The sequence below is a fragment of the Micromonospora sp. NPDC049275 genome (assembly GCF_043197115.1).
GTDB lineage: Bacteria > Actinomycetota > Actinomycetes > Mycobacteriales > Micromonosporaceae > Micromonospora.
In genome coordinates this window covers 1-115343 of sequence record NZ_JBICSN010000001.1, presented here as the reverse complement: position 1 = coordinate 115343, position 115343 = coordinate 1, and the positions used below count along the sequence as shown (strand labels likewise).

Genomic DNA, 115343 nt, shown 5'->3' with positions numbered 1-115343 from the left:
TGCGGGGCGGTCGACGAGATCGACCACGTCGAGGTTCCGTCCATGGCCGGCTACGGCCACGACACCGCCACCATCTGCACCCGCTGCGGCTCCTCGGTTGCCACCGACCCGATGTTCGGTGCCCACATCACCCGCAAGCCCTGGCCGCCGCATGCCCCCACGACTGATGACGCGGGCGGCACCCGATGAGCGCATCCCCCCAACGCCGCCGCCCACCAGCGGCCGTACGGGGTCCTCATCACCGATGGCGAACTTCCTGAGCACGCGCGCCTTAGTGCCATCACCGCGCCCGCGACAAGACCGACAACCCGAAAGGAAGGGCTCATGATTCTGCGCACGCAGGAGGAGATCCTGCACCGCATCGACCAGCACGCCACCGCCCGTGAGGACATGTTCGGCTTCCGCCGCGAACTGCTGATCAACGCCCTCGACATCGACCACGCCCGCCCGTTCCTGCAGCCCGACACCACCACACCGCAGTGGAACCGCCACCGTTGGGATAGTCACGCCGACCCCGAGGAGTATGGCCGCAACTACCTCTGGTTCGCCGTGCACAAGATCCTGGATCACCGCAGCGGATCCGCAGGACGCGCGGTCGACAAGCTCACCGAACTGGCCTGGCTACTCGGCCGCGACGACGTCGTGACCGCCATGAACAGCGCCGCCTACCCAATGTACGGGGCCCCGAAGATCACCGCGTTCGCCGACGGGCTCGGCTGGCCCCTGCACAGCCTCGCGCAGGACCCCGACTGGCGTGACGCCTTCATCCGCATGGCCGCCGGCCTGCCCTGCAGCCCCGACGGCTGCGTCCGGGGATGCGAGGCGTAACCCCGCCCCGGCACGACCCGCCCATCACGTGGCTCAGCACCGGCCGCGACCCGACCCCGGGTCGCGGCCGGATCTCGTTTCCCCCTTTACCGAAAGGACCACCCCAGGTGACCCCTCAGCCGCCCTCACCCGAACCCACCGGCTACATCCTGCCCCTGCCGCCCCTGCCGCCGGCAGCGCCCGTAGACCTTGACGCCTACAGCCACGATCCGGGCAGGACGGTCCTCGACCGCGCCGCCGTCGAATACCGCCTGGCCGGCCGCGGCGAGAACGGCAGCGCCATCGCCGTCGGCGACCTCGTCCAACCAGTCGGCGAAGCCACTCGACAGCGGGTCACCGCCGTTGACCACCAGACCGGCCAGATCACCATCACCAGCGACAGCGACACGCCCCGCACGCTCGCCGGTCGTGATGTGGAGGTCGTCAGCCTCGCCGCGCATCCACCGGTGCCCGACGACCTCTTGGAAGGGCTGAGCCTGGAGCAGGCGCGGGAGCGTGTTACCGACATCGCCTCCGACTACGGCAGATATCCCCAGTACACGAACGCCTACTTCGCCGACTGGGTGTTCGGCCGCGTCGTGGCCGATATCCATTGGCGCAACGATCCCGCCGCGCCGGTGGACTTCCCCGCCGGGCAACGCGTGCTCGTGCGTCCCGACAACCGGCCCGTCTACGGCGCGATCAACCCGCCCACCCTGACGGCGTACTGCACCCGGGGCTCCCGACCTGGCATCCCCACCGCGGTCTGGCCGCATCAGATCCGCCTTGAGGGCTGACCGCCCCCGCACCGCCTGGCGTCCCGCCGCGACGCCACTGCGGGCACGCGGGCGAGGACAGCCACACCGCCGCAACCGAGACGGTCAACACCAACGGCCGTACGCACGCCACCATCGAGGAGGGCAACTGCGATGACAAGCCCTACCAGCAACAGCGACCCCGAAGAACAGCCCGCAGCGGATCATTACCGCCGCGGCGACCGGGTCGCGTTAGAGCACACCAGCGACTCCGACACTGGGCTGCGCCCCGAAGCCCAGGGCACGGTGCGCCGCTACGACCCACAAGGCCAGGTCCTCGACGTGGCCTGGGACGGCGGCTCCCAGCTGTCTCTTCTGTTGGCCGAGGGCGACCGTGTCCGTCGGCTCCCCGCCCCACCAACCGCCGAGCTGTGGCAGCAGGTGCGTGATGCGTTGCGTGCCGCGGGGGCGGCTGCCGGTCGCGACGCCGCCGGCTGGTGGGCGCAACACACCCTGGGAGGCCAGACGCGCGGCGACGTCACCGACATCGCGCGACGGGTCTTGTCCGGTATTGAGGACATCGTCCCGATGATCCTCGACGGGCTCCCGACAGCCGATCGGTACCACCTCGCCGCGGACCCTGAGCGCTACGCCGAGCACGCCCCGCCCGACGCGCCGGACTGGCAGGACCTAAGCGCGCAGCAGCGCGACCAGGCGCGGTGGGCGTGGTGCGACGGCTACGACGACGCCGCGCACGCCGAGGCCGAACGCCAGTGCCGCATGCTGCTGCACCCCGATGGCGACGACCGCGACCTCACCCATGTCCACCCCGACCGCGTGCGCCTGGGCGGGCCGGGTGTGTTCGCCAGCGACTGGGCCTGGCAGCCCAACGCCGACGGGCAGATGCGCGTCCCGGTCGGGTTCGCCGGCATCCTGTTCGACCTGTGGAACGGCTGGGCCGTGTTCACCTGCTCCCGCGAGGTCGCGGAGGCGATCGTCGCTGACCAACAGGCCGCCCGCGACAGCCTGCGCCAGTCCCTGGCACAGGACGGTCTGCCCGAGGCGGACCTGGACCGCGTCGTGGACCAAACCATGGCACGGCTGTCCTTCGACGAAGACGCCATCGTCGCGGACTTCACCCGCCTCCAGGACGACCCGGACGCCATCGAGCGAGTCAGCCCGGACGCGGACGGCCGGTACGTCGTGATGGGCCGATCGTGGCCCTGGCGGCCTGTGCATCCCTACGACTGCGACCGCATCGTCGGCGCCATCCCCGACCCACCAGCGCACGGCCACGCCGATGACGGCCCTCGCCGTGCGGGAGAGGCCGGTGACTAACCAGCGGACACCCGACCGTCAGCGAACGCCGCAACCCGGACAAAGCGTCACCGTCGCGCCCACGCCGGTCGCGGACACGCGCCGGCTCCCGTACGCCGTCGACCTCCAGTCGATGCTGCATCATCGTCCGCTTCGGCGATGACAGCTACATCCGAGAAAGGGAACAAATCATGATCAGACGCCGTGCGTACGAGATCGGCGACCGGCTGAAAGCGCTGCGCGACGTTCCCGGCAGGGATCCGTTCGGGTTCCGCCGAGAGATCCTCCTGCAGGCGCTCAGCTACGAAGACGCCCGAGTGCTTCTTCCCGACTGGGTAGACGCGCGGCTGTTCGACCATCAACGGTGGGGTTGGCACCGTGACCCCGAGGTGTACGCCCGTTCTTACCTCTGGTCGGCGGTTCACGACATCCTGACGCATCGCCGCCGCTGGGCGGGCCGGTCGGTCGACCAGCTCACCGAACTGGCCTGGTTGTTCGGCCACGACGGCGCTGTCGCGGCCATGGATGCGGCCCCCTACCCGATCCACGGGGCGCCGAAGATCGCGGCCTTCGCCGACGGGCTCGGTTGGCCGTTAGGAATCATCGGCGATGCCAAGCGGGAGAGGTTCGCGCGCATGGCGGCCGGTCAGCCCTGCGACCCCAATGGCTGCCGCTACGGCTGCCAAGACTAGGCACAGTCACCTCCATTGCCAGCGGCCAGGCCCAATCGCTCGCCAGATGGCACCAAGCGGTGCTTCCGAGCCTGGCCGCCGTCAGCAGTACATATCAACCGCGAGTCCCGCCCAGACAGAGGGCCGGGTGACCATCTGCCAACCGCGCCTCAGCGCTGCCGCGGTCCCAACAGGGCACCGCGTCGCCCAACTCGCACGATCGGCAGGCCGGCGTACACCGCGGGCTGAACGCCGGCTGAGCACGATCACGCCAGCTCCGGTCGCCGCAGGTGATTCCGGCGGTTGCGAGAAACGCCGCCCGACGCCCGACGCCGGGCGCCGTCGCCCGCGGTCAGCGGTATTCCGCGGGTCATCAACCCCAGGCAATGGGGGCTGACCGGCGGGCCATCAACACCGCAGAGGTGTGACGCCCTACCCATCCCTCGTGACAGAGCTGCCCCCGGCGCGCGTCGCCGTGCGTCGGAGGCAGCTCTGTCGCTTAATGAAAGGAATCACCCTGATGGCAACCATGACGGTTGTCGTGCTCACCGACGACCTGGACAACAGCACCGAGGACGTCAGCACGCATCGCCTCGCCTTCGACGGCGTCGAGTACGAAATCGACCTGTCCTCGCACAACCTGCAGCGGCTACGGGATACCTACCTCGCAGCGGCCCGCCGGCTACCCAAGCGACACGGCCGAGGCGCCCCCACCGGCCTTCCGGCCGATGTCCGGGCATTCTGGAAAACCCACGAACAGCCGCTGCGGCTTCCCCCGCACCGCAGGCACGGCCCGATCCCATCTGCGGTGTACGACGCCTACCGCACGGCTGCGGCCCGTGCGACCGGTCAGGGGACACGCTGATGGCACACCAGCTCTTCGCGGTCCTGGTACGCGCCGGGGCGACCGTCGCCAGCATCGACGCGCATCTGGTCAAGCCGATGCGGCTCGTGAGCCGTGAGCACCGCATCGATGGCTACCGGCTCGGTGGGCAGGTCACCGGAGCGTGGGATCGCAGCTACGACCCCGCCGCCGACCCGAATAACTGGCACACCTGCGACGCCTGCCGTGGCACCACCCAGGTTGACGGGGCCACGTGCCTCGCGTGCGCCGACGCCGCGCAAGCCGGCCGTCGGCCCGGCACCGTGGTGCCCTGGAGCTACACCGACTGGGCGCCGTATCCGGGCGACATCGTGGCACTGCCGAGGCTGCTTCATCCGGGCTGGCGGTTCCCGCCGGGCCGCACACCGGTGGCCTGGGCCGACCTGGCCGGCGTCGTGTGGCTCGACACCGACCAGGCGATCCTCACCCGCAGCGACAGTGGTGATGTGCCACCGCGTCTGCGGACGGTCTTTCGGGACCTGCTGAACGGGAGACGAAACCTCGACCCGACGGTGCTGCCTTCAGTGCGCCGACCCACCGCGGCCGGCTGGCCCCTATCCGCGGGACACCTCGGGCGCCGAAAGCGACGCCCGGTCGAGTTCCGGGCGGCGGATTGGTCGGTGGCGGTCGTCGATGCCCACTCCTGACTACCAGCCAACGCGCGGCAGCGCCGCCGTGTTCTCCGGGCCGTGGCTGCGCTACCAGACGAGTCGCCATTCGCACCGCTACCAAGAGGGCTACGCCGCGACGCTGATCGGCTGGTGGAACGGGGCCTGTGAGATCAGCATCGACGCCGACGTCGCGCGGGCGCTCGCACGCACGTTCGCCGAGACCGCCGAGACCGTCGGCGGTGATTGGCGCACCGTCGACTTCGACGGTGACGTGCTCACCATCGCCCGGCCGCTGTCCCTCGGCGGCGGCGTTCACCTCGCGCAGCCCACCGACGGGCGCTACCGGATCGGCTGGGGGCTGCCCTGGATGCCGGTAGATCCTCGGCGCTGCGACCGGGTGGTCGGACATCCCGAAGCCTGACCAGGACCGGGCCCGGTCGGCAGCGTTCGCCACCGTCACAGTTCACGGCGCAACCCCGCCGCGTGGCTGCTGACGTCGTTTCAGCTGTTCCTGCCCTGCCCTGCCCTGCGCTGCCCTGCGCTGCGCGGGCCCGCACACGCGGCGAAGGGGTGCGCGGAACCATTCCCGGCCCCGCGCGCTCTGGTGCCGACCCGCCGTCCGGACACGCGGTGACAGCCGTCGGCCCGGCGTCGCCCAGACCTACTCACGACATCACGTATTCCTGAAGGAGGATGCATGCTCCACCCCCGTACCCGAGACGCGTTGACCCACGCGCTTATTGACGCCGAGGCGCTGCATGAGCGCCACGGATGGGATCTCCCTCCGACGCTGATTGGCTTGTTCGACTGGCCGCTCGCCGGCCCGTCGCACACCGTGACCATCGATGCTGGGCTGTTCGATCCGAGTGTCTGGCACAACCTGGCCCTCGCCCGAGGAGATGCGAGTCTGCCACCTGCCGTGGTCCTGCACAGCCTGGCCGACATCGCCGACAGCCCGCCCGCGCGGGGCTCGGTGCGGTCGTGGCTGCACCGCGACGGTCGACGCTGCATCGGCTTCGCCCTGGTCTTCGAGGGCTGGGCCGCACCAAGCCGGCCGGGCTACCGTCACGGCGACCTCGCCAAGGCGCCACCGTCATCTCGGATCGAGATGCGCATCGTCGCCGCCGTCGACCGTGACCGCCAGCTCTACCAGGTCAAACGGGTTCGCGGAGCGCAGACGGCCACCGCCGATCGGTCGCCGCAACCACTTGCGCGCACAGCAGGCAGCCGCATCGCGACCGGCCTGAATCGGCTGGTGGATCTCGCCCGCACCCTGTAAGACCACGCCACCTCGCTAACCCTTCTGACCAGCAGCCGGCCGGCTCTCGAACGCCTTGAACCGGCTGACTGTCCGCGGTCTCAGCTACATCTGATCTCCGTCTCCGCCGCGCGGATTTGCATCGCCCGCGCACCCCGGAGACGGGTGCGCGGGCCTCACCCTCACAGGGAAGGACCCGCATGGATCCCACAGCTTCAGCCGCCACCGCTCCCACCACGGGCGGTGGCAAGCGACCGGGCTACCTGTACCACATGGTCGCCGCGTACCTCAGCGCCAATCCGGACCAAGTCTTGACGGTCGGGGAGATCACCAGGGCTTTGTCAGTGCCGTCAACTGGCGCGGTCTTCGAGGCGCTCAAGAAGATGGCTAAGGCCGGGTACGCCACCCACCAGGAGAACCCGCACCGCTTCCAGATCACCCAAGCTGGCATCGACGCCGCGGGCACAATGCCACCGCCCGCCCCGCGCACATCCCGCCAGGGCCGCGCGACGAGCCGCCGACAGCCGGTCACCCGCCCCAACGGGGAGCTGTACTTCCCGCGCAAACTTGCCGGGGCCACCGACGTGGACGTGCTGCAGCGGCTGCGCACCAAACGCATCCCCGTGCTGCTCTACGGACCGCCCGGCACCGGCAAGACCGCGCTGGTCGAGGCGGCATTCCCTGACCTGCTCACCGTCGCCGGCACCGGCGACACCGTCGTGGAGGACTTCCTCGGCAACTTCATCCCCCTGCCCGACGGCGGGTTCGAGTTCGCCTACGGTCCCCTCGTACAAGCGATGCGTGAAGGCCGGGCGCTGCTGGTCGACGACGCCACGCTCATCGCACCGAAAGTCCTCGCCGTGCTCTACCCGGCCATGGACGGCCGCCGCGTCATCACCATCCCCGGCTTCCGTAACGAACGCGTCGAAGCCATCGACGGGTTCTACCTCGTCGCAGGGCACAACCCCGGCGTGCACGGCGCCATCCTCACCGAGGCCCTCGCGTCGCGCTTCGACGTGCACATCGAGGTCACCACCGACTGGGACCTCGCCCGCCACCTCGGTGTCCCCCGACCCGCCGTCGAGGCCGCGATCACGCTGAACACCGACCTCGCCGCCGGCCGGATCGGGTGGGCGCCGCAGCTCCGCGAGCTGCTCGGCTTCACCCGCGTCAGCAAAACCCTCGGCTCCGCAGCGGCGGTGTCCAACCTCGTCGGCCGCGCCCCCATCGAGGACCGTGACCAGGTCCTCACCGCCCTCGCGGCGCAGTTCGGCACCGAGATCACGCCGCTGACCCTCGGCAAACAGCGCTGACCCCCTCAACCGAAAGGACAAGATCGATGCCCAAACCCTCCGCCCACCGTGGCGCCGGCCCCGGCACCTCAGCCGCGAACGCCCCAGACTGGCTCGCCTGGAGCGACGCCTGGACCCGGCACATCCCGATCCTGACCGGCCGCACCGACCTGACCGTCACCGTCGCCCCTGGCGCGGGCGGCGGCGCCCCCGCCTGCTTCTACCCCGACGCCCGTCGCATCGAAGTCGACGCCACCCACATCGGGGCCCCCGACATCACCGACCCGCGCCGCGCCGGGCACAAACGCCTGGTGCCCACCGCCTACGGACTGCTCGTGCACGAAGCCGCCCACGCCACCCACAGCCTGTGGACAGCCCCTGCTGGCACGCCGCCGGTCGTCGCCGAAGTCGCCGACATGCTCGAGGAATCCCGCATCGAGAACCGCCAACGCTCCAGGCGCCGCGCGGATCGGCGGTGGCTGCGCCACACCGTGACTGCCCTGCTGAACCCCGGCGACGCTCCGGTTGACGACGCCTGGCACGCCGGCACCCTCGCCGCCCTGCTCCTGGCCCGGGTCGACGCCCGCATCATCACCGCCAAGGACATCAAAGGCGTCCGCGCCGCCGTCACCGCCGTCCTCGGCCGGCACAAACTGCACCAGCTCCGCGATATATGGCGCCAAGCCCACACCACCGACGACACCAACGCCACGACGATGATCGACCTGGCCTGGCGGTGGTGCCGCATCCTCGGCATCAACCCCCGCCAGCAGCCAACGCCACCGGAGGCCGACCCCGGCGAGTTCGCCGGCAAACTCGCCCAGGCCCTCGCCGACTACCTCGCGCACACCGCCGGGCTGACACCCTCCGAATACACCGCCCAGCACATCGAGGCGCAACACGGGGCGCCCGCCTGGTGGAATCGCCGCGACCCCAGCGACGCGGAGCGTGCCGCCGCCCGCAGGCTCGCCGCCCGGCTGCGCCGGGCCCGCACCCACCAACCCGAACCCGACACCCGACCCAGCCCGATACCACCCGGACGACTGCGCACCCGCCACGCGATCACCGCGAAGGCGCAGATCGCCGCGGGCAGCATGCCCACCGCCACCCCATGGCAGCGCCGCGCCCAGATCCCGCCGCCGAAGCCGACCCTGAACCTGGCCGTGCTCGTCGACACCTCAGGCTCGATGCGCGCCTACGCCGCACCGATGTCCGCCGCCGGGTGGATGCTCGCCAGCGCGGCCGGCAGCAACCAGGCCAGCACCGCGATGATCGGCTTCGGCACCAGCGCGACCCTGCTCGTGTCGCCCCGCCAACGGCCCTCCCAGGTCCTGGAGATGTCAGCGGCCGGGGGCACCACGGCGTTCCTCGACGCGGTCAAACTCGCCGATGAGGTGCTGCGCCTGCGCCAACCAGGCCGGCTGCGGATGCTCGCTGTCGTCTCCGACGGCGAGCTGCCCAACACCGACGCCGCGCAACGGCTGATCACCACCCTGCACCAGTCCGGGTGCGCGGTGCTGTGGCTCCGTCCCGCCGACCAGTCCGGCCACACCTTCACCCACACCACCACGCTCCTGGTCGACGACCCGATTCAGGCCGTCGACGCCATCGCCGACGCCGCCGTCACTGCGCTCGAACACGCCTAACAAACCCTCAACCGAAGCCACCGAACGTCTACCGCTCTTAATGAAGACAATGGAGGATCCGTGCTCACCCCGTTCCAACAAGCCGTCGAGCATTGCCTAACCAACCTCGACCAATACGCACAGGACGCCTATCCGTGGCCAGGCCCGACTCTGCTGGCCGCGCTGCGCGAAACCCCCGTGCCGGCGAACCCCGATCCCACCGCTCGATTCCTTGGCGTCGTTGCCGTCCCTGTCCCACCGACTGACTGGCAGCACCCGGACGGCCCTGCCGGCGCGCTGCGGCTGGTCGCCGCCGATCTGCACCACCCTCTCTTCCACGCGCAACTGGCCGGGGCCGTCGGCGGAATTCGGATCGTCGCGTGGGTCTTTATGCGCGCCGAGGCAATTACCAAGGGGCATGGGACGGGCCAGCGTCGCTGTATCGACGCCGTCGACCTCAACGGTGCCGCGTACGCCGTGACTCGTCAGCGCGACCACTCCAACGGTCTCGTCGCAGTTGATGACACCCCTGACATCGGCAGCAGCGAGATCCTCACCGTTCTGCACTCCCTGGCCCGCATGGCGCACCCCGGGAACTGACAAGGGCGCTTGACGACGACCCACGCCCTGTCAGGGCGAGCAGCCGCTCGCACCGCACCACCTCCGTCCATATCTGGACGATTCCGAGGCACCTGATCACTGGTCACCTCGGCGCCACCGACGGCGCGACGCGCCACGGAAGGCACTGCGGCGGCGACGCACGTCGCCGCTGAACTCTGACACACCTCGCACGCACCAGGCCGTTGCCCGGCCACCCGCGCACCAGCGCACCCCGGGCACGGCCATACGGCCGTGCCCGGGTTCCCCCATGCTCGGAAGGGAATCTGATGGCACTGCCGACGCTCACACACCCGACAGGCGCATCGACACCTCGCGCAGCGAATCTGCTGACCCATCGCACGCAGCCACGCATCGCGGTAATCGGCGGATCCCTCACCGGATGCACCGCCGCGCTGCTCCTCCTGCATGCCGGCTTCGACCAGATCGCCGTGTACGAAGCCGCCCCGCACAGCGCCCCGCGCGGCGGCGGGTTGATCGGCTTGGAGCACCCCGCCCTGGACATTCTCGACCGCCTCGGCATCGGCCAGAACGAGATCGTCGCCTACACCTCCGAAACCGTCTGGCAGGTCACCGTCCGCGCCCGCCAACCCATCCACACCGCCCAGCAGGTCTATCCGGGCCGCAACACCACCTGGACGCTGCTGCACCACGCGCTGACCAGCCGCCTCCCCGACGCGCTGCTGCACACCGGCCGCCGCTTCACCCGCCTCGACGTGCGCCACGGACAACCGACGCTCGCCTTCGCCGACGGATCCCACGAGCCCGCGGACCTGGTCGTCTTCGCCGACGGCCGCTCCTCGGCCGGCCGCCGCCTACTCGACCCCCACCGCCGGCTGCGCTACGCCGGCTACACCGCCCACCGCGGCCAGACCACCACCCCGAACACGCCTCTGCGTGACTTTCTCCGCCTGGAACCGCCGCGCTGCCAGTACAACGTCGCCCCAATTCCGGGCGGCGTGGACTGGACGTTCTACCTGCCGTGCAGTCCCACCGCCTACGCCCACCACTTCGGCGCGCCACCCGAGCGGCGCGTCTTCGCCCTGCCCCAGCACGTCGGACCGGCAGCCCGTACCCACGTCGACGCGCACGCCGCCCGGCTGCTGCCGGCACCCCACGCGGCGACCGTGCACGCCACGACCGAACGCATGGCCGTGCCCGTGATGGACATCGACGCCCCCACGCGCATGGCGTGGCCCGTCGGGCACGGATGGGCGGTGCTGCTCGGCGACGCCCTCGCCCCCGTCCGCCCGCACACCGCCCGCGGCGCGAACAACGGCATCGAACAAGCCGCCGGACTGAGCGCCGCACTGACCCACCATCACCGCCACAGCGCCGACCTGTCCGCCGCGCTGCACGCCTGGCAGCGGCGGCACCTCCCCAGCGCCATCAGCGCGGTGCAGCAAGGTCCCGCCCTCGCCGCGCACCTCGGACTCAGCAACCCGTGACATCCGGCCGAACCCCGACCGGCCGGCTACTCGATCACCCAAGCAGCCAGGAAGGAAACCTGATGGCGCTGCACCTGTACTTCGATCTCAGGGACGCTCTGCTATTGGCCGAACACGCCGTTGCCGCCGCAGAACGCGTCCCGTCCTTCACCGAGCGGGAGGCAGGCACCCCCTGCCCGGGCGCGCTGGAGTGGGTCCACGACCAGGGCGTCTACCTGATTTCCAACGGGATGCCCCGACTCAACGACCCCGACCAGCCCGACGCCAACCTGACCGTCTACGCGGACGGCTGGAACCCCGACACCGACGACCACCGCTACGACCCCGACCTCGGCGGAGACGACTTCGTCGAGCACCTGCACCTCACCGAAGCTCCCGCACCGCTGATCGAAACGCTGCGCGAAGCCCGCGCCGCCGGCTACGAGTGGCTGCGCCTGACCGTCGACGCCGACACCTACGACGTGAGCGTCACCCGCACCCGCCAGCACGACTGAACACCCCCAGCCGCCTGTCCCGAACCCCCCTTTCGGGGCTCGGGACAGGCGGGCTGCCAACAACCGGGAGAACGTCTTGTCCGACAGCCCCGACAATGTCGAATCCATCCTGCGCGACGCGTGGGACACCTTTCACCCTGGGCACGCTGCCCCCTTGGGGTGGCTCACGCACACCACCGCCCGCATCCACGAATACCTCCGGACCCAGCAACCCACCCCGATCCCACCCACTGCGCCCACCGCCATCGACGAGCAGCTGACGCGGCTGCTCCGACAGGTCTGGCACACCCTGCGCGACGCGACCGTCAATAACCGCCTCACCCCGGACGCGGCCGAGGCGATCCTGCACTCCCTGGACCTGCCCGGGCTACCACGGCGCTGGCAGGTCGGTCTCACCCTGCCGCTAACGATGGACGTGCTCGCTGTCGACCGAGATGGCGCCTTCGAAGCCGCCGAGGACGCCATACACGCCGCGCTTGACGGTGGCGAGAACGACACCCGCCTCGAGTGGGAACGCGTCATCCGCGACGGCGCGACCGCCGGAGACGTCGATGCCACCGCCGACGCGCCCGAACTCCCGACATGACGTCCCCACAGGTCCCTCACCGCTCCCACGTTCAAAGGAACCCTGCTGTGATCTCAGAACTCATACGCACTCACACCGGCCACACCATCGCCGACGACACACTCGCCGCCGCCCGCACCCGAGGCGGATCACTCGCAGCGACCGCCTCGGCGATCACCGACGCCTGCCACGCCCTCCTGGCCACCGAAGCCGACCTCGCCACAAGCGTCGACGCGATCAGCGGGCACCTCAGCCAGATACGCCGCGCCGTCACCGGAGGACCGAGCACCTCCTACGTCACCCGCCACCGCCTCGTCGCCCTGCAGCAGCTCGGGCCCCGCTGCGACGGACTGACCGCGCAATGGGCCTCTCAGATCACCCACTTACGCGCCGTGGTCCGTATCTGGCTAGCCCACCAATCGCAACAGGGCGCACCCTCCGACAGCACCATCGAGGACTTCGCCAACGGAATCATCATCCTGATTGACAACGACATCAGCGAAGGCGTCCTGCCCCTCGGCGTCGGCTCTTTCTCCGACCTGCACTCCTACCTCGACGCCAACGACTACCTCTACGCCGAAGGCGTCCCCTACGGCACGGAAGCCGCCAGCGAGATCACCGTCGCCGTGCAGGACCTCGTCGAGGCTCGCCTGCGAACCACCGGCCGACCGTTCTGCACCTACGGAGCCTGCACCTTCGCCGATCACGACCACACCACCTTGCACAGCCCCGACGGCGCCGACCTTCCTGCGATACAACCCATGCACTGTCAGCACTGCGGGCGGCCCGCCCACTACGACTCGCGCCTTGACGACTACCGGCACGACGACCCCGCCGCGCCCGACTGCTTCCTCATCCACCGCGCCTAGGTCGCCTTAAAACGCCAGAGCCGCAATACGCCGGTCAAGGAAACGTTCAAGAGACTCCGACGTGCAATCGCGGCCCAGTCAGCCGCCGGGCCCAACGGCGACTTGACTGTCCATGATTTCCAGGGCTTGATCGTGCGGAATTGATCGCTTGCCGACTAAGAGCAAGTTGCGACATTAGCGGATTGGAACAGTTTATGAGTGATGTAATGGCAGGCGTGGTCTTGGCCTACCGCACTTTGGCTGCGGCTCTTAACAAAGCGGCAGACGACATCGAATTGCGAAGGGGAGCGCACAGCGATCTGCAGGCCGCAATCGAGCAACTCCCCGAGCTGACGGACGCAATGCTTGACGAGTTGTTCGCGGCTAAGGCCCGGCGTGCGAACGGGGGGATGGGGCCCATTCAACGGGAAATTCTGAAAATCCCTGGGTTGAAGGGCCTTCCTGGAATGTCAAACGCCGAGATTAGGAAGGTTGTCGGCCGCACCGAGGGCAGTGTGCATGCCGCTATGCATGGCCTCGAAAGGCGGGGTTTGGTGACGTCAGTTGGCGGAAGGCCGCGACGTTGGCAGGTTGTGGAAAAGGTCGGCTAAAGCTGCCTGCCTTCGTCCATGTAGTGGGGTGGCCGCTCCGACGGGCTCGACGGCGGGTTTCCCTGCCGTTGGTCCGGACGGCGACCGCTGTGTCGACGCCGATCCGGCGAGGGCAACCTTAACTATTCCGTACCGCCACGAGTTACCCGCCAACGTCGACGACGCCCTGCTGTGGGTGCTGGTCGACGAGTCGTCGCTGAGAGGGAGGTAGCAACCGCTCCAGGCTGCCACCAGCGACGCCACTTCTTCGACGTCTCCCTGCGGGGCCCAGCGATTGCCGGGCTTTAGCGGCGAACGAGTCACCAGCACCTATCCCGACATTCCCGATCCGCGACCGAACCCGGTCGCGGATTTCGCTATTTCCGGAGGAAATTCGTGTCCGACATCAACAGTGCCATCGGCGTCTCACGCGCCGGAGCAGACCCGTCCGCAAGCGGGGTCGCGGCTGATACCGACAGCTTGGCCTACCCCATCTCACCGGAGTACGTGAAGTCGTGGACGCCCGTGCGGGCGCTGTCCGAATTGATTGCCAACGCGATCGACGAAGACCCGAACGCCCAGGTCAGCTGGGACGACGGGGTCCTGACCATCGCCGATGAGGGCCCCGGCATCCCCGAAGAAGGTCTCATCCTGGGTGTCTCCACCAAGACCAACGAGCAGATCGGTCAATTCGGCGAAGGGAAGAAGCTCGCCTGCCTCGTACTGGCCCGCTCTCCGGAGATCGGCGCCGTGCGCTGCGAGACCGTCGGCTACGGCTTCATTCCCGCCGTCGAGCGTCGCAAGCTGCTTGGCGGGCTGATCCCCTCCCGCTCGCAGCAGGGCAGCGAGGTCCTCGTCTACCGATTCCACCCCAACGCCCGCACCGGTGGCACCGTCTTCACCGTCGAGTGCCCCCGAAAGCTGGCAGAGGAGGCCATCGGGCGGTTCCGCGCTCTGGCCGAGCCTGGCTACCGGCCGCCGCAGGCACCGGGGGTGTGCGTGCGCGACGGCGATCCGGGACGGGTGTGGATCGGCGGTGTGCTGGTCACCCGCATGTCCGGCTTCCTTGCCTCCTACGACCTGTCCCTGGACCACAAGGCGCTGCAAAACCGGGACCGGACCGTGGTGGAGGCCGGCGCGTTGCGCACCGCAGTGCGCGACATCCTCGCCGGCAGCGACGACCCGAAGATCATCGACCTGTTCGCTCGCCACGTGCTCGATGGCGGGAAACTCCGGGAACAGGAACAGTTCTTCGGCGACGTGAGGATGCCCCGCCCCCGCGCAGCGTGGCGTTCCTGGGCCCGCGCCCACCTGCCGGAGCGGGCGTACTACACCTCGCCGCGTGGTGAGGAAGCCGCTCTCTATCTCAAGGACAAGGGTTACAGCGAGCTGCTCGCAGCCGGTCTCAGTGGACACCAACAGATTGCCGTCATGAACCTGCTGGGCGTGGAGGCGGCCAGAGCCAGTCAGACTCGCCACGTCGTCCGTAATGCCAACAGGACCAGCTGGGTCGCGCGGAAGGCACTGACCGACGCGGAGCGCACCCTGTTGAACGAATGCTGCGATTTGGTGCGGCGCGCGATTGGCCCGTTCGCGCTCGACCGGGTGAAGGTGTACGACCAGAGCGAGGAGTCGCCGTGCTCCCGTGGCTTCTACCGACCGCTGACCGGAGACGTGGCCATCCACCGCGACCAGCTCACCGATCGGCACCGGACGCTGGGGGTGTTGCTGCACGAGGCCGCGCACCGGGTCGGGCATCGCGGCGGCGGCCACTGGTCGGCGATCCCTGACTACCATGACCGCAGCCGTGGCTTCGAGAGCATGCTCGAAGACTTCGCCGCCCGGCTGCTGGGTCTACTGGCCGACGGCAGCGGGCTACCGCAGATCGATACCGCCGCCGCGGTCCCCGATCACCGGGGCCGAGATTCGAAGGCCGACGGTTCGGGCTTGCGGGGCCGCAACTGGCGGGCTGACGACCCGGGCGTGCCCGCGGTGCGCCGCGAACTGGCGCACCTGCTCCTCGACCAACTCCCACATGCGCTCACCGCCGGCGGCTTCCGCACCGCGACAGAGCTGGTGGCGTCCACCGCGGTGTATCCCGGCTACTGGCGCCTCCTGACGAATCCTCGCCCGGTCGGCTACCGCTCGTATCGCGGAGACCATGCCGGCGACTACGACAAGGTTGCCCTGCTCGCCGAGGCGACCGGCCTGCACCCGCCAGTGGTATGGCTGGGCTACCACCTGTGCGAAGGCCCCATCCGAGGGCGCCGCAGCGAGACCTGGCGTCGGCCTGGGCCGTGGACCGCCAAAACCCGCGCCGACATCACACGAGCGTGCGCGGACCTCGACAAGCTCGGCGGCCCATACGCCGAGCAGGTCCCCGCGCTGCAGGCACTCGCCGACGGGACGATCCCCGCGCCGTTCGACGACGAGAGTTGGCACACCCCCGCCCGCACACTCCTGGCCGCCGAACGTAGCCGGCTCGGCCTGCCCACGCCCTGACCCGATATCGGACAAATGGCGACCCGACGGCGCGGCTATCGGCCCACAGCTAGACCGAACTGGATGACGCCTTGACCCCCTGATCGAACAGATCGGGGGGGTCGAGACCGAGATGCTGGCGCTCAAGCGCCTTCGCCGTCCCGCACGTCCCGCGCGGCGTAGCCCTGTGGATGGCTCCGCAGCCGGGCCATCAGCGCACCCTCGCCACCTCGCTTGCCCGGCCGCCGCGGTGACTTGATCAATTCGTGAAGTCGAGCGTGACTGCACCTAGTCGCCGCCCCGGCGTACCCGACAGCGGCATCCCTACAACCGCTGGCCAGGGGTGGCGACCCGCTGCCGAGACGACCGCGAAAGAGGCAACTCGCCCATGCCGCACCGCCGCGCCCTACCCCGAAACGTCACTGACGTCCTGCTGTGGCTGCTCGCCGCCGATGTCGCCGATGCCCACCCACCCCGTCCCGACCGGCCGGGCCAGTGCGCCAACCTGCGCTGCGTCGACGAGGTGTATCCGTGCCCACCGGCGCGCGACGCACAGCGCGCCCGCCAAGCCGCCACTCGGCCCACCCTGATCGCGCGCGGCCGGGCCCGAGTCACCGCACCGGCCGCCGTCCTGGCGACGAAGTTCACCGGCTGGTTCCGACCCACCCGACCGACCCCGCCATCGTCGCCACGGTCCATGCCGTCCCCACGGGCCGCCTGAGCCCCCAAGCACCCTGCCGGACCTCACGCGGCCCAAACCCGGCGACGCCCCGTCCCTGGGTGCCCATCTATTGAAGGAGAACAATTGAGCTTTCACACCGAGAAGACGATCGCCGGCTACGCCCGCGCGGCAGTCGACCTGCGCCTTCGTATGACCGATTACTGCCGTGGGCGATTCGCCCAGCAGTACATGCGGGCATGGCTAGAGTCCCGCTTCGACGACGACATCGCCCACGACCTCGACCTCCATGAGACGTTCAGCCGCATCGCTCACCAACCGTGGCGCGACGGCGACCCCTATGTTCTCGCCCCGGCCATGACCGCGATCATCGCCGCCGCCGCCCAAGCGCTCGACCTGACCGGCGACATCGTCAGCAGCGACACCGCGCCCAGCGACGCCGGTGTGCTGTTCCTGCCCGAACCGATTTACGAGCGCGGCCCCCACGGTGAGGTCACCTCCATTGGCGCGATCACCTGGATCAAGGCCCGCCTTCGCGACAGCGGAGGCAGCTTTTGGGCGATCTTCGGCTGGGCCGACCGCGACGACCCCCTCGACCCCTCCGCCGCCCGACGCCGCGCCCAGGTCGCGGCGGCCCCCGAACTCGCCGCGCAGTTCGGCCCCTACGTCCTCACCACCTTCGCCAACATCCCCATCGGTACCCCGATCCCCGCGCACGGCGAGCAACCCGAAGCCGCAGACGTGGACTGGGAAACCGCGCCCGACGGCCGGCTCTGCATCGACGAATCGGCGCTGCGCATGCGAGCCGTAGCGGCGGTGCTGTACGCGTTCTGGCGCATCCAGGAACAACCCATCGCCACCGTCGCCCACCCACCCCTGGACCGGGCCGCCCGCCGACGGGCCTTGCGCGCCAGCCTGCGCCACGACACCCGCGTGGTCATGCTCCGACGCACCAAGGCCGCCGCCGAACCCACCGGCGAGGCCAAATGGCACTACCGCGTCCGGTTCATCGTGCGCGGGCACTGGCGACGCCTGATCGACGCCAACGGCCAGCCCTACCGCATCTGGATCCACTCCCACATCAAGGGCCCCGACGGCGCGCCCCTGCTACTCGGCGAAACCGTCGCCGTCCTCGCCCGCTGACCCCAACTCGAACTGATCGACGTACCGCTGCCACGCGGTGCGGCGACCACGCCTGCCGCCTGGCAGCCGTGCCCACTACGAGAACACAGAGAGAGCGACATCATGTTGCACACCGACTATCCCTTCGACACGAACAATCGCGCCTACCAGCGGTTGCTCACCCTCCTCGGCGAGCACTTCGAAGTCGTCACCTGGGAGAACGCCACGGGCCGACCCGCCATGCTCACTCTGGTCGACGTCGCCAGCCACGACTCGGTCAGCCTCGCCCTGATCGACACCGTCGACGACGGCGACGAGGCGCACGCGCTGCTCGCTGTCACCACCGACGCGGCAATGTCCCTGCACGGACCCATCGCCGGCCGGGCGGCAGCGGCCGACTACGCCCCCCACCTCGCCATGCACAACGCGGACATCGCCGCCACCACGCCAGCCGCCCTGCACCATCCCGACAGCACGACAATCGGGACCAGCGAGTGGCTGACCATCCCGCCCAACATCGCAGCAGCCGCCCACAGCGGAGCGCTCGACACCACAAGCGTCGGCTTGGTGCTGCTCGACCGCGACCGCGCCCAGATGGTCGTCGTCGGCCCCTTCTCCACCCCCGCGGACGCGCAGGCATGGCAACCCGACACCGATGGATGGCCGCCTGTGGACCGCGTCGTCGTCGGCCTGCACCCACCTGCGTCCGAGACGGACTCACCGTAGAAGGCCGCAACTCGACGATTGGCCGCATCCGCTCAACCCCGCACCGGCCTGACTCCTCAGGCCGGTGCTTTTCGCTGCGCCAAATGACAGCCACCTGAGTCGGCACCGCCACGCTCCTGTTCACCACGGGGCCGTGCCGACCCAACGCCACACAGGCCCGGCACACCAGCGGCTCAGACCTGACGTCACGCCTGACTCGTCACCGTGGCGGCGCGGCCAAACGGCGGAACGCCCTGGCAACACCTAGAGAACGGATCCCGATGCTGTCACCGATTCAACACGAAGCCATCGTGCACTGCTTGCACGGCATAGACAGGCTCGCATCGACAACGCACCCGTGGCCCGGGCCAGTCGTGTTCGGCTGGCTCCGAGAGACCTCACTGCCCGATCACCCTGACCCCAGCGCCCGCGCCGTCAACGTCGTCCCGCTGCTCGTCGACCCGCAGCGATGGCACAACGAACCGGACGGGCCGGTCGCGGCCCTGCGCGAGATCGCCACCGAGGCGCACCACCCCGACCACCAGGCAGCCATCGCCTTACAGGCCGACAACCGCGACTACCAGCAACGCGTCCTGGCCTACCTGTTCATGTACCCGAGGATCGTCGAGCACGCGAGCGACACACCCACCGAAGTGCGGTGCGTCGACGCGGTCGCCACCGACGGCACGATCTTTGTGCTCACCCGCATGCCGGACACCGACATGGGCCTCGTCGCAACGATCGACGACCCGGGCGACAACCCGGTCATTGACCTGCTGCGGCAGATGGTGACCCTCACCTACCCCGACGGCTCCAACCTCTGACAGCCCCTCACCAATTCACGCCACTGACGGGCCTGCCAGAGCCCCAGTCGTGGCCCACTGCACGCAACCGCGTCAACCCTGGGGCACAGCGGGGACGGCAACCGAGCACATCGGCGAGGCCGCACCCGCGCCCAGCGCATGAATGGCGCGCGTCCACATCCGCACACCGGTAGGCCCCTCGGCTCAATCTCCGCCGCGGGGCCTACCGGTGTGCCTCCCCACGCCCACCAGGAGTTCCCTATGGCCCACGATCACCGACCCCATATTTCTCTGGCTTCCGTTGCTGACCTGCTTGCCGCCGTGCCGTACCTGTTCGGCTTTCATGTTGACCACAGCATCGTCATCGTCGGATACACCGAGTCCATGCTCACCGCGGCTACTCGCGCTGACCTGCCCAAGCGTGACGAAGTCCCCTCATGGATCGACGGCACCACATCACAGTCTCTTGCCATGCTGCGCAACGTCGACGCCACCGCCGCGACCATCATCGGCTACGGGCCCGCTGACACGGTCACCCCGATCGTCGACATCCTCACCCCACACTTCGACCATGCCGGCATTACCGTGCGCGACGCGTTGCGGGTCACCGACGGCCGCTACTACTCCTACCTCTGCGACGATCCAGCGTGCTGCCCCGTAGACGGGGTCCCGTTCGACGCCGTCGGCAGCGTCGTCGCTGTGAACGCGATCGTCGCGGGCCAGACGGCGCTGCCCGACCGGGCTGCTCTCGTGGCCAGCATCGCCCCCACGACCGGCGCCGCCCGCGACGCCGTCACGACGGCCACCTGGCGGGCACAGCACCGACGCGACACCCTGTTCGCTGCGGGCCGGCGGGCGGCAGTCATCCGCGCCGGAAAGAAGGCGCTCCGAGCGGCGGTCGCCCGCTACGCCGGCGACCGGGTCCTCACCGACGACGAGGTGGCCTGGCTGTCCGTGCTCCTCCTCGACTACACGGTCCGTGACGCCGCCTGGCGAACCAACGACGGTGCCCCGTCGCAACTCGCCTTGTGGACCGACGTCACTCGCCGCGTCGACCCAGCCCTCGCCGCACCACCAGCCGTCTTGCTCGCCGTCATCGCCTGGCGAGAAGGACTCGGCGCCCTCGCCTCCGTCGCTATCGACCGGGCCTTGGACGCCGACCCCAACGACCCTCTCGCCCAGCTGATCGACCACGCCCTGCGCGCCGGCATTCCACCCACCGCCCTTGACAGCCAAGCCACCCCGACAACCCCTGCCGAGAACCCGCCATCAACCGACCAGAAATGAGCACACCCTGATGGCCCTGCACCTTCACATCAACCTGACCGAGACGCTGCGGCTGGCCGAACACGCCGTCTCCAGCACCGAGCAGGCCCAGTCCTACACAGAAACCGAGGACGGCATCGCCTGCCCCGGCGCGCTGGTCTGGGTCCACGACGAGGGCGTCTACCTCATGTCCAGCGGCCTGCCGCGCCTCCACGACCCGGACCGTCCCGACTCCAACCTCCTGGTCTACGCCGACGGCTGGAACCCGAACACCGACGGCTATCGCCGCGACGTGGACCTCGGCGGCGACGACTTCGCCGAACACCTACACCTCACTGACCCGGCCGCCCCACTGATTACAGAGCTACGCGCGGCTCACGCCGAGGGTTACCGCTGGCTGCAACTCACCGTGACCGGCACCGCCTACGAGGTAAGCGTCGTCGGCAGTCGTTAAGTCCACTCTGACCAAAGCGCACGTTCGCCTCCGGCCCTCCGAGAAACGGGAACGGCCCCGACCCGCGTCGGGGCCGTTCCCGCATCCGGGCATCCGATCAAGGCGAAACGATGACGCCGCCGCGGGACACGACTTGCTGTCTTTATTCAAGCGAGCGTCAATTCAAACGCGATTCGCCAAGTAATCCGCCTGATGGAAGGCGCTCACGGTCAGCCCAAGGAATAGCTGTGCCCACCATCCCTGAACCGCCCCGCGACCCGTCACTAACGCTGGAGGGGTATCAACGACAAGCCGAGAACGCGATCCAGCCGGAATAAACAATTATTGCTCAGCCCGAGACGGCAAGTAAGCACAATGAGGAAAGGCGGACTTTCGAATGAACAGTCCTGGCAACGGCATACCCGACCTAAACCGAGAGCATCTCCTGAAGCACCTCGTTGGGATCGAGGCGTTCGGCGAATCTTCCGGCTGGAATCATTCGCCGGTACTCCTCGCCATCACGAACGAACCTGTGCCGGGAACGGCCGACGAGTGGCGGCTTGCCGCGGGATCGGTAGACGTACCGCGGCGAGTCTGGCACGACGCTGACCCGATCGAGGTCCTAGACGCGCTCCTCGCGCAGTACCGGTCACCCGCCTCCCAAGCGGTGGCGGTACTTATTTCCTACAACAATCCGCACACCCGCATTGTGGGCTGGGCCTTCGTCTACATCATGCAATCCGCGGATGGCAAGGAAGCCCGGGTCGTTGATGCGGCGGACGAGCATGGCGGCCTGTATCGGATAGCACGGCTGCGGGGCGCGGCTCCGGAGAACGAGTACGACGCCGATGGCTCAGTTTACGCGGAAACGCCAACCCACCGGATTCTTCTTCAGCTCGTTACCGCCACGCGTCTCTAATTCGTGGGTGCATACCTGCGCCTGCTGCTCCCGAAACCTCAAAGAAAGGATCAATTACCGTGGGCTTGAGACGGGAAACAACCTACGCCGGGTACGCCCGGGCCGCCGTAAACGCGAAGACCCTCATGGCGGAGCACTGCGCCCGACAAGGCACCGACGAGCTTGTCTCGGTGATCATGGCGGATGCCCTGACTGTCAAAGTCAACAATCACCAGTGGCAGGCACAGACGGCGACCGCGCAGAGCGCTGGCCGCACCCTTACACGGCAACTCGAAACTGCCTGGCGCATCGGGGAGCCATTCGTCGTCGCACCAGCGATGACGGCGATCATCGCCGCCGCCGCGCAGGCCCTAGACCTGACCGATGACCTACTCACCGCCGACACCGCGCCGACTGACAGCGGCGTGCTGTTCCTCCCCGAGCCAATCTTCATCCGCTCTGCCGCCGGCACCATCCGAGGCATAGCCGCGATCACCTGGACCACGATGATCACGCCTGCCGGCAGGTCCTGGTTGATCTGCGGCTGGGCGGATCACGAGGACACCGATGATCCTCACATCGCGGCGCTGCTCGCCTCAGCGGAGTACCAGCGCAACCGGGCCACCTTCGGGCCCTACATCCTCACTGACCTGGCGACCCTGCCAGTCGGCAGACCAGTGCCCGCGCTTGCCCTACCCGACACCGATGCCCCGCCCATCGACTGGCAGGGCGCGCCGGACGGCCGCACGGTGATCGACGATCGCACAGCATCCAGAGTCTGCGCCGCTATCACGTACGCGTTCTGGCGCATCCAAGCCCAACCCCTCGCCACCATCAGCGAGCCACCCCTGCCGCGCGCAACGAGTCGCCGCGCCGCACGGTCATCGATCGTGCACAACACCCGCGTGGTCATGCTCCGTCGAACCAGCCCCGTCGGGGCAGGCGTTGACGGTGACGCGAAATGGCACTACCGGGTGCGGTTCTTCGTCCGTGGCCACTGGCGACACCTCACCGCAAAGGACGGCACCCGGTACCGGATCTGGATCCACACCCACATCAAGGGACCGGACGGAGCCCCGCTCCTGCACGGTGAACTGGTATCCGTCCTCGGCCGGTGAGCCCCGATCAGTCGCCGCCGCGCTAGCTGAGCAATGCAGGCCCTGCCGGGCCTACCGCCCGTATGCCCTCGGCCTAGCGCCCGCGGTTGCCCCCGCTACGGCAACGCGCCCCCGTCTTCGGTACCCGCGCCGGGGGCGCGTCCGGACGGTCATCTAACCGCGACGCCCGCGATTCACACGCTCTTCATCTCGCCCGGTTCCCGCCACGTGGACCGGGCCACTCGCCTGACCAACGGAAGGAACACCGAACGATGACGCACAGACTGTGGTGGCGAACCGACAAGATCCTGCCCCTGGCCGAGCACGCCGCCGCCACGCCCCATCACCATCAGACCCGTCAGCAGGACCGCGCCGGATGGCCTGCTGTGCCCGCGCTGATCTGGTCCCACGACGCCGACGGCGACTGGTTGTCCTCTAATGGTGACCCCACCTGGTACAGCGCCGATGGGACCGAGTACCGCGTGCGGGCCGAGACCTGGACCCACACCGCGACCGGCACCACCGGTAACCCCCATCCCGGCGACGACGGTGACGGGTTTCTTCCTCTGCGCCTGGAACACTCCGACGGGCGCCGAACGCTGCTCGAATTGCTTCGCTTCGCCCGCGCCCACGGCCTGCAGTGGTTCGGTGCTAACCCAGTCCGGACCAGCCAAGAGGGCACCGACCGGTACGTGATCTCGCACTGCCGGGGCGATGCCCTACCCGCCAACGCGCTCTGGGTGCCGGCACTCGTCACCTGCCACAACGTAGGGGGAGGCTACTACCGGGCACTCGTCGCCGACGGATATACCGCTCTGCGCGGTGGCCTGCTGTGCCGTTTCCCGCGCCACGAGGTCGAACGCATGAGCAGGCACCTGCACAGTCTGTCGATCGGCGACTCGCCCGGCGAGCACCCCGTCCTGCATACCGCCCGCGACTTCGTCAGCGTGCAGTACGAGGAGACCGCGAGCGGGGGCAGCCTGTGGATCGAGGACGACCGGGTGCCAGCCGACGCCGACGACCACTACGCGATCGGCGCCTACCGGTGGAAATGGTCGCCGCACGAGCCAAACGACGCCGACGGTCTTGGTCACGCCCATCGCCCCGAGGCCGACGCCGATTGGCGCGACAGGCCAGGCCTGCCCTCCATACCGCCCGGCGGGCGGCTGCTGGCGGCCGATGAGGCGGTAAGTCTCCTGGTGATGGGGGACCATTCCGAAAGTCGAGACGGCAGCCTGGCCATCGACGCCGCGCTGATCGAGGCAATTCGTCAAGGGCACATCGTCGCCTGCCTGTTTGGTGACGGCCGGGTCGCCTTCACCCGCGCGACCCAGCAGTCGGCAGGCTCAACCAGCCCAACCCGAGCCCGCGAATTCGAGGTCCAATGACCACCCCACGTACCGCTCCTGCTCTGGCCGCGAACCGGGCACGGCCGGTGGTCGCCATCGACGTCGACGGGGTACTCAACCCCGACGATCCGAGGACCGCCCGCCAGCTCGGCTACCGCCCGCACCGCTACGACGGTCCCGCGCCCAGCGGTCAGCACGTCTCCGGCGAGGTGTGGCTGCACCCCGACCACGGCACCTGGCTCAGAGAACTCGCCCTCAACGCCGACCTGGTCTGGTGCACGAGCTGGGGCGCGATCGCCGCGACGTGGATCGGACCTCGACTCGGCCTGCCGGTTGACCTGCCGGTCATCGACGTCGGCCAAAGTGGCGTACGGTTCGGTCGCCAGCTCAAGCTCGCCGGTCTTTACCGCGCGATCGGCGGACGACCGGTGGCCGTTCTCGACGACACGTTCGGGGGCCGGGATGGGTCTGAGGCCGCTGACCGCACCGCGCGTGGCAAAGCCACTCTGCTAGTGCCCGTCGACGGCGTCACGGGCCTACAACGAGGTCACATCGATCAGCTCCTCAACTGGCTCAGTCGGTTGGCCATCGACGCGCAGGAGCCCTCCGCGCGAGACGAGCCCAGAACCGGCCCGACTGCACCGCAGGAGAGCGACGAGGTGGGGGATGACGGCGGCGACCTCAGCGTCGGCGATCCGGTGCTGCGGAAGTCGCGGCTGCTGTCCAGAAAGTGCGACACGTGCATCTTCCGTCCCGGGAACCTGATGCACCTTTCCGAGGGCCGCTTACGTGATCTGGTTGCCGAGGCTCGGCGTGACGAGGGTTTCGTCATCTGCCATGAGACGCTGCCCGGCTACCGGCGCCCCGGTGTCAAACCCGCTATTTGCCGAGGATTCGCCGACCGCTACTCCACCCAGACGCTGCAGGTGATCGAACGGCTCTTCGGGTTCCTTGAAATCGACCCGCCCGAGAAGGACGCAACTCCGACCGACGGCACTATGCCGACGGGGGACAGTGCCACTGGAAGCGCTGACCCCGGACCAGCCCAGTAGAGCGGCGGTACCAGGCGACGGGCCGCGCCCCCGCCAGGCCCTCCGACGACTGGGGCCTGTACGCGTGCCAATTCGCGGCGTGCGCCTGCTGTTCGGTAGACCTGCGGTCGTGTTATTTAGGTACCCATCGATGATGGGTGGGCTGGACCGGTATCACCGCGTCCCGCCCACCCATTGTCGGGCCCATTATGCCGATTCCGATCAAAATGCCTCGGGTAGGTTCGCCGCCATGCCGGCCCCGATGAGTAAGAGACGTGGCCTTTTTTCGTTGGACCCAGATGGAGATAGCGGGACAAGCGACTGCTCGTGGCCGATACCCCTCCTCGTAAACGACGAGCACCACCTCTCCAGGCAGGGGCAACACCTGGAGATTCGCCGGCACCCTTCGATGAGGCGGCAGCTTCGTGGCCTTATGGGATGAACCTGCGGAATTGGGGCGACGTCTCGGGTGGGGTTGTCTTGTGCTCCGGCGTGCTCGAAGTCGTCTGGGTTGTTCGCTTGGTGAGGTAGGCGCTGGCGTGCGCGGCGCAACTCGTGGGCAAATCGCCGACCGTTTGGCGAGGAGGCGCGAACACGACGTCCGGAGCTATGAGTCGGCCTCGATGGTCGCGAAGAACTTCCGAAGCTTCATCGGACATGCCCAGATGGAGCAGTATCAACTCCGGTCGCGGGCGTAGGCGTCCTGGCTCCGCAGCATTGAAACGCCATCGCCTTAACGCCCGTCTCGGCTGACCGCGCCGACACCCCATCAGAGTCGGAGCCCCTCTTCCCGCCAGTAGGTGAGGGTGGACGTGCCGGCCCGGCTCGGGGGTATGGCCTCAGGCGGGGGCCGCCTGTCGGGCGGCTGGGAGCCGAGCTTGCGGCTGCCTTGCCTGCCGCCGCCACAGCGGCGAGAGTGTGCGAACTCTTCTTGATGTCAGCGGCGGAGGCTGTCGGCGGGGTGTCCGTTGTCATTCGGCAATGGCGGTGACCAGTACCGGTAGACGGTGCGTTCCGATTTCCCGATTCGGGCGGCGATGTCCGCGGGCGGTAGCTCAGGGTCGCGGCGGCGCCAGTAGGCGACTGCGGCTGCGGTGTCAGCCGGTACGTTGTCTGTTCGCTCGTCACCCGCCGGCGCGGTCGGCTCGATGCTGCTGACGCTCGGCGACGAGGCCTGCGACGGCGCGAGGCCGCCTACGTCGCCGAGGTTCGCCTCTGTCTCGGGTTGGGGCGCGCAGTTGTCCAGCGTGGCGAATGCTCTCTCCTGGTGCGGTCCGTTGTCGTCGTGCGGGCGATGCCGAGGGGTGGATGAGCTGCTGGCGGTGTCGGCGTCCGACTCGGCTGTGATGGGTGCGGCGGCGTGTGAGGGCATCGCCGATACGGTGCTGGGGCGGTCGAGCCGGGCCGGGGCGTTGGTGGTTGACGTGTCGGATGCGGTGGCCACAGGCCGCGCACCGCTCGGTGCCGCGGATGCGTTGATGGGCGGCGACGGCATGTGTGTGGGCGCGGGCGGCGATGGTGGGGGCACGGTGGTTCGGATCTTGGCGGTGATTTCGACGAGGCTGACACTGGCCACGATGACGAGCCCGTCGACGGAGATGGGCAGCAGGTACGCCCCGCCGTGCTCGGTCTCGCCGTAGCGGGCCGCAACCCCGGCAAGATGCCAGTAGCTCACCCAGGTTGCGATGGCGGCGATGACCGAGGTTGCCGCGATGCGGATCGCGCCGAGCAGACGCCGGTGGTGGGGCACCCGCGAGATCAACTCTACGGTGAGCAGGAGCGCCAGTGGTGGCCACGCGGCGATGATTTGGCTGATCGGATTCGGGCGGGCGTGTAAGACGTTCGCGGCCACCGACGCGGCGACGCCGAGGACGAGAGTTGCCCGTACCGCCCACCGCAGCCTGCGTAGCTGCTTGTCGTCGGTGGTACCGGCGGTGACTGGTGTTCCCGGACCGCTGGCCAGATGAGACGCGCTGCTCACGCCGACGGCCGGCCGTCGGAGGAGCGTGGGCCGCGCCGCGAGCGCACTTTGGCGATGAGCTGGTCGGCGAGGGTGAGTGTGTCGTCGGCGGGCTCGGCGTCGATCTCGCTAAGTCTTTGGGTCAGGGTCCGGCGCAGCGAACGGATGCCGTCGAGGTCACCGAGGGCAGCGTGGGCGCGCATCGCCTGTTGATACAGCTCCTCGTTGTAGGGGTGGTGGGGCAGGGCGGTGTCGTAAACGGCGGCCTGCTGCTCGGGCTGGCCGGCGAGATCCTCGATGAGCGCGCTGACGGCGTCGAGGGCTTCGCGTTGCACGGCGTGCCGGTGGGGTTCGAGCCATTCGTAGTCGCAGCCTTCGGCCAGGGGCCGGTAGGCCTCGACGGCGCGGCGCAGAGCCTGGGCCCGGTCGGCTCGACTGTCGGTGACGCGCAGCGCGGCGCGCATACGCCACAGGTCGATGTCGAAGGAGTCGGGGTTGAGCTGGTAGCGGTGGTCAGGGCGGGTGAGGTAGGTGCCGGGTCCGGCGTGGTGGCGCAGCACGGCGCGCAGGTCGGAGGCGTAGGTGTGCAGCCGGTGCGTTGCCTTGCTGGCGGGGGCGTCAGGCAGGAGGTCTTCGAGGATCGCCTCGGCGGCGGCGTCGCCGCCACACACGGCGAGGTACACGAGGAGCTCCATGGACTTGGCGCGCAGCGCGCGCGGATGGTTGGCGCCGAGGATGGCCGGCGGGCCGAGCACCGTCACCTCGACCCGGCTACGCTGCGCTGCCGCCGGGCCAGCGCCGGACGCCCCGTCTTCGCGCCGCCCGGATGACGACGCGATGCGGTGGAAGGCGGCGTCGGTGGCCGCGGCAGCGAGCCCGTCAGAATCGTCTGGCACCGCCTTGTCCTCGGCGACGGGCTGCTGAGCGGTCGGTGCGCTGACGGCGTCAGTGTGCGTTGCCGGCGACGTCCCCGAGCCGTGTTCGTCGGGGTCGACGGACTCCTGGTCGGTGCTCTCGCCGGCCGTGTCCGAGGCGTCCGCTAGCGCGGTGGGGGCGGGCGCCGCCGCTGTCGCGGGCCTGGTCTCAGGTGGCGTCTCGATGGGTGCGGGTGCCGGTATCTGGCCGGTGTGGGACTCCGCGAGGGTCGCGAGCAGGTCGACGGTTTCGGTGGGGTCGAGGATGGCGAGGCGGCCGACGTCGGCGGGATGAGGGCCGTGGCGGGCCTCGCCGTCGCCGCGGGTGACGGTGCCGTCGGCGGCGACGACGGCGGTGTCGCCGTCGGGCCATGCCCCGAGGAGCACGCCGTGGATGTCCAGGCGTTGGCCTTGGGCCAGGAGCGCGGCGATGCGGGCGCGTTCGTGGCGGCCGGTCGCGTCGGCGAGCAGCATCACCGGCGCCAGGGGTTCCTCGAAGGGATCGGCGGCGCGCAGTTCGGCGATGGTGTCGACTTCGTGGTGGTAGGCCAGCCGGGTGCGGTGCAGGGTTTGTTCCTCGAGGATTTCCAGGGCGTCGTCGAGGTCGGCGGTGACGGTGAGTCGGGGAGTGCGGGGCAGGTTGACGGCGGCGGCACCGAGAAGGGTCGCTGCGGTGGTCGCGGGGATGACCACCTGGGTGCGGGCGTCAGGGTGTTCCGCCGCGCCGGCGGCGAGGGCGGCGGTGAGGAAGCCGCGGGCGGCGGCGTCTGCGCCGGGCCCGGTGAGGCCCAGGCCGGCCGGAGGCCACACGGCCGACAGGGGGTGGGCGAGTGCCGGTGCCATCGGCCCGCTGTCGAGGGCGCCGTCAATAGCGGTGGCGGCCTGCGCGGGGCTGGCTTCATGGACGGCGTCGGCTTCGTCGGTGAGGACATCGTCGGTCCGAGGTGACGAGACGTTGTCTTCATCAGCTGGGCTGTCGGGGGATGGGGCGTCGGTTGGGGTCGCCGCGTCGCGCAGGCCACGCCGGATCTGGCGGACCACGCGGGGCACGGGCGCCAGGTCGGGGTCCGTCACAGGGCGCTGGACGGACGGTTTGCGGGCGCGGTATCGCCGCTGGCGGTGTGCCCACACGATGGCCACCGCGGCGGCGATCGCGAGCGCCAGCCCACCATCGATCCAGCTGCCGGTCGGCAGCGACACACCGTGGCCGGGGCGGGCGCTCCGGCTGCTGTCGGGGGCAGTGGGGTTGGCGGCGGTGGCATCGCCGGTGGGGGCCGAGGCAGTACCGGTGGGTGTCGGCCTGGCAGTCGGCGCGCCCGGGGAAGGAACCTGCGGAACGGTGCTCGCCGACGGCTCCCCGACCGGTGGGACGTCGGGTGTGGTCTCCGGTGCCGGCGCGCGCGGCGCAGGAGGCGTGAGGGTCGAGGGCCGGGGTTGCTGCCCGGCGGGCGGGGTGGCGTCGGCGGGCAGGTCCAGCGCCCAGCCCGGGTAGATCACGTTCGGATTGCGCAGAGTACCGCCGACGTCGGCGAAGTGGGTGCCCCTGTTGAGGGCGAAGATTTCCGGCCAGCGGTTGGCGTCGCCGAGCCACTGCTCGGCGATCTTCGACAGGGTGTCACCGCGCTTGACGGTGTGCACGTACTCGCGGCCGTTCGCGACGAGGGTGACCTCGCCGTGGGCGAGCGTCCGATCCGGCGTCGCGGCTTCCTGCGATACCTGGGTGCTGGTGGTGCCGGGGAGAGACTCGCGGTGCGCGACAGCCGCCGTGGCCGAGGCGACGCCGGAGGCAGCCGGGTGGGCGTGGGCGGGACCAGTCAGGGGTGGCGTGGCGGCTTGCGCAGCGGTGGCCAGCACCCCGCCGGTGATCATGGCGATGAGTAGCGCGGCGAGGCCACGACCAGGGTTCAGGACACGGGGCTGAGGCAGTCGTCGGCCGGTGAGAGCCGCGGCGAGTTCGGCGAGCACCGACCAGGTGAACGACACCCAGGCCGCCCAGAGCAGGGCGGTGAGGACCGCGCCGATCATCTCGTCGGTCAGCGGGCTGGTCAGCGCGGTGGTGACGGTGTCCCAGGTAGGCGGCTGGTCGGGCAGCGGCGGGTCGAGGTAGCGCAGCAGCGCGTACGGCACGCCAGCGAGCAGCAGTGCCAGCGTCGCTCCGCCGACCGCGCGGCGGCCGACCGTGGACAGTGTCGCGATCACAGTGGCACCTCCCCAGGCGTAGGCATGATCTGGGCTTCGGTGGCGGTGGTGACGCCGGTGGCGGGCGTGGCGGTGGCGGTGGCGGATACCGGGATGTCGGTGATGCCGACGAGGTGCAGGAGCTGGGTGCGGTGGCGAGTGGTGACCGTGACGGTGACCTGCTCGGTGGTGGCCGAAACGGTGCCTGCCTGGCCGGCTTGGGTGAGGAAGGTTCTGGCGGCGGTGCTTGCTGCGCCGGGGTCGAGCTGCACCGCGCCGGTCGTGCGGTGCAGGGCCAGGTCGATCTCGTCGGCACCGGCGCGGGCTGCGGCCTGGGCGGTGTCGTACGCGGACACCTTGGTGGCCATGGCCATTCCCTGGTCGAAGACAAGGCCGGCGAGGACGAGCACGATCAGGGTCCCCACGACAGTCCAAGGGGTGATCTGCCCTCGATCATCGCGACGAACCCGATACGCCTTAGCGGGGGGGCTGGTGGTCACGGCTGTGCCCCGTACGCATCCAGGGGCTGCCGCGAGGTGGCGCGAATTGTCACCGACCCGGGCAGGCCCAGGCCGTAGAGGTCTTCGAGGCTTACGGTGCAGGCCACTGCTGCGGTGACCTGCCCACCGGGGACGAACGCGCCGGGCTCGACGGTGATGGTCGAGGGTTGGCAGGGGAGGGTGCGTCCGGCCAGGGTGATCGAGGCGGCGTCAGCGCCGTCGAGGCGGGCTTCGGCGGGCGTGCGCGCGATGGATGCCTGCCGGGCCGCCGCCGCTGCCGCGGAGCGCACGTCGATGGTGGCTGATGCCAGGCGCAGGCACGCCACGATGGCGAGGACGGCCAGGACCATCAGCGGCACGTAGCCGAGGGCCATCTCGACGCTGACCGACCCCCGATCGCGAGCCGACCGGGCCACGAGCGGCCGGCGCATGCCGGGACGACGTTTCGTCCTGCCGAGGTCGCTCACCAGCCTTCTCCCTTCTTAAGACGCGATCTAGCCGACTTCGGGTCGGAACCGCTCGACGGGCGCGCTGACGCGGGTGTCCACTCGCAGGCGCAGGAACGGCACCACGGTCGGCACCCGACCGGCTATCGCCACGGTCGCGGTGTCGGCGCTACGGGCCACGGACACCTGCGGGTTGTCGACGGCGCGGCCCGCGACCTGGTCCAGGACGGTGGTGGCGTCGGCGGTGCCGGCGGCGGCGGTGCCGCCGGACACCCTGGTGGTCTGTAGGGCGTGGTTGGCGGCGTGCTGGATGCCGAGCTGCGCGAGGGCCCACAGCGCGAGTTGCACGCCGATGAGGACGAGCAGGAACAGCAGGGGCGCGTAGAGGACGACCTCGGTGCTCGCTGATCCCCGATCGTTGACGCGCAGGCGCCGCCTGGCGCGGGTATGCCGGATGGTTGTCACAGGTTGATCCCGCTGACCTTGCCGATGATCTTGTCTCGGAAGATGGCGAAGACGGACAGGGCCAGGCCGACCAGCAGGGCGATCCACATGACCTTTTCGGCGGTCTCGCTGCCTCGGTCTGCGCTGTGGCGCAGTTGGCGGATCCGATCGGTGAGCGTGAGCTGTGCCAGGGTCAGCAGGACGAGCAAATTCCTCGGGCGCATGGGTCTGCCTCCTTGGGTGCGTCGTATGCGGCACGCGCGGGTTTGGTCAAAATGTGCCGATTCCAGAGATCGCCGGGTAGAGCAGGAACAGCAGGTAGGCGGCGGCGAGGAGCATGACGGGCATCGACATACGCTCGGTGGCGGAGTTCGCTTGCGCTTCGAGGGCCGCGGCTTGGTGAGCGCGCAGGGTGGCGGCGCGGATGGTCAGGGAGTCGCGGATGCGTGCGCCTTCGGTGCCGGCGAGGCTCATCGTCGCGGCGAGCTCGTGCAGCTCGCTCACGCCGGTGTCCTCTCCGAGCTGGCCTAAGGTTTGCCAGGGTGCGACGCGCAGCAGGCGGGCGGTGTCGACCGCGCGGCGTAGCCGCTGTGCCGCCCAGCCGTGGCTGTCGGTGCAGGCGTCGTCGATTGCCTGCTCGAGGCCGGCGCCGCCGGCGAGGGAGATGACGGCGAGGTCGAGGACGGCGGACAGGGCGTAGCGCAGCTCGTCGCGGCGGCGTTGCGCCTCGCCGCGCACCGTGGTCTCGGCCAGCCACCATCCGCCAACGGCGCCAGCGAGGCACGCCCACAGGGGCATTCCGGCGGCGAAGGTGACCCCTGTGGTGGCGAGCACGGCCATCACGACCGGAGGCAGAACCAGCCCGGCGAGGACGGCCAAGGTTTGGTCGGCCAGGTGCAGGGCAACGGGTCGCTCGAGTACGGCCAGGTCGACGCGCATCCGCTCGCGGGGCATGCCGAGCGCGCGCATCGGCGCGGCCAGCAGACGGGTCCGCGCCCGAATCGGCTCCGGCGGTGCCTGCGGTGAGCGGCGCAGCGCGTCAAGGGTGTGCGCGAGGCCGGGCCGGGCCGGCACCAGGCCAGATGCCGCCAGGACCAGGCCGAGCCCGGCGATGAGCCCACACGCGAGCACCACACTCATGACGCCCGTCCCGGTTCGGCCAGCACCCTCGGAGGCTGGGGGATACGGGAAGCGCGGGCCAGCCACCAGAACCCGCCACCGAAGACGCCGCCCACGAGGAGCAGGACCAGTTGACCGGTTACGGTCTGGTAGGGGGCGAGGAATCCGCGGTTGAGCAGGATCAGCCCGACGACCATCGCCACCGAGGTGCCGGTGATGACCCGCGCGGCGGTGCGGGTCGCCGCCCGCGTCGTGGCCACCCGCATTCGGATCCCGGCCAGCTCGCGGGCGGTGACGGCGAGGCTGGTCAGGCACTGCGACAACTGCCCGCCGTGGTATCCGGCGGCCTGAGTTAGCGCCCGCACCATGAGGTCGGCGACCGGGTCGGCGAGGTCGGCGGCGAACACGCGCAGCGCGTCGGGCAGCCGCGCCCCACCGCGCACTGCCTGCGCGAGGGCGGTGACCTGCGCGCGGATCGGCTGCGGGGTGACCGGTGCGGTAGCGGTGATGGCCTGCTCCAGTCCGGCGGCCGAGGACAGGGTGTCGCGCAGCAGTTCCGCCCAGGTGGCGACCGCCTCGATGCGGGCGACCGCTCGGGTGTGCTCCCGGTCGGGGCCGAGCACCCGGGGCAATGCCCACACGGCCGCGCCGGCCAGCAGCGCCGCCACCGGCCATCGGGTCAGCGCCGCCGCCGCGAGCCCCCCGCCCACAGCTGCGAGCAGTCGGCTGCGGTCGGCGCCCGTCCAGGGTCGGCGCGACCGGCGGGGGGGGGTGCCGGGTGGCCGGCGGCGTAGGCCGTCGGCGATGAGAACGAGGCCGGCGGCGCAGCCGAGACCGAGCAGGATCGGCAGCATTCTTACCACCGGTCCTGGGCGAGGAAGACCACGTTGGGTACGGCGGCGATGAGCTCGTCGAGGGTTTCGGCGCGCATAGGCGCGGCCGGGACCGCCCGACGGTCCGGGCCGGGCCGGTAGATCTCGTTGGACGGGATCTGCTCGCCGTCTGTCTCCAACACCTCCCGGATTGAGGAGAGCACTCGGGTGCCGTCGGTGGCGACGTCGAGGTGCAGCACGAAATGCACGGCTTGACCGATGAGCACGTTCGCCGCGTCGAACGCCAACCGCTCCGGCGCCTGCATCACATACATCGCCAGCCGGGTCAGCGCCTGTTTGCTGGAGGAGGCGTGCACGGTGCACATTGACCCGTCGTTGCCCTGCGACATCGCCAGCAGCATTGGCACGGCCTCGGCGCCGCGGGACTCACCGACGATGACCCGGTCGGGGCGCATCCGCAGCCCCCACCGGACCATCGCGGCCATGTCAATGCCACCGACACCCTCCAGGTTCGGCTCGCGCTGCTGCAACGCGGCGGTGTTCGGGTGCGACGTGGCGTCCTCGTCCAGGCCGAGTTCGAACGCGTCTTCGACGGTGACGATCCGCTCGTGAACGCCGATCGCCCCGGCTGCGGCGCGCAGCAGCGTGGTCTTACCGGCGCCCGTGCCGCCGCAGATCACCAGGTTCTTGCGGGCCCGCACCATGGCCGTGATCAGGTCCCGCAGCCCGGGGGTGATTTCCGCACGGTGTACGAGGTCGTCGAGGGTAACCCGGTGTAGCACGTTGCGGCGGATCGACACCGACGGGCGCTTCGACACGGCCATCACCGCGAACAGCCGCTGCCCGCCTGGCAGCCGCAGCGACAGGCTCGGGGAGCCGCGGTCGAAGCGGCGCTCTTCCAGACCGCTGCGGGCCGCCGCGATGCGCACCAGGTCGATCAGGTCTGCGTCCGACGCGGCGACCGGCGGGACTCGCCGGGTGCGCCCGTCGGTCCCGCGGACCCACACGTTGTCGCAGCCGTTGGCGAAAATGTCCTCGATCTGCGGGTCGTCAATCAGGCGTTGCAGGCCGCCGAGGCCGGTAAGGCTGTCGCGCAGCGCCCGCGCCAACGCCCCCTCGACCTGCGGTGTCAGTGGAGCCCGGCCGCTGCTGATGGTCTCCTGCGCGTATGCCATCAACTCTTGGGCGATGTAACCGGCGATCACTGCCTCACGTTGCCCGTCGGGCAGGTCCGCGCCGTGGGCGGTGAGGCGGTCACTGACGCGGGCGCGTAGCTGCGCCACCAGCTCCGGGGCCACCACGAGCGGGCTTTCACCATCGGATCGTGGGGCGGTCATCGCACGACCTCCAACGCGGGACGGGCTGGTCGCGGTCGCGGCTGTCCCGCGACGGTGCCGGCCAGGGCGCGCAATGCCTGCGCCAGCCGGGTCCGCGACCACGCCGGCCCAGTCATCCGCCCCGAGAGCACCGCCGCGCCCCACCGGTCACTGGGCAGGTGTGCCCACACCGGCACGCCGAGGCGGTTACTAATCTCCTGCGGCTCATAGGCGCACTTGCCGACGACGGCGACGCCGACACCACCGGGCGAGGTGCTCACCCGCAGCGCAGCGAGCCGGGTATCGAGATGATGCAGGTGCTCGACGGTCCCCGAGGTCACCAGGACCACCGCGTGCGCGCGGGGCAGCAGCCCGTGCGCCGGACTGCCCAGATACAGCCGGCCCACGTCCGCGACCACCACCGGTGCCAACGCCTCCACCGTCGGTTGGTGGGCGAGGACCGACAACGCCGCCGCGGCGGTCTCGGCGGCGCCGGGCCCGACGAGCGCGTGCAACCCCAGTGGCAACGACTGCACGAACGGCGCCGCCCCACTCAGTGGCGGGCCGTGGCGGGCCGCCGCCGCGAGCGTCGCGAGGCCCGGGTCCTGCGGGAGGCCGAACCGCGCGGCGAGCACCCCTCCGCAGGGGTCTGCCTCTACCAGCAGCCCGGGTCGGTTGGGCCACAGCGCGGCCAAGCCGAGCGCCGCCGTCGATACTCCTGCTGCGCCGGACACCGACGCGACCACCACCAACATGCTGTGCACCGTCCCGTCCCTCATTGCCCTGGCCCCAGTTGCACCAGCGACACATCCCCCGACGCCGAGGCCACCGCCTCCGCCTCCTGAGCGGCCAGCAGCAGGCCCACCACCTGCCCGCCTGCCTGTTCCCCTGCGCCCGCTGACACCACGGTGGCCAGTGCCCGCCGCGCCCCCGCCGCCGGCTGGTCAGCGGTGGGGGTTCCACCGGCCTGCTGAGCCGCGGCAGGCGGACCCACGAGCACCACGACTCGGGTCCCTGCGGCGAGAGCGGCGGGGGCGCGGCCCGCCTTGACCGGCACCGCGATCACCGCCTGTCCGGCCGCTGGCCACGCCGGCGGACCCACCTGCGACGACACCACCAAGCTGCCGGCGGCCAGCGGGACCGCCGCCGTGCGCCCCACCACCTCGTCGCGCCGGTCAGCGCTGATGAGCGCCAGGCCCGACGGGTTCGCCACCCGCACCACCCGCACGTCCCCGTCGCTGATCACCGCTCCGGCGTTCACGCCTCGGGTCAGGGCAAGGAACTGTTCCTCGGCGTGCCGACGCAGGTCGACCTGCCAGAACGTCACCACCGTCGCCAGCACCAGGAGCACGCCGGCGGCCACCCGTCGGCCGCTGCGCTGGCCCGCCCGATGCGACGGGCCGGCCTTCGTGCTCTGTACGGCCGGGCTGGCTGGCGGTCGCTCCGTCGTCACGCTCATCGGGTACTCCCGACGATGGACTGCGACTGGGCCACCCGCACGGGCGCCGCCGAGGTCGTCGTCAGCGCCGCTAGCGTGCCCCCGCCGCCCGGCCCGGACCAGGTCACCGTCCACGTCACCGTCGCCCGCAGAACGAACGCCTCATCGCGCGTCGAGGCCGAGGATCGGGTGTAGGTGTGCCCACACGACGAGGCGGTCCGGGGATCCGTGCCGGGCGCCCACGGCTTACCCGGGCCAGCGCAGGTGAGGTCCGCGGTGTTGTCCCCGAAGGACCACCGCACCCGCACCGGTGTCGCCGTTGCCGTTACCGTCACCCCGGGCACCGCGGCCGTCGCTGATCGTGGACCCCACGTCAGCGGATCTACCCACAGCCACACGGGAACCCGGACCAGCACGAACGGCACCCTGTCGGGGCTCGTGCGGATCTGCGGCGTGGGCAGCACCAGCCGCGAGCGCGCCATCTGCGCCATCGCGGCCAAGTCCACGCCGGGTGCCTGATCGAGCCACACCGGCGTGCGCTGCGAACCGAAACCGTCCCCCGCGCACGTCCACGCGTACCAACCGCCAGCCGGGCCCTTCCCTGCCGGTGGCGGACGCTGTCCCTCCACCGGCGCCCAATGGCACGGGTCCTTCTGGCCCGTCGCGCCGTCGTCCGATCCGCCGCTGCCATCATTCGATGAACCGGCCGGCTGTCCGGGATCGCCGGGGGTGCCGGCGGTGATGTCGCACTGCGGCGCCGACGGGTTCTGCCGGCAGTCCACGCCGCCCAGGCCCCCGTCCGCCGCAGCGACCCCGGAGCAAGCCAGGACAACAGCGGCAGCGACTACGGGGGGCACGGCCAGACCGCCGCGCCGCGTCAGCATGTGCCGACCTCCCGCACACCGAAGCTGACGACCTTCCAACCCTGCGTGCCACCGTCAGTCACCGTCGCCTCGACGGCTCGGCGCCCACCCGGCACGTCGTTGATAGGGGAACCGGCAGCGGTGTAGACCAGAAACCGGGTGTCATCGATGCAGTCGGTCACCGTCACCGTGGGCGGCGTCGACACCAGCGACGACTGCCGCACCTGCGGGTTCACCACCAGATCACCCTTGAGAATCTGGCCCTTGCTCCGGTACGAGGACAGACCGCTCTTCAACGTCTGTAGTGCGGCGTCGCTCGCGAAGCGAGCGAGGTCAGGGTCGTCCGGGTTCGCGGCCAGACCGGCCTTGGCATAGGCCTGCCACATCTCCCGATACGCGGACAACGCCGCGTCGTCCCCGCTCGCCCGCGGACTCTGGCCCGGCGGCGGCGCGGAGACGCTCGGTGTCGCGTCTTCGCCGGGTCCATCTGAATCACAGGCGCCGACGGCGGCAGCGAGGCAGAGCACTATTGGCAGCCCGAGCAGCCGAGCCCACCGGCCACCCGACCTAGCACGGAACCTACGTCTCGCGATAACTACCGTCATTGCTGATCCTGCCTCCTGGTAACGGCGAGACGACGGTCTCGCGATCATGAACGTCGCGGGCATCCGGCGAACTGACCCAGCGCGCTGACTGCTCCAACAGCGTCGCCACCGACGCTCCAGGCCGACACTCCGTGGGCCACCCAGCGCACTCCGGGGCTAACTGTGGTTCGCCTTGACCGAACCGCAGTTAGCTCCACTGAGGCGAGCTAAGCACGGATCCACTCACATCGTCAACCACGGTTTGCACTCCGGCCAACTATGGTTGCGTCGTGTGGTGTCGGCCGCAGATCGTATTCATGGACCAAGTTCGCTGCCCGAACGCTGGCAGCGCTGACCTCGCTGTGGGCGGTGCCCTCGATGGCCTGGTGACGAGCCGCCGGGCTCACCGGCTGCTGCCGTGGTTGAGGGATGGGTGCGGTACACGATGACCGGACCGGTCCTGTGGTGCGCCGCGCTGATCGGTGCGCTGGCCGGCCTGACAATGCCTGATGCCTACGTCCGGATCATGACGACCCTGACGGCGCCGAACGCCCAGCCCTCCCCGAGTCGCCACACCCACCACCGCCCTCATGCGAGCCGCCCGGCTCAACGAACGCTCGATGCGCTGGCAAGCGGGATCGCTATGGCCGCAGCGTTCACGGGCATGGCTTGGCTCCTCGGGGACCGGCCCGACGGGTTGCTGCTGGTCGCGACCTGGGCCACCGTGCTCTACGCCGGCACGCTGCTCGCTGCCGTCGACGTCGCAACGAGGAGACTCCCCACGCCGATCATCGGCATTGCGACGCTCGCGATCGGGATAATCCTCACCGCCCACGCGCTGGCCACCGGCCAAGCACACACCCTGACCACCGCGGCTCTAGCTGGCGGAGCCCTCGGCGGCGGCTACCTCTTGCTGGCACTCATCACCACAAGCCAGATGGGCCTCGGCGACGTTCGCCTGGCCGTGCTCCTTGGCACCTCGCTCGGCGTGATCGGATGGCCGGCGGTGTTCCTGGGCGCTGCCCTGCCGTACGCGCTCGCCGTGCCGGAGGCGCTGACCCGCCTCCTGCTGCGCCGCCAACCAGACATCGCCTTCGGCCCCTACATGCTCGCCGGCGCGGTTCTGTCGGCTGCGCTCAGTAGCCTGTGATCACCGGAGGGCAACTCACCGCGGCGCGGTTCGGCGTCAGCGGCCCAGAGCGAGGACACCGACACCGCAACGCCGCTCGGACTCAGGAGGAACAGGTGTTGAGCATGCTCTGCAGGGCGGACTTTTCCGATGACTGCAGCCGCAGACCCCAGGCATACTTCACGGTGATCCACATCTTGCTGTAGGTGCACCGGTACGACGACACCGACGGCTGCCACGACGACGGATCCTGGTCGCCCTTGGACTGGTTAACGTTGTCGGTCACCGCGATCAACTGTGGGCGCGACAGGTCGTTCGCGAAGCTCTGCCGGCGACTGGTCGTCCAAGAATTCGCGCCGGAGCGCCACGCCTCCGCGAGAGGAACGACGTGATCGATGTCGACGTCTGAGGCCGCTGACCAGGTCGCCCCGTCGTACGGGCTGTACCAGCGACCAGACGTGGCCTGACACGACGCGTTGACGACCACTGACGTGCCGTCGCGCTTGAGGACCTGCTCCCGAGTGTCGCAGTTGCCGCTGACGGCGATCCAGTGCGGAAACAGGTCGCGGGAGTAACCGCTCGTCGATCCCTCGCCGCCGACGGTGAGGGCGTTCAGCTGCGACTGCGCGGTCGCCTTCGATGGGATGCCCGGTGGCGATGCCGCCGCAGGCCCTGAGATGGCAACCGACAGGGCCGCGCCAGCGAGCGCCGCAAGTGCCAGGGCCGCTGTGCGCGCACGGGGTCGACCGAGTGAGGACGTTATCGCTGTTGGTCGTGCCATGCCGTACCTCCCCGTCATCATCAACAAACGATCGCACTCACCATCTTCGATGAACATGGCGGTGGGGCGGCATTCCTGTGAAGAGCTGAATGAGGGGCAGAGGCTCCCTCGGGGAGACGGGCGTTCTACCTGGCTGTGTCGCACACCGCCATCTGCCGCGCGGTCTTGCAGAGGTCGGCCGTCTGCGGGTGCGGTCGCCGCGGCTCGTCAGCCGAGGTAACAGGCTCGCAGAACGCCGGGGTCGCGTCGCGGCGAGAGCCGCTCAGTCGGGTGTGATGTGTTCGCGCCATGATCCCGGCGAGGGTGCCCGCAGCAGGCGGTCGACTACCTCCTGCGCTTCGGCTTGCGTGTCAAAGTCCCAACGCAGCACCCTGCCCGTTTCGCTGTCCCCGGCCCGTGCGACGACCTTCCAGCGCGTCTCGCGGATCAGCCACACATCACGGCGCGCGAGACGGCCCCAAATGCCGTTCCACCACCTCCGGACCACCTCATCCACAGACCCGATCGTACGCACGTTCGAACATAGTGAGGTGGGTGGTGGGACGATGTGGCGGTTCGTGCCGCACCTCGCGCACCTCGGTAACCAGCGGGGATGGGAACCTTGGGCGTCACGCCTGGCAGCTGGCCCTAGGGTGGGCTCACGTCAGTGGGCTTCCGTGTCTCCCTGCTGTAGCAGTCGGTTGACCTGGGCCTCTGGGGTGCGACGGGATCGCGGCCCGACGGGCGCTGCCGTTCAGGGCCGCCGGGTGAGAAGCGTAAGAACGCCTCGATGCGAGTGACCCGGAAGCGGGCGCCCGAGCACCGCGGTTTCACTACAGCGAAGCCGTAGTGGTGCAATCTTTTCCGTGGTGCTTCTAACCCTGGGGCAAAGGGGCCCGGGGACGTGTGAAACTTGCATCGAATTGCCGAGCTACCAGCGGCAAGGCGATTTCAGTCAGGGTCAGCCCGTGTTAGCAGCGACTGGCCTAGTGCAACACGTCCCCGGCTCGCCAACCACGCGACCGGACTCGAATATCAAAGCTCGGCGACTCGCGACGTCCAGTTAGCCCCAACGGCAGGAACGCTGCTAGTCGGTGTGGTGGTGGCGCGAACAACTTGGTTCGCACGTGCGGCAGGTCAGCGACCCGCCTGTGCGTGGAACTCCATGACGATCTCCTGGGGAATCCGTCCTCGGTCAGAGATGTTCTTGCCGGCCCGCTTGGCCCACACCCGAATTGCCTTGTTCTGCTCCGGGGAGCTGGCCGCGCTGACCCGCCCCCCGGTGACTCGTCCGTCACCAGCTCCTGCAGGGCCGCGTGCCCGTCCGCCACCAACGACACCGGCCCGGCCGACCCTGCTCCCGTTCGAGGTGTACAGCCCGAAGACCTCGCGCAATTTCCCGGCGTTAGCGCTCGAGAGGTCAATCTCGTAATGAACCCCATCGAGGGCGAACCTGACGGTCTCGTCGGCGTCCCCGCCGTCCAGGTCATCGAGCAGCTTGTGAATGATCTGCTTGGCCACGTCAATACTCCTTCGAACCGAATCGGCAGGTAACTGATAGCACAGTAACCCGCAAACTGCTCCCTGCGAAAGTAAAAGCAGGGTGCTGTCCCCTTGCGGCGACCTCGCAGTGGTGCGGCAGTGACGACTATTGCGAGTCGAGTCATGCGATCGTCATCGGTAGGTGCACGGCAAATCGCTTTCAGTCATGGTCGGCGACCGACGGATGCTGCTGTCGTCCCGCGCCGCTTGCAGCCCAGGGCGGCCGGCGCAGTTCGTCACCTTCTGTAGGCGGGCATGTCGGATATGTAATTCATAGAATTTTTGCGACCGCCGCCAGATTCGCCGGTGATCAGGGCAGCGGAGAGCCGTCTGGTCCTCGTGACTCGCCGGGTGGCGTGTCAGCCCCTTCGGCACCCTTGTGCCTGTCATTGCTCGACTGGGGCGGTCAGCGCCGACTGGCCGTCCTCTCAGGGTCAGCGAATTCGGTGTTCTGGCAGCTCAGTGGCGTTCTGCTGCGGTTAGCGTCGAGGGTTCCGACCGTGAGGGGGACCGTCGTGCTGAGCTGGCCCGTGGACCCGGTTCGCGCGGTCGCGGCCCGGTCAGTGCCCGCGCCGCGCAGCGGGTCCCTGTATGAGATGAAGTGGGACGGGTTCCGGGCGGTGGTCTGGCGCGCTGCCGGTGGCATTCGGATTCAGTCACGTCAAGGTGTTGATCTCACCCGGTTCTTCCCCGATCTGGTGTCCCCGCTGGCGGGTGCGTTGCCGGCTAGGACGGTGCTGGACGGGGAGCTGCTGGTCTGGGACACCCGCCGTGGCCGGTCCAGTTTTTCGTTGCTGCAGCGTCGGCTGACGGCCGGCCACCGGCTGCCGGAGATCGTCCGGAAGCACCCGGCTCATCTCGTCGCGTTTGACCTGCTCCGCGACGGGCGTGGCGTCGAATTACTTGCTCAGCCGCTGGCGACGCGCCGGACGAAACTGGAGCGGCTGCTGCGCGGCGCGCCTGCGCAAATCGCCGTCTGCCCGCAGACCCAGGACCGGGATGTTGCGCTGGGCTGGCTGGGCGAGCTCGGTGTCGCTGGAGTGGAGGGCCTCGTAATTAAGCCCGCCGCCAGTTTGTATCGCCCTGCCGCTGGGTTGTGGGTGAAGGTCCGCGCTCGTGACACCGCGGAGTTCGTCATCGGTGGGGTGACCGGTGCCCTCGATCGGCCGGTGACGTTGCTGCTCGGCCGCTTCGACGACCGCGGGACTTTCCGTTTCGTCGGCCAGACGCACCCGGTAAAGACCGAGGATCGTCAGGATGTGGCACGCGCGCTGCGCGGCCTGCCGTTCCGCGGGCCCGAGGCCGGCCACCCGTGGCCGTGTCCGCTGCCGGCCGCGTGGACCGGCAACTTCGCCGAGCGGCGGCCGGTGGCGTTCATCCCGGTAGAGCCGACTCTGGTCGCCGAGGTGGAAGTCGACACTGCGCTCGACGGCCCGTTCGGTCGCGTTCGGCACCGTGGCCGCTTGGTCCGAGTCCGGCTTGATCTTCATCCGCAGGACGTCACCACGGCTCGTGCCGAAGCGCACGGCCGGCTTGCAATCGGTGGAGGCGGCCGGTTGTCAGCGCAAGGACTCAACGGACTCAGCCTGGTATAGCTGAACATTCAGCGCCGGCAGAAGGGCGGAGGCATCCCGAGCCTTCGACCGTCGGCGAGGACAGGTCGCGCCCGCAGCCCTAGGCGGCACGCCAGGGTGATGTGAGATGCCGTGTCGGCGCCGCGTGGTCCGGCCGTTCCTCGGCGTCGGATCACCTGTGAGGGCGTGTGGCGGGCGAGACGAGCCGAGGTCGCGAGGACCTGTTTTTAGGCGGAGCGGCGCCTACCCGCTGTGAACCTCCACCCGTAGCGTGGCGTTGCTGCTGCGCCTGCACGACGAACTCGCCCCCGCCACCTCGCGCGCCCCAGCCGTCCATGACCTCGTCACCGAGCTACGCACCCTGCCTACACGGGGCGGAAACGCCGCACTACAGCAACGCAGCGCACCCTCGGCGCGTCCCGAAGGCCGACCGAACATTTCCATAAGACCCTTAATCTGCAGTCTGCGAAGGGAACATCCGTTGAATGACCACGAGGTGCCTGCAGGAGTCCGTGCCCCGCGGCTGCGCCAAGGGGATCGGGTGCGCATCGTCGCCCCGGCCAGCCCGCCGACCCGTGACGGCGTCGCTCGCGGCGTAAAACTGTTGACCTCGTGGGGGCTTCAGGTCGAGATCGGGCCCCACGTGTTCGACCGGTGGGGCTACATGGCCGGACGAGACGAGGACCGAGCCGCCGACCTGAATTCCGCGTTCCGCGATCCTGGGGTCCGTGCCATCTTCACGGCGCGCGGTGGCAAAGGCGCGTACCGCATCGTTGATGATTTGGACCTAGTGGCCGCCCGGCGAGACCCCAAGCCGCTGGTCGGCTTCAGCGATATCAGCCATGTTCACCTCGCCCTATGGGCGCGTGCCGGGCTGGCCAGCCTACATGGCCCGTTCGCCAATTGGAGCGACGAATGGACCGGACCCGCGTCCGCCGAGGCGCTGCGTAGCGCGCTGATGACAACTGAATCCGTCGTCCTGCAACAGCAGCGGGGCGAGGTCACCACGCCGGTCACCGTGGACGGCACCGCGACAGGGGTCCTGGTCGGCGGGAACCTCGACGCGATCCGTACCGAGACCGGCGCGGGGCTGCCGAGCCTGCGAGGGACAATCCTTTTCCTTGAACACCAGAAAGGCACTGGTCTGGGCGAGGTCGACCGCGCCCTCACCCAGCTCGCCCGCTCACGTGCGCTCAACGGCCTGCACGGCGTCGTTCTCGGGCAGTTCCTTGGTTTTGAAGGCGCCGCCGACGACCCGTCGCTCGGCGGGTGGGGCATTATCGACGTCCTGCGTGACCGTCTGACCCGCCTCGGCGTCCCCGTGCTCGGGGGGATCCCAGCCGGACACGGCCTGCACCCCCCGACGATTCCACTCGGCACGATAGCGACCATCGACACTGCCGCCGGCACGCTGACCGTCGGACCGGCCGTTCATTAAACGGGCACCGACGGCCACCCGCATCGCCTGCCGGGCCGGCGGGGTATCACCCCGTCCTCGTATCGCAAACCGCCAACGTTCGCCAAGCAGTCGCCGACCGGCGGAGCAACCGGCGGTGACTGCTCAGATGAGCTGAATCCTGCCGCATCCGGGTACTCCAGTGTCTGGGTAGACCGACTGGCACCTGACCCGCGTGAGGCGCCCGATCGGGCATCTGGAGGGCGCCGACTACGACGAGGCTCGGCAGGCGTGCAGTCCTACCGGGTCGTCCCGACCGAGCCGTTCAACGCCGCCTGGCACGTTTCGCCGCAACACGCTGAGGCGTACCAGGGCCGCCTGCGCCGATTGCGGGAGGCTTCATGCACCACGTGCCGATCCTGACGGAGGGCATGGCGGACAGCTCCTCCATCGAGTACACCCGCGAGGCTCGAAGGCGACCGGCTACTACATCGACCCCGAGTTCTCAGACGGCGAGGCGCGGTCCTGCTGCCCGCCGAACCCGGGGTCTGAAAGGGCGACCTCACCGATGCGCATTGACTGGACCGCACTACCCAAGGCCGTCACCAAAGAGGTAGCCGCCCGGGCCGGCGGATCTCACATCACCCCTGCCATGACCGGTGACCACGCGGAGATAGCCGCAACCGTCACCGGAACGACCGGAAAGGTGTTCGTCAAAGCCGCCCATACCGACTTTGGTGTTCGGTCACTGCGCTTCGAGCTGCGGGTAAGTGAGGCCGTCTGCGGGGCTCACCTACCCGCCGTCGAGTGGCACTTCGAGGCGGCTGGCTGGCTGGTGGTGGGCTTCGAGCACTGCGACGGCCCGCACGCTGACCTGTCCCCGGCTAGCCCCGATCTGGATCTTCTCGCTGAAGCACTGACGGTGCTCGGTGAGACACCAGCACCCGATGTGCCGTTGTTCACTCCGAAGGCGCGGCTCGGGTTCGAGCACCCGGCAATGGGCGGCAACACGCTCGTTCATACCGACCTCGGCCCGGCCAACCTGATCGTGACCCCGCACGGCCTGCGGATCGTCGATTGGGCGATGGCGGCCAGGGCCGCGCCGTGGGTCGAGCTGGCCATGCTCACCCAGTGGCTGATCAGCGCCGGACACACCCCGCAACAGGCCGAACAGTGGCTAGCGCGACACCCCGCGTGGGGGCTGACCGACCCAGAGGCATTGGACTACTTCGCGACGAAGAGCGCGGAGAAGTGGGCGTCGAAGTCGACCGGGTCGACCGCGGCTTGGGTGCGGGACCTTGCGGCCTGGACGTCTCAATGGGCGGCTTATCGGTGCCGAACCGGCAGGACTGCCTAACGGTCAACTTTCACAGCTGACCCCCTGACCGGTCGCGGGACAGGCGGTGGTTCCACGATGGTGGCGAATCTGCTTTCGTCTCCGACCGGGCTGGGCGGCAAATCCCCGCCGCCGGCGGCTGAGGAGCTTGGCGTGGTTGCCAGACGCTGGGGCCAGCCCATCACCCCCGGTTCGGCGGCGGCTTGCCCGCAGCACCTGCCGAACCGGCCCGGCCGCCAGCACCAGGCGTAGGAAGATTTGTCAGGACAGTGCAACCTTTTGCGGTGGTGCCTACACGTCATCCATAGTGTCCATTGCGCGAGCGGAGTCGATGGCCCGATTCAGGGACTGGGCCAGGCCTGTTCGGGCGGTGAGTGGGTTGACGTTGTCGATGCGGTGCGCTGAGCCCAGTGTGGCTGTTGTCGGTGGTGCAAGTCCGGTCATGGCTGCCGTCGTGTACCGATGTGGTTCTTGATCTGTAGGTCCCAGCCTGGAAGATCACCGTCCTCGATGAGGGTGAGGGTGGGTGTGAACCAATCCACGGCGGGTCGTGCGGCCTGTTCCCATCGGCCGAGCCACGTCCGCAGCGCTGTCAGGGATGCGGAGTCCGGGCTGTCGGCGATGATGGTCGAGTCGGTCAGGATCACAGCGGCTGAGGTTGCGGTGGTGTGGCCGATGCCGCGTATGCCGTCGCGGAGAGCGGCGATGCTGCGGTGGTGGCCGCCGACGATGACGGAGAAGGCCGTCCATGACAACCAGTCCAACGGTGCATGGGCGTAGGTTTCCGTGTGACCAGGGTTCAGTAGCAGGTTGAGGGCGGTGCGGGCGCCGCTGTGATGCTGGTCGTCGCGGTCGCGCCAGCTGATGGATATCCACGCTGGCTCGGGCTGCTGGATGCAGTAGTCCACCCAGCGGCCGGGGATGGTCAGCGCGTCGTCGACGGGGACGGCGGTGCTCTGGGCGTATCCGCCGAAGGTGATCGTCTCGATGTGCGGTTGCCCCGCTGTGAGGGTGATGGTCGCGATGAGGGTGGTGGAGGGCTGGGCGGCGATGGGCAGGCAGGCCACGATCCGTCCGTCGGGGGTGAGCTGTTCGACCCACGCTCGGGGAAGCCGTGGGGGTGTGCACCAGGCCACGAGTCGTTGGTAGGGGGCGTGCGGCGGGTAGCCGGCCATTCCGTCGGCGACGTGGCAGGTGATCGTGGTAACCCCGCGTTGGTGATGCAGCTGGTTCGCCCAGCCGACCAGGTGATCGCTGATATCGATGCTGGTTACGTGTCCGGTGGGCCCGGCATGCGCGGCGAGTAACGCGCCGGAGTATCCCGTGCCGGTGCCGATTTCCAGCACGCGCGCGCTGTCGCCGACGTTGAGGGCGATCACATCGCGGTGGATGGCTTGCGCGGCGGACCGGTGCAGGGTCTCACCGCGGTGCTCGTTGTCGACGTAGTAGTGCTCCGGCACGGCATCGAGCAGTGGATCGGGGACGGTCACCGGACTCCTTCCGCGACGTGTGGCGGCTTGCCCTCAGCACGTTTCGATGGCAACCACCACACGTTCAGCCGGGGCACACCCAGCAGCTGCCCCACCGCGCCCATGCCGAGCCGCCGACGGCCCTCCGGTTCATCCACGCCCGCGATCCTCCGTAACGAAGAGACTGCCCTGTGTCACTGCCGCACTAGAGTGCCAGAGCAGTCCGACACCGGCTACCCGCTGCCGCCCGCGCGTTTTCGGCCGCAGGCACCGGCCGGCGTCGCCAACCAGCCGGGTCCGAGAGGGCAAGTGCGTGCCCCTGGCGCTGAGGTCGCCGAGAATCCCAGATCACCCCGTGCGCTCGGTCGGGGCGCGGCCGAAGATGACGGTCGTGAAGGCGATGAACCGCGATCCCGTCAGAGGGCGCGCCGCGTCTACCCCTTCGAGCGGTTCTGTCGGCTCGCGCATTCGTAACCGAGTGGCCCCTTACAGCTCGCCCAGGATGCGAGTGCGTTGCTCGGCGTACTCGCCAACGCTGATCAGCCCCTGCTGATAGACGGCGGCGACCTGGCGGAGCCGGTCGGCGATCGGGCTGGACGGTGCAGTTGTCGGGTCGGGGTGGGGATGCGCGACATGGTTGTCGGGATCCAACCCGACAACGTGTTCGACGATCGGCGCGCCGCCTGGAGAGGTTGTGGTGTCGACGGTGCCGGCGATGCTCCAGAAGTGTTCGTCGACGGCGGTGGCGCTGCTGGCGGCGCCGATGAGGTAGCGCAAGGTGTCTGGTTCGCAGTTCAGTACGGTGGTCAATCGGGTGGCGTGGGCGGCGGTGGGTACGAGGCGCCCAGCGAGGATGTCCATCGTCACCGTGGTCGCGATGTCCGCCCTGCTGGCGAGCTCGGTGGGGGAGACGCCGGTGAGCTCGGCGTAGACACACAGATAGCGGGCCAGCGCCCGGCGCGCCGGTGGTGACTGTGTGTCGATCCCGGCGACGAGGAGTCCGAAGCGGACCCGGCGGCGGGTGGCGGGCAGTTCCGGCAGGTCGATGACCGGCGTCGAGCGCAGGCCGGGCGCGGCCACGAGTTCGAGCGCGACGCACTGGCGCGCGTACTCCTCGCGGAGCGTCGCGACCTCCGCGGCGACGGTGCGAACCCGCAGCAGCTCATCGCGTGTCTGGTGGAATTGCACTTCGAGCTGGATGGCCTGGCGGACCGCTTCGTTGCGGGCGTTCTCCGAGGCCCGCAGGTTGCTGACGTGGCGATCGGTTTCCGCCTTGAGGCGTTCCTGCAGGCGGGCGACTCGGCGTTGCAAGACCGGAATTGAGGGTTCGCTCTCCGGGACGTTGCGCTGGCCGGGTTTACCCGGTGGGCGGCTGACCGGACCGTTATAGCCGTCAGGGAGCTGGCCGCGGGCGCACTGGTACCAGCCCGCGGCGAGGGCTCGGATGCCGGCGGTGTCGCAGCTGTCGGGCAGGCAGGCGATGATCAGCTCGGTCATCTCCCAGGTCGGGCCGAGGCGGTAGCGGCTGAGCTGCTCGGAGACCTTCTGCCTGTTGAGACCGGGGTAGTGCAGCCCCCTGTTGCGGGCGTGTTCGAGGATCTTCGCCTGCCCGCCGACGCCCAGGTAGGCGTCGATGAGCCCGCGCACGTAGAGGGTGTACTCGGCGGCGTCGGGGCTGGCGCACCGCTGGCGGATGGTGACCTCGTCGACGGCGTAAGGGCGGGCGTTGCGGCGCGGCGCGGGGTGCTGGCCGGTGCTCATGCGGTCGTCCTTGATGCACGAGGGTGGCCCGACAGCGGTCGATGTTGTCGGGAGTTGGTCCGGACTCCTTTCCCGACATTAGGGACGTCGAGGAAAGTTATCCGCGCCGATCGGTGCTGACTGGCTGGTCGGTCAGGGTGCTCCGTGCTGCTTGGTTGAGCGCCGGGTTAGCGCGGAGCACCCGCCATCTATACATCATGCGAGAAGGCGGTGACAGAGTGCAGCCCTCAACGAGCATTCGGCGGGTTACGGCCACCCTTGGCGCACTAGTTGTGCGGGCTTGGCAACGTCGAGCCGGCGGAACCAGTCGTCCAACCCGACCGGCGCGTCATCATCCCAAGCACCGTCGTCCACGTCCGTGGCCGCGGCGCCCACGACGGCGACGTCCCTAGGCGCGGCAGGGTCGTCGTCGAGCCACCGCGTTAACCCCACCGGTGACGCGCGCCGCCCCGGCGATCTCGGGGCCCGAACGTTTCGCGTCCAGCGTCGAGGGCGGCGCGCCCGGCGGAGCAGCTATGGGCGGTAGTCGACACGCGACCATCCGCTGATCATGTAAATGAGGGCCTCCGTCAGCTGCCAGGCCTTCCAATAGGCTTCGCTTGCCCCCAGTCGTACTGTGAACTCAGGCCTTCGACTTCGGGTGAAGGCGACAGCGATGGGACGGCAGTACGCGCAGCGATGGGCTGCCGCGCCTGGTGCGGAGATCCGGGCCCCGTCACCTAGTAGCGGACCCGGCCCCTCAGGCGCGAGCGCTCACAACGGCCGTCTGCACACTCGCGCGACTGCATTGCAGACCGCAGCAGGGAGGGTGGGAGAAGCTAGTTGGGTACCGACTACGGGGACGGCGACGGCCAGGAGATGGGTGCCACCGAACGGGCAGCGCAGGACGCGTTCGCTCAGTTCGTACGGCACGCCGTTGACGCCGCTCATGACGAGCATGACTGGTCGATCACGCAAGTGGCGGCACGTAGCGGCGTCGGACGCTCCACCATCTTCCGGTGGCTCTCCGGTGACTGGCAGCACCATCCAGAGCTACCCAAGGTGCGGGCGTTCTGCGCGGCCTTGGACCTCCCGCTCGGTGCTGCCCTGCGCGCCCTCACCCCGCTGACCTACAAGACTTCGCCGTCGCCAGAGGTGCCCGCGGCGACGGCGATGGAACTGCTTCTCATGGCCGTGCGCGACCGATTTATCGACCCCCGCACCACCTCCGCCGAGAAAGAGCACATTCTTGCCGCCTTGCACCAACTCGCGCGCCGGACAACCTCGCGCGCCGGCTGACGGCAAACCGACGAACTCCCATCTTGAGGAGTGGCTGGCCCGACGTCGCGCAGTCGCCCGCACCAGCCGGCATCGACTCGCGCTGAGCCGCGGACTGATTTCTGACTCTTCCGTGTGCATTCAGGTGCGGCGGCGGTGTGATCTCCTGATCGGCATGTGGAACACGCTGCACGTGGATGTGTCGTTGGACGATCTGCTGGCCCGACCGGCAATCGGTCCCGGCTACCTCACCCGCGACGAGGCGCGCGCCGAGGTGCAGCAGATCCTCGACGCCGACCCGGCGCTTGGCCGAGCTGCCGGGCAGTGGCGCATGGATGTGCAGCGCGTCCGGGTGGGCTCGCAGACGTGGACGATCTACGAGTACGACGACGATCCGCAGAAGGCTGCCCTGACTTGGATCGAGGAGTACCACCAGAAATTCCGCGAGGCTGGCGTCGACATTCGCGTGGCGACCCTGAGCAGCTGATCGCCCTGGCGCAGTGGGTACAACGTCGTGGCGTACCCGGCATGTCACGCGACCTCGTCGGCAGTGAAAGATCCTCACGGATCACGCTGGGCCGGGGCGAGGTCTGCCCGGGGAATCGGTTGTTGGTTGGAGTGGAAATCGTGCCATCATCTGGCCCTGTCTACTTCTCCGCTGCGGGTGGCTGTCCCCAATAAGGGCTCATTGAGTGAGTCAGCTTTCAGATTGCTGACCGACGCCGGTTACCTGGTGTATCGGGGCAGCGGCAGGGAGCTGCAATGTAATGATCCTGAGAACAATATGACGTTCTTTTTTCAGCGTCCCAGGGACATCGCGGTCTATGTCGGGTCGGGAGCGCTCGACGTGGGCATCACCGGTCTGGATCTGCTGGTGGATTCAGCGGCTCCAGCGCGGGAGGCCCTTCGGCTGGGGTTCGCGCGGTCACGGTTCCACTTCGCTGCCCGCCCCGACGGCCCGCAGCAACTGGCTGATCTCGCGGGTCTCAGCGTCGCCACGAGTTACCCGACCCTGGTCGGGAAGTACCTCGCGGATGTTGGGGTGAGCGTGTCGTTGGTGAAGCTCGACGGGGCGGTGGAGAACGCGATCAGCCTGGGACTGGCGGACGCGATCGCCGATGTGGTCGAGACGGGCACCTCGTTGCAGAACTGTGGACTGGTGACGTTCGGCGACTCGTTGATGGAGTCCGAGGCGGTGCTGATCCGCAGCGAGACGTCCCGCCAGTCGTCGCGGGCAGCCGAGGCGATCGACGCCCTCGTCGAGCGGCTGGAGGGTGTGCTGACGGCCCGGCGGTATGTGATGGTCGAGTACGACTGCCCCAGTGAGGCGCTGGACGCGGCGTGCGCTTTGACGCCGGGAATCGAAGGGCCGACCGTGTCGCCGCTGGCGCGCGCCGGCTGGGTAGCGGTGCGGGCGATGGTCAAGCGCGCGGGTGTGCAGCGCACCATGGATGACCTGAAGCGTGTGGGTGCGCGGGCGATCCTGGTTATCCCGTTGGAGGCGTGCCGGATGTAGCCGACGCGGTGGTGGGGACTCGGCCGTGGCCCCAGGCCGGATCAGGCGGTGGTGCCACGCGCGTTCCGCACCGGCCTAGTCCGCAGCCGCGCCAACGACCTCCGCACCATCTGCGCGACCCTGCGCACCACCCCGCCGCACACGAACTCGCCGACCCGCTCGCCGCCTAACTGCCCACCCTCCGGCAACCAATGCGACCTATGGATCGACTGCCGACCGTTAAGCGACGCCGGCCACCGGTTACTGAATCACGCTGATTCGCAGGTCCGGCATGAGGACTGCCCGCCGGGCGAGTCCTACGACCGTCAACCCGCCCCGTTCCCTCTCGCGGACGACCTGCCAGCCCTGCGCGTCCCGGTAGTAGCGAACCAGCCGAGGCACGACGGTGCCGCGGCGCACCGTCATCCGGCCCGTGCGGGCGGCGTGGTCGAGTACCCACCATGCCAGTCGGCAGCCCAAGCGCTGACCGGCGAAGCGGGGGTGCGTCACGGTGGTGGCCATAAACAGCGCCGGCTCGGCGCGTTCTTGCTCGGTCCAGAGCCAGGCTGGCGACTGCTCGTACAGGGTGGTGCAGCCGATCACTTCGCTGGCGCCGGTAAGGACCCACATGGGAATGCTCGGCTCGCCGGCCTGGGCTGCTAGTTCGTCTGCGGCTGCGTCCCAGTCCGGAAGCCCGTGCCCGCGCATCCACGCCGACCTGGCGCGGATCATCTCAGCGACGGGTTGCTGGTCACCCGCCTCGGCCGGCCGCATCTTTAGGGGCAACGTCGGCTGCGTACCGGGCACCCGACAAACCCTAGACCGCCGAGGCGTATCCGGCAGGTACCGGAGCTGAGGGGCCCACCGTGGTGGCGCCGACGGGGCCGGCCAGGGTGGGGCCAATCCCGCAACCGATCGGCGTGACTCGATCCCGGCCGTAAGTCGATCTAGTGTCCATCCCGGTGATCATCGAATCACCGGCTGGTCGGGTCCATGCCCGTTGCGATCCTGGGCTGCCGAGCCCTCAAGCGAGACCGTGCGCCCGACCAGCACCACCACGCCCCTTCTCTGAACTGGACCATCATGAGGTACTACGCGGGCCTGGACTGGGGCGAGAGTCATCACGACGTAGCCGTCGTCGACGAGCAAGGTCAGCTCATCACCCACCTACGTGTGACCGACGACGTTCACGGTCTGGCCCAACTCCTGGCCGCGCTCGCCGCGGTGCGGCGCAACCGAAGCTCGATCCCGATCGGAATCGAGACTGGCCGTGGTCTGATGGTCGCCGGCCTGCGTAAGGCGGGCCAGCCGGTCGTCGTGCTCAACCCGACGCAGGTAGCCAACTACCGCAGCCGCCTCGCTGCCCAGCGCAAGAAATCCGACCGGGGCGACGCCCACCTACTCGCGCACGTACTACGGGTCGACGGAGACGCCCACCGACCCGCACCAGCGGTATCGCCCCAGGCCGCCGCGCTGCGAGAGCTGACCCGCACCCACCGGCAAGCGCTACACACCGCCGGCCTGCTGGCGCGACGGCTCCGATCGGTGTTGCGCGACTACTACCCCGGGGCGGCGACCGCTTGGGCGCACCTGCCAGGAGGTCTCACCAGGCCGGAAGCCCGAACCGTCCTCACCGCCGCCCCCAACCCGACCCGCGCGGCCCGGCTCACCCACCGACGTCTGGAAACGCTGCTGACCGCGTCCGGACGTACCCGGCTCATCACCGCCGAGGCCAGCCGACTGCACGAGCTGTTCCACACCCGTACGCTCCGCCAACCCGCCGAAGTCGAAACCGCAATGGGACACACCACCACCGCCCTGCTGACCCAGCTCAACGCTGCCATCGCCTCGGCGCACACCCTATGGACACAGATCGACAACCTGGCAGAGCAGCACCCGCACACAGCGATCTACCGCAGCTTCCCCGGCATGGGCCCGCTCCTTGCCGCCCGACTGCTCGCCGAACTCGGCGACGACCCACAGCGATTCCCCACCGCACGCAACCTGCGGGCATTCTGCGCGGCCACACCAATCACCTGGGCAAGCGGCACCTCCCACAAGGTCAGCCACCGACGCAAAGCCAACCCGATCCTGGCCGAAACCGGCCACCTGTGGGCCTTCGCCACCCTGACCCGCTCCCCAGGCGCCCGCGCCCTCTACGACCGCCGCCGCGCCATCGGCGACCGCCACCCCGCCGCCTTACGGCGCATCTACGCCCGGCTCCTCGGCAGCCTGCACCACTGCCTGCGCGCCGGCATCCTCTACGACGAGGACCTCGCCTTCCCTGCCCCACCCGACTCCGCAGCCGAGAACGGGACGTAAGCCGGGAGCCGGGGCAACGCCCAGGATCACCCCGGGCTAACGAGCCCTCGCGCGGGTACGGCGTGCCCCGGCTCCCCTTTCCCAAAGCTGCATGATCTGCCAAGGTAGGGAACATTTGTTTGTTTGGTGCTGCGACGAAGAAAGCCTTTATTGGCCGTGCAGGACACAGACGACCTTGCCGAGAAGCTGCGCGCCGTCGGCGAGGACTACGGGATAGCGGGGATTGCGGGGGACGAGTTCAACGCGCCCATCTCGGACTCGGTACTGCTTGACCGTGGCCTCATCACCGATCAGCGCCGCGACGATATCCCCGGAGTCAGCCACTGGCTGCTGGCGTACGACGATCACATCCCCGTCAGCGATGCCCGCCTCGACCATCGAATCGCCGCGCACCCGCAGGGCGAACAACGTGCCCCGGCCGACGAGGTCGGCAGGCAGGTGAAGAACATCCTCGACATGCTCGTCGGCGAGAATCGGTGCGCCCGCGGCGATGGCCCCCAGCAGTGGGACAGAGACTGCACCCTGCCGGTTAGGCACGGCGGCCGGGCGTGCGTCGAGCGCGCGCGGTCCACCCGGGATCCGGCGAATCAGACCGTGCCGCTGCAAGATCTTTAAGTGATGCGCCACCGACGACGGAGAACCGAGGCCGACTGCGGCACCGATCTCCCGTACGGTCGGCGGGTAGCCATGCTGATCCACCCAGCCCTGAATCACAGCGAGGATCCGTCGCTGTCGAGGCGTCGGCGTCGGTAGCGACTCGTCGACTGTCACAACCGCCAGACTACCGAAGAATTAGCTCACTTGTACTAATCCGGCGGCGTGTCGACTCCACGGGCAGTGGGTCGGCCGGCCAGCTCACGGGCGTGGGGAGCACCTCAGCTTGTCGCGCAGGCACTGCGCGGCACCCGTTCTACCCTCGCGCCGGTGGGTTGGATCGGCATGCGGCCATCCGACGGGAATCGTCGACACCTGATCCCCGCGCTCATGGGGATGGGCCCGACGCCGCGCACCGGCGGTGTTCCCCACGCAACCAAAGGGTCGGGGGTGGGCCGCTGGATATCGGCAAAAATCCGGCAGGCATGCCGAATTTCGGCGCTGTCACCGGTCGGTTGTGTTCCATAGGCGCTCGTCTCTACGCTGCCACGGTTCGGGGTGGACTCTGAGCCGGAGGGTGGCGCGATGTCGCTGACCGACACCATTGGGGCCCGATTTGCAGGCGATGGCGGCGGGTATGGACCGGGCGCAGCAGGAGGCCTCGGCCGCCGACCGTGGGATCGAGCAGATCGCCGTCCGGGCGGTGGCCTCCGGCTTTGCTGGCATCACGGTGGGGTTGGCCCGAGTGCGAGCAGTGCTTGGGCAGGCTCGGTCTGACCTGACGGAGGCCGGTGGCGTCTTGGGTGAGGCGTCGCGGTCGCTGGGTGCGGTGGCGCAGCAGCCGTCGCCGCAGGAAACGATCGCCGTCCTCACGCCGGTGGTGGCCGCGCTGACCGCCGTCGACGGCCATCTCGCGGCGGCGGCGTCTGCGGTCGATGACGCGCGACGGTTGGTCAGGGCGGCGTTGCACGGAGGGCAGCCTGGTCCGATGGTGGCGCGGCTGCAGCAGGTGCTGCAGGTCCTGGTGACTGTCCGGACGCGCGGGACTGCGGCCCGGCAACACGTCGATACAGCGGTGGCGCAGGCTCGGCAGGTCGGTGACCTGGGAAACTGATTACGGGCGGCGGAGCGCCGGACCTGACGGCTATCGCCGAATGATCGCGTAGCGAGTGCGCAGGTGCCACGCCCTGGTGCCGCCGCTCGCGATGCCGAAGGTCCTCCGTGCCCGTAGGGGACGACACGGCCGGCTCCCAGCAGGGCCGGTAGGACGCGACCCCAATGTCTGCTGGCTGGCGCTCTGCTGTGCGCCAGGGTCGCTCTAGTTGGCCCGTTCGGGGGACGAGAGCCGGCTCGCCCGGGTTCAGGCTTGCCTCGATGAAGGACGAGGAAGCGCGGCCGAAGCCAGACACTGGTCCGACCGGGTGCTCGACGTTGACAGGGCCCGAGGCTTCCGGAAGCACCGGCAGTAGCCGTGGAACCAGAACCGCGGTTGGGGGCGACGCTTCTGGGCTGCGCGATGTGCGGCGCCTGGCGTGATTAGTCCGCTGGGAGGAGCTTCAGGTCGGCGTTCGTGCGGGTGGTGACGTCGGCGTCGGGCGGGCCGTGGGCGAAGGTCCAGCCGCCGTCGCGGATGTTGGTGAGGCTGGGTGTGAGCGCGCCGTGCGTACGCGGCTTTCGTCGCTCCAAAGCACGGCAGTGCCCTGTGCTGAGGTGTGACTGTTGCTCACGTGGCGTACGCTCGCTTGCCCTGATCGACTTCTATGCTGGGATGCGCCCGTGCCCCTTACTGCTTTGAACGCAGCTGATGATTTGCTGCAGCGCGCCGAACTTCTTGCCGAGCGCGCTGAAGTACCGCCCGTCGATCAGTGGTCTGTGGAAAGCGACATTCTGCGAGCATCATGGACTTTTGTTGGCGCGTCTTTGGATACGTACTTTCACGAACGTGTTCGTCGCGCTTTGTTGATGATGCCCATGAGCAAGGCTGCCCAAGGATATCTGGTTCCGCTTGGACCCATCGAGGAGATGGTTGGAGCTTTCTTGGATAATCGAACTACTTCCCGCCCAAGAGTTCGACTGATGAAGATCGTGCAAGAAGCTCTTCTCAAGGACACGTTTCAGGGGGCTCGGAACATCGAGCGTGCATTCAACCTGCTTGGTGTAGCAAAGTGCTGGTCAGCGCTTTCGGTGAGCATGAACGAAAGCCCTCAGGCTATTCGCGAAAGGCTCAACCGTCAGTACGCCCGGAGAAATCAGATCACCCATGAAGGCGACTATAAGCCACAAGAGCGTCCACAACACCTTTACTACAGGAAAATAAAGCGCTCAGATGTCGACGGCGAGATAAAGTGGACGCGGACATTTCTTCACGCGGCCGACGCATTGTAGTTATCGGCCGAAGTTGGCATGGCCTCGCGAGAAGGCGCTGCGGCGGACGGCCTCGCGAATTCGGCACGCACCGACCGTGCGTCCGCACCATCGCGACCCGCTCGACTCAGGACGCGAGCCGCTACGATTCCAAGCCCGCGCTCCGAGTGCCCAGTAATTTGCCGAAACCGATGGTCGACTAATGCGCCATAACATGATCGCGTAGCCCCTTAACTGGCCTAATCGATCCGACCGCAATTCGGTGTACCCTGTCCGTCCGACTTTCCTGCCTCCGCCAGGTGAGTGAAACGAAGCTAGCATTGGTCCCGAGACTGAACGCGTCGAGTGGTTTAGCGTGGTCGGGGAATCAGTAAGTCAGGCGGCAGCGATATAGTAGCTGTGTGCCGTAGGCCGTCGAGAAAAGTCCGGTTGGCGGTCCATCCGTCCATCGGCGGGCGAGGTGCGTTGAGCCACACTGGCTGGGTGTGCGGGTAGCCATGAAGCTGTCGTTGGATACCGGCACGGGTGATGACGATGCATGCCGTGCGGTGTCGAGACGTCAGCACACAGAGCCGCCCGGCCTCGAGGTGGAACGAGGTGGCGTCGCGTCGGCCGGATAGCGGGTGTAGTGCGATGACGACTTCGAATTCGCGGCCTTGGAGGCGGTTGGCGGTGTCAACCAGGATGTCGCCGGATGCAAGGCCGAGTGAGGCCGTCATGGTGTCGACGGCGTACTGAATGCGGTCACGTTGCTCGGTGTGGACTACCCCGACGGCGATGTCCCGGGCTTCCAGCGGTCGTCGTTCTTCGCCGTCGATAAGGGTGATTCGCCTGGTGAGCAGCCGGCTCACGAGCGTTGCGATGGCAGAGGCCATATCCGGGTCGTTGAGCGCGACATGCTCGTCGGGTAGTTCCAGCATGCAAATGCTGTGCTCGGCCGCCGCGTGTATTGCCTGATCGTAGGCGTCCCGAACAAGTCCGAGTGGGCTGAGGCGCCGCTGTGCGGGGCTGAGCCCGGAGGTGAAGTGTTGCCGGTAGAACGCGCGGGCTACGAGGCGGGCGGTGGTGGGTGGTAGACGCCAGGTGACCGGAAGTTCGACCTGCGGGCTAGCTGGATGTCTGGCGAGGACGGTGTGAGCGGCGGTGTCGAGAGGCCAGGTGATCGAAGACCGAAGGGTTCGCATGTCGGCGGTGGTGAACGGGCTGAGTTGTCCTGGGTCGCCGACGAGCAAGAGGCGGTAGTGGAAGTCGGCGACGGCCGCTAGGGCGGCCGAGGACATTTGATAGGCCTCGTCGATGATGCCGAGGCGGGGCGACCAGTCGGGATTCTCGCGGGCATGGAGAGTTGCCCACTTCGCGGCGGGTGCGACGATGATGTCGCAGCCTTGGAGTTGGCGCAGGTCATGGTGGTTGTCGGGGTGTCGTCCGGGGTTGTATTCGACCCCGTGTAGCCGACCGATTCGGAGTCGGGACTGGCGAAGTGCGCGGACGTGGTCATCTGCTTGGTCGTTGGTCTGAGTGATGATCGGGACGGTATTACCGGTCTGCGCGATCTGTCGTGCCACGATGCGGACTAGAGTGGATTTGCCAGCGCCGGGCGGCGAGTTGACTACTATCGCGCGATTATCCGAGTCGAGATTGGCCATGACATTTGTGACGGCGGCGGCGTGCGCGCTCGCCGGTGAGGTTGTCTCGGTCACGGTGTAACCCCTGCAGGCAAGTGGGTCCAGGGCAGTTCGTCGGGCATGCTTCGGCGGATGAACTTCGGTCCGCCGAAGGGCGGGCAGACGATGTGAGTGCCGACGGCGGGGAGCCGGTTGCGGGTGGCAGAGGTGGCGGCGCCGCGGACGACATCGAGTTCCACTAAATCGTTCGTGAGGCCGGCGCGTACCCGTAGTTCAACGAAGACGTGACGCTCACGGTTCTTGATCGTGGCGCGGGTACGCCACCAGAGCCGGGTGCCGGCGGCACGCTCGAACGGTAGATCGGGCCGGATAGCGAGGGTTCGCCCGTTGCGGGCGGTGACGATCCCGGACAGTGCGGCCCCTCGCGCGACATGGGCGGCCATGATGATGTCGTCGTCGAAGGCCATCGCGTGGTGGAGCTCTGCGGTCATCCGCTCCACCCGGTCGATGTGGTTATAGGCGTCCAGCAGCGGCAGAATGCTTCTAAAACGTGCCTGATCGGCCCGGAGGCGCTCGGCGTGTAGGCGGAACCTGGCGAGGTCGCGCTCCCAGCGCTCGGCTACCGTCTCCGCCTCGCTCATCCCATAAAGCAGTTCGTGCGCCTGCCAGGCATGGCACCAGGTCGGCTCCAGCGCACTCCGTACCGCCCCATCGATGATCTTCATCGCGAGTTGACGATCTGGGCCCTTGTGGCGTTCGTAGGCGCGCAGGGAAACGAGGTACTCCTGCTGTTCCCACGTCGCGTCCGGCACTGGTCCGTCGGATAGCTCCGCTTCAGCGGCGGCGATATCGTCTGGACGCTGGATCCAGGCGAGCGCGACGCCGAGCCGCCGGTCGAGAGTGGCGAGCCGGCCGGTGGCCCAGTGGAGGGTCAGCACGTCCGCCAGCGGCAGTACGGCACTACTGCCCGGAACTCGGTTGGCGCCGGCGAAGTAGGACAGGTGAGCGCCGGCGATCGGGATCGACGGCCCGGCACCCCACTGCCCGTCCGCGTCCAGACCACGCCAGTATCGGCCGATGTCGCCGCAGAGCCACTCGACCGCTGCTTGGTTGGCCAGCAGTAGCTGCGGCGCACCATTGTTGCCTTGGATGGCGCCCGCGATGTATCGGTTAAGCGAACGGGCGAAGCCTTCCATGGAGTCGATCTTGTTGCGCCAGCGCGTCGGTTCAACGGCGTACGTGAAGCCGGGGCGGTCGGGATTATCGCCGAACATCACGCCGATCGGCGCTGATGGATCTCCCGGCAGGTGATAACCGACGACCACGAATGGCCGCTTCGAGACGTGCACGTGGCGGTGCCGGGCCGCCGGGAAGGCACGGCCGTAGCGGTTCGCGTGCATGGCAAGCAGCACATCAGTGGTCAAGCTGCACCCCGGCCAGGGCGAGTGCGGCTGAGGCGCGGCTGAAATCGGCGACCACCGCTCGTTCGGCTCCGCTCACGGGCATGCGCCTGCCTCCGATTAGGTCGAAAGCGGCGGAGATCGTGCCGACGCTGCCGCAGGCGTTGGCCGCCTGGGTACCCATCTGCGCAACGGAGTCGTGTAGCTCCGCTTCCTTGGCGCAGAACGCCAACATGGGGCAGGTGGCGCAGCCATCGCCGTAGTGCATCGGCAAGGCCGACACCGCCTCCTTGGTCGCAGCCTTGATTTCGAGTTTCTCCTCCGGGGAGGCCTCGGGCGCCATCGGCGACGGAAGGATCGCAGGTCGGGGCAGGTCAGCGAGTACCAGACCAGCGTTAGGCTGTTGGGCCAACACCCACTCAAGGTGATCGACGTGCGGTCGCATGTCCACGACGAAGGCCTCGGGCCGCATGCTGAAGCCACTGGTCATGACCAGGAGGGCCTGATCGGCTACCTGATCTCGCGTGCCGCCGGAGACGATGACCAGCCGGCGTAGCGCCACCATGTACACCGCGATCTGACGGACGGCGGCCCCGACCTTGTGCGGGTCGGCATCGGTCTGGTGGTGCAGGGGCAGCGACTTGATTTCGATGGGAGTCAGCTGGCCGAGCGAGGCGCAGGACAGCACATCTAGCTCGAGATGGGTCGTCACGCCGGCGAGGTCGAATTCCAGCAACGGGTGCCGGATGAGGTGAAGTGCCGAGTCGGCGGTGTTGACCATGGCTTCGACGTGACTGCGGGTGCGCGCCAGGCGGAGGCGCCGGATGCCGTCTTTGTCTAGGGCTGGATTCTGGGTACGCATCTGCGACGGGGCCAGATCCAGCTGCCGGGTTTCGGTGGTCACCATGCCGAGGTGAGTCCGGGTCAGCGCGATCACTTCGTCCATCGCGTTGTCGAGCACTCGCCGTTCGAACTCTTGGCCGCGGCGGGTGGCATGCGGGCTCAACTTGGCCGGTGGGCAGTCGAGTAGATCGGTGAGGACCGGCAGGTTAAGCGCTGCGGCGTCGATGACAAGGCGACGACCACAGTTGGGGGCCTCTAGCAGCCCGGCGATGCGCCGAGCGTCGAGGTCTTGAGTGGGAAAGTCGCCGCGAAACCGGGAGAGAAGGTCCGCAGCGAGAGTTGCCGTCATCCGGCTGCCTCCACGTGTGTGCTGACGTTCTGTAATGAGGTGCCGAACAACTGCGCCTCAGGATCAAGCTTGCGAGCCCGCCTCGCGGCTGCGTGCCGCTCGGCCGTGTCGGTGTCGGCGATCTGGCCCAGTTCGTGTTGGGCAGCTTCGCGTAGTTGGACGTAAGTGAAATCGCCAGTATCTGGTACCGAGGCGGCAATGGTGCGTGTGAATCGCCAGAGGAGGCGGCGGACATCAGCCGCCCAGGGTGCGTCGCCGGCGCGCTCAGACTCATTGCATAGCCGCACGATCACCCGCAAAAGGTCGGCACGTGGGCTGGTTGGTCCGATGAGTCGGGTTTCCAGCGGCCAGCTCGACAGCGCGAGCTGACCCCGCATGGGCGCGAGCCGGTCGTAGGTCAGCGCTGGCGTCACGTATGTCGGGCGGGCTTGGCCGCGCGCGGTGCCTCGCTGTGCGGCCTGCCAAGATCGTTGCTCATCGCGACGAAGCGAAGCCAGTCGGCTGGGTTGGATGACTTCGCCGAATCGTGCCGCGCTGACGTCGCGAAGCAGTGACACCGGTGACGGGCTGCCCAGCAGGCTGAGTGCGGCGATGACCTGGTCTCGGATCGGTGGTGCGGCGTCGAACGATCCGGTGGCGGTGGCTTCGGCCTGGAGCAGTCGATTGCGGCGGCGTTCGGCGACGCTCAGCTGGGCCATCAGCTGAGCCACTCGATCGAGCTTGCGATCGGCCAGCGCGGCGGCGAGGTCCACCTGGTAGGCGGCCACCTCGTCCATTACTCGCTTGATCTCGGCAGCCCTGTCCATAGCCAAAATCTACCACGGAGTCTTGACAAGTTCCACGCTTTACCAAACACTGCACAGTGTTATCGTCCCGTTGCGCAAGCGACTGCCGACGGGACGTGCCATCCATCCGCGAGGGAAGGCAATGAAACTCCTACACACCTCCGACTGGCATCTGGGGCGCACGACCGGACGCGAGTCCCGAGCGAGCGACCACGACGCTGTCCTCGCCGAGATCGTCGACGCAGCCCGCGAATTGCGCCCCGACGTCATCTGCAACTCCGGGGACCTGTTCGACAGGAGTCGTCCCGGCACCGACGACCTCGAACGCGCCATCGATGTCCTGTCCGAGCTGGCCGCGATCGCCCCCACCGTGGTCGTGTGCGGCAACCACGACAAAGCGGCGCTGTTCCGGGTGTTCAACAAGCTCAGCCGCGTCCACGGCCTGCACTTCATCGCCGACCCCACCACCGAACCGGAAGCAGTAATCGAACTACCCGTCGCAGCCGGCGGGACCGTCCGGGTCGGCGCGGTCTGCTACCAACATCCCCACCACTTGGTCGATGGCCGTGGCAACCCCGACACCTGGGGCAGCGAGTACAGCGCCGCCGTACGCGGGCTCGACAGTACGGTGGCTGCTGCAATCCAGGCCGGCCTGAACCCGCAGACCGACTTCGCGGTCTTCGCCGCCCACGCCTACGTGGGTGGGGCCGGGTGGAGCGGCACTGAACGCCGCGGGCGCCATGACGACATCTTCGCTACCGACCCGACCGGCATCCCCGGCGTCGCTTACGCCGCCTACGGTCATATCCACCGACCGCAACCACTACCAGGCGCCGCTGGCACGTACGGCCACTACGCCGGATCCCCGCTGCAGCTCGACTTCGGAGAGGCGGGCCAGGCGAAGAGCATGGTCTACGTCGAGGCCGCCCCTGGCCGCCCGCCGCGAATTGAGACCATCCCACTGCACCGCGGCCGGCAGCTGCGCTGTTTCCGGGGCACCCTCGACGACCTCGCCGCCACCGCCGACACCTTCGGCACCGACCTGTGCCAGATCGTCGTCGACAGCGATACCCACATCCCGCACGTGGCCGACCGAGTCCAGGAGATACTTCCCGACGCGCACCTGGTCGAGGTAGCCAACAACGCCGCTGACAGACGGGCCCAGATCGTCATCGCCGATCCAAGCAAGGGCGGCCAAGAACGGGAACCGAGCATCGATGAGATGTTTGCTACCTACCTCGCCACCGCTGGGTCAACCAAAGCGCCAGCGGCATCCGTCCTCGACGTGTTTCACCAACTCGCCGACCCCGCCGTCGTTGACGAACCGATGCCCTTCCCTCAGGAGCAATACCTGCCGGAGGTGGCCTGATGCGCCCGCTGCACCTGTCCATCGAAGGCCTGCGCTCTTACCAGGACCGACGCGAGATCGACTTCACCGACAAATCTCTGTTCGCCATCATCGGCAAGACAGGCGCGGGTAAGTCGTCGATCCTCGAGGCGATCTTCTGTGCCCTGTACGCCGGCGCCACCTACAACCTGCGCGCGCCGAACACCCTCATCGCCGACAACGCCCCGTTCGCGCGAGTCGAACTGACATTCGCCAGCCAAGGCCGCCGCTGGTTCGTACGACGGATTCTCGCCCGCACCGGCACGCCCCGGCACGAACTGGTCTGCCTCGATGAGCCCGAGCTGCGCTTCGATAAGAAGACCGACGTCGCGGCGCAGATCACCAAGCTCATCGGCCTCACCGCACAGCAGTTCCTCAAGACCATCCTCCTACCGCAAGGCCGCTTCCAAGAGTTCCTGCACGCCGACAGCAGCGAGCGAACCCCGATTCTCAAGACGCTGCTCGGCCTGGACACCCTCACCACCATCGGCCAACACGCCACCGCCGCAGCCAATCGGATCAAGCCCGGACTGGCCGTTCTCGAAAGCTCCCTTACGCAGCTCCATGGCGACCCGCCGGCATGGGCCGCCGCGTGCCGCACGGCAGTGAAGGACGCCGCCGCACACCACACCCTCCTCGCCGAGACCGAACACGCGATCCGCGACCTGCGCCAATCGGTCACCGACACCCGCAACGAGGCCACCGCGCTCTCACGAGCGGCAGCTCAGCTAACCGAACTGCACCCAGTTGACGGGCCAGCGCAGATGCGCGCGCTCATCACCGCACGGCAGACACACGACGAGGCCATCACACACCAAAAGGCGTGCGTAGAAGCCGCGCGAGTCCTGCGCGACCACCTCGATGCCCTCGGGTTGGACGCCGACCGCGATGAGCGTGGCCTGGATCGATACCTGCACCTACGGGCTCAGATATCTCCCGCAAAGGATCGCGTAGACGAACTACGTGCCCGCCGCGAGCGGCACGCGGCGAACCAAGCCGACCTGCACGATCAGGATCGTGACCTCGACAACCGTCGCCGGGAGTGCGAGGAATTCGCCGCCGAGGCCGGTGAAGCCAAGGAGGCACTCCGTGTCGCTGAGGCGGAGTACGCCCACGCCTGTGTCGCCAAACAGCAGGCCGCTGATCACCTCGGCCAGCTCCGCCGCGACCACGCGACGTTAGTGCAGCTTGCCGAGCAGTTGGTCGGCAAGGAAAAGGAACTCGCTGCGCTACAAGCCGAGCTCAACGAGAGCGAGACGGTCATAGGGCAGCGGACCGGCGAGCGCGACGCGGCCCGCGCGCTGTACGAGGACGCCCTGCGTGCGTCAGCCGCCCAGCACCTGGCAGCCCACTGCCATCCCGGCGACCCCTGCCCGGTTTGCCAGCACCCGATACCCGAAACCTTCACCACGCCCGACGTTCCTGACGAGAGCGCGGCGAAGAAGGCCCGCGACCACGCTGAACGAGCACTCGGCAAGATCACGGAGGACCATGCACGGCTTAGCGGTGCCGCGCACGCCCTTAGCGTCAGCTTGCCGAAGCTGCGCGAAAGTTACGAGCATCGGACCCGCGACTACACCGCAGCAGCCGACGCGCTTGCCACCGCGCTGCGGTGCACTGACCTTGACGCGCCGGACGAGACGCTTCTGTCCGGGCTGGAGTCCGAGGTCACGCGTACGTTTGCCCTGAAGGAGGAGGCCGAGAAGCGCGCGTTCGAGACGGCCTTGCAGGCAAAGAGTGCCGCCGACAAGCTGGGCACCGACAGGACTGCCCACGGCAAGGCCCATGAGGCTCACCGATCGGAGGCAGCGAAACTCGAGAGCCACTGGAACAAGCTGCAGACTGGACTCACCGAGTTTGGCCTAGTGGTCACCGACCTCGATGAGGTGACGGAGGCCGTATTCGCCGAGCTAACCAGCAAGATCGAGACCAATATCGCGCTCGCCAAGAACCTCCGCGATGAGCTAGCCAAGGCTGATGCGATCCTCAACGGAGAACAGCTCACCCTGGGACGACTGCAGACCGAGCGCGCCAACAACGTCAACCTGCCAATGGAACAGCTCAATGGCGCCCTCGGACGCGTGGGCGCGGTTCTTGCCACTGTCCCTGCCGATCTCGGCCTCAGCGCTACCTCGACAGCCCCGACCGGCGGGGACGACCGGCTCGCCTGGGCCGAGCAGATCGATCGCGACGTCGCCCTCGTTCGTGCCGCCGCTAGGGACGCCGAAACCCGCGCCGCCAACATCGGCAAGGGTGCCACGACTCGCGAAGCCGAACTACTGGCCTCAATCGACTCAGACAGGTACGAGGACCTGCCCAAAAAGATTCAGGACGCCAACACGCGAAAGACTCTCGCCGAGCGCGACCTTGGCGAAGCTGAACGCCAGATCCCGATCCGACACGACCTCACCCACCGCATTGGTGAGCTGCGCCCGCTCTACGACGCGCTCGAGGACATACGCAAGGCGATGAGCGATGGCGCATTCCCGGCCGCCGCGATCGCCCAACGGCAACACCGGTTCCTCGAACTGGCAACCGGTCACCTCGCGGACATGACCGCCATGCGGTTCGGATTCGCTGAAGACTTCAGCATCGTCGACGGCCTCACCTCTCAGGCCAGGGACACAAAGACCCTGTCCGGCGGCGAAACCTTCATGGCCAGCCTCGCCCTCGCCCTCGCCGTTGTCGACATGGCCGGCCGATCCGGGGGTCACGTCGAGACCTTCATCCTCGACGAAGGCTTCGGCACCCTCGACCAGGAAGCGCTCAGCAACGCCCTCGACGTCCTCGGCCACCAAACCATCGGCGGCCGACTAGTCGCGATCATCTCCCACATGGCCGACGTGGTCGACGAAATCGACGACGTTCTTATCGTCAACCGCACCAACGCCGGCAGCACCGCCACATGGCTGACGCCAGAGGAACGCAAGCGGCTTTCCGACGGTGGCTATCCGGACCTGCTTGGGTAGCCGGATCGATCCCTGCTGCGGTGACAAGTCCTCCGCCAACAGGCCGCCGAACTGGCCACCGCCGCTCGGCGTCCTCGCAGGCTGATCACCGATCCGGCCCAGGGGAACGGCTTCACCCACTTAGGAGATGTCACTTAGCCAGCGGGTGTGGCCCGGGCGGCGTCGGCGGGCCGACTCGGCCGTCGACGTTGTCCTGAACCGAGGCGTCCCTCGCGCGACTCAACCCAGATGCCGCCAGCCGACCTGCCGAACGGTAGCTAAGGACGCCGCTCTGGGACACCGGCCAGCAAGCAATGACGGAACTCGAACATTAATCGCGTTCATAGAACAATTGTTCGACCACGGCAATTCTGTCATAGGTAGAGTGCATCCTTCTACCCGCACCGCTCCCACGGGAGCCTGCCCCCTACAAGCGGCGTCGAGATGAGCGCGGATGAGCCAAATGCATGATTCGGTCGTTTCGTCGGTCGTTGATACCGCATCCCCTCCGAGCGGTTCCGGTGCCGCAACAGCGCCAGCTAGCCGTCAACGAGCGGGACGTCGTACCGCGCTGGCAGATCTGGCCGCCTACGTATCGGAGGCGCCCTATCACATTCTTTACTGGGCGATCCTGGATGTTTTCCTGCAGGCCGCAGCGGCTTACCAGTCGCGATTAAGAGTGGATGAGGTGCTGGCGGCACTCCGGAAGAACGGCTGGACCTATCCGCTTTCGGAATCTGACCTTGAAGACCGGCTGACCTACTTGTTCGAGCACGGCAATCTCACGCGCGACTACGACTACGACGACACTGCCATGACGCTGGAACGCTATGACCGCCGGTTGCACATTTACGACCTGACGCCCGAGGGTGAAGTCGTCCATGACGCGATGAGCAGCGTGAGGGACAGCCTGCAGCGTGTGGGAGGCCTGCAGGCGGTGTTGCTCCGCCAGATCATGTCGTTGCTCGACGACCTGCTGGAGCAGTTGGAGGACCCAGACCCGGACGGAGAGGTCGTCTTCACACGGGTTGAGGATCTTCGCAGCAACTTCAAGGCGATGACGTCGAACGCGGCGCTTTTTATGCAGCAGGTCAACCGCATGCTGGCCACACGCAGCATCGACGTCGAGGCGTTTCGCCGGTTCAAGGACGACACAATCGCCTACTTGGCCGGGTTCCTGGCGGAACTCGACGAGTTGACCCCGGACATCCGTAAGCGCACCTTGCGGTTGCGCCAAGTGCCAGATCCGGTGCGTCACCTGGCGCTGGCGCGGGCTGCGCGCGCTTCTGGGCACAAGGCTGTTGACGGGCGGGAGGCGTTCGACGGGTGGATCGCTGCGGCGAAGGCGAGCCTTGATGGGGTATCAGATTGGTTCACCGCCGACCGTGGCGCCTCGACCGGCATCGAGGTCTTGTCGGCCAAGGCTCGTCAGGCGGTCTTGGGCATTACGCACACGGTCGAGCGGATCCGGGAAGCTGGCAGTCAACCGTCGGCACGCACCAGCGACCTTTTAGCACTTGCGAGCATGTTCGACCGTGCTGCCGGTGATGAGGTGCATGCGATCTGGAAGGCGGCGTTCGGGCTAACCTCGTCGCGACACTTCGGCGACCTGCATAGCGACTCCGACCTCACCCCAGACGGACTGTTGGTGCGGCAGGCACCGCGTATCGAGGTCAGCCTGAAGCTGCAGGCCATTGAGGTCAGCGACACGGTCAAGCAGGCACCGCGCCTGCCAGATCATTCCGCGACGCGGCAGGTACTGGCGGGGCAGGCTCGGGAAGAGATCGCCGCGGTGGCCGCCGCCGCCGAGACGCTCGTGGCGCTGGGGCAGCGACACCTGTCTGAGTTGAACACGATTCTGGATCGGGCGACGCTGAAGCTACTGGCCAAACTCATCTTCAGGGCGCAAAAGGCGCGTCCCGACAGTCAGCGATGGCAGCAGGCGGCCAGCGTTGACGGCCGGTTGAGGGTGCGGGTTCGGGCGCCGCGGCCGGCGCGGGCCACCGTCGTATGCGCGATTGTGGGTGACTGGGTTCTTCCCGACTACGAGGTGCAGGTCAGCTCCGCCGCACCAGGACGGGAAAAGTCATGACGAGCATTGAGGAGCAGGACCTCGCGGCACGCCGCGCCAGGGCCATACAGGAACTGGTGGCACGCCCACTGCTGGACCGACGAGCGCCGTCGTTCGCAACGATTGCCACAAGCGAGCGATGGCTCAAGGAGTGGTTCGCTCGCGCTTGTGGCTGGATTCTGATCGTGGATTATCGGCGGGGCCTGGCACGGCTCCGAAAGGTGACCGGCGAGGTAGACGCGTCGTTCCCCCTGCGGAGCCTGCGACAGGGCGGCAAGGTATTCACGAAGCGCAAGTATGTGCTGCTCTGTTTGGTTGCCGCCGCCTTGGGTGAGCACGGGCGATCGCGGATGAGCCTGCATGACATCGCGGTCGCCGTGGCGGACCTGGGTGTGCGGGCGGGCGTGGCGCCATACAACGATCTGGACCATAAAGATCGGCAGGCGATGGTGGACGTGCTGCTGGTGTTGGCGCAACTCGGGATAGTCGCCGAACTGGACCGCAGCGGACGCGACTACGGCGCCGACCGCGGTGGCAATGTGTTGTACGAGATCGATGAGCAACGGCTGGCCCAACTGCTGGTCGCGCCGATGCCGCCCGCACGGTGCGCCAGTTGGCAACAGATGATTACCGAGGAACGCCACCTCCGCCAGGACGCCGACGGGCCTTCGCGGCTGGCCACGGCTGCGGCCAAGCAACGGTTGATGCGTCGGCTGTTAGATCGCCCGGTCTGCTATCCGAGCGACCTGAGCACCGACGAGGTCGCAGCCATGCGCGATGGCGCGGCCGAACTTCAGCGATGGCTCGCCGAGGCAGGCATGTTCCTGGAAATCCGGGCCGACGCGTGGATGGTGGTCAACAGGCGATCCAGTGCCCCCCGCACCCTGCGTGATGGCTCGAACGTCGCCAATGCGGCCCTGCTAGTGCTGGAGGTCATCGCTCGCGACCCAAGCGTGGACTGGGTCTCGGCAGCACATCTGGCTAGCGCGGTGGGCGAGCTGCTAGACGAATACCCGTGGTGGGCCAAGTCGCTCCGCAAGGATCCCCACCGCGTCGCTTCCGTCACCACACTTCTATCCAGCTTTGACCTAATCCGCCCGGAATCCGGCGGATGGAAGATCATGCCCGCGGCATGGCGATGGACGACCAGCGTTGACCCCGAGTCCGTTTCGACCGTGCCGCGACAGCCGAGCGCAGCCGCTGCGGGGCACGCTCAAGACGACCTATTCTCCCAGGAGCTGATGTGACTCTCACCCTGCCAGACGGCATCCTCAGCGGCGTTCCCGCGCCCACCCGCGGGCGGTGGCAGCCGCAACGAGCCGGTATCACTGGCCTGTTCCACTACGACTCGCAGGTGTTCTCGTTCTACCGCGGACGGTTGCTATTGCGCGGCAACAACGGCAACGGCAAGTCGATGGCCCTGGAGGTGCTGCTGCCGTTCGTCCTGACTGCTGACCTCGATCCCAGCCAGTTAAGTACGTTCGGCCACCGCAGCCGATCGATGTATACGTGGCTACTGGGCCACGACTCGACCAACCGGCACACTGGTGCCCGCGGTTACGTCTGGGTCGAGTTCGGCCGCGTCGGACCCCTCGGGCAGCCGGAGTACTTCACCGTCGGGGCCGGCCTGGAGGCTGTGCGTACACGGGAGACGGTCACCCCGTGGTACTTCACGACCGCCGCCCGCATCGGCATTGACTTGACCGTCGGCACACCCGGCGGGGAGACGCCCAGCCGGGACGCATTCCTTGCCGAGTTGGAGCAACTCGCTGCCCAGGGCATGCCCGGCGACGTTCGCACGCCAAAGAACCACCGCGCCGAGTGCAACAGAGTGCTATTCGGCCTGCCCGATGAGAGCTACCGGTCTCTGCTCAAAGCCCTGCGGCAATTGCGCCGGCCGAAGCTGTCAGACAAACTATCGCAAAAGGCCCTCGCCGAGATCCTGCGCGACTCGCTGCCCAGCCTGGACCGCGGGCTGGTCTCGGCCATCGCCAAAGGCTACGAGCGGCTCGACCGCCACCAGGATGACATCAAGAACATCCGGGCAATGATCGCCGGTCTACGCGAACTCGACGTGGCCTATCAACGGTATGCCCGCGCGTGCCTGTGGCAGCGCGCCCACGCCATTACCGCCTGCCAGCAGGCTCTGGCCCGCGCCAGCAAGAAGGCCCAGGATTCTGCTCGCGAGCGCGACCGCCTGACCACTAAAATTGACGAATGTCAACAGAAGGCCGCGACGTTGACTGGCGGTCTAAACAAGCTCAACGGCCACCTCGCCGGGTTACGCGACAGCGAGTTCTACACCGAGGGGCCTCAGCTACAACCCCTGCTCGACAAAGCCGAGACCTTGGAGGGGGTCGCCGAGTCGGCGCGGGTGCGGGCCGAAGATGCTGCCAGCCAAGCCGAACTCGATGCAGAGTCTGCTGCCCAGGCGCAGGCCAAGACAGACGCTGCCGGCGTTGATGTGCAGCGCCGGCAAGTAGCAGTCGAGCAGGGCGCGCAGCTGTTCACCTGGCTGCGCGACATTTATGACGCGCTCCAGGGCAGCCTCGGCGACCCCGACATGCCGGGCAGCGAGCGGCCCGTGGCCGAGATGCGCAGCCAGCTCCGCCAAGCCGTCGCCGACGTGCACGCCCGCTTGCAAGGACTCAATCGAATCGCCGGGCAGGCCACCGATGCCGCGAAAGCGGCAGAGGCCCTGGCGAAGGAGGTGGAGCAGTCGCGCATCGACCTGGTGTCCGCCGATGAGCAGGTCGCAACGGCCCGAACGCAATTGCGCACAGCACGTGACGAATTCATCGCTGCGGCCCGTGCATGGATGGCCCTGAGTGATCAGCTCGTGGCGGCGGGCGTTCCTTGGCGCGATGTGGAGTCGGCCCGCATGAACGGTGCGTTGACTCAGTGGCGCAATGCCGCCTATCGCTCCCGCAGCCGGCAGATCACCACCCTGGTGCAACGGTTCACCGGGATGGCTGATCAACCCCAGCAGGTCGCCGGTCAACTGCACCACGGCTTCCGCGTACAGGTCGAACGCGCTCGGCAAGCTAGCGCGGACAGGGACGCCACGCACCAGGACCTTGGCTCGGCACGAGACGAATGGCTTCAGGAGCTGAACGACTGGGTGCTCACGCTGACCCACCTCCCCGTCCACGGGCTAGCACTGCCAGCGCGAGACATTTATGCGCCACAGCCGTGGCGTGACTGGATCACCACCGCCGCCGCCTCTCACCGCAACCACATCGCCGCCGTTGAACAGGAGCTGCAGGAACGTCAGCGCGCACACCACCTGCAGCATCATCAGTGCCAGGCCGAATGGCAGCGGCTCGCCGACCAGCGTGAGCACCTTGCGGCTGAAGCCATGGTGACCCCGACGGCACCCGCGACCCGCCTCGACAGTCGCCAGGTTCGCGCTGGCGCCCCGTTCTACCTGTTGATCGATTTCGTCCACGATGACCTGGACCCGGCTAGGAAGGCGGGACTCGAAGCCGCACTCATCGGCAGCGGCGTGGCCGACGCGTGGCTGAACCCCGATGGTCTGCTGCTTACCGCGGACGGCGTGCCGCTGGCCGACACGCAGCTCAATGCCACAACCGAGGCCGTCGGCCAACCGTTGGCGGCAGCGCTGCGCGCCGACGCCGACGCTGCACGTGTTGCCGGGGTGCCAGTCGCCGCGATCTCGAACGTTCTGGCCAGCATCGGTCTAGCCGAAGAAGCCAAGGACACGAGAGCGCACCTGGCGGTTGGCTGGGACGGCAGCTGGCGAGCAGGGCCTCTGAATGGCGCCTACCGTCAGGACGCTACCCGGCTCGTTGGGGCAGCGAGCCGAGAGCGCGACCGACAGGCTCGTCTGGCCGAGTTCGATCGGCGGATCGCGGAACTGGACCGGCGGCTGGCCGCGTACGCCGAAGACGAGCAGCGCCTGACTGGCGAAGCCACAGCCCTCAACGCCGCGAAAGAGCAGGCCGGCGAGGAAGCTGCCGGCTTGCCGGGCACCGGGAAGGTCGAGTACGCGGCACAGCGCGCCCACGACGCCGACGATGCCGCTCAAAAAGCGCTTGAGCAGGCTTCACTCCTGCAACGTGATTTACACGCGGCCATAGTCCGACTACACCTGAGCCGCAGCGAGGACTTAGCTGCGGTCGTCGCAGCCGCACCGGTTTCCGAACTCCGCCTTCCCGACCCACTCGGAGACCTCCCGACTCCCGCCGACCTGGCGCTGCTAGATCACTATGTACAGGCGTCGGCCGCTGCCCTAAGTGACATCAGGCGGGTCAGCCAGGAGGCTTTGAGCGCACTTGACGCTGCGGCCACCACCGCCCAGGAGCAGTACGACGCGTTTCCCGACACCGAAAGCCTTAACCGCCATGAGCAGGCGGCGTCCCAGGCCGAGCATGCCCAGGTGACGGCCCGCGACCAGTTCACTCGTCGTGGCACAAAGCATCAGGCTGCCCTTACGGCCAGTGCCGAGAAGCAATCCATTCTCAACGCTGCCTTGACCCAGTCGGATCTCACCGAGTGGTCTACCCGATTGGGCGATCTCCCGCCGAGGGTCAACTCATGGACTGACACCGCTGAGGACTGGTTGCGCACAATCGCCGACTATCGGACAGCGGCAGAGATTTCCCGCGACACGGCCCACCGTTCCGCCTCGTCGGCGGCGTTGGCATCTCGGGAATCCTCGCAGGCAACGAGCGATCGAGGGCGGGCCGCTGAGGCGCGAGAGCATTACACGACTTTGGCCGACCGCATCGGCATTGGCTACACATCCCTGATGGCCGAGATGGCCGAAGCGCAGACGCAGATCAGCGAGGCGCAGGAGGCGATAGCGCAAAACCAGCAGACGCTCGTGGCGCTGGCTGCACAGCAAGGCGCCGCGCAGAACCGGGCCACTACCGACGCCAACGCGTACACCGACATCAGTGGGGCACTGCCCGAGCTCGCGGCGAAGCTGTGGGTTGCCGTCCGCGCAGACCTGCCCCGGGCAGCCGACTGGCGGCTCACCACCGGACCTGACGACGATGGCGAGACAGAGACGGCGACGGCTGCGTCCCAGCAAATTCAGGAACTCGCTGGTGGTGATGCGGTAAACCGCTACGGGCCACACCACAACGACGACCTGGTCAGCGCCGTGTTCCAGTTGCGCCACCAGGCCGAGACCAGCCTGGGAGGAAGACTGACACTGATCGAGCGCTACGCCGCCGACATTTTGGTCGTCGAAGCAGCCCGCGACAGCTCTACCGCGACCTTGCCGTCCACCATCGCCGACCTCAACAACGAAGTGATCAGCCTGCAGACCGTTTTGAACACCGAGGAAGCCAAACTACTCGAGCAGTTCCTCACCGACAGCATCCGTCGGGAGATCACCGGCCACATCGACGCTGCCCGCAAACAGGTCATCGCGATGAGCAAAGTCATGCAGGAGCACCGAACGTCCGCCGGCTACCGGTTCAACCTCGATTGGGCCCCGGCCACCGACGCGGACGTTGACAACCGGGTCTTGGATCTACTCGCCGCCGACTTCGACGCCGCTCCCTCGGCCAAGGAACGGCTACGGCAGTTTTTCGCTTCCCGCATCGCCAATATTCGGGCCACCAAGACTGGCCAGACCTGGGAAGATCTGCTGCAGGAAATGCTGGACTACCGGCGCTGGTACCAGTTCCAACTCCAGTTCGCCAAGGGCGTCAACGAGTTCGCCGAGCTTGACAACGCCGCGTTCGACAAACTGTCCGGTGGCGAAAAGTCCGTTGCTCTACACCTACCGTTGTTCGCTGCGGCTGCCACCCATACCGTCGCCGCCACCGTCCGCGATACCGTCGACACCGATAAGCCCGGCTGCCCCCGACTCATTTTGCTCGATGAGGTATTCGCCGGCGTGGACGAAGACATGCGGGGCGAACTGTTCGACCTGGTCACCTCCCTGGACATGGACCTCGTCGCCACGAGCGAAGCCGAAACCGGTATGTACGCCGAGCTCGACGGGATCGCCATCTATCACCTGATCAAGTCCACCGGCGTCCCTGGCGTCCTGGCCGCCCGCAGCGTCTGGACGGGCACCGACGTCCTTCACTTGCTCGATAACGACCTGGAAAGAGGCGCATGATCCAGCCGCCCACCCAGGCGCAACTGCTCGAAGCGTTCCCGATCAAACGCTGGGCCTGGCTCCGCGTGGACGTACGCGCCGAACTCGAACGCCGTCCCGCCGCCGCCACCGTCTCCATCGACACGTCCGCGCTAGATCCCGACGCCGCCAAGTCCCTGCAGTGGCTGCTGCAAAGGACTCCGCCGCTTCCAGCCCGGATGCCGGTAAAGCTCACTCAGCTCGACCGAGCTCTGCTCGAACGCACCGATTGGGGACTACCCACCAAACCGCTACTGGAAGCCCTCGACGGACCGCTCGACGACCGGGCCGCACGTAAAAAACAGCTACGAAATGCCGCCGATGAGCTGTGGGCCTCTGCGGCACAACACCCGCGCGTCACCGCAAGCCCGGAACTACAGCGATGGGTGGCCGCCGAAATATCACTCGGCGCGCTCCCCGCCGAGATCAGCAAACGGCAACCGCTGCTAGCAGACGCCCTCACCGTGCTCGACGGCCTACCCGCCGATGGCATTAGCGTCACCCGCCTCGCCGCCAACATCCTCGGGTCGGCGCACGCCCTCGACAAAGGCCCACTGGCCAATCTTGTACTACGGGCCCTAAGCCTTCAGTACGGCCAAGATCCGATCGCATCCGCGTACTCACGAACACTGTGGAGGCTTGCGGGTCTTCGCCCGGACGACCTGTCAAGCAGAGTCCTCCTCGCCGGCTTCAAGGCGACTGGCACTACATCTTTCGAAACCGTGCTCCGCGCTCATGCCCGGTGCGGCGAACCTGCCGTGATCACTCTGCGCCAGGTCGACAACTTTGTCAGCGAACAGCCTGCGCCACTGCTGCCTCCTGAGACGCGCGTCTGGGTGTGCGAGAACGTCGCGGTCGTTGCCGAGGCGACTAATGCTCTTGGGCGCGACTGTCCGCCATTAATCTGCGTCGAGGGCTGGCCAAGCCATGCCGCGACCTTGCTACTGCAACACCTACTCAACCACGGTGCTGACATCGCCTACCACGGCGACTTCGATTGGGAAGGGCTGGCGATCGCCGATCAAATGATGCAGATGGGGGCGCACCCATGGCGCATGGATCGCGACAGCTACCTCGCAGCTGCAACCCGTGCCACAAGACGCTCAGCGCTGAACAGACCGGACTTTCCCTTCTATGAGTACCCCTGGGCGCCCGGCCTCGTCGACGCGATGATCCAGCAGGCCACGCGGGTGGAAGAGGAGCATGTCATGGAGGACCTCATTGCTGATCTCAAGTAGGTTCACCGGGTGCCGAGCGGGTACCGGCCGCAGGCGGGGGAGGCGTGCCAGGACGGCTTGCCACTGCCTCAATTCTTCGGCCCACTGGGAAGCGCAGGGCTTTGCGGCGGCGCGTGTTGGCGTCCATCACGTCACCATCTTGATCACTACTCATCTCGCGGGGCGGCAGGTTCGTCGACCCTGGCGTGGGAGCTAGTGTCCGCCTGCCCCGACAGCAGCGTCGTGGTGAGAGTCCTCGGCGCGGGTGTGAGTAAGGTCCTTGAGCAGGGAGAGTGCCTGCTCGGTGATGGGGCGTGTACGGTGCGAAGTCAGGGCGTCACTGCTGTTCCTTACTGATCTTGCTGATGTGGTCGCCGTGTGGTCTCCAGCGGGGGTCACCCCGGGTCAATCCGTGCCACTCCAGGCCAGCCGGGGTTAATGATCATGGTCATCGACCGGCCCGGTGTGGTCGCCGTGTGGTCGTCGGTCGGGGCACCCCGCCAGGTCAATGCAGGTCAACGTCGGTCACTCCCTGCCAACGCGGGTCGACGCGCAGGTCGTTACACTGACCACTCGCGCCCCCGTAGCTCAGGGGATAGAGCATCGGTTTCCTAAACCGTGTGTCGCAGGTTCGAATCCTGCCGGGGGCACCAAATCGAGGCCCTGGCCAGCGGAGAGCTAGCCAGGGCCTCGATTTCTGTCTATGCATCCGTGAGCGCCCCGTGCGCCCTGTCCGGCCTGACGTGCGCGGCCGACGGCGGCGTGGGTGGCAGAGGGAACCTCGCGAGTGCAGGCGAGCAGGGAGTCACCCCGAGGCGGTTATCCCGCCTCGGGGTGACTTCAGCTCATCCGAATCAGCGTCGGGCGCGACGCCGTTTGGTGGCGAGTAGCAGCAGGGTCAACCCCACTCCCGTCAGGACTGCGCCAGTGCCAGCCAGGGGCAGGCTTGCTGAACCGGTCACCGGCAGCGGGGGCTGCGTCGGCGTTGGTTGCGGCGGGAAGGTCGGTGTCGGCTGCGTCGGGCTGGGGGTAGGCGCCGTCGGGCTCACCGTCGGGCTCACCGTCGGGCTCACAGTCGGGCTCACCGTCGGGCTCGGCGTTGGTGTCTGAGTCGGGGTAGTGGTGGGACTGCCAGTCGGCGTCACGGTCGGGCTCGGGGTGGGCTGCTGGCAGTTGAGGGTGGTCGAGAACGGGAAGTCGTGGATCTCTCCGCCGTCGTGGACCAGTGATCGACTGATCACGCTGCCCTCGATGTTGCTGTTGGTGAGGGCGTTCAGGTCGGCGTTAGGGGCGTAGATCGTGCCCTCGATGGTTGCGCTGGCGTCCGTCAGCGTGACCGACGTGGCGGTGGGGAAGTTGAAGAAGATGTAGCGCGCCTGGGGGCCACCGATCCCGGCGAAGTTCGGGGCCTGCCAGACGAAATCGTCGGCCACGCCCGTGGTGTCCACGTTGACGAGCAGCGGCGTGTCGGCGGTGGGCTGGGTGGCGAAGGTGAAGGTCCCGATGTTGGCCAGGTCGGTCGCGCTCAGATTGAGCGTATTGGTCACCCCTGGGGTCAACGTGATCACAGCGTTGCTGCCCGGTGGGATCGGTCGTGGCAGCACTGCTCCCTCCGGCGTCCGGAGCACCACGTTCTGCAGGCAGGTGGCGAGGCTTCCGGCGGTCTGCCGGAAGCTGGCGAACGCGGCGGCGAAGTCGATCGGCGAAGTCGGTCCGACGCTGGCGACGGGTTGCCGGGTGACCAACTCGACACGTGGACTCGCGTCGTAGTCGTTGGCCGGCAACACGCGAGTGTTCACCAGCGCCCCGTTGTTGTCCACGTTCCGGACGAAGGCTCCGGTCAGGTCGCCGACCTTCACGTATCCGTTCTGCAGCACCTGGAGGCGGGTGCCGGGCACGCTGCCGGCGAAGTCAACTTGGCCGCCCACGACAAGAGCGGTCGGGTTGGTGTCACCTTGGACGATGAACGAGCCGGCGGTGTTTGTCGCCACCTGATAGTTGCTGAAGCTCAGGTTGCCGCCGATGGCGACGGTGCCCTCGTTCTCGCTGCCCAGCAGCCTGGCATTTCCCTGCGTCATCACCAGGAAGCCCTGAGTGGGTGCAACCGGGTCGATCACTGCCCTCGGCTCGGCCGCGCCAGGCTGGGCCACCATCAACGTCAGGGCCAACAGTGCCGCGAGACCCGCCAGCGGCAGAAACGTCAACTGCGCCCGTTTGCTCGACAATACCGACTTGACCATCATCTTTCACCAATCCCCCGAGAAGTCACGAACCGGTAAACGATCGACTTCGGCCGTCGGTGTTATGTGTGCAGAGAGATACTCCGATCGGATGAACTTCCGAGGAATTCCTACTCGGTGTCTGACAGGGCCTGCTCGGTGTGTCGAGCCTCGATCCAGGGCCATGTAGGGCGGGGCTGCAAATCGTGAGATTTGCCGGCGATTGGGCCTGGCCGTGATATGCGGGTATCGATGGGAAGCACATTCATGCCCTTCGGAAATTTCTGAGAAGTTGTACAGAAATTGCGTTCGAAACAGGGCAGGCCGGCGCCGCCGGGCTAATCATTCGCGTCCGCGTGGTCCCGACCCGCCACCGTCGAGAGATCCGTGCCCTACCGGCACTGGGCGCCCGGCCGCAGGAGCGCCTTTCATCAGGTTCCGGTCCACGGGGCGCGCGGGTGGCGCCGGTGGCGGGCATGACGGCGGCGCCGAAACGGCGGCGGGCGGTGTCGGCGGCGGCTTCGATCAGCCGCGCCCGGGGGCTAACCCCACGGTGCTCACTGGCGTCAGCTTCATTACCAACAGACACGGCAGCCTGATCGCGTAGGCGATCAGGATCCCGAATGCTTGCACAGTTACAGCAGCGACCTCTTCCGTCGAAGGATCTTCATGTCCCGCACCCCTCGCAAGCACCGGTCCACGTATCGCCTTCTGTCGTCTCTCGCCGTGCTGACCCTGGCTGCCGGTGGCGTCACGGCGTGTGGCGACGACGGTTCCTCCGCCACCTCCTCGACCTCGAAACCCCCCACATCGTCCGCCTCACCGTCGACCAGCCGGGCGGCCGCAGCGAAGCTGCACATGGTCAACAACGGAGGACATCGCCTGGCCTTCTACGTCACGCAGGGCAGCGGTTCCACCATCGTTCTGGACTCCGGCGGCGGCGAGTACTCCTCGCAGTGGACGAACATCGCCCCCAAGATTCACGCGGCCACCGGCGCCACCGTCATCACCTACGACCGGGCCGGCCTCGGCGAGAGCGACGTGGTGCCCGGCGCGTGGAAGGTCGAGAGCGCAGTCAGCGACCTCAAGGCAGGTCTCAAGCAGCTCGGCGTCACCAAGGACGTAACCCTGGTGTCCCACTCCCAGGCCGGCGAGATCGCGAACAACCTTGCCCAGGACAACCCGGAGATGCTCTCCGGCGCGGTCCTCGTCGACGCCAACCTCCCCCAGTTCTTCACCGACGAGCAAATCCCCCGCCTCGTGGCCGCGGGCCAGCCGGACGTCGACGTGGCGAAGAAGGATCCCGAGAAGCCTGCGAACCGCCAGCTCATCTCCACCGCGGAAGGCTTCGCCGCCGCTCACCAGACCTTCCACAAGGTGAAGTGGCCAGCCTCCGTGCCGGCCACGGTGATGGTGTCGGAGAAGACCCCCTTTGCCGGTTCTCCCGAGGACGCCCAGCGCTGGCGCGACGCCGCCGCCTCGTTCGTCAAGGAAGCCCCCAACCGCAAGCTCGTCACCGCCAAGGGCACCTCCCATGAGATCCCGACAGATCGCCCCGACCTCGTCATCAAGGCGATCGAAGACATGTTCGCGGCACAGCATTGACCGCAAGGAGAGGCCCGGGGTTTCCCAGCCGAGCGTTGCGTGGGCGGCCGTTTGTCTGCGGATCCGCCTCGTGATTCGGCGGCGGGTCCGACGGCCGCGGGCCCGGCCCGGTCATGTGCTGGCAGACGAGGCGTACTCGTCCAAGGTGATCCGCGGTCATCTGCGCCGCCGCAGGATCGGCGCGACCGTCCGATCAACGCCGACCAGGCCGCCAACCGGGGCAAGAAGGGCGCGAAGGGAGGCCGTTCACCGACGTTCGACCCCGAGCGGTAGTAGCAGCGCAACATCGCCGAACGCTGTATCAACAAACTCAAGCAGTTCCGCGCCGTGGCTGACCCGAGGGCAGCCCCTGGCTCGACCGTCGGCCACACTCGCGGTGTGACGACAGTCGAGCCAATAGCCTCCACCCATCCGGCGTTCGATCAGGTCGCTGCACTGTTCGACGACTACCGGGCGCACTACGGTCAGCCGTCAACCCCTGAAAACACCCGATCCTGGCTGCACGAGCAGGTCACCCAGCACAGGCTCACCGCAGCGGCCGCCATCCGTGCTGAGGAGGTCTGCGGTTTCATCACGGTCACGATCATGCCGGCCTCGCTCATGTTGGGCACCGCATGGTCGATCCGCGACCTCTACGTGACGCCGGACTATCGCCGTACCGGTATCGCCAACGCTCTCCTGCAGCACGTCATCCACAACGCGGGCAACGCTGGCGCGCATCGTGTGTCACTCCAGACCGAGACCGACAACGTCCCAGCTCTGACGCTCTACACCGACATCGGTTTTCAGCCTGTCACCGGCCTGGAAATGCTCAACCTCACCTTGGGTCCCACTCCCGGCAACACCGACGACGCCTACAGCCTGGATCACTGACGCCACCAGCCGATTTTATGGCTGCCCAACCACTTCCAGCGAGACGCCTTGGTCCAGCATGGCGGCGGGGATTTCCAAGCTGAGCGTGCCCACCTGCGACGATTCCAGCATGACCAGTCACGATGGTGAACGCTGTCCCGAGTGCGGGCACGCGCCGCGGGTGCACCCGAGGCCGGACGGTCGCGACCTCTCTATCTGCGCGGCCTGCATCTACGAGGAGGACGAGGGGCTACGCGATGTCGAGGCCATGTGCAGCAAGGCCTTCCCCGCTGTGCGGGCGGGTGACTAGCAGGTGATGACGAGCGCAGGCACTAGCTGAGCGACGGTCAGGGCCGACGCGGGCAGTCAACGATGGACGATCGGGGATCGCACTCTCGTGGTGCTAGCCGACCCGTGCGCGGGCGGGTCTGGGGCGCGGCTCGGCGTACGGCTTCCGGCCCACGAGCGTTGGGGCGGGAGGGAGCCCTCTTCTCGACCACGATGCCGGCGCGCTGGACGTACAGCTCCCGCTTGGCGGTGGCGTCGCCCCTTGAGTCCAGGACGTAGCCCGTCAACCACATCCAGCCGCTGTACGGGTCGATCTCCTCGACGGACACGAGCCGGAGCCGCAGCGCCCGGTCCCCGCTGAACTGCGGCGAGCACGCCGGCCCGATCAGCAGCAGGTCGCCGGGGTTGAGCGCATTCACGGCAGCCAGCCGAGGAAGCGGAGGCGGAGCGTGTCCGGCGGAGCCCAGCTCATGTCCCGCTCGGCCGACACCAGAAGCGTGCCCAGGTGGACGGCCAGGGTGAACGACGAGTCGGCGTACTCATCCAACAGCTCCTCGCGGCGCATGGCGCAGGGCCACGGCCTGTCGCACGTCTCGCACAGCCAGAGGGGCAGGACCGGCCCGTGCCGCGTCATCGGCTCTCGCCCGGCCAGTGCCCCCGGTTGATCGGGATGCGGTGACGGGAGCGGCAGGGGAGCTCGGCACCGCAGCGACAGACGTTCCGCCACCGAATCCACGACCAGACCGGCCGGTGCCGGCGCGCGAGGGTCATCGCCACTGACAGCACGTAATCGTCAAACCGGACTCTTCGCACCTGGCCTCCCACGGTCGGTCGCCTCTCTGCAACCGACCGTAGTGCTAAACGTCTGTGTACGTCTATGGACGTACCGGATGTCCGGACGTTTATATACGTCCCCTAGGTTTCGCTCATGATCGATCCGCTCTCTCCCACACCGATCTACGTTCAGCTCGCAGACGTGATCGCCAAACGGATCGAGGACGGAGAGCTGCCTCCCCGGCGGCCCATCCCGAGTGAGTCCACGCTCCAACAGGAGTACGGCGTGGCTCGCGGGACCGTCCGGTCGGCGGTGCGCCTGTTGAGAGAGCGCGGGTTGGTGATGACCGTGCCGCAGCGCGGGACGTACGTCAGCGACAAGTAGGCGGACGGATGCCCCGAGGGCGGGTGCGAGAGTCTTCGGGCTAGCTACGCGCCGCGTACATCGGCTGCCGCCTCTGCTCCGACGCGGCAGTGGCGCACCTCGTTCTCAACCTTCGTGCAGCTGGCTCAGCGCCGACGCTTCCCAGCCGGTCGGGTCGGTGCCGGGCGGCACGAAGGTCAGGGTCTGCCAGAGCACCACGATGTCCCACCAGGCCGCCTCCACCGCGCTGAGCCGGCGAACGGACTCGTAGCCGGCGCGGAACTGCGCGTGCACGGTGACCGGCACCGGCCCCCAGTCGTGGTAGCGGGTGCCGAGCAGCACCGCCGACCGGGCCAACTCGACGACCGGGTGGTCCTGCTGGGCCTCCTCGAAGTCCAGAACCGCGACGATCTCGGTTCCGACGCACAGAATGTTGGCCGCCCGATAGTCGGAGTGCAGGAGCTGCCGTGGCAGCGGGTCGGCGGGGGCGGCGGCGACCAGACCACGCAGGGCATCGCTGACTGTCGTTGGCACCTGCTCGGTGTGCGTGTCGAGCCAGCCGATGACCCGAGCCGCCAGCGGCTCGGCGGGAGCGGAGTAGGTGGAGGCGGGGTCCGGGTCGGGATGCGGGCAGGCTGCCAGCGCCTCCTGCAGCCGAGCCAGGAGCGCGCCGGCCGCCCACACCTGGGCGGGGTCGGCAGTGTCGAGGAGCTCGCCCGCGATCACCCGCTGCAGACCCATCGAGACGTGACAGGCCTCGACCTGAAGGCTGCCGTCCCGCGCCGCGACGGGCGCCGAGACCGGCAGACCCTGGCCGTCCAGCCAGCTCGTGAGGCGCGCGATCGCCGCCAGCCGTGGAAAACGGTCGGGCACCACCGACCATTTCGCGAGCATCCGGCCGGCCGGCGTGCCGATCCAGGCGAGCGCGTTGCCGCCGCTCATCACGATCCGCTCGCAGGAATCGACTCGAACACCCCAGTGCTCGTCGAGCGTGTCGGCTATCCATCGACCGGCCGAGTCACCGTCGCTGAAGCCGAACCTTCCGCCCAGCGTCTCCCTGGGATCGTGCGCCTCCCACAGCATCTCCACGACCGGGGCATGCGATTCGGCCATGCGTGGTATCCCACCACGCCGTGCCCACGGTGTCATCCCCACCACTGGGTCACTCCTGCGGACGCCTGTCGATCGGCAGTCCGAAGAGAGGGAACAGGTCGGCTCGGTGGAACGCCAGCACCGCGGAGACGCCGGCCCTGGTCACTGTCAGCACCTGCAAGGTGTGCGCGTGGAAGGTGTCGTCGCGTCCGCGGGTGTAGCAGGCGAACGCGGGCTGCCCGTTCGCGGACGTCTCCACCATGATGCGCCGTCCCTCTCCCGGCAGCAGCTTCGCCGTCAGCAGACGCAGTACGTCCTTGCGACCGTCGAACCAGGTGGGAATCGGCGGCATCTCCCACCGGGTGTCCTGGGTCAGTAAGCCCTCCAACGCGACCAGATCGGCCTTCTCGAAGGCCGTGGCGTACTGGTCGAGAAGCGCACGGAGGGCGGGCTCCTCTGGTTCGCTGAACTGGTCCTCGGCCGGTGCGAGCCTGGCCAGTTCCGCACGCGCCCGCTGGAGTGAACTGTTCACCGCTGCCGTCGTCGTCTCGAGCAGATCCGCCACCTCGGACGCCTGCCACGCGAGGACCTCCCGCAGGATCAGTACTGCGCGCTGCCGCGGCGGCAGGTGCTGCAACGCGGCAACCATCGCCAGCCTGAGGCTCTGCCGGGTCCCGACCACCAGGGCCGGGTCGGCGTTCAGCAGGAGATCCGGGAACGGCTCCAACCAGGTCGCCTCCAGCGCCCGCGCCTCCAGGTCGTCGGGATCGGTGCCGGGAGCACCCAACGCCGACGGCACCATCCGGCGGCTGCTGTGCTGCAACGCGTTCAGGCAGACCCGGGTGGCGATCCGGTAGAGCCAGGTCCGCACCGACGAGCGCTGTTCGAACTCTGCGAATCCCCGCCACGCACGTAGGTACGTCTCCTGTACCGCGTCCTCCGCGTCGTGCAGCGAGCCGAGCATCCGGTAGCAGTGCGCGACCAGCTCACCCCGGTACTGCGCGAACTCGTCCTCCAGGTCCACAGCATCTCCTCGACCGGCTCCTGACGGGCAACGTGGCGATGAGTTTCCGGGTTTTGCGCGGTCAGTACCAGTGACAGCGAAACCAGCAGGGAGGGCCCGATGAGCGCAACAGTGATCCGCTACCAGACCAAGCCCGAAGCAGCAGACGAGAACCAGCGTCTGATCGAGAACGTCTTCGCCGAACTGGCGGCCGCGGCACCGCCCGGTCTGCGGTACAGCGCCTTCCGGCTGGCTGACGGGATCACTTTCGTCCATGTGGTCGACGGCGACGGCCTCACCGAACTGACCGCCTTCCAGGAGTTCCAGCGCACCATCGGGGACCGTCTGGCCGTCGGCCCCACCCGCGACGACGCCACACTGGTCGGCTCGTATTCGTAGCGGCGCGGGAGGCAGTTGGCAGGGTGAATCTTGGACACTTTCCGTTAGCCGCTAACGGAAAGTGTCCAAGATTGCCAGCGATCGCGGGTCGTGCGGCCGGAGGTCGTGCCGCACGGGAGCATTTGGTCCCTGTCGTCAGCCGGAGGTCGACTCGCCGCGACACGTCCCCCGAGCGACGGGCGTTCGGTGGTCCGGCCCATTCGAATAGATCATCTAGAAGCGGTAGGCCAGGTTGACGGCCAGCGCGGCCAGCACGGTGACGAAGAAGACCGCCCAGCCCACGAGCTTGCGAGACCCCACCCGCAGGTGCGCGATCAGCGCGCCGACGAAGTACAGCACGAGACCCACGGCGGCGAGTGTGCCCAGCAGCGGCACGGCGAACCCGACCACCAGCCCCACCGAGCCCGCCGCCAGCAGCAGGCCCAGCACCGGCAGCCACGAATGAGGGATCCGCTTCATGTCCGCCTGGGCCTTGGGATAGTCGTGGCCGATCAGGTAGGTGACCGCGGCGATGGCGGTGAAGACCGAAGCGATGATGGTGACTGTCACGTAAGCGGCGAACATGGATCCTCCTTGTGATTGTCACCCCAAGGACGAGACAGCGCGGCGAAACGTTACCGCCCAGCCCGCAGCAGAGCCCCGCAAACAGCGGTGCCCTCCGGATCGTCCGGAGGGCACCGCGTCGTGGTGGGGTCAGAGGAACTTGTACATCTCCGCGGAGGCCGGTTCGGTGTCACCGGCAGGCGGGGCGGTAACCGAGACCTGCTCGCCGAAGCCGCTCATCTTCATGTCGGTGACGAGATCGCCGACCTTCTTCGTGGCGATCGTGTAGGACAGTGCGGTGAGCCGGCCGTCGCCGTCGACGGTCGCCTCGAAGGGGATCGCCTTCGGGTCCTTCGCCAGCTTGGCGGTGGACTCCAGGCCGTCGCGCATTCCGCCGTCGGTGCCGGCGGCCTCTGCGGCCTTGTTGAGGTCGGCGGTGCCGCTGTAGTGGCCGGGGCTCACTTCCTGGGTGGTCACGATGCCGCCGATGATGCCGGTCTGCGCCTTGAGGTCGAACGACTGGCGCAGCGAGCTGGTCGGTCGGAGCTTGCTGAGGTCGATCTTCATCCAGGGCTTGTCGCCGTCGAGCGAGTCCGACTTGATGTAGGCGGCGTCACCGATCAGCCGGGCCTCGATCGGCTCCGGGGCGTTCCCGGTGACGTGGATGGTCTTGGCGGCGGGGTCCATCTTGCCGCTGAGGGTGATCGACTGGTTGCCGGCCTTGACCGAGGCGTCCATGGTGACCGTGCCGGCGAGGCTGCGCTCCATGGCCTGCCGGACGGCGGCGGTCGGTTCGAGTTTGGACGTTGCCGGAGCGGCGGAGGGTCCGGCGGAGGAGCCCGACCCCCCGGTGTCGCCGGAGGTGGTGCCGCAACCGGCCACGAGGGCGGCGGCGAGGGCAATCGAAAGGGTAGGGATCAGTCGACGCATAGACGTGACCCTAACCAACGGGCACCACCCGGGGGTGCCTGGCCACCTCGGGTCAGTCCGCCGGCAGTTGGTCGGCTCGGGCGAGCACCCGGTCGATGAGGCCGTACTCCCGGGCCTGCTCGGCGGTGAACCACCGGTCCCGGTCCCAGTCCTGCTGGATCTCGTCCAGTGTCCGTCCGCTGTGCTGGGCGATCAGCTCCTGCATGGTCCGCTTCACGTGCAGCATGTTCTCCGCCTGGATGGTGATGTCCGAGGCGGTGCCGCCCATCCCGCCGGACGGCTGGTGCATCATGATCCGCGAGTGCGGCAGCGCGTACCGCTTGCCGGCCGCGCCCGCGCAGAGCAGGAACTGCCCCATCGAGCCGGCGAACCCGAGCGCCAGCGTGGCCACGTCGTTGCGGACGTAGCGCATCGTGTCGTACACGGCCATTCCGGCGCTCACCGAGCCGCCCGGCGAGTTGATGTAGAGGTAGATGTCCCGGTCGGCGTCCTCGGCGGCGAGCAGCAGGATCTGCGCGCAGATCTGGTTGGCCGACTCCTCGGTCACCTCGGTGCCGAGGAAGACGATCCGCTCCCGCAGCAGCCGCTCGAACACCTGATCACCGAAGGTCGGCTGCCCGCCGTCCCGCATCCACACGCCGTACCCGATCATCCGTCGCCGCCCTCCACCGCGCCGGCGGGCGGGGGACCGCCCGGGGGACCGGCACCTCCAGCGTGCGGCGACGCCCGGCCGCTGGCCAGGGATTCTGCCGCTGGCAGATCCGCCCAGGGCAGAACCCGGCCGGCCTACACCAGGGTCAGTCGCCGCCGGCCCGCCCGGGCCCGGCGGCAGGCCAGCATCTTGGAGGTACGCGGGCCGGGGCGCCCCGCCGGCGCGGAGGCGATCAGCCGGACCCGCAGCCCTGCCCCGCCGACTGTCGACCCGACAGGCGATGCCGGACCGCCGACGTGCAGGATCTGCCCGCCCAGCCGCAGCACCGGCCCGACCGGCTGCCGGACGGGGGCCGGGACGGCGGCCACAGGTGGCGTCGACCCACTCGGCTGGAAGCCGATCCGGAAGCTCGAACCGGTCTCGGTGCGCGCCGACGGCACCCGCTCCAGCCGGGCCAGCGCCGCCCGGGGCGCGGCGGGGGTGCGCCGTTCGACCCGGCGCAGGTCGTCGCGGGCCTCTTCGAGAAGGTCGGACAGGTGGATGCCGAGTGCCCGGCAGATCGCCGCGAGCACCTCCGACGAGGCCTCCTTGCGGCCCCGCTCGACCTCCGACAGGTAGGGCACGGAGACCCCTGCGGACGCGGCCACCTCGCGCAGTGTGCGGCCCTGACTCTGGCGCAGCCGGCGCAGCACCCCACCGATCACGCGTCGCAGCAACGACATGCGGACCTCACTCTCGCGGTCGTCGTCGGAGGAACACCTCCATCATGCCGGTTGTCGGCCCTGCCTACCGACCCCTGCGGGTCGGGTCGGCCGACGGCGGTGGTTCGTCGGCGCGACCGGGGCGTGCAGTCCACGGCGTACCCGCTATGTTGTGGTCGTGCAGGCGACGGTGGCGGAACAGGTTCGACGGTGATCCATTTTCCCGCGCAGCGCCGGGGCCCACTGAGCGCGCTGAGCCTCCGGCTCGCTGCCGCCCTGGGTCTGGTCTTCGCCGTGGTGGCGGCGGTCTACCTGGACCGGGACGGCTACCGCGACGTCAACGAGGACGGGCTCACCCTGCTCGACTGCTTCTACTACGCGGTCGTCTCGCTCTCCACGACCGGCTACGGGGACATCACCCCGGCCGCGCCGTCGGCCCGGCTGGTGAACGTCCTGTTCGTCACCCCGGCCCGGGTGCTCTTCCTGATCATCCTGGTCGGCACCACCCTGGAAGTCCTGACCGAGCAGTACCGGACCGGCCGTCGCCTGTCGCGGTGGAGGAGAGTCGTGAAGGACCACGTCATCATCTGCGGCTACGGCACGAAGGGCCGCAGCGCGGTCAACGCCCTGATGGAGAACGGCCTGGATCGGTCGAGGATCGTGGTGGTGGAGCGCAGCAGCGTCGCGCTGCGACAGGCCACGTCGGCCGGGCTGGTGGCGATCGAGGGTTCGGCGACGCGGTCGTCGGTGCTCAACGAGGCGCATGTCAAGAACGCGAAGGCCGTGATCATCGCGACCGACAGCGACGACGCGTCGGTGCTGGTGGCGCTTACCGTACGGCAGCTCACCGCCGGGCAGGTCCGGATCATCGCGGCGGCGCGGGAGGCGGAGAACGCCCCGCTGCTCAAGCAGAGCGGCGCCCACCACGTGATCGTCTCGTCGGCGACCGCCGGCCGCCTGCTCGGCCTGTCCACCTCGGCGCCGCCGCTTATCGACGTGGTGGAGGACCTGCTCACGCCGGGGCAGGGCATGGCGCTGGCGATGCGCTCCGCCGAGCGGGACGAGGTCGGCCGCTCGCCGCGCGAGCTGGACTCGCTGGTGATCGCCCTGGTCCGGCGGGGCAAGGTGGTCACCCTGGCCGACCGGGCCGGTGCGGTGATCGAGACCGGCGACATGCTGGTGCACGTCCGCGACGACCGCCCGCAGTCCGCGACGACCGTCTGACGCTCGGCCGTCAGCAGGCGTCGGGCTCCTCGATGAGCGCCTCGGTGCAGCTGATCGGTGTCGTGGTGGCAGCGCGCCGGAGCAGCTCGTAGAGCGTCTCCCGTTCGGCGGGCTCCAACGCCCCCAACACCTCGTCCTCGGCACCCGCGAGGGCGCACTCCGCCTCTTTGAGGCGTTTCGCCCCATCTTCGGTGAGTTCGACGACGTGTCGTCGACGGTCCTGGGGTGACCGCCGCCGCTCGACCAGATCCTTCGCTTCGAGGTCGTTGAGCAGCCCGACGATGTTGGTGCTGTCCATCTCGAGGGTGCTGGCGAGCGCCTGCTGACTGGTGCCCCCGCCCGCGCGCAGCACCGTGAGCGCGACCAGGTGCCGGGGCCGCAGACCCAGGGGTGCCAGCACCGACTCGGCCCGCAGTCGCATCCGCCGGGCCAGGTGGTCCAGCAGGGCACCGGAGCGGTGCTCCGAGGGATCCAGCGGCAGGGCGGACATGTGACCCAGTCTACCGACGCGTCGGAACATCTGCCTGCTATAAATAGTTGACGCCACACAGACGATCCTTGGAGGAGGAATCATGAACCTGCTGCATATCGATTCGAGCATCCGGGGCGACTGGTCGGTCAGCCGGCAACTCACCGCCCGCGCCGCCGCCGCCTGGCGCGCGGCACACCCCGATGGCACGGTGACCTACCGTGATCTGGGCGCCGAGCCGCTGCCGCACCTGGACTCGCACGGCGGGCTGGCGCGGATGACGCCTCCGGACCAGCACACCCCGGCCCAGCGCGAGTCCTGGGAGCTCAGCCTGCGACTCGTCGACGAGGTGAAGCAGGCCGACGTGGTGCTGCTCGGCCTGCCGCTCTACAACTACGGCGCCCCCAGCAGCGTCAAGTCCTGGGTCGACCACCTGGTCGTCGCCGGTGTCACCTACGACCCGACGACGCAGGAGGGTCTGCTCGGCGGCCGCGAGTTCGTGGTGCTGGCCACCCGGGGCGGCGGCTACGGCGAGGGCACCCCGCGCCACGGCTGGGATCACGCCGAGCAGTGGCTCCCGCACGGCCTGTCGATGACCGGCCTGGAGCCGCGCTTCATCAGCACCGAGCTGACCCTGGCACCCTCGGTGCCGGCGATGGCCGAGCTGATCCCGCTGCACGAGGCGAGCCTCGCGGCCACCGAGAAGGAGATCGACAACCTCTGGACCCCCGCCTCCGCCCAGCGCTGAAGCAGCACCGGTACGACGAGAGCGGCCGCCCCCGGGTATCGGGGACGGCCGCTGTCGTTCAGGTCGGACAGGTCAGAGGATCGTCCAGGTGTCGCCGCTGCCCAGCAGGCCGGCGAGCTGCTGCTCGGGGGTCTCGGTGACAGTCGCCCTGGCGGCCGCGAGCTGATCCTGGACCACGCTGTCGTAGGACGGCCGGTCCACCGACCGGAACACCCCGATCGGGGTGTTGCGCAGGTCCAGGCCGGGCAGCCGGGACAGCGCGAACGCGTACGCCGGGTCGGTGACCGTCGCGTCGTGCACGACGATCTCCTCCGGGCGGACCGAGCTGGTCTCCCGGACCTCCAGGCCGAACGCGCCAGGCGGGTGCACCACGCAGAACTGCCCGTCGGCGCCGAAGGTGATCGGCTGCCCGTGCTCCAGGCGGATCAGGTAGTCGTCCCGGGTGGACGGGTCCTTGAGCTGCTCGAATGCCCCGTCGTTGAAGATGTTGCAGTTCTGGTAGATCTCCACGAAGGCCGAGCCCTCGTGCTCCGCGGCGGCCCGCAGCACGGACTGCAGGTGCTTGCGGTCGGAGTCGATGGTGCGACCGACGAAGCTGGCCTCCGCGCCGAGAGCGAGCGAGAGCGGGTTGAACGGCGCGTCGGCCGAGCCGGCCGGCGTCGACTTGGTGACCTTGCCGACCTCGGACGTCGGCGAGTACTGACCCTTGGTCAGGCCGTAGATACGGTTGTTGAACAGCAGGATCTTGAGGTTGACGTTGCGCCGCAGCGCGTGGATCAGGTGGTTGCCGCCGATGGACAGCGCGTCGCCGTCACCGGTGACCACCCAGACCGACAGGTCCGGCCGGGACACCGACAGGCCGGTGGCGATCGCCGGGGCGCGGCCGTGGATCGAGTGCATCCCGTACGTGTTCATGTAGTACGGGAAACGCGACGAGCAGCCGATCCCGGAGACGAACACCGTCCGCTCGCGGGGGATGTTCAACTCCGGCATGAACTGCTGGATGGCCGCCAGGATCGCGTAGTCACCGCACCCGGGGCACCAGCGCACCTCCTGGTCGGACTTGAAGTCCTTGGCGGTGAGCTTGAGGGCGACAGGCTCAGACATTCTTCAGGACCTCTTCCAGCGTCGTCTCCAGCTCGGCGGCCGTGAACGGCAGACCGCGGACCTGGTTGTAGCTGATCGCGTCGACCAGGTAGCGGGCCCGGATGACGTGGGCCAGCTGGCCCAGGTTCATCTCCGGGATGACCACCTTGTCGTAGGAGCGCAGCACCTCGCCGAGGTTGGCCGGCATCGGGGCGAGGTGCCGCAGGTGCGCCTGGGCGATGGACAGCCCACGCTGGCGCACACCACGGCAGGCCGCGCCGATCGGGCCGTACGTCGAGCCCCAGCCCAGCACCAGCACCCGGGCGTCGCCGTCCGGGTCCTCCACCTCGATGTCCGGAACCGGAATCGTCTCGATGCGGGCGGCCCGGGTACGCACCATGAAGTCGTGGTTCGCCGGGTCGTACGAGATGTCACCGGTCTTGTCGGCCTTCTCCAGGCCGCCGATGCGGTGCTCCAGCCCCGCCGTGCCGGGGATCGCCCACGGCCGGGCCAGGGTCTCCGGATCGCGCAGGTAGGGCAGGAAGGTGGTGCCGTCGTCGCCGTTGGGCTCGGTGGCGAACTCCACCCGCAGGTCCGGCAGCGACTCGACGTCGGGCAGCAGCCACGGCTCGGAGCCGTTCGCCACGTAGTTGTCCGACAGCAGGATCACCGGCGTGCGGTAGGTAAGCGCGATCCGGGCCGCCTCCAGCGCCGCGAAGAAGCAGTCCGACGGTGACTTCGGCGCGATCACCGCGACCGGCGCCTCGCCGTGCCGCCCGTAGAGCGCCATGTTGAGGTCGGCCTGCTCGGTCTTGGTCGGCATACCTGTCGACGGGCCGGCCCGCTGCACGTCCACGATCACCAGCGGTAGCTCCAACGCCACCGCAAGGGAGATCGTCTCGCTCTTGAGCGCCACACCCGGACCGGACGTGGTGGTCACGCCCAGAGCCCCGCCGTACGACGCGCCCAGCGCGGCTCCGACCGCGGCGATCTCGTCCTCGGCCTGCATGGTCAGCACACCGAAGCGCTTGTGCTTGCTCAGCTCGTGCAGGATGTCCGACGCCGGCGTGATCGGGTAAGCCCCGAGGAAGACCGGCAGCCCGGAGCGGACCCCGGCGGCGACCAGGCCGAGCGACAGCGCGGCGTTGCCGGTGATGTTGCGGTAGGTGCCCGGCTGCATCTTGGCCGGCTTGACCTCGTACCGGACCGCGAAGTCCTCGGTGGTCTCGCCGAAGTTCCAGCCGGCCTTGAAGGCGGCCACGTTCGCGGCGACCAGCTCGGGACGGGCAGCGAACTTGCGCTCCAGGAAGCGCAGGGTCGACTCGTACGGTCGCGAGTACATCCAGGAGAGCAGGCCGAGGGCGAACATGTTCTTCGACCGCTCGGCGTCCTTCTTGGACACCTGGTGAGAGGCGAGCGCCCCGACAGTCATCGAGGTCAGCGCCACCGGGTGCACGACGTAGCCGGCCAGCGAGTCGTCGTCCAGCGGACTGGTCTGGTAGCCGACCTTGGCCAGGTTGCGCCGGGTGAACTCGTCGGTGTTGACGATGATGTCCGCGCCGCGCGGCAGGTCGGCAAGGTTGGCCTTGAGCGCGGCCGGGTTCATCGCCACCAGCACGTTCGGCGCGTCGCCCGGCGTGAGGATGTCGTAGTCGGCGAAGTGCACCTGGAAGCTCGACACGCCCGGCAGCGTGCCGGCGGGAGCCCGGATCTCGGCGGGGAAGTTCGGCAGCGTGGAGATGTCGTTGCCGAGCTGCGCCGTCTCCGAGGTGAACCGGTCGCCTGTCAACTGCATGCCGTCGCCGGAGTCACCGGCGAACCGGATGACCACCCGGTCGAGTTGACGGATCTGCTTGGTCACTGTGCCACCTTCGTTCGCGACTGCGGGACCTCGCCCTGCCCGGCCACGGGACCTCCTTGACGCAACGTTCCACCGCACCGCCCCAGGCTGGCCCGGTCCGCTGTCGTTCCTCAGTGAGAGCCTACGTCGAACGGACCCCCGACCCTCCCCGGAGGTCCGCCGACTGAGACCCGATCAACGTAAGATTTGCCCGGCATTGCGGGGTTTCGCCCCGCCCGCCGTAATTCAGATCACCGTCACCGGCCGGCCCGCGACCCCGACCGGTGACGGCCAGGGTCGTCGATCGGTCAGTCGGCGGGCGGAGCCGCGGGCTCGGCCGCCGACCCGCCGAACCGGCGGCGCAGCGAGGTGGTCGCCAGCGTGAGGGCAAGCACCACCAGCAGCGCGGAGACCGCGATCAGGATGACAGCGGTCCGCTGCACCGAGGTCATGCCGCCGTCGTCGTCGGTGGTGGCGCCCGCCGGGAGTACGCCCTGGGAGCCGGTCGGCGCGGGCGGCGAGACGACGGGTGTCGCCAGCGCGGCCGCTGCGGTGATGCGGAAGCTCATCTGTACCCGCCGGGTCGCGCCGTTGCGCGGGTCGAGCTGACCGATCACCGCCCCGGACAGCGGCGCCTCCCGCTGGGCCTGGGCGGTCGCCTCCACCGGCAGCCGCAGCTCGCGGGTCTCGCCGGCCGCCAGCAGGCCCGCGTCGCACCGGGTGCGGGACGCCTCGACCGCCACGCAACCCACCGGTGGGGTCGGCACGCTCACCCCGGCCGGCAGGATCACCTCCACCAGGCCGGCGGCGTCCACCGTGCCGGTGTTGACCAGCCGCACCGCGAGGGTGCTGGCCGCGCCGCTGATGTCGAACGCGACCTCGTCGGCGGCCAGTGCGATCCCGGGCACCGGCGGGCCGGGCGGAAACAGCACCGCGAAGCCCTGGTCGTCGGCCGCCTCGCCGGGCATCCCCGGCGCGTCCGCGACGACCTGCACGGAGCCGCTGATCGGCATCCGCTCCCAGGCGTCGCCCGCGACCCGCAGCCGGACCACGCTGCTGAACCGGACGCCCGCCTCGGCCGTCCAGGCCCCACAGCGGTACGCGCCACCGCCCGCGGCGACGCACCCCTTCGTCCCGGCGTCACTCAGCCCGGCCGGCAGGGTGTACGAGAGTCGCACCTGCTGCGCGACGGTGCCGGTGTTCGCCACGGTGACCCGCAGTGTGGTGGTGGTGCTGGCCGCGTTCCAGTACGCCTCGGGCAGGGTGACGTCCTCGGTGGTCACCTGCACGCCGAGCGGACTGGGCGCCGGCACCTGCGTGCCACCCGGCGCGGGCGGCCGTACCGGGGGAGCCGGCGGCCCCAGCGTCGGCGGCCGGGTGCTGCCGGCCGGAGCGGGAGCGGTGGTGGTCGGCGCCGGTGGCACGTTCGGCGGGGTGGTCTGCGGAGGCGGCGTCGTCTCCGGTGGCGGCGCGGTGGTCTCCGGGGCCGGGTAGGTCGGCACGGGATCGCCGCCCGGATCCTCGGTCGGGGTGGGCTCCTCCGACGGGGTGGTCTCCGGGTCCGGATCGGGGTCGGGCGCCGACTCCGTCACGGCGGCGATCGGGTGGGTACGCGGCACCGCGGCGCTGGCGAGGGCCGGAGCGCCGACGAGCGCCGCGAGCAGCCCGAGCGTGAGCGAGGTCGCCAGCAGGGGCGCGGGATGCTGCCCCGCAGCCCGGCGATCGGGCGATACCTTCACGCGGGCCATCTGTCCTCCGGTGCCATGGGTGGAAGTCCAATGTTCGTTAACAGTTGCCTCGGCGCACTAGTCCCGCCCGGAAACAAATCCGTAACGTGTTTGGGACGCCCCAACCGAGCGGGCGGTAGGCTCCCGACGTGACCGGTTACCTGGGCTCGTACGCGACGCTCGGGCTCTTGCTGCTCGTCAGTGTTCTGTTCTTTGTGACGGCGTTCTCGGCCAACCGGGTGTTACGTCCCGCCCGTCCGGCCGACCCGTTCGGCAAGCGGACCAGCTACGAGTGCGGGCTCGACCCGGTCGGCGCGGACTGGGCGCAGATGCAGATCCGCTACTACGTCTACGCCTACCTGTACGTGCTGTTCGCGGTCGAGGCGGTGTTCCTCTTCCCGTGGGCGGTGGTCTTCGATCGGCCGGGCTTCGGCCTGGTCACGGTGGTGGAGATGGCGGTGTTCGTGGCGGTGCTCGCCCTCGGCATCCTCTACGCCTGGCGTAGGAACATCCTGCGCTGGACCTGAGCGCCGCGACCTCCGGCGTTCGTGCCGCTCCGCCTGCCGTTCACGTCGGTTACCGCGACCGGACGACTCAGGCCAGACCTCGCCGGGTCGCCGTCGGCGGGCGGTCGCCGCGGATCGAGGCGACCATGTCCAGCACCCGACGGGTGGGCCCGACCTGGTGGGCCCGGAACACCCGAGCGCCCAACCAGGCGGAGACCGCCGTCGCGGCGAGGGTGCCCTCCAGCCGCTCGGCCACCGGCAGGTCCAGCGTCTCGCCGACGAAGTCCTTGTTGGAGAGCGCCACCAGCACCGGCCACCCGGTGGCGGTCAGCTCGTCCAGCCGCCGGGTGATCTCCAGGGAGTGCCTGGTGTTCTTGCCGAAGTCGTGCGCCGGGTCGATGAGGATCCCGTCGGGGCGTACCCCCGCCGCCACCGCGCGCTCGGCGAGCCCGGTCACCGTCGCGACCACGTCGGTGACCACGTCGTCGAAGGCGGCCCGGTGCGGTCTGGTCCGGGGGACCAGCCCGCCGGCGTGCGAGCAGACCAGACCTGCGCCGGTGTCCGCCGCGACCCGGGCGAGCGCCGGGTCGACGCCCGACCAGGTGTCGTTGAGCAGGTCCGCGCCGGCCGCCACGGCCTCCGTCGCGACCTCGGCGCGCCAGGTGTCGATGGAGATGACCACCTCCGGGAACGCGGCCCGTACGGCGGCGATGGTGTCCACCGTCCGCCGGATCTCCTCCGCGACGTCCACGTCGACGCCCGGCCCCGCCTTGACCCCGCCGATGTCGATGATCGCCGCGCCCTCGTCGACAGCCCGCTCGACGGCGCGCAGCGCGCTGTCGGCGGCGAAGGTGGCGCCCCGGTCGAAGAACGAGTCCGGTGTGCGGTTGACGATGGCCATCACCACCAGCTCACCCGGGGCGAACGTCCGCCCACCAAGCCGAAGTGCCCCGGCCATGACGCCTCCCGACTGTCCGCACCGTCGCCGCCGCTCCGGCCGCCACCGACGCTAGCCGGTCGGTCGGCCGGTCCGTTGGTCGGGCGCGGGCGTCGATGGTGATCGGGGTGGTGGGGTCGCTCCCAGCCGGCTGTCGTGCCACGATCAGTGCATGGGTCAGCTTCTGCTCCTCCTGGTCGTGGCGTTGACTGTCGCGGCGGTGGTTTTCGGCGTGACGGTGTTGGTCAGTGGCCGCGATCCCGGCCTCACACCGACCGAACCGGATTCGCAGGCCATCCCGCTTCCGGGCACTCGACCACTGCGGGAATCCGATGTGGGCGCGGTCCGTTTCGACACCGGGTTGCGCGGGTACCGGATGGCGCAGGTCGACCAGGCGATGCGTCGTGCCGCCTACGACATCGGCTACAAGTCGGAGCTCATCAGCGTGTTGGAGGCGGAGGTCGTCGCGTTGCGCGAGGGTCGCACCGACGACGCGGACGTGCTGCGCCAGGCCCGGGAGCAGGCCGCCGGGGCGGTGCCGGGCCCGACCACGGCGGAGCCGGCTGCGGCAGCGGTGTCGGTCGACGCGGGTACGGCAGCGGCCGGGGCGGACGCCCTGCCCACCGCCACCTCCTCGGCTGCCGACTCCGACGGCGTGGCGCCGGCCGACAGCGAGCCGACGGCCACCCACCAGCCGGCCGCCCACCAGTCGGCCGACGACGAGCCGACCGCCGGTGAGCCGGCCTCCCGCACGCCGGCCGACGACGAGCCGGCCCAGGACGAGCCGGCCGGCGGTGCCGGACAGCACGGCACGGTGGTCCGGTCGGAGTCGGTGTGACCGGCCCGGAGGGCGCTGATGATCTTCGGGAGGCGGCCCAACCCGGCGCCGGTGAGGTGACCGCCACGGTCATCGTGAACGCCCCGGCGGCCCGGGTCTTCGCCGCGTTGCTCGCCTGGGAACGGCAGTCGGACTGGATCCCGTTCACCCGGGTCCGGGTCGTCGAGGGCGATGGGCGCGAGGGCAGCCGGATCGAGGCGGTGACCGCGCTCGGCCGGGCGACACTGCGCGACGAGATGCGGGTGGTCCGGGTCGACGAGCCGTACGAGATCGGCGTGGTGCACCACGGCCAGGTGCTGCGCGGCCCCGGCGTCCTGCGCTGCACCCAACTCGGCGAGACCCGCACACAGGTCGTCTGGCACGAGTGGTTCCACCTGCCGGGCGGCCGGGCCGGTCGGCTGGCGTGGCCGGTGCTCTGGCCCGGCTCCAAGCTGGGCCTCACCCAGGCGCTCAAGAGGTTCGGCCGTCTGGTCGAGCAGGGCCGACTGCCCTGACCGTGCCGCCCGCCGGGTAGGCCCGAGCGTGCGGGGCTGTCGGTGCGATGGCCTAGCGTGTGCGACGTGAGTGACCTGGTGATCGGCGCCGACGGGCTGGCCCGCTGCGCCTGGGGGGCGAGCACCCCCGACTACGCCGTCTACCACGACACCGAGTGGGGGCGGCCGCTGCGCGGCGACGACGCGCTCTACGAGCGGATGACCCTGGAGGCGTTCCAGTCCGGCCTGTCCTGGCTGACCATTCTGCGCAAACGCCCGGCGTTCCGGCTGGCCTTCGACGAGTTCCACATCGCCACCGTGGCCGGCTACGGCGACGCCGACGTGACCAGGCTGCTCGCCGACGCCGGCATCGTCCGCAACCGGGCCAAGATCGAGGCGGCGATCGCCAACGCCCGCGCCGCGCTGGAGCTGCCCGACGGGCTGTCCGCGCTGCTCTGGTCGTTCGCGCCGGAGCGCCGGCCGGCCCGCCCCGCCTCGTTCGCCGAGCTGGCGCCGATCACCGGAGAGTCGACGGCCATGGCCAAGGCACTCAAGAAGCGCGGCTTCCGATTCGTCGGCCCGACCACCGCGTACGCCCTCATGCAGGCCACCGGGATGGTCGACGATCACATCGTCGGCTGTCACGTCACCCGCTGACCGGCGTCGTGATGGGATGGCAGGCATGACGACCGAGACCGCATACCGGGCCGGTGCGGCCGGCCACGCCGACGGGCAGGGCACCTGGGCGGTGCTGCTGTCGGCCGAGCGTTACGAGGCCGAGCGGCTCGTGCACCACGACACCCTGGAGCTGACCGGGCTTACCGACATCGGCCGTCCCGGCCCCGGTGACCGGGTGGCGGTGCTGGCCGACGCGCCGCCGCGACTGGTGGCCCTCGGGCGGGTCACCGCCCCGTCGCGGCGGCATTCCGAGGACCCGGACGATCCGCAGTCCGACGTCGAGCCGGGGACGCTCGTCGTGACGTACACCCGGCGGGCCTTCGACGAGCCGGTGCCCACCGACCTGCTCACCCTCGACGGGCCGGTCACCGCACTGGAACCGGCCGCCTTCCGGGCGCTGGCCGACCAGCTCGGCCCGCCTCCGGCGCGGCGCACCTGGCTGGTGAGCCTCGACCTGCCGATCGAGGCCGGCACACCCGCCGAGGCGGTACGCCTGTTCTGGTCGTACGTGCAGGAGCTGGGGCCGCGCGAGCTGCCCGCCTTCGTCTCACCGGCCGGCGACGAGCTGGCCATGCAGGCGTTCGTGCTGGGCGCGGCGGCCAACCAGGACCCGGAAGAGGACGACTAGAACAACTTGTCGAGTCGTCCCCGCCAGTCGGCGAGCACCGGGCCCGGGTCGGTGTCCAACACCCGCTCCAGCAGCGTGGCGTAGACGTCCCGGAAGTCGGTGGTGTATTTCAGGTCGCCGTCGTCGAGGTCGGTGAGGCTGGGCGCGTCCCCGTGCCAGCCGCCGCGCACCCCCGCGCCGAGCAGCAGCATGTCGGAGGCGGTGCCGTGGTCGGTGCCGTCCGAGGCATTGGCCCGGACCCGGCGGCCGAACTCGGAGTAGACCGCCACCACCACCTTCCGGCCCGCCTCGCTGCGACTCATCCGGTCGGCGAACCCGGTCAACGCCCGGTCCAGCTGGCCCAGCAGAACGGCCTGCAACTGCTTCTCGTCGGCATGCGTGTCGAAGCCGCCAAGCGACACCGAGAAGACCCGGGTGGACACCTCCGCCTCCACGCACTGCGCGACCAGGTCCAGCTGCGCGTCAAGCGGGGTTCGCGCCCCGCCGGTGGCCGTCGCCGGGGCCTGCTCACCGTCCGGGTCGTCCGCCTCCGTGGCTGCGGAGTCGCGTACCTGGCGGATCATTTCGTCCACCGACCGCAGGTCGGCGAAGCAGGCGGCGGCGCGGCCCCGGGCGGCCGACTCGCCGGCCTCGGCGGCGGCGAACGCGGTGAGCGTCTCCGCCGGCAGGCCCTTGGCGGCCTTGCGGTCGGTCACCGGCACGGCGGCGCCCGCGCTGTGCGCCCCGGCCAGCAGCGGCGGCAGCGCCGGCTCGAACGAGACCGCCAGCCGGGGGTCGCCGCCCGCCCCGTCCAGCCAGCGGCCGAGCCAGCCGGTGTTGCCCGGCCGGTCCGGTTGCGCGGTGTGCCAGATGTCCATCGACCGGAAGTGGCTGCGATCCGGCTTCGGGTAGCCGATCCCGCGCACGATCGCCAGCCCACCACTCGACCAGCGCTGATGCAGTCCGGCCAGTGCCGGGTTGAGGGCGAAGTCGTCGTCCAGCCGCCGCACCTCGCCGTCGGGGTACGCCAGCTCGGGGCGGGCCGCCCGGTAGGCCGGGTCGCCGTACGGGATGACGGTGTTCAGGCCGTCGTTGCCGCCGTACAGGGTGACGAGCACCAGCGTGCGCGACTGCGGGTCCCGGTCTCCGGCGGTGTCCAGCAGGTCCCGCAGGCCGTACGCGCCGGCACCGGCGGCCAGCGCGCCCGCGCCGACCACCCCGCTGGTGAGCAGGAACCTACGTCGGGTCAGGGTGTCCACTTCTCGACTCCTCCGCTCAGCTGACGGTGTACTCGGGGCTGACCAGGCCGGCGGCCAGCAGCTTCCGTGGCTCGCCGGCCAACGGCGTGAGGGCGGCCCGGGTGCGGGCGCCCCAGCCGTCGACGACAAGCAGTCGGGCCAGGGCATCCGGTCGGCCGGCGGCGGGCGCGGCGCTCAGCCGGGCCAGCACCGCCGGGGTGGCCGCGGCGGCGAGCATCCCGGCCATCCGGAGCCGGGCCTGCAACGACGAGGTGGTCAGCCACGCGGCACCGGCCGGCCAGCCGCCCACGCTGGGCGGACGCAGCGGCACCTGGTCCAGCGCGTTCAGGCCGGACAGCAGTTGCTTGCGCTGCTGCTCCGGCAGCGCGGACGGCCGGACGCCGAGCTGCCGCAGCGCGCCGACCAGCCACTCCACCGGCTGCTTCACGAGGGTCCCCCGGGTCTGGGGGAAGGCCGGCGACGAGAACAGCGTGCGCAGGGTCGCGACGGTGTCCGCGCCGGCCAGGCCGTCCGGCGCCGGGACGTCGGTGCCCGCGTAGCGGAACCAGAGCCGCCCGGCCACGAACGCCGCCGCCGCCGGTTGGGCGGCCAGCAGTCCGGCGTACGCCTCGGCGTCGAAGCGGCCGGTCTGCCCCAGGATCGTCTTCTCCCCGGGGTCGTGCCGCTTGGCCTCGAAGCGGGCGACGCCGGTACGCCGGTCCACGGTCCAGCCGGTCAACGCCCGCGCGCCGGCCTTCACGTCGGCCTCCGTGTAGGCGCCGATGCCGAGGGTGAACAGCTCCATCAGCTCGCGCGCCAGGTTCTCGTTCGGCGCCTTGCGGGTGTTCTTCTGCCCGTCCAGCCAGATGATCAGAGCCGGGTCGCGCACCATCGCGGCGACGAGCGGGGCCAGCGGCCCGCGCCCGTGGCGGCGCAGCGTCTCCAACTGGCCCAGCATCACCCGCGCCGACTTGACCTTCTGCGCGCTTGTGGCCCAGTGCCCGTGCCAGAAGAAGAGCAACTTCTCGGTCAGCCCGTCCTCGGCGGCGACCATCCGGTCCAGCCACCAGAGGGTCACCTGCTGGAGCTGCTCCTTGCGCTGGGCGTTGGCCTTCTGGCGCTGCTCGCGGGTGGATTCCTTGGTCAGTCCGGCGTACGGGTCGGCGGGCAGCGCCGGCGGTGGGGTGGCCGCCGCGCCCCGGTCGGCCCGAGCCGGGGCGAGCAGGTTGTCCAGGGTCGCCGCCGGCCCGGCCCGCTCGGCCGCGTCCACCTCGTCGGCGGTCGGCCCGAAGGTGGCCCGACGCAGCAGGTGCGACACCGCTTCACGATCGCTCATGCGGTCCGACGCTAGGCGGCCCTCGTACGAGGACGGTAAGGGCAGGGTGCGAATCGCGTTCAGTGTCCCTCGAAGACCGGTTTCTGCTTGGCGACGAACGCGAGGGTGGCAGCCCGGTGGTCGGCGGTGGCGCCGCAGATCGCCTGGGCCTGCGCCTCGGCCGAGAGGGCGTCGGCGAGGGTGCCGGCGTCGGCGATGGAGAGCTGCCGCTTGATGGCGCCGTACGCGACGGTGGGGCCCGCGGCGAGCCGAGCGGCCAGCTCCTGCGCGACAGGCAGCACCTGCTCGTCGTCGTCCGTCAGCCGGGTGATCAGCCCCAGCCGGCAGGCCTCCTCGGCGCGGACCGGCTCGGCCAGCATCAGCAACTCCACGGCCTTGGCGTGGCCGACCAGCCGGGGCAGCGTCCAGGATGCGCCGGTGTCGGCGGCCAGACCGACCTTGGCGAAGGCCATCAGGAAGCTGGTGCTCGGGCCGCCGATCCGGATGTCGGCGAGGAAGGCCAGGGAGGCCCCCGCCCCGGCGGCCATCCCGCGGACCGCGGCCACCACCGGTTTGGGCAGGTTGGCCAACCGGGCGGCGATCGGGTTGTAGTGCGCCCGCACGGTGTCCAGCGGCGGACCGGAGGAGTTGCCCAGGGTGGCCACGTGCTCGCGCAGGTCCTGCCCGGCGCTGAACGCCCCACCGGCCCCGGCCAGCACGACCGCCCGGCAGGACCGGTCGGTCTCCAGCTCGGCAAGCGTGTCCCGCAGGGCTTCCTTGAGCGCCAGGTCGAGCGCGTTCATCGCCTGCGGCCGGTTCAGGGTGAGGGTGACGACGGCGTCGGTCCGGTCGACGAGCAACGGCTCGGTCACGTGTCTAACGACCCTTCTGTCGAACGATGCGGTTGCCGGCGTCGAGGCACTGCTCGACGTACCGGTCGGCGGCCGGACGCAGGCGGGCCGCGTGCCGGTCGAAGAAGCTGGCGGCGGCCGTGCCGGGCCAGCGCTCGGGGAGCAGCGCCGGGGGCAGCTGCGGGTCCCGGAACAGGAAGGTACGCCACGCGTGCACGAGCCGGAACCGGGCCGCGTACGCCTCCTCGTCGGTGCTGCGGACGGTGACCGCGCCGAGCAGCGGGCGCTGGTCGGCGACGAACCGCTCGTACGCGCGGCCGATCTCGGCCAGGTCCCAGGCTCGGCGGACGACGCCCATCGCGCCTGGGGTGCCGGAGAAGTGCGAGGCCGTGAACCGCTCGAACCGGATGCCGGCCTCGGCCAGCAGCAGGTCGACATCCTCGGCGGGCCGGGTGGCCACCCAGGTCTGCTCGTCGAGGGTGCCGTAGCCGAGGAAGCTGAGGGTGGCGGCGAGTCGCTGCCGGTCCCGTCGGGAACCCGGCGCCTCGAGCACGAGCAGGTCGAACCGACCGTCCCAGGTGACCCGGCCGGTCCGGTAGATCCGGGCCGCCGCCTCGTCCAGTCGGCGGGCGGCTTTTGGTGTGATCGAATATCCCGGTCCGGAGGCCAGCCGGAGCGGGTCGAGCCAGCCTTGACGCACCATCCGGGACACGGCGGTGCGAACGGCTGGCGGTGCGATTCCCAGCGGCGCCAGTAGCTTGACCAGGGCGGCGACCGGTGCGCGGCCGCCTCTCGGTCGGAGGTGGTCGCCGTACAGGTCGAAGAGTGCCGACCGTGCCTGCATGACCGCACATTGTGACAGGCCTTCTCAAGATAAGCTAGATGCTGTTACATCAATGCTGCTCCGGTTTGGGTCCGGCGGTGTTCATCAGGGAAAATCGTCTGTCGACACCCCCGCGACAGTTGCGGGTGGTCGTGAAGAAGTGGCTGTGGGGCAACCCACCGACCCTGGTGTAGGTCTGAGGGGAGACAACATGGCGGCGATGAAGCCGCGGACGGGCGACGGTCCGCTGGAAGTCACCAAGGAGGGTCGGGGCATCGTCATGCGGGTCCCGCTGGAGGGCGGTGGCCGGCTCGTCGTCGAGATGACTCCCGACGAGGCCAACGCGCTCGGTGACGCGTTGAAGGCAGCCGCCGGCTGAGTGAGGAACGACCCGGACGGCGTACGTCGCCCGGAGCGTTTCCTGGACCCTGAGCCACCGGGATCGCCGGTGGCTCAGGGTCTTCATCGGTGTGGGCGGGCGATGGCCCGGTCCCACTCTGCGACGTTTCCTGGAGGTGCGGTTCCGCGTGCTCGCCATCCGTCCGCTCGCCGAGTCCCAGCGGCTCGATGTCCTCGTCCTGCCGGTCCGGCCCACCGAGCCGGCGATGGAGGGCGACGCCCCCGCCGAGCTCGTGCCGACCGCAGTGGCGCTCCCGGACGGCACCGCCGAGGAGGCTGCCGCGCTGGTACCGGTCGCCCGACTGAACGGCCGGCCCGGCGAGATCCGTACCCATCTGCGTCCCGGGCGCGGCCCCGGCCGGCTGGTGCTGCTCGGCATCGGCGACGGCGGGGAGTCGTCCTGGCGGGACGCCGGCGCGGCTCTGGTCCGCGCCGCGGCAGATGAGACGCACATCACTATCGCGCTGCCCGGCGAGGTGACTCCGGCCGCGGTCCGTGGGCTGACCGAGGGGCTGCTGCTCGCCTCGTACCGGTTCCGGATGACCGACGCCGACGACCCGCCCGCGCTCGGCGGCGTCGACCTGCTGGTCGCCGACCCGGCCGCCCACGAGAGCACCGTCGCCACGGCGCGGACCACCGCCACGATGACCCACCTCGCCCGTGACCTCACCAACACCCCCTCCTCGGTGAAGACCCCCCAGTGGTTCGCCGACCAGGTGGCCTCCGCCTGCGCCGACCTGCCGGACCTCCACCTGACGGTGCGTGGTCCAGCCGAACTGGCCGCCGAGGGCTTCGGTGGGATCCTCGCCGTGGGCGGCGGCTCGGCAAGTGGCCCGCGGCTGGTCGAGATGGACTGGCATCCCGCGAACGCGCGCACCCACGTGGTGCTGATCGGCAAGGGCATCACCTTCGACAGCGGCGGCCTCTCGATCAAACCGGTTCCGGCGATGAAGCTGATGCGCAAGGACATGGCCGGCGCGGCGGCCGTCGTCGCCGCCACCCTCGGCGCGGCGGCGCTGCGCCTGCCGGTCCGCGTCACCACGCTGGCCCCGCTCGCCGAGAACATGGTCAGCGGCTCGGCGTTCCGCCCCGGCGACGTGATCCGGCACTACGGCGGGACGACGAGCGAGACGACCAACTCCGACGCCGAGGGCCGCCTCGTCCTCGCCGACGCGCTGGCGTACGCGGTGCGGCAGCTCAAGCCCGACCTGCTGATCGACCTGGCCACCCTCACCGGCGCCAACGCCGTGGCGCTGGGCAAGCGCACCGCAGCCCTGTACAGCGAGAACGACGAGCTGGCCGCCGACGTGCTGGCCGCGGCCGAGGCGGCCGGCGAGTCGGCGTGGCGGATGCCGCTGCACACCGACTACGTCGAGTACCTGGGCAGCGAGATCGCCGACCTGTACAGCGCGCCCACCCAGGGCGCCGGATCGGTGGTGGCCGCGCTCTACCTGCGTGAATTCACCGGCGAGCTGCGGGACCGGTGGCTGCACCTGGACATGTCCGCCCCGTCCTGGGCGGACGGCGAGCACGCCGAGCTCGCCCGGGGTGCGACCGGCTGGGGCGTCCGCTCGCTGCTGCGCTGGCTGGCCGGCCTCGACTGACCGACGTCAGCACTTCACGGCGGCCAGCACCCCGTTCCCGACCGGGAGCAGCGCGGGGATCCAGTGCTCCGACTCCCGGACCGCCTTGATCGTCTCGCGGACCGTCACCGTCTCCGCGTCCCGGGCGGACGGGTCGGCGATCCGACCGTGCGCCAGCATGCCGTTGAGCGCGAGCACGCCGCCCGGGCGTAGCAGCCGCAGCGCCGCTTCGACGCAGGCGTGGAACCCGGTCGCCTCGGCATCGACGAAGACCAGGTCGTACGCCCCGTCGGCGAGCCGCGGCAGCACGTCCAGCGCGCGACCGGTGATGATCCGAGTGCGGCCGGCGGCGAAGCCGGCCTCGCTGAAGATCCGGCGGGCGATCCGCTGGTGCTCCACCTCCACGTCGATGGTGGTGAGCACGCCGTCGGCGCGCATGCCACGCAGCAGCCAGACACCGCTCACGCCCGTGCCGGTGCCGATCTCCACCACCGCGCGGGCGTTGCCGGCCGCGGCCAACAGCCGCAGCGCCGCCCCTGCTCCGGGTGTGACCGCGTCGAGGCCCACCTCGTGGGCCAGGCTGCGGGCGGTGCGTAGGACGAGATCCTCGGTCACGTACGACTCGGCGAACTGCTGGGCCTGGGTCGTCGAACCGCCGGAACCGGCGACCGTGGCGATGGGGCACCTCCGGGCGGTGCGTGGTGCGGGGGCGGGTTGGCACTGTGAGCGTAGAGGCGACCGGCGGGAGGCGCAGCCGCGCCTCCGCCCCCTCGCGATCGCCGGAGGCAACCGCTGACTCCACCGCGCGCATCCGTGCAATCCTGGAAGCGGTATTCCGTCAGCCTCGACCGCGCCGAACCGTGGCCGGGCGACGCTGGCGCGGAATCCGGGGACGGACTGGGAGGCACCGACGTGACCGACGGCTGGGATTGGCGGCGGGGCGCTGAGACTCCGGCTTCGGCTCGCCCGCCCGGGGCAGGGGTCCCGCCAGTGGGGCCGCCGACCACGCCGGGGAGCGACACCGCGCCATCGGCCGGTGCGTCGCCCTGGTGGTCCGACGCGCTCGGCGATCCGTGGCGCGACCCGGCGGCACCTGCGGCGGTGGTGGTGCCCGGGGTGGTGGTGGCCGGGACCGAACCCGAGCCGGTCACCGACCCGGACGCGCCGGGCCGACCGACGCTGCGCCATCTGCTGCTCATTCCGGTGATCACCGCGCTGCTGGCGGGCACGCTCGGTGGCGCGTTGGGTTACGCCTTCGCGGTACGCGGCGGCGCAGCCGCCGGCACGGTGCTCGGTGCGCCTGTCGCGGACCCGCCGGCGTTGGCCCAGCGCAAGCCGGAGTCTCTGGCCGGAGTCGCCGAACGTGTCCTGCCCAGCGTGGTCACCGTCCGGGTGAGCAGCCTCGGCGGGACCAGCGAGGGCTCCGGCTTCATCGCCAGCGCCGACGGCCACGTGATCACCAACGACCACGTGGTGGCCGGCAGCAGCGGCAAGGCCTCGGTGATCTTCAACGACGGCACCTCCGCTCCGGCGACGGTGGTCGGTCAGGACCCGGAGTCCGACATCGCGGTGATCAAGGTGAACCGGACGGGGCTGCGGCCTGTGGAGTTCGGCGACTCCGACGCGCTGGCCGTCGGCGACCCGGTGCTCGCCGTCGGCTCACCCCTGTCGCTTGCCAACACGGTCACCGCCGGCATCGTGAGCGCTCTGGACCGGACGATGCAGGCCGGCGAGCCGGGTGGCCCGGTGCGCTACTACGCGGCCATCCAGACCGACGCCGCGGTCAACCACGGCAACTCGGGAGGCCCACTGGTCGACGGCGCCGGACGGGTGGTCGGGGTCAACTCCACGATCAAGTCGCTGGTGGCCGAGGGGCAGGAGGCCGGCAACATCGGGCTCGCCTTCGCCATCCCGATCAACCAGGCCAAGCGCGTCACCCAGGACATCATCGGCACCGGCAAGGCCCGTCGTACGGTCATCGGCGCCCAGGTGGGTGGCCCGGGCGCGGGCGCCAACGGGGGCGTACGGCTGGCCGCAGTGGAGCCCTCCGGGCCGGCGGCCGGGGCCGGGCTGAAGGTCGGCGACGTGATCCTGAAGCTCAACGGCCGGCCGATGACCGAGCCGACCGACCTGATCGCGCTGGTCCGCAAGTTCGCCCCGGGTTCGGTGGTGACCGTCGAGTTCCGGCGGGGGTCCACTCGACAGAACACGTCGGTGACCCTCGCCGCGGATGCCAAGTGAACAGCGCGTCACCCCCTGCCGGAAAACCGTCCGACGTGCGTAGTCTTGCTGCTGACGCCGAGAGGAGGCCCGCGGGATGTTCGAGAACCTGAACATGTGGGAAGTCGGGGCGCTGCTGCTCCTGGCGCTGTTGATCTTTGGTGATCGGCTGCCTGCCGTGATCAACGACGGCCTGCGGATGGTGCGCAATCTACGCAACATGGCCCGCAACGCCACCGGCGACCTCAGTCGCGAGCTGGGCACCGACATCCAGCTCGAGGATCTGCACCCGAAGGCTTTCATCCGCAAGCACCTCCTCAGCGAGGAGGACGAGGCGGCGATCCGCAAGCCGATGCAGGGCGTCTACGACAACCTGCGCGCCGACGTCAGCGGCGTGCACAACGAGCTGAAGGACGTCGCCAACGCCGTGGACCCGCGGTCGAACGGCGCCCGGCCCGGCACGGCCACCGGCTCCGCGCCGGCGCCGGCTCCCCGGGCCAGCTACGACGACGCCACCTGACCGACCCGCGCCGCCCGGCTCGCTCCGGCTCGCGCCCTGGGCTCGCGCCTGCGGCCCTGGGCTCGTCCGGGCCTGACTTTGCCTTGATCAACTCGGTTTCCAGGAAGTCGGCCTTTCAATCGGCCCCGGATGCCGCGACTTCCAGAAACCCGAGTTGACCATGCCGTGCCCGGCGTGCCCGGCGTGCCGGGCCGTGCCGGCTGTGCTGTGCCGGTCGTGCGGGGCTGTGCCGGTCGTGCGGGGCTGTGCCGGTCGTGCGGGGCTGTGCCGCGGCGGCCGTGCCGGGCCACCTACCGACACGACTCAGCCCGCCGGCCAGGAACGGCCGACGGGCTGGCGGTGTTCGGGGTGGTCAGCGCCCGGCGGGCTTCAGGCCGAGCGGCTTGCCGAGCAGCGACTCGCGACGCAGCGCCAGCCGGTCGGCGACCTTGCCGAGCGCCTGCGCGGCCGGGGACTCCGGATCGGCCAGCACGATCGGGTTGCCGGCGTCGCCGGCCTCGCGGACCCGGGTGTCCAGCGGGATCTGACCGAGCAGCGGAACCTGCGCGCCGATGGTCCGGCTCAGCGACTCGGCGACGGCCGTGCCGCCGCCGGCGCCGAAGATCTCCATCCGCGAGCCGTCCGGCAGCTCCAGCCAGGACATGTTCTCGATGACGCCGACCACCCGCTGGTGGGTCTGCAGGGCGATCGCGCCTGCCCGTTCCGCCACCTCGGCCGCGGCGGTCTGCGGGGTGGTGACGATCAGGATCTCCGAGTTGGGCAGCAACTGGGCCAGCGAGATGGCCACGTCGCCGGTGCCCGGAGGCAGGTCGAGCAGGAGCACGTCCAGGTCGCCCCAGTAGACGTCGGCCAGGAACTGCTGCAACGCCCGGTGCAGCATCGGGCCGCGCCACACCACGGCCGCGTTGCCCGAGGTGAACATGCCGATCGAGATCACCTTCACACCGTGCGACTGCGGCGGCATGATCATGTCTTCGACGCGTGTCGGTCGGGCCTCCGTGCCCAGCATCCGGGGCACCGAGTGGCCGTAGATGTCCGCGTCGACCACGCCCACGGAGAGCCCTCGGGCGGCGAGCGCCGCCGCCAGGTTCACCGTCACGCTGGACTTGCCGACACCGCCCTTGCCGCTGGCCACCGCGTACACCCGGGTGCGCGAGCCAGGCTGGGCGAACGGGATGACCGGCTCCTCGCTGGCGCCACCACCGCGTAGCTGCGACTGCAACGACTGCCGCTGCTCGGGACTCATCACACCAAAGTCGATCTCCACGCCGGCCACGCCGGGCACCGCCGCCACGGCAGCGGTGATGTCCCCGCGCAGCTTGTCCTTCAGCGGGCAGCCGGCGACGGTGAGCAGCAGCTCGACCCGTACGACACCATCGGCGTCGATCGTGGCGGACCGGACCATGCCCAGCTCGGTGATGGGCCGGCGGATCTCCGGGTCGTTGACGGTGGCCAGGGCGGCCTGGATCGCGTCCTCGACGGTGCTCACGGGTGCTGACATGACCGCAATGCTACGTCGCGGGGCATCCCCTCCGACCGCTGGCCGCGAGTGGTGTGAGCCAAACGATGACCCGTACCCGACCCGCTGATCAACGGTCGGGTCGGGCGTCGCGGGCGAAGTCCCCGTCCAGGTCGTCGCGCGGCTCGTCCAACCCCAGGCCGTCTGTCGCCCGCTGTGCGCGCCGCTCCTGCTGGCCGTCCTTCTCCTGCTGCCGGCGCTCCAGGCGTTGCCGGCGCTGCCCCGCCTCGTCGAGCTCCTCGGCCAGCCGGGTCAGCTCGGAACGGAGGAAGTCGCGGGTGGCCACCTCGCCGAGCGCGATCCGCAGCGCGGCGATCTCCCGTGCCAGGTACTCGGTGTCCGCCTTCTGGGCGGTTGCCCGCCGCCGGTCCTCCTCCAGCGCCAGCCGGTCCCGGTCGGCCTGCCGGTTCTGGGCCAGCAGGATCAGCGGCGCGGCGTAGCTGGCCTGCAACGACAACACAAGCGTGAGGAACGTGAAGGTGTACGGGTCGAAGCGCAGCTCGGCCGGCGCGAGAGTGTTCCAGCCGAACCAGATCGCGATCACCACAGTCATGACGACGATGAAGTTCGCGGTGCCCATGCCCCGGGCGATGCCTTCCGACCAGCGACCGAACGCCTCCGCGTCGAACCGGGGGAGCTTGATCCCCCGGGGCTCGCGGGGCTGGTCCAGCCGCTCCGTACGCCGCTGCTCAGCCACCGTCGCCGTCCAGTTCCGCGTCGGAGGTGCCCGGGGCGCCCAGGGCGTCCCGGTCTCGCCAGTCCCGGGGCAGGGAGTGGTCCAGTACGTCGTCGACAGTCACGGCGCCGACCAGCCGGTTGCTCCGGTCGATCACCGGCATGGCGACCAGGTCGTAGGTGGCCATCCGGCGGGTGATCTCCGGAAGTGGGGTGGTGGGACGCAGCGGGTCGATGTCGTTGACCACCACCTTGCCCAGCAGGTCGGCGGGTGGTTCCCGCAGCAACGCCTGGAAGTGCACCATGCCCAGGTAGCGGCCGGTCGGGGTGTTCTGCGGGGCCCGGGTCACGAAGACCTGCGCGGCGATGGCGGGGGAGAGCTGCGGCTCCCGGATCCGGGCCAGCGCCTCGGCGACCGTGGCGTCCGGCGGCAGGATGACCGGCTCCGACGTCATCACGCTGCCCGCCGTGCCCGGGGTGTACTTGAGCAGCTGCCTAACCGGGTCGGCCTCGTCCGGCTCCATCAGGTCGAGCAGCACGTCCTGCTCCGGCGGGGGCAGCTCGTTGAGCAGGTCCGCCGCGTCGTCCGGGTCCATCTCCTCCAGCACGTCCGCGGCCCGTTCCCGGTCGAGCGCGGCGAGGATCTCCACCTGGTCGTGCTCAGGCAGCTCGCTGAGGACGTCGGCCAGCCGCTCGTCGTTCAACGCCGCCGCGACCTCGTTGCGCCGCGCGTCGGGCAGGTCCTGCAGGGCGTTGGCCAGGTCGGCGGGGCGCATGTCCTCCAGGACGGCGAGCAGGTTCGCCGTACCCCGGTTGTCGGCGATGCCGCTGAGCCCACGCACCCGGTCCCACTCGACCTGGTGCAGGTGGCCGCGGCGGCTGAGCCGGCCGGTCTGCTCGCGGACCGCGACCCGGCTGAGCGACCACTCACCGCCGCGCGTGCACTCCATCGCGACGTCCACCACAGCGCCGGGCTGGCCGCCCGGTTCGAGCTGTACGCGCCGGTCCAGCAGCTCCTGGAGAACCAGCAGCTCGTTCGGGCGCTTCTCGAAGCGGCGCAGGTTGAGGGTGCCGGAGCCGAGGACCACCGCGTCGGCGTCGATCGAGGTGATCCGGTTGATGGACAGGAAGATCCGTCGGCGCATCGGCATCTCGGCGACCAGACCCACCACCTCGGGGGGACGCTTGGTAGCCCGCAGCCGTCCCACGGCGTCGCGGACCCGCCCCACCTGGTCGCCGTTCGGATCGAAGACGGCGACTCCGGCGAGGCGGGCGATGTAGACCCGGGTCGGCGTGCTCACGGGCACCAGCCTAAGCGCCTAGTGTTTATCAACATGTCGACCTTGGCCTACGAGATCGTGGACGTCTTCACCGACCGCCCGTTCGCCGGCAACCCGCTGGCCGTGGTGTTCGGCGCGGAGGCGCTGGCCACGGAGCAGATGCAGGCGCTCGCGCTGGAGTTCAACCTCTCCGAGACGGTGTTCGTGCTGCCTCCGACCCAGGTGGGGGCCACCTACCGGGCCCGCATCTTCACGCCGGCCGAGGAGTTGCCGTTCGCCGGGCATCCGAGCGTCGGCGCGGCGGTCACCGCGAGTCGACGCGGAATGTTCGGTGTGGGGCAGGTCACCCAGGAGTGCGGGGCGGGTGTGCTGCCGATCGAGGTGACCGCGTCCGGGGCGACGCTCACCGGAGGCAGCCCCACCCTCGGCCCCGAGCTGGACCCGGAACCGTTGCTGGAGATCGCCGGGCTGGTCGCGGACGACCATGACCACGCCGGGCCCGCACCTCGCGTGGCCGGCTGCGGGCTGGAGTTCCCGTACCTGCCGGTCCGCCCGGAGGCGGTGGCCCGGGCGCGGGTGAACCCGGCGGCAGCGGAGCGGTACGGGGTGGCGCACCTCAGCGTCTTCTCCTGGGACGCGGGCACGCAAACCGCGCACGCCCGGGTCTTCGTGCCGGGCCTCGGCGTTCCGGAGGACCCGGCGACCGGCTCGGCGGCGCTCGGGCTCGGGGTCTGGCTGGTGGCGACAGGCCTGTTGCCGGGCGAGGGGCAGGCCCACTACGCGGTGCGCCAGGGCATCGAGATGAACCGTCCGTCCGCGCTGGCCTGCACGGTGACCGCGGCGAACGGTGTGGCCGTCGGCGCGACAGTCGCCGGTCAGGTGGTGCCGGTCGCCCGGGGCGAGATCGCCGTGCCCCCGTTCGTGGGCTGACTGACGGCGCCGATGCGGGAGAATGCCTGTGTGACGGACGAGGATGCCTCCGGTGGCACGCCGCTGGTCGACGAGGCGATGAAGAAGGCCGCGGTGGCCTGGGTCAGCGTGTCCGGTGGGCCCGCGCTCGCGCTCTGGTGCGCCCCGCTGGAGGGCGCGCTCTTCGTGGTGAGCGGGCCGGGCGAGCAGGCCGCGCCGGGTCTGGCCGACGCGACCGGGGCGCAGGTCACCCTGCGCGGCGACCACGGAGGACGGATCGTGACCTGGCCGGCCCTGGTGACCCGACTGGCACCGGGCACCGACGCGTGGGACACCACCGCGCCGCTGGTGGCGGCCAAGCGCCTGAACGCTCCCGGCCCCACCGCCGATCTGGTGGCCCGCTGGGCCGCCGAGGGTTGCGCGCTGAACCGACTCGCCCCGGCCGGCGAGCCGCTGACAGGCGCCGGCCTGCCGTCCGACGCGCAGGCCGAGCAGCCCCGGGAGACTCCGGCGGTCCGCGCCACCCGCAAGCCGTTCCGCCTGCACCGGGTCCGCCGCCGCTGACTCCCCGGGGCGGTTGGCCTGCCGGACCCCGGCCCCTGGCTCGCCGGCCCCTGGCTCGCCGGCCCCTGGCTCGCCGGCCCCTGGCCCCCCGGCCCCTGGCTCGCCGGCCCTCCGGCCCGTTGGCCCGTTGGCCCGTTTGGTCGGCGCGGTCAGGTCGCTGGCCCGGCGACGCCCGAGCCGACGCCGAAGGTGCCCACGCCGACGGTCTCGACGGTGCCCACGAGATCCAGCACCTCGCGCAGGTCGCCGAGCGTGCAGCCGCGCCATTCCCGGTCGGCGTTGAACACCATGTGCTCGGCCAGGTCCGGCGCGGCCAGCCGGACGGCGGTCAGCCCGGCGCGCTCGGCGCCTGTGAGTTCCTGGCTGCCGCCGTCGCCGACGTACAGGCACTCATCCGGCGCCAGCCCCAGCCGACGGCACGCGGTCAGGTACAGCGCCGCGTCCGGCTTGCACCGCCCCACCTGCACCGAGAAGACCTGGACGTCGAGCAGCGGCGCGACCGCGAGCTGCGGCAGGAAGGCCGGCAGCTCGTGCGTACAGTCGCTGATCACGCCGGTGCGCAGGCCGCGCTGGCGCAGCGCCGCGAGCACGGGCACCGCGTCGGCCCGCAGCCGCGTGTCCGCGCGGACCGCGCGGTGCCGGGACGCCACCGCCGCCCGCAGGGCACGGTCACTTGGGTGTACGCCGGCCTGGGTACACACCCATCGCAGGGTCGCCTCCGCGTTGCCGAACCGGCCGCTGGCCCGCTCGTAGTAGGTGCGATTCAGCACCTCGGTAAGTGTTTCGGTGGGGCAGCCCAGCAGCTCGGCGGTGCCGAGGTGCGCGGCCCCGCGCTGCACCGAACGGGTAAGCGTGCCGAAGAAGTCGAACAGCACCGCCTGGTAGCTGGGCATGGCGAAGCGCCTCCGGCGGTCGGGGGTCGCCGACGCGGCCCGCGTGATCGTAACGGAGTGCTGACGGTCGGTGCTGTCCGTGATCGTGTGAGGATTGCTTCCCGTGCCCCCTGGAACATCCCGCCGTCCTCTCGATCCGTTGACCACCGGCGCGGTCGGCCTGGCCGTGGTCGCCGTGTCGTCGTCCGCGCCGCTGATCGCGTACGCGGCCGCCCCCGCGCTGGCCATCGCGTTCTGGCGCAACCTGCTCGCGGTCGCCGTGTTGAGTCCGTTCTCCCTGGCGCGGCGCCGGGCGGAGTTCCGCAGGCTGACCGTCGGGGTGGGTCGGCGGGAGGGCCTGTTCTGCGTCCTCTCCGGGGTCGCGCTGGCCGGGCACTTCGCGACCTGGGTGCCGAGCGCCAAGCTCACCTCGGTCGCCGCGGCCACCGCGCTGGGCGCCACCCAGCCGGTCTGGCAGGGGCTGATCGCGCGTGCCCAGGGCCGTCGGCTGCCGCCGGTGGTCTGGATCGGCATCGTTGTGGCCGTCGGCGGAGCGGTGATCGCCACCGGCGCCGACGTGGGCATCTCCGGCCGGGCCGTCGTCGGTGACCTGCTGGCGGTGACCGGCGGCATGTTCGCCGCCGTCTACACCGCCTTCGGCGAACGGGCCCGGGCCAGCATCAGCACCACCACCTACACGACCATCTGCTACGGCATCTGCGCGCTGATCCTGCTGGTGATCTGCCTGGTCGGCGGGGTACGGATGACAGGCTTCGACGGGCGGACCTGGCTGGCGATCCTGGCCCTGGTGGCCGGCGCCCAACTGCTCGGGCACTCGATGTTCAACTACGCACTGCAGAAGATCCCCGCCACCACGGTGAGCGTGCTGATCCTGCTGGAGGCCCCCGGCGCGGCCCTGCTCGGCTGGGCCTGGCTGGGTCAGCTGCCCCGCCCGTACGCGCTGCTGGGCATGGCGTTGCTGCTTGTCGGGGTCGTGGTGGTGGTGCTGGGCGCCGCCCGCGCCGGCCGCCGAGGGGCGCCACCGACCGCCCTGCCGGCCGACCCCGCCCCGCTGGAGGGCTGACGGCCCTCACAGGTACGCCGCGAAGTGCTCCGCCACCAGATCGGTCAACTGGTCGCCGTGGAGGCTGCCGTCGACCCGAATCACCCGTACACCCAGTCGCTCGGCCTGCACCACCGCGTCCGCCGCCACCAGCTCGTCCCGTGCCCACCGGTTGCGCAGTGCCCGCTCCGGGTCGCTGACCCCGGTGGCGACCGCGCGCGCCCGTGGTAGCCGGTCGATCTGGTGGGCGCGGAACTCGGCGGTGGGCACCAGCACCACCAACTGTCGCAACGACTCGACGACCGGTGCCACCAGTTCGGGGCGCAGTCCCCATCCCTCGGCCACGACCCGGCGGCCGGGCACCAGCGCACTCAGGTCGTCCAGGACCCAGTCGAAGCGGCGGGAGAAGGCGGCCAGCGTGTCGGCCGCCATCCGTGCCGGGTCCGTGCGGACCCAGGTGGTTTCCGGATCGGGCCCGGCTGGCGGCTCACCCCGCCGGACCCGGTCGGCGATGCGTCGATCGTCGTGGCCGCGGGCGTCGTGGCGGTCATAGAGGTACGCGGTCAGTCCGTGTCGCAGGGCCAGGTTCACGGCGACTGTGGACTTGCCGGCCCACTGCCCACCGCCGATCCAGAGGGTCCGGCGCGCGGTGGCTGTCGCATCGAATTCCATGCCTCGACCCTGACCGGCGCACCCGTCAAGATCAAGTCTTGTTTCTCGCCGTCACCAGGTGATGAAGTGGAGAAAGAAGCAACGCGGCCTGCCTCGCGCGGCCTGCCTCGCGCGGTCTGCCTCGCGCGGCCTGCCTCGCGCGGTCTGCCTCGCGCTGTCTGCCTCGCGCGGTCTGCGCAAGCAATCTTGGACAGTTTCCGTTAGCAGGGCGGGCTCAACTGGTGGTTGCAACACTCAGGAGCTGGGTCATCTTCTCACCTGGGGTGGCCCAGCCCAGGGTCATACGGGGGCGGTCGTTGAGT

Annotated in this window: 111 protein-coding genes and 1 tRNA gene (1 of these 112 running past the window's edge); 62 read left to right on the top strand and 50 right to left on the bottom strand. The window is 69.3% G+C overall.

Annotated features, from left to right (window positions below; all coding sequences use genetic code 11):
- The 27 genes from ACGFIE_RS00560 to ACGFIE_RS00430 form a co-directional block, all read left to right on the top strand.
- Positions 1-189, top strand: the 3' portion of a protein-coding gene (locus tag ACGFIE_RS00560; protein WP_393289560.1) for a hypothetical protein. It extends 480 nt beyond the left edge of the window; 189 of the gene's 669 nt are visible here — the last part of the coding sequence; the start codon falls outside the window, past its left edge; the stop codon is at positions 187-189.
- A 135-nt stretch (positions 190-324) separates the two neighbouring features.
- Positions 325-828 carry a hypothetical protein gene (locus ACGFIE_RS00555; protein WP_393289558.1) on the top strand — a complete coding sequence of 168 codons (504 nt, stop codon included), beginning with the start codon at positions 325-327 and terminating at the stop codon, positions 826-828.
- A 107-nt stretch (positions 829-935) separates the two neighbouring features.
- Positions 936-1604 (top strand): hypothetical protein, encoded by a 669-nt coding sequence (locus ACGFIE_RS00550; RefSeq protein WP_393289557.1) that lies wholly within the window; start codon positions 936-938, stop codon positions 1602-1604.
- Positions 1605-1736: 132 nt separating this feature from the next.
- Entirely contained in the window at positions 1737-2900 is a 1164-nt protein-coding gene (locus ACGFIE_RS00545) for a DUF4314 domain-containing protein (protein WP_393289555.1), read from the top strand.
- 170 nt (positions 2901-3070) lie between these two features.
- Positions 3071-3571, top strand: coding sequence for a hypothetical protein (locus ACGFIE_RS00540; protein ID WP_393289553.1), 501 nt, complete (start codon positions 3071-3073; stop codon positions 3569-3571).
- Between the two features lie 424 nt (positions 3572-3995).
- A complete protein-coding gene (locus ACGFIE_RS00535) occupies positions 3996-4415 on the top strand; it encodes a histone-like nucleoid-structuring protein Lsr2 (RefSeq protein WP_393289551.1) in 420 nt (139 codons plus the stop codon).
- Positions 4415-5080 (top strand): hypothetical protein, encoded by a 666-nt coding sequence (locus ACGFIE_RS00530; RefSeq protein WP_393289549.1) that lies wholly within the window; start codon positions 4415-4417, stop codon positions 5078-5080. The genes ACGFIE_RS00535 and ACGFIE_RS00530 overlap by 1 nt, the downstream gene beginning before the upstream one ends.
- Positions 5067-5465 carry a hypothetical protein gene (locus tag ACGFIE_RS00525; protein ID WP_393289547.1) on the top strand — a complete coding sequence of 133 codons (399 nt, stop codon included), beginning with the start codon at positions 5067-5069 and terminating at the stop codon, positions 5463-5465. Before ACGFIE_RS00530 ends, ACGFIE_RS00525 begins: the two co-directional genes overlap by 14 nt.
- Positions 5466-5768: 303 nt before the next feature.
- A complete protein-coding gene (locus ACGFIE_RS00520; RefSeq protein ID WP_393289546.1) occupies positions 5769-6323 on the top strand; it encodes a hypothetical protein in 555 nt (184 codons plus the stop codon).
- A gap of 179 nt (positions 6324-6502) precedes the next feature.
- The gene (locus tag ACGFIE_RS00515) at positions 6503-7615 is read left to right on the top strand and encodes an AAA family ATPase (protein ID WP_393289544.1); all 1113 of its coding nucleotides are present in this window, start codon (positions 6503-6505) and stop codon (positions 7613-7615) included.
- 26 nt (positions 7616-7641) lie between these two features.
- A complete protein-coding gene (locus ACGFIE_RS00510) occupies positions 7642-9240 on the top strand; it encodes a VWA domain-containing protein (RefSeq protein ID WP_393289542.1) in 1599 nt (532 codons plus the stop codon).
- Between the two features lie 60 nt (positions 9241-9300).
- Positions 9301-9819 (top strand): hypothetical protein, encoded by a 519-nt coding sequence (locus ACGFIE_RS00505; protein WP_393289540.1) that lies wholly within the window; start codon positions 9301-9303, stop codon positions 9817-9819.
- Positions 9820-10106: 287 nt separating this feature from the next.
- A complete protein-coding gene (locus tag ACGFIE_RS00500) occupies positions 10107-11285 on the top strand; it encodes an FAD-dependent monooxygenase (RefSeq protein ID WP_393289538.1) in 1179 nt (392 codons plus the stop codon).
- Positions 11286-11347: 62 nt separating this feature from the next.
- Positions 11348-11779 carry a DUF3085 domain-containing protein gene (locus ACGFIE_RS00495; RefSeq protein WP_393289536.1) on the top strand — a complete coding sequence of 144 codons (432 nt, stop codon included), beginning with the start codon at positions 11348-11350 and terminating at the stop codon, positions 11777-11779.
- 154 nt (positions 11780-11933) lie between these two features.
- Positions 11934-12365 (top strand): hypothetical protein, encoded by a 432-nt coding sequence (locus tag ACGFIE_RS00490; protein ID WP_393289535.1) that lies wholly within the window; start codon positions 11934-11936, stop codon positions 12363-12365.
- A 47-nt stretch (positions 12366-12412) separates the two neighbouring features.
- Complete coding sequence (locus ACGFIE_RS00485) at positions 12413-13213, top strand: hypothetical protein (RefSeq protein WP_393289533.1); 801 nt, start codon at positions 12413-12415, stop codon at positions 13211-13213.
- Positions 13214-14178: 965 nt separating this feature from the next.
- On the top strand, positions 14179-16284 hold the full coding sequence (locus tag ACGFIE_RS00480; protein ID WP_393289531.1) for a hypothetical protein: 2106 nt from the start codon (positions 14179-14181) through the stop codon (positions 16282-16284).
- A gap of 367 nt (positions 16285-16651) precedes the next feature.
- Complete coding sequence (locus ACGFIE_RS00475; RefSeq protein ID WP_393289529.1) at positions 16652-16984, top strand: hypothetical protein; 333 nt, start codon at positions 16652-16654, stop codon at positions 16982-16984.
- Between the two features lie 84 nt (positions 16985-17068).
- Positions 17069-18085 (top strand): hypothetical protein, encoded by a 1017-nt coding sequence (locus ACGFIE_RS00470; RefSeq protein ID WP_393289527.1) that lies wholly within the window; start codon positions 17069-17071, stop codon positions 18083-18085.
- A 102-nt stretch (positions 18086-18187) separates the two neighbouring features.
- Complete coding sequence (locus ACGFIE_RS00465) at positions 18188-18790, top strand: hypothetical protein (protein ID WP_393289526.1); 603 nt, start codon at positions 18188-18190, stop codon at positions 18788-18790.
- Between the two features lie 353 nt (positions 18791-19143).
- The gene (locus ACGFIE_RS00460; RefSeq protein WP_393289524.1) at positions 19144-19593 is read left to right on the top strand and encodes a hypothetical protein; all 450 of its coding nucleotides are present in this window, start codon (positions 19144-19146) and stop codon (positions 19591-19593) included.
- Positions 19594-19833: 240 nt separating this feature from the next.
- Positions 19834-20859 carry a DUF4192 domain-containing protein gene (locus tag ACGFIE_RS00455; RefSeq protein WP_393289522.1) on the top strand — a complete coding sequence of 342 codons (1026 nt, stop codon included), beginning with the start codon at positions 19834-19836 and terminating at the stop codon, positions 20857-20859.
- Between the two features lie 10 nt (positions 20860-20869).
- Positions 20870-21292: a DUF3085 domain-containing protein gene (locus tag ACGFIE_RS00450; RefSeq protein WP_393289520.1), complete on the top strand. Its 423-nt coding sequence runs from the start codon at positions 20870-20872 to the stop codon at positions 21290-21292.
- 376 nt (positions 21293-21668) lie between these two features.
- Complete coding sequence (locus ACGFIE_RS00445) at positions 21669-22190, top strand: hypothetical protein (protein WP_393289518.1); 522 nt, start codon at positions 21669-21671, stop codon at positions 22188-22190.
- Between the two features lie 125 nt (positions 22191-22315).
- Positions 22316-23287 (top strand): hypothetical protein, encoded by a 972-nt coding sequence (locus ACGFIE_RS00440; RefSeq protein WP_393289517.1) that lies wholly within the window; start codon positions 22316-22318, stop codon positions 23285-23287.
- Between the two features lie 251 nt (positions 23288-23538).
- Positions 23539-24654, top strand: coding sequence for a hypothetical protein (locus tag ACGFIE_RS00435; RefSeq protein WP_393289515.1), 1116 nt, complete (start codon positions 23539-23541; stop codon positions 24652-24654).
- Positions 24655-24701: 47 nt separating this feature from the next.
- A complete protein-coding gene (locus ACGFIE_RS00430; protein ID WP_393289513.1) occupies positions 24702-25667 on the top strand; it encodes an HAD domain-containing protein in 966 nt (321 codons plus the stop codon).
- 916 nt (positions 25668-26583) lie between these two features.
- Here the strand turns inward: ACGFIE_RS00430 and ACGFIE_RS00425 are convergent.
- The 13 genes from ACGFIE_RS00425 to ACGFIE_RS00365 form a co-directional block, all read right to left on the bottom strand.
- Entirely contained in the window at positions 26584-27498 is a 915-nt protein-coding gene (locus ACGFIE_RS00425; protein ID WP_393289512.1) for a DUF2637 domain-containing protein, read from the bottom strand.
- 125 nt (positions 27499-27623) lie between these two features.
- Positions 27624-30719, bottom strand: a complete 3096-nt coding sequence (locus ACGFIE_RS00420) for a BTAD domain-containing putative transcriptional regulator (RefSeq protein ID WP_393289510.1) — start codon at positions 30717-30719, stop codon at positions 27624-27626.
- The gene (locus ACGFIE_RS00415; protein WP_393289508.1) at positions 30716-31198 is read right to left on the bottom strand and encodes a pilus assembly protein TadG-related protein; all 483 of its coding nucleotides are present in this window, start codon (positions 31196-31198) and stop codon (positions 30716-30718) included. Before ACGFIE_RS00415 ends, ACGFIE_RS00420 begins: the two co-directional genes overlap by 4 nt.
- On the bottom strand, positions 31195-31629 hold the full coding sequence (locus ACGFIE_RS00410; protein WP_393291216.1) for a TadE/TadG family type IV pilus assembly protein: 435 nt from the start codon (positions 31627-31629) through the stop codon (positions 31195-31197). Before ACGFIE_RS00410 ends, ACGFIE_RS00415 begins: the two co-directional genes overlap by 4 nt.
- 63 nt (positions 31630-31692) lie before the next feature.
- A complete protein-coding gene (locus tag ACGFIE_RS00405; RefSeq protein WP_393289506.1) occupies positions 31693-32109 on the bottom strand; it encodes a TadE/TadG family type IV pilus assembly protein in 417 nt (138 codons plus the stop codon).
- The gene (locus tag ACGFIE_RS00400) at positions 32106-32312 is read right to left on the bottom strand and encodes a hypothetical protein (RefSeq protein WP_278124570.1); all 207 of its coding nucleotides are present in this window, start codon (positions 32310-32312) and stop codon (positions 32106-32108) included. The genes ACGFIE_RS00405 and ACGFIE_RS00400 overlap by 4 nt, the downstream gene beginning before the upstream one ends.
- Before the next feature lie 46 nt (positions 32313-32358).
- Positions 32359-33228, bottom strand: coding sequence for a type II secretion system F family protein (locus ACGFIE_RS00395; RefSeq protein ID WP_393289504.1), 870 nt, complete (start codon positions 33226-33228; stop codon positions 32359-32361).
- Complete coding sequence (locus tag ACGFIE_RS00390; protein ID WP_393289502.1) at positions 33225-34061, bottom strand: type II secretion system F family protein; 837 nt, start codon at positions 34059-34061, stop codon at positions 33225-33227. Before ACGFIE_RS00390 ends, ACGFIE_RS00395 begins: the two co-directional genes overlap by 4 nt.
- Before the next feature lie 2 nt (positions 34062-34063).
- Positions 34064-35377 (bottom strand): ATPase, T2SS/T4P/T4SS family, encoded by a 1314-nt coding sequence (locus ACGFIE_RS00385; protein WP_354944615.1) that lies wholly within the window; start codon positions 35375-35377, stop codon positions 34064-34066.
- Positions 35374-36111 (bottom strand): hypothetical protein, encoded by a 738-nt coding sequence (locus ACGFIE_RS00380; protein ID WP_393291214.1) that lies wholly within the window; start codon positions 36109-36111, stop codon positions 35374-35376. The genes ACGFIE_RS00385 and ACGFIE_RS00380 overlap by 4 nt, the downstream gene beginning before the upstream one ends.
- A gap of 20 nt (positions 36112-36131) precedes the next feature.
- Entirely contained in the window at positions 36132-36815 is a 684-nt protein-coding gene (locus ACGFIE_RS00375) for an SAF domain-containing protein (RefSeq protein ID WP_393289500.1), read from the bottom strand.
- Positions 36812-37678 (bottom strand): hypothetical protein, encoded by an 867-nt coding sequence (locus tag ACGFIE_RS00370; protein ID WP_393289498.1) that lies wholly within the window; start codon positions 37676-37678, stop codon positions 36812-36814. The genes ACGFIE_RS00375 and ACGFIE_RS00370 overlap by 4 nt, the downstream gene beginning before the upstream one ends.
- Positions 37672-38061: a hypothetical protein gene (locus tag ACGFIE_RS00365; RefSeq protein WP_393289497.1), complete on the bottom strand. Its 390-nt coding sequence runs from the start codon at positions 38059-38061 to the stop codon at positions 37672-37674. The genes ACGFIE_RS00370 and ACGFIE_RS00365 overlap by 7 nt, the downstream gene beginning before the upstream one ends.
- 625 nt (positions 38062-38686) lie before the next feature.
- Here ACGFIE_RS00365 and ACGFIE_RS00360 point away from each other — a divergent pair.
- Positions 38687-39391 (top strand): prepilin peptidase, encoded by a 705-nt coding sequence (locus ACGFIE_RS00360; protein ID WP_393289495.1) that lies wholly within the window; start codon positions 38687-38689, stop codon positions 39389-39391.
- A gap of 82 nt (positions 39392-39473) precedes the next feature.
- Here ACGFIE_RS00360 and ACGFIE_RS00355 read toward each other — a convergent pair whose 3' ends face one another.
- From ACGFIE_RS00355 to ACGFIE_RS00340, 4 genes are all read right to left on the bottom strand, one after another.
- Positions 39474-40151 (bottom strand): DUF1524 domain-containing protein, encoded by a 678-nt coding sequence (locus ACGFIE_RS00355; protein ID WP_393291213.1) that lies wholly within the window; start codon positions 40149-40151, stop codon positions 39474-39476.
- A 262-nt stretch (positions 40152-40413) separates the two neighbouring features.
- Entirely contained in the window at positions 40414-40647 is a 234-nt protein-coding gene (locus ACGFIE_RS00350; protein ID WP_278124562.1) for a hypothetical protein, read from the bottom strand.
- Positions 40648-40778: 131 nt separating this feature from the next.
- On the bottom strand, positions 40779-40964 hold the full coding sequence (locus tag ACGFIE_RS00345; protein ID WP_354944755.1) for a DUF5954 family protein: 186 nt from the start codon (positions 40962-40964) through the stop codon (positions 40779-40781).
- A 303-nt stretch (positions 40965-41267) separates the two neighbouring features.
- Positions 41268-41651: an Lsr2 family protein gene (locus ACGFIE_RS00340; RefSeq protein WP_354944610.1), complete on the bottom strand. Its 384-nt coding sequence runs from the start codon at positions 41649-41651 to the stop codon at positions 41268-41270.
- Between the two features lie 536 nt (positions 41652-42187).
- Between ACGFIE_RS00340 and ACGFIE_RS00335 the strand changes: the two genes are divergently transcribed.
- From ACGFIE_RS00335 to ACGFIE_RS00325, 3 genes are all read left to right on the top strand, one after another.
- The gene (locus ACGFIE_RS00335; RefSeq protein WP_393289493.1) at positions 42188-43267 is read left to right on the top strand and encodes an ATP-dependent DNA ligase; all 1080 of its coding nucleotides are present in this window, start codon (positions 42188-42190) and stop codon (positions 43265-43267) included.
- Between the two features lie 520 nt (positions 43268-43787).
- Entirely contained in the window at positions 43788-44684 is an 897-nt protein-coding gene (locus ACGFIE_RS00330) for an LD-carboxypeptidase (protein WP_393289491.1), read from the top strand.
- Between the two features lie 526 nt (positions 44685-45210).
- Positions 45211-45999: a phosphotransferase gene (locus tag ACGFIE_RS00325; RefSeq protein ID WP_393289489.1), complete on the top strand. Its 789-nt coding sequence runs from the start codon at positions 45211-45213 to the stop codon at positions 45997-45999.
- Positions 46000-46418: 419 nt separating this feature from the next.
- Here ACGFIE_RS00325 and ACGFIE_RS00320 read toward each other — a convergent pair whose 3' ends face one another.
- Both ACGFIE_RS00320 and ACGFIE_RS00315 read right to left on the bottom strand, forming a co-directional pair.
- Positions 46419-47468 carry a protein-L-isoaspartate O-methyltransferase gene (locus ACGFIE_RS00320; protein ID WP_393289487.1) on the bottom strand — a complete coding sequence of 350 codons (1050 nt, stop codon included), beginning with the start codon at positions 47466-47468 and terminating at the stop codon, positions 46419-46421.
- A 465-nt stretch (positions 47469-47933) separates the two neighbouring features.
- Positions 47934-49208: a hypothetical protein gene (locus ACGFIE_RS00315; RefSeq protein WP_354944604.1), complete on the bottom strand. Its 1275-nt coding sequence runs from the start codon at positions 49206-49208 to the stop codon at positions 47934-47936.
- An 822-nt stretch (positions 49209-50030) separates the two neighbouring features.
- Between ACGFIE_RS00315 and ACGFIE_RS00310 the strand changes: the two genes are divergently transcribed.
- From ACGFIE_RS00310 to hisG, 3 genes are all read left to right on the top strand, one after another.
- Positions 50031-50486 (top strand): helix-turn-helix domain-containing protein, encoded by a 456-nt coding sequence (locus ACGFIE_RS00310; RefSeq protein WP_393289486.1) that lies wholly within the window; start codon positions 50031-50033, stop codon positions 50484-50486.
- Between the two features lie 184 nt (positions 50487-50670).
- Positions 50671-50952, top strand: coding sequence for a hypothetical protein (locus tag ACGFIE_RS00305; RefSeq protein ID WP_354944603.1), 282 nt, complete (start codon positions 50671-50673; stop codon positions 50950-50952).
- A 171-nt stretch (positions 50953-51123) separates the two neighbouring features.
- A complete protein-coding gene (hisG, locus tag ACGFIE_RS00300; protein ID WP_393291210.1) occupies positions 51124-51981 on the top strand; it encodes an ATP phosphoribosyltransferase in 858 nt (285 codons plus the stop codon).
- A gap of 240 nt (positions 51982-52221) precedes the next feature.
- On the opposite strand, the gene ACGFIE_RS00295 is transcribed toward hisG, so the two are convergent.
- Complete coding sequence (locus ACGFIE_RS00295; RefSeq protein ID WP_393289484.1) at positions 52222-52767, bottom strand: hypothetical protein; 546 nt, start codon at positions 52765-52767, stop codon at positions 52222-52224.
- A gap of 276 nt (positions 52768-53043) precedes the next feature.
- Between ACGFIE_RS00295 and ACGFIE_RS00290 the strand changes: the two genes are divergently transcribed.
- Complete coding sequence (locus ACGFIE_RS00290; protein WP_393289482.1) at positions 53044-54282, top strand: IS110 family transposase; 1239 nt, start codon at positions 53044-53046, stop codon at positions 54280-54282.
- 147 nt (positions 54283-54429) lie between these two features.
- On the opposite strand, the gene lexA is transcribed toward ACGFIE_RS00290, so the two are convergent.
- Positions 54430-55053 (bottom strand): transcriptional repressor LexA, encoded by a 624-nt coding sequence (lexA, locus tag ACGFIE_RS00285; protein ID WP_354944597.1) that lies wholly within the window; start codon positions 55051-55053, stop codon positions 54430-54432.
- A gap of 460 nt (positions 55054-55513) precedes the next feature.
- On the opposite strand from lexA, the gene ACGFIE_RS00280 reads away from it, so the two are divergent.
- Positions 55514-55990: a DUF6244 family protein gene (locus ACGFIE_RS00280; protein ID WP_354944596.1), complete on the top strand. Its 477-nt coding sequence runs from the start codon at positions 55514-55516 to the stop codon at positions 55988-55990.
- Positions 55991-56412: 422 nt separating this feature from the next.
- On the opposite strand, the gene ACGFIE_RS00275 is transcribed toward ACGFIE_RS00280, so the two are convergent.
- Entirely contained in the window at positions 56413-56562 is a 150-nt protein-coding gene (locus ACGFIE_RS00275; RefSeq protein ID WP_354944595.1) for a hypothetical protein, read from the bottom strand.
- A 90-nt stretch (positions 56563-56652) separates the two neighbouring features.
- On the opposite strand from ACGFIE_RS00275, the gene ACGFIE_RS00270 reads away from it, so the two are divergent.
- Positions 56653-57261 (top strand): hypothetical protein, encoded by a 609-nt coding sequence (locus ACGFIE_RS00270; RefSeq protein WP_354944593.1) that lies wholly within the window; start codon positions 56653-56655, stop codon positions 57259-57261.
- A gap of 329 nt (positions 57262-57590) precedes the next feature.
- Here ACGFIE_RS00270 and ACGFIE_RS00265 read toward each other — a convergent pair whose 3' ends face one another.
- Genes ACGFIE_RS00265 through ACGFIE_RS00250 form a run of 4 tightly spaced genes read right to left on the bottom strand, consistent with a single transcriptional unit; the run spans position 57591 to position 62263 of the window.
- The gene (locus tag ACGFIE_RS00265; RefSeq protein ID WP_393289479.1) at positions 57591-58940 is read right to left on the bottom strand and encodes an AAA family ATPase; all 1350 of its coding nucleotides are present in this window, start codon (positions 58938-58940) and stop codon (positions 57591-57593) included.
- On the bottom strand, positions 58937-60289 hold the full coding sequence (locus ACGFIE_RS00260) for a hypothetical protein (RefSeq protein WP_393289478.1): 1353 nt from the start codon (positions 60287-60289) through the stop codon (positions 58937-58939). Before ACGFIE_RS00260 ends, ACGFIE_RS00265 begins: the two co-directional genes overlap by 4 nt.
- On the bottom strand, positions 60279-61457 hold the full coding sequence (locus ACGFIE_RS00255; RefSeq protein WP_393289476.1) for a hypothetical protein: 1179 nt from the start codon (positions 61455-61457) through the stop codon (positions 60279-60281). The genes ACGFIE_RS00260 and ACGFIE_RS00255 overlap by 11 nt, the downstream gene beginning before the upstream one ends.
- Positions 61454-62263: a hypothetical protein gene (locus ACGFIE_RS00250; protein ID WP_393289474.1), complete on the bottom strand. Its 810-nt coding sequence runs from the start codon at positions 62261-62263 to the stop codon at positions 61454-61456. The genes ACGFIE_RS00255 and ACGFIE_RS00250 overlap by 4 nt, the downstream gene beginning before the upstream one ends.
- Positions 62264-62333: 70 nt before the next feature.
- Here ACGFIE_RS00250 and ACGFIE_RS00245 point away from each other — a divergent pair, with 70 nt between their 5' ends.
- The 7 genes from ACGFIE_RS00245 (at position 62334) to ACGFIE_RS00215 (ending at position 76636) form a co-directional block, all read left to right on the top strand.
- Positions 62334-63611, top strand: coding sequence for an exonuclease SbcCD subunit D (locus ACGFIE_RS00245; protein WP_393289472.1), 1278 nt, complete (start codon positions 62334-62336; stop codon positions 63609-63611).
- Positions 63611-66598 carry an AAA family ATPase gene (locus tag ACGFIE_RS00240; RefSeq protein WP_393289470.1) on the top strand — a complete coding sequence of 996 codons (2988 nt, stop codon included), beginning with the start codon at positions 63611-63613 and terminating at the stop codon, positions 66596-66598. Before ACGFIE_RS00245 ends, ACGFIE_RS00240 begins: the two co-directional genes overlap by 1 nt.
- Positions 66599-67031: 433 nt before the next feature.
- Complete coding sequence (locus tag ACGFIE_RS00235) at positions 67032-68669, top strand: TIGR02677 family protein (RefSeq protein WP_393289469.1); 1638 nt, start codon at positions 67032-67034, stop codon at positions 68667-68669.
- Complete coding sequence (locus tag ACGFIE_RS00230) at positions 68666-69895, top strand: TIGR02678 family protein (RefSeq protein WP_393289467.1); 1230 nt, start codon at positions 68666-68668, stop codon at positions 69893-69895. The genes ACGFIE_RS00235 and ACGFIE_RS00230 overlap by 4 nt, the downstream gene beginning before the upstream one ends.
- Complete coding sequence (locus ACGFIE_RS00225) at positions 69892-74748, top strand: SbcC/MukB-like Walker B domain-containing protein (RefSeq protein ID WP_393289465.1); 4857 nt, start codon at positions 69892-69894, stop codon at positions 74746-74748. Before ACGFIE_RS00230 ends, ACGFIE_RS00225 begins: the two co-directional genes overlap by 4 nt.
- A complete protein-coding gene (locus tag ACGFIE_RS00220; protein ID WP_354948543.1) occupies positions 74745-76004 on the top strand; it encodes a TIGR02679 family protein in 1260 nt (419 codons plus the stop codon). The genes ACGFIE_RS00225 and ACGFIE_RS00220 overlap by 4 nt, the downstream gene beginning before the upstream one ends.
- Positions 76005-76560: 556 nt before the next feature.
- Positions 76561-76636, top strand: a tRNA-Arg gene (locus tag ACGFIE_RS00215).
- A gap of 201 nt (positions 76637-76837) precedes the next feature.
- On the opposite strand, the gene ACGFIE_RS00210 is transcribed toward ACGFIE_RS00215, so the two are convergent.
- Positions 76838-78226, bottom strand: coding sequence for a collagen-binding domain-containing protein (locus ACGFIE_RS00210; RefSeq protein WP_393289463.1), 1389 nt, complete (start codon positions 78224-78226; stop codon positions 76838-76840).
- 645 nt (positions 78227-78871) lie between these two features.
- On the opposite strand from ACGFIE_RS00210, the gene ACGFIE_RS00205 reads away from it, so the two are divergent.
- Together ACGFIE_RS00205 and ACGFIE_RS00200 are read left to right on the top strand one after the other, a co-directional pair.
- Positions 78872-79807: an alpha/beta fold hydrolase gene (locus ACGFIE_RS00205; RefSeq protein WP_393289461.1), complete on the top strand. Its 936-nt coding sequence runs from the start codon at positions 78872-78874 to the stop codon at positions 79805-79807.
- 378 nt (positions 79808-80185) lie between these two features.
- The gene (locus ACGFIE_RS00200) at positions 80186-80680 is read left to right on the top strand and encodes a GNAT family N-acetyltransferase (protein ID WP_393289460.1); all 495 of its coding nucleotides are present in this window, start codon (positions 80186-80188) and stop codon (positions 80678-80680) included.
- 326 nt (positions 80681-81006) lie between these two features.
- Here ACGFIE_RS00200 and ACGFIE_RS00195 read toward each other — a convergent pair whose 3' ends face one another.
- Both ACGFIE_RS00195 and ACGFIE_RS00190 read right to left on the bottom strand, forming a co-directional pair.
- Positions 81007-81366 (bottom strand): hypothetical protein, encoded by a 360-nt coding sequence (locus ACGFIE_RS00195; RefSeq protein ID WP_393289458.1) that lies wholly within the window; start codon positions 81364-81366, stop codon positions 81007-81009.
- Positions 81363-81581 carry a hypothetical protein gene (locus tag ACGFIE_RS00190; RefSeq protein WP_393289456.1) on the bottom strand — a complete coding sequence of 73 codons (219 nt, stop codon included), beginning with the start codon at positions 81579-81581 and terminating at the stop codon, positions 81363-81365. Before ACGFIE_RS00190 ends, ACGFIE_RS00195 begins: the two co-directional genes overlap by 4 nt.
- 294 nt (positions 81582-81875) lie before the next feature.
- On the opposite strand from ACGFIE_RS00190, the gene ACGFIE_RS00185 reads away from it, so the two are divergent.
- Positions 81876-82106: a GntR family transcriptional regulator gene (locus ACGFIE_RS00185; protein WP_393289454.1), complete on the top strand. Its 231-nt coding sequence runs from the start codon at positions 81876-81878 to the stop codon at positions 82104-82106.
- Positions 82107-82211: 105 nt separating this feature from the next.
- Here ACGFIE_RS00185 and ACGFIE_RS00180 read toward each other — a convergent pair whose 3' ends face one another.
- Positions 82212-83198: a phosphotransferase gene (locus ACGFIE_RS00180; RefSeq protein ID WP_393289452.1), complete on the bottom strand. Its 987-nt coding sequence runs from the start codon at positions 83196-83198 to the stop codon at positions 82212-82214.
- 49 nt (positions 83199-83247) lie between these two features.
- On the bottom strand, positions 83248-84201 hold the full coding sequence (locus ACGFIE_RS00175; protein WP_393289451.1) for a sigma-70 family RNA polymerase sigma factor: 954 nt from the start codon (positions 84199-84201) through the stop codon (positions 83248-83250).
- Positions 84202-84300: 99 nt separating this feature from the next.
- On the opposite strand from ACGFIE_RS00175, the gene ACGFIE_RS00170 reads away from it, so the two are divergent.
- A complete protein-coding gene (locus ACGFIE_RS00170; RefSeq protein ID WP_393289449.1) occupies positions 84301-84579 on the top strand; it encodes a hypothetical protein in 279 nt (92 codons plus the stop codon).
- Between the two features lie 213 nt (positions 84580-84792).
- On the opposite strand, the gene ACGFIE_RS00165 is transcribed toward ACGFIE_RS00170, so the two are convergent.
- From ACGFIE_RS00165 to ACGFIE_RS00150, 4 genes are all read right to left on the bottom strand, one after another.
- A complete protein-coding gene (locus ACGFIE_RS00165; RefSeq protein ID WP_393289447.1) occupies positions 84793-85143 on the bottom strand; it encodes a DoxX family protein in 351 nt (116 codons plus the stop codon).
- A gap of 129 nt (positions 85144-85272) precedes the next feature.
- Positions 85273-86052, bottom strand: coding sequence for a hypothetical protein (locus ACGFIE_RS00160; protein WP_393289445.1), 780 nt, complete (start codon positions 86050-86052; stop codon positions 85273-85275).
- 52 nt (positions 86053-86104) lie between these two features.
- Positions 86105-86704, bottom strand: a complete 600-nt coding sequence (locus ACGFIE_RS00155; protein ID WP_393289442.1) for a ClpP family protease — start codon at positions 86702-86704, stop codon at positions 86105-86107.
- 134 nt (positions 86705-86838) lie between these two features.
- Positions 86839-87426 (bottom strand): helix-turn-helix domain-containing protein, encoded by a 588-nt coding sequence (locus ACGFIE_RS00150; protein WP_393289439.1) that lies wholly within the window; start codon positions 87424-87426, stop codon positions 86839-86841.
- A 189-nt stretch (positions 87427-87615) separates the two neighbouring features.
- Between ACGFIE_RS00150 and ACGFIE_RS00145 the strand changes: the two genes are divergently transcribed.
- Positions 87616-88629 (top strand): potassium channel family protein, encoded by a 1014-nt coding sequence (locus tag ACGFIE_RS00145; protein WP_393289437.1) that lies wholly within the window; start codon positions 87616-87618, stop codon positions 88627-88629.
- Between the two features lie 10 nt (positions 88630-88639).
- On the opposite strand, the gene ACGFIE_RS00140 is transcribed toward ACGFIE_RS00145, so the two are convergent.
- On the bottom strand, positions 88640-89119 hold the full coding sequence (locus ACGFIE_RS00140) for a MarR family winged helix-turn-helix transcriptional regulator (RefSeq protein WP_393289435.1): 480 nt from the start codon (positions 89117-89119) through the stop codon (positions 88640-88642).
- A gap of 82 nt (positions 89120-89201) precedes the next feature.
- Here ACGFIE_RS00140 and ACGFIE_RS00135 point away from each other — a divergent pair, with 82 nt between their 5' ends.
- The gene (locus ACGFIE_RS00135; protein ID WP_393289433.1) at positions 89202-89846 is read left to right on the top strand and encodes an FMN-dependent NADH-azoreductase; all 645 of its coding nucleotides are present in this window, start codon (positions 89202-89204) and stop codon (positions 89844-89846) included.
- A 72-nt stretch (positions 89847-89918) separates the two neighbouring features.
- Here ACGFIE_RS00135 and ACGFIE_RS00130 read toward each other — a convergent pair whose 3' ends face one another.
- The 3 genes from ACGFIE_RS00130 to ACGFIE_RS00120 all read right to left on the bottom strand — a co-directional run bounded on the left by ACGFIE_RS00130 (position 89919) and on the right by ACGFIE_RS00120 (position 94520).
- On the bottom strand, positions 89919-90953 hold the full coding sequence (locus ACGFIE_RS00130; protein WP_266248570.1) for a 2-oxoacid:ferredoxin oxidoreductase subunit beta: 1035 nt from the start codon (positions 90951-90953) through the stop codon (positions 89919-89921).
- Complete coding sequence (locus ACGFIE_RS00125; protein ID WP_393289430.1) at positions 90946-92793, bottom strand: 2-oxoacid:acceptor oxidoreductase subunit alpha; 1848 nt, start codon at positions 92791-92793, stop codon at positions 90946-90948. Before ACGFIE_RS00125 ends, ACGFIE_RS00130 begins: the two co-directional genes overlap by 8 nt.
- A 287-nt stretch (positions 92794-93080) precedes the next feature.
- Entirely contained in the window at positions 93081-94520 is a 1440-nt protein-coding gene (locus ACGFIE_RS00120; RefSeq protein ID WP_393289428.1) for a hypothetical protein, read from the bottom strand.
- A 128-nt stretch (positions 94521-94648) separates the two neighbouring features.
- Between ACGFIE_RS00120 and ndhC the strand changes: the two genes are divergently transcribed.
- Positions 94649-95026 carry an NADH-quinone oxidoreductase subunit A gene (ndhC, locus tag ACGFIE_RS00115; protein ID WP_007455225.1) on the top strand — a complete coding sequence of 126 codons (378 nt, stop codon included), beginning with the start codon at positions 94649-94651 and terminating at the stop codon, positions 95024-95026.
- A gap of 67 nt (positions 95027-95093) precedes the next feature.
- Here ndhC and folP read toward each other — a convergent pair whose 3' ends face one another.
- Positions 95094-95963, bottom strand: coding sequence for a dihydropteroate synthase (gene folP / locus ACGFIE_RS00110; protein WP_393289425.1), 870 nt, complete (start codon positions 95961-95963; stop codon positions 95094-95096).
- 151 nt (positions 95964-96114) lie between these two features.
- Here folP and ACGFIE_RS00105 point away from each other — a divergent pair, with 151 nt between their 5' ends.
- The 4 genes from ACGFIE_RS00105 to ACGFIE_RS00090 all read left to right on the top strand — a co-directional run bounded on the left by ACGFIE_RS00105 (position 96115) and on the right by ACGFIE_RS00090 (position 98559).
- Positions 96115-96780 carry a DivIVA domain-containing protein gene (locus ACGFIE_RS00105; RefSeq protein WP_393289423.1) on the top strand — a complete coding sequence of 222 codons (666 nt, stop codon included), beginning with the start codon at positions 96115-96117 and terminating at the stop codon, positions 96778-96780.
- The gene (locus ACGFIE_RS00100) at positions 96777-97274 is read left to right on the top strand and encodes an SRPBCC family protein (RefSeq protein WP_363685115.1); all 498 of its coding nucleotides are present in this window, start codon (positions 96777-96779) and stop codon (positions 97272-97274) included. The genes ACGFIE_RS00105 and ACGFIE_RS00100 overlap by 4 nt, the downstream gene beginning before the upstream one ends.
- Positions 97275-97340: 66 nt before the next feature.
- Positions 97341-97910, top strand: a complete 570-nt coding sequence (locus tag ACGFIE_RS00095; protein ID WP_363685117.1) for a DNA-3-methyladenine glycosylase I — start codon at positions 97341-97343, stop codon at positions 97908-97910.
- A 25-nt stretch (positions 97911-97935) separates the two neighbouring features.
- Positions 97936-98559 (top strand): hypothetical protein, encoded by a 624-nt coding sequence (locus ACGFIE_RS00090; protein ID WP_393289421.1) that lies wholly within the window; start codon positions 97936-97938, stop codon positions 98557-98559.
- Here ACGFIE_RS00090 and ACGFIE_RS00085 read toward each other — a convergent pair.
- From ACGFIE_RS00085 to ACGFIE_RS00070, 4 genes are read right to left on the bottom strand one after another with little or no spacing between them, the layout of a single operon-like run.
- The gene (locus ACGFIE_RS00085; protein WP_393289419.1) at positions 98556-99797 is read right to left on the bottom strand and encodes a DUF1501 domain-containing protein; all 1242 of its coding nucleotides are present in this window, start codon (positions 99795-99797) and stop codon (positions 98556-98558) included. The genes ACGFIE_RS00090 and ACGFIE_RS00085 overlap by 4 nt on opposite strands.
- 16 nt (positions 99798-99813) lie before the next feature.
- Positions 99814-101112, bottom strand: coding sequence for a DUF1800 family protein (locus tag ACGFIE_RS00080; protein ID WP_393289417.1), 1299 nt, complete (start codon positions 101110-101112; stop codon positions 99814-99816).
- 59 nt (positions 101113-101171) lie between these two features.
- Positions 101172-101963, bottom strand: a complete 792-nt coding sequence (locus tag ACGFIE_RS00075) for an enoyl-CoA hydratase-related protein (protein ID WP_393289415.1) — start codon at positions 101961-101963, stop codon at positions 101172-101174.
- A 4-nt stretch (positions 101964-101967) separates the two neighbouring features.
- Positions 101968-102786, bottom strand: a complete 819-nt coding sequence (locus ACGFIE_RS00070; RefSeq protein WP_363685127.1) for a PaaX family transcriptional regulator C-terminal domain-containing protein — start codon at positions 102784-102786, stop codon at positions 101968-101970.
- Between the two features lie 190 nt (positions 102787-102976).
- Between ACGFIE_RS00070 and ACGFIE_RS00065 the strand changes: the two genes are divergently transcribed.
- Together ACGFIE_RS00065 and ACGFIE_RS00060 are read left to right on the top strand one after the other, a co-directional pair.
- Entirely contained in the window at positions 102977-103144 is a 168-nt protein-coding gene (locus ACGFIE_RS00065) for a DUF3117 domain-containing protein (protein ID WP_007455245.1), read from the top strand.
- Between the two features lie 148 nt (positions 103145-103292).
- A complete protein-coding gene (locus tag ACGFIE_RS00060) occupies positions 103293-104768 on the top strand; it encodes a leucyl aminopeptidase family protein (RefSeq protein ID WP_393289412.1) in 1476 nt (491 codons plus the stop codon).
- A gap of 6 nt (positions 104769-104774) precedes the next feature.
- On the opposite strand, the gene ACGFIE_RS00055 is transcribed toward ACGFIE_RS00060, so the two are convergent.
- A complete protein-coding gene (locus ACGFIE_RS00055; RefSeq protein ID WP_393289410.1) occupies positions 104775-105362 on the bottom strand; it encodes an O-methyltransferase in 588 nt (195 codons plus the stop codon).
- Between the two features lie 375 nt (positions 105363-105737).
- Between ACGFIE_RS00055 and ACGFIE_RS00050 the strand changes: the two genes are divergently transcribed.
- Positions 105738-106988: a S1C family serine protease gene (locus tag ACGFIE_RS00050; RefSeq protein WP_393289408.1), complete on the top strand. Its 1251-nt coding sequence runs from the start codon at positions 105738-105740 to the stop codon at positions 106986-106988.
- Positions 106989-107064: 76 nt separating this feature from the next.
- Entirely contained in the window at positions 107065-107487 is a 423-nt protein-coding gene (locus ACGFIE_RS00045) for a preprotein translocase subunit TatB (RefSeq protein ID WP_393289406.1), read from the top strand.
- 352 nt (positions 107488-107839) lie between these two features.
- On the opposite strand, the gene ACGFIE_RS00040 is transcribed toward ACGFIE_RS00045, so the two are convergent.
- The 3 genes from ACGFIE_RS00040 to ACGFIE_RS00030 all read right to left on the bottom strand — a co-directional run bounded on the left by ACGFIE_RS00040 (position 107840) and on the right by ACGFIE_RS00030 (position 110982).
- Entirely contained in the window at positions 107840-108988 is a 1149-nt protein-coding gene (locus tag ACGFIE_RS00040; protein ID WP_363685137.1) for an Mrp/NBP35 family ATP-binding protein, read from the bottom strand.
- Between the two features lie 88 nt (positions 108989-109076).
- On the bottom strand, positions 109077-109703 hold the full coding sequence (locus tag ACGFIE_RS00035; protein ID WP_007455258.1) for a DUF1003 domain-containing protein: 627 nt from the start codon (positions 109701-109703) through the stop codon (positions 109077-109079).
- Positions 109696-110982 carry a magnesium transporter MgtE N-terminal domain-containing protein gene (locus tag ACGFIE_RS00030; protein ID WP_393289404.1) on the bottom strand — a complete coding sequence of 429 codons (1287 nt, stop codon included), beginning with the start codon at positions 110980-110982 and terminating at the stop codon, positions 109696-109698. Before ACGFIE_RS00030 ends, ACGFIE_RS00035 begins: the two co-directional genes overlap by 8 nt.
- Positions 110983-111015: 33 nt before the next feature.
- Between ACGFIE_RS00030 and ACGFIE_RS00025 the strand changes: the two genes are divergently transcribed.
- The gene (locus tag ACGFIE_RS00025) at positions 111016-111891 is read left to right on the top strand and encodes a PhzF family phenazine biosynthesis protein (protein WP_393289402.1); all 876 of its coding nucleotides are present in this window, start codon (positions 111016-111018) and stop codon (positions 111889-111891) included.
- A gap of 12 nt (positions 111892-111903) precedes the next feature.
- On the top strand, positions 111904-112434 hold the full coding sequence (locus tag ACGFIE_RS00020; protein WP_393289400.1) for a hypothetical protein: 531 nt from the start codon (positions 111904-111906) through the stop codon (positions 112432-112434).
- A gap of 149 nt (positions 112435-112583) precedes the next feature.
- Here the strand turns inward: ACGFIE_RS00020 and ACGFIE_RS00015 are convergent, their stop codons facing one another.
- The gene (locus tag ACGFIE_RS00015) at positions 112584-113327 is read right to left on the bottom strand and encodes an HAD family hydrolase (protein WP_393289399.1); all 744 of its coding nucleotides are present in this window, start codon (positions 113325-113327) and stop codon (positions 112584-112586) included.
- Positions 113328-113430: 103 nt separating this feature from the next.
- Between ACGFIE_RS00015 and ACGFIE_RS00010 the strand changes: the two genes are divergently transcribed.
- Positions 113431-114390 (top strand): DMT family transporter, encoded by a 960-nt coding sequence (locus ACGFIE_RS00010; protein ID WP_393289397.1) that lies wholly within the window; start codon positions 113431-113433, stop codon positions 114388-114390.
- A 6-nt stretch (positions 114391-114396) separates the two neighbouring features.
- Here ACGFIE_RS00010 and ACGFIE_RS00005 read toward each other — a convergent pair whose 3' ends face one another.
- On the bottom strand, positions 114397-115041 hold the full coding sequence (locus ACGFIE_RS00005; RefSeq protein WP_393289395.1) for a hypothetical protein: 645 nt from the start codon (positions 115039-115041) through the stop codon (positions 114397-114399).
- Positions 115042-115343 lie beyond the last annotated feature (302 nt).

Coding starts and splice junctions, on each gene's coding strand:
- ACGFIE_RS00170 (WP_393289449.1), top strand. CDS start 84,301: ATGAGCGCAACAGTGATCCGCTACCAGACCAAGCCCGAAGCAGCAGAC.
- ACGFIE_RS00315 (WP_354944604.1), bottom strand. CDS start 49,208: ATGAGCACCGGCCAGCACCCCGCGCCGCGCCGCAACGCCCGCCCTTAC.
- ACGFIE_RS00185 (WP_393289454.1), top strand. CDS start 81,876: ATGATCGATCCGCTCTCTCCCACACCGATCTACGTTCAGCTCGCAGAC.
- ACGFIE_RS00065 (WP_007455245.1), top strand. CDS start 102,977: ATGGCGGCGATGAAGCCGCGGACGGGCGACGGTCCGCTGGAAGTCACC.
- ACGFIE_RS00375 (WP_393289500.1), bottom strand. CDS start 36,815: ATGAGCGTGACGACGGAGCGACCGCCAGCCAGCCCGGCCGTACAGAGC.
- ACGFIE_RS00385 (WP_354944615.1), bottom strand. CDS start 35,377: ATGACCGCCCCACGATCCGATGGTGAAAGCCCGCTCGTGGTGGCCCCG.
- ACGFIE_RS00090 (WP_393289421.1), top strand. CDS start 97,936: ATGACGACCGAGACCGCATACCGGGCCGGTGCGGCCGGCCACGCCGAC.
- ACGFIE_RS00455 (WP_393289522.1), top strand. CDS start 19,834: ATGGCCCACGATCACCGACCCCATATTTCTCTGGCTTCCGTTGCTGAC.
- ACGFIE_RS00205 (WP_393289461.1), top strand. CDS start 78,872: ATGTCCCGCACCCCTCGCAAGCACCGGTCCACGTATCGCCTTCTGTCG.
- ACGFIE_RS00220 (WP_354948543.1), top strand. CDS start 74,745: ATGATCCAGCCGCCCACCCAGGCGCAACTGCTCGAAGCGTTCCCGATC.
- ACGFIE_RS00555 (WP_393289558.1), top strand. CDS start 325: ATGATTCTGCGCACGCAGGAGGAGATCCTGCACCGCATCGACCAGCAC.
- ACGFIE_RS00120 (WP_393289428.1), bottom strand. CDS start 94,520: ATGGCCCGCGTGAAGGTATCGCCCGATCGCCGGGCTGCGGGGCAGCAT.
- ACGFIE_RS00155 (WP_393289442.1), bottom strand. CDS start 86,704: ATGATCGGGTACGGCGTGTGGATGCGGGACGGCGGGCAGCCGACCTTC.
- ACGFIE_RS00500 (WP_393289538.1), top strand. CDS start 10,107: ATGGCACTGCCGACGCTCACACACCCGACAGGCGCATCGACACCTCGC.
- ACGFIE_RS00235 (WP_393289469.1), top strand. CDS start 67,032: ATGAGCCAAATGCATGATTCGGTCGTTTCGTCGGTCGTTGATACCGCA.
- ACGFIE_RS00325 (WP_393289489.1), top strand. CDS start 45,211: ATGCGCATTGACTGGACCGCACTACCCAAGGCCGTCACCAAAGAGGTA.
- ACGFIE_RS00540 (WP_393289553.1), top strand. CDS start 3,071: ATGATCAGACGCCGTGCGTACGAGATCGGCGACCGGCTGAAAGCGCTG.
- ACGFIE_RS00395 (WP_393289504.1), bottom strand. CDS start 33,228: ATGAGTGTGGTGCTCGCGTGTGGGCTCATCGCCGGGCTCGGCCTGGTC.
- ACGFIE_RS00280 (WP_354944596.1), top strand. CDS start 55,514: ATGGACCGGGCGCAGCAGGAGGCCTCGGCCGCCGACCGTGGGATCGAG.
- ACGFIE_RS00045 (WP_393289406.1), top strand. CDS start 107,065: ATGTTCGAGAACCTGAACATGTGGGAAGTCGGGGCGCTGCTGCTCCTG.
- ACGFIE_RS00080 (WP_393289417.1), bottom strand. CDS start 101,112: ATGAGCGATCGTGAAGCGGTGTCGCACCTGCTGCGTCGGGCCACCTTC.
- ACGFIE_RS00130 (WP_266248570.1), bottom strand. CDS start 90,953: ATGTCTGAGCCTGTCGCCCTCAAGCTCACCGCCAAGGACTTCAAGTCC.
- ACGFIE_RS00400 (WP_278124570.1), bottom strand. CDS start 32,312: ATGCGCCCGAGGAATTTGCTCGTCCTGCTGACCCTGGCACAGCTCACG.
- ACGFIE_RS00240 (WP_393289470.1), top strand. CDS start 63,611: ATGCGCCCGCTGCACCTGTCCATCGAAGGCCTGCGCTCTTACCAGGAC.
- ACGFIE_RS00530 (WP_393289549.1), top strand. CDS start 4,415: ATGGCACACCAGCTCTTCGCGGTCCTGGTACGCGCCGGGGCGACCGTC.
- ACGFIE_RS00040 (WP_363685137.1), bottom strand. CDS start 108,988: ATGTCAGCACCCGTGAGCACCGTCGAGGACGCGATCCAGGCCGCCCTG.
- ACGFIE_RS00190 (WP_393289456.1), bottom strand. CDS start 81,581: ATGACGCGGCACGGGCCGGTCCTGCCCCTCTGGCTGTGCGAGACGTGC.
- ACGFIE_RS00255 (WP_393289476.1), bottom strand. CDS start 61,457: ATGACGGCAACTCTCGCTGCGGACCTTCTCTCCCGGTTTCGCGGCGAC.
- ACGFIE_RS00230 (WP_393289467.1), top strand. CDS start 68,666: ATGACGAGCATTGAGGAGCAGGACCTCGCGGCACGCCGCGCCAGGGCC.
- ACGFIE_RS00380 (WP_393291214.1), bottom strand. CDS start 36,111: ATGTTGGTGGTGGTCGCGTCGGTGTCCGGCGCAGCAGGAGTATCGACG.
- ACGFIE_RS00015 (WP_393289399.1), bottom strand. CDS start 113,327: ATGCCCAGCTACCAGGCGGTGCTGTTCGACTTCTTCGGCACGCTTACC.
- ACGFIE_RS00360 (WP_393289495.1), top strand. CDS start 38,687: ATGACCGGACCGGTCCTGTGGTGCGCCGCGCTGATCGGTGCGCTGGCC.
- ACGFIE_RS00465 (WP_393289526.1), top strand. CDS start 18,188: ATGTTGCACACCGACTATCCCTTCGACACGAACAATCGCGCCTACCAG.
- ACGFIE_RS00180 (WP_393289452.1), bottom strand. CDS start 83,198: ATGGCCGAATCGCATGCCCCGGTCGTGGAGATGCTGTGGGAGGCGCAC.
- ACGFIE_RS00440 (WP_393289517.1), top strand. CDS start 22,316: ATGGCGGAGCACTGCGCCCGACAAGGCACCGACGAGCTTGTCTCGGTG.
- ACGFIE_RS00545 (WP_393289555.1), top strand. CDS start 1,737: ATGACAAGCCCTACCAGCAACAGCGACCCCGAAGAACAGCCCGCAGCG.
- ACGFIE_RS00410 (WP_393291216.1), bottom strand. CDS start 31,629: ATGCGCCGGCCGCTCGTGGCCCGGTCGGCTCGCGATCGGGGGTCGGTC.
- ACGFIE_RS00135 (WP_393289433.1), top strand. CDS start 89,202: ATGAACCTGCTGCATATCGATTCGAGCATCCGGGGCGACTGGTCGGTC.
- ACGFIE_RS00210 (WP_393289463.1), bottom strand. CDS start 78,226: ATGATGGTCAAGTCGGTATTGTCGAGCAAACGGGCGCAGTTGACGTTT.
- folP (WP_393289425.1), bottom strand. CDS start 95,963: ATGGCCGGGGCACTTCGGCTTGGTGGGCGGACGTTCGCCCCGGGTGAG.
- ACGFIE_RS00450 (WP_393289520.1), top strand. CDS start 20,870: ATGGCCCTGCACCTTCACATCAACCTGACCGAGACGCTGCGGCTGGCC.
- ACGFIE_RS00445 (WP_393289518.1), top strand. CDS start 21,669: ATGAACAGTCCTGGCAACGGCATACCCGACCTAAACCGAGAGCATCTC.
- ACGFIE_RS00150 (WP_393289439.1), bottom strand. CDS start 87,426: ATGTCGTTGCTGCGACGCGTGATCGGTGGGGTGCTGCGCCGGCTGCGC.
- ACGFIE_RS00510 (WP_393289542.1), top strand. CDS start 7,642: ATGCCCAAACCCTCCGCCCACCGTGGCGCCGGCCCCGGCACCTCAGCC.
- ACGFIE_RS00105 (WP_393289423.1), top strand. CDS start 96,115: ATGGGTCAGCTTCTGCTCCTCCTGGTCGTGGCGTTGACTGTCGCGGCG.
- ACGFIE_RS00435 (WP_393289515.1), top strand. CDS start 23,539: ATGACGCACAGACTGTGGTGGCGAACCGACAAGATCCTGCCCCTGGCC.
- ACGFIE_RS00475 (WP_393289529.1), top strand. CDS start 16,652: ATGCCGCACCGCCGCGCCCTACCCCGAAACGTCACTGACGTCCTGCTG.
- ACGFIE_RS00165 (WP_393289447.1), bottom strand. CDS start 85,143: ATGTTCGCCGCTTACGTGACAGTCACCATCATCGCTTCGGTCTTCACC.
- ACGFIE_RS00495 (WP_393289536.1), top strand. CDS start 11,348: ATGGCGCTGCACCTGTACTTCGATCTCAGGGACGCTCTGCTATTGGCC.
- ACGFIE_RS00525 (WP_393289547.1), top strand. CDS start 5,067: ATGCCCACTCCTGACTACCAGCCAACGCGCGGCAGCGCCGCCGTGTTC.
- ACGFIE_RS00160 (WP_393289445.1), bottom strand. CDS start 86,052: ATGCGTCGACTGATCCCTACCCTTTCGATTGCCCTCGCCGCCGCCCTC.
- ACGFIE_RS00140 (WP_393289435.1), bottom strand. CDS start 89,119: ATGTCCGCCCTGCCGCTGGATCCCTCGGAGCACCGCTCCGGTGCCCTG.
- ACGFIE_RS00025 (WP_393289402.1), top strand. CDS start 111,016: ATGTCGACCTTGGCCTACGAGATCGTGGACGTCTTCACCGACCGCCCG.
- ACGFIE_RS00250 (WP_393289474.1), bottom strand. CDS start 62,263: ATGGACAGGGCTGCCGAGATCAAGCGAGTAATGGACGAGGTGGCCGCC.
- ACGFIE_RS00515 (WP_393289544.1), top strand. CDS start 6,503: ATGGATCCCACAGCTTCAGCCGCCACCGCTCCCACCACGGGCGGTGGC.
- ACGFIE_RS00005 (WP_393289395.1), bottom strand. CDS start 115,041: ATGGAATTCGATGCGACAGCCACCGCGCGCCGGACCCTCTGGATCGGC.
- ACGFIE_RS00370 (WP_393289498.1), bottom strand. CDS start 37,678: ATGCTGACGCGGCGCGGCGGTCTGGCCGTGCCCCCCGTAGTCGCTGCC.
- ACGFIE_RS00355 (WP_393291213.1), bottom strand. CDS start 40,151: ATGGCACGACCAACAGCGATAACGTCCTCACTCGGTCGACCCCGTGCG.
- ACGFIE_RS00020 (WP_393289400.1), top strand. CDS start 111,904: ATGCGGGAGAATGCCTGTGTGACGGACGAGGATGCCTCCGGTGGCACG.
- ACGFIE_RS00070 (WP_363685127.1), bottom strand. CDS start 102,786: ATGCAGGCACGGTCGGCACTCTTCGACCTGTACGGCGACCACCTCCGA.
- ACGFIE_RS00290 (WP_393289482.1), top strand. CDS start 53,044: ATGAGGTACTACGCGGGCCTGGACTGGGGCGAGAGTCATCACGACGTA.
- ACGFIE_RS00390 (WP_393289502.1), bottom strand. CDS start 34,061: ATGCTGCCGATCCTGCTCGGTCTCGGCTGCGCCGCCGGCCTCGTTCTC.